At 43.8% G+C, this 115,343-nt stretch carries 126 protein-coding genes and 1 pseudogene (2 of these 127 cut by a window edge); 117 read left to right on the top strand and 10 right to left on the bottom strand.

Going from position 1 to position 115,343, the window contains the following annotated elements; all coding sequences use genetic code 11:
- Both J2T16_RS06210 and J2T16_RS06205 read left to right on the top strand, forming a co-directional pair.
- On the top strand, positions 1-934 hold the 3' portion of the coding sequence (locus J2T16_RS06210; protein WP_221791083.1) for a Gfo/Idh/MocA family protein. 239 nt of this gene lie to the left of the window's left edge; 934 of the gene's 1,173 nt are visible here — the last part of the coding sequence; its start codon lies beyond the left edge, outside the window; it ends in the stop codon at positions 932-934.
- Between the two features lie 112 nt (positions 935-1,046).
- Complete coding sequence (locus J2T16_RS06205) at positions 1,047-2,144, top strand: Gfo/Idh/MocA family protein (protein WP_339838132.1); 1,098 nt, start codon at positions 1,047-1,049, stop codon at positions 2,142-2,144.
- Between the two features lie 540 nt (positions 2,145-2,684).
- Here the strand turns inward: J2T16_RS06205 and J2T16_RS06200 are convergent.
- Entirely contained in the window at positions 2,685-2,972 is a 288-nt protein-coding gene (locus tag J2T16_RS06200; protein WP_079696379.1) for a hypothetical protein, read from the bottom strand.
- Between the two features lie 171 nt (positions 2,973-3,143).
- On the opposite strand from J2T16_RS06200, the gene J2T16_RS06195 reads away from it, so the two are divergent.
- The 47 genes and pseudogenes from J2T16_RS06195 (at position 3,144) to J2T16_RS05965 (ending at position 42,827) form a co-directional block, all read left to right on the top strand.
- Positions 3,144-3,347 carry a helix-turn-helix domain-containing protein gene (locus tag J2T16_RS06195; protein WP_024629424.1) on the top strand — a complete coding sequence of 68 codons (204 nt, stop codon included), beginning with the start codon at positions 3,144-3,146 and terminating at the stop codon, positions 3,345-3,347.
- Between the two features lie 197 nt (positions 3,348-3,544).
- Entirely contained in the window at positions 3,545-4,444 is a 900-nt protein-coding gene (locus J2T16_RS06190) for a GIY-YIG nuclease family protein (protein ID WP_154886304.1), read from the top strand.
- A 143-nt stretch (positions 4,445-4,587) separates the two neighbouring features.
- Positions 4,588-5,145, top strand: coding sequence for a DEAD/DEAH box helicase family protein (locus tag J2T16_RS06185; RefSeq protein ID WP_154886303.1), 558 nt, complete (start codon positions 4,588-4,590; stop codon positions 5,143-5,145).
- A gap of 201 nt (positions 5,146-5,346) precedes the next feature.
- Positions 5,347-5,754, top strand: coding sequence for a hypothetical protein (locus J2T16_RS06180; protein WP_090921001.1), 408 nt, complete (start codon positions 5,347-5,349; stop codon positions 5,752-5,754).
- A 27-nt stretch (positions 5,755-5,781) separates the two neighbouring features.
- Entirely contained in the window at positions 5,782-6,099 is a 318-nt protein-coding gene (locus J2T16_RS06175) for a hypothetical protein (protein WP_499017975.1), read from the top strand.
- Between the two features lie 290 nt (positions 6,100-6,389).
- The gene (locus J2T16_RS06170) at positions 6,390-7,055 is read left to right on the top strand and encodes a P-loop NTPase family protein (RefSeq protein WP_499017973.1); all 666 of its coding nucleotides are present in this window, start codon (positions 6,390-6,392) and stop codon (positions 7,053-7,055) included.
- 70 nt (positions 7,056-7,125) lie between these two features.
- Positions 7,126-7,653, top strand: coding sequence for a GNAT family N-acetyltransferase (locus J2T16_RS06165; RefSeq protein WP_336122422.1), 528 nt, complete (start codon positions 7,126-7,128; stop codon positions 7,651-7,653).
- Between the two features lie 111 nt (positions 7,654-7,764).
- A complete protein-coding gene (locus J2T16_RS06160; RefSeq protein WP_499017971.1) occupies positions 7,765-8,271 on the top strand; it encodes a hypothetical protein in 507 nt (168 codons plus the stop codon).
- 66 nt (positions 8,272-8,337) lie between these two features.
- Positions 8,338-9,219, top strand: a complete 882-nt coding sequence (locus tag J2T16_RS06155) for a GNAT family N-acetyltransferase (protein ID WP_339838151.1) — start codon at positions 8,338-8,340, stop codon at positions 9,217-9,219.
- A gap of 227 nt (positions 9,220-9,446) precedes the next feature.
- The gene (locus tag J2T16_RS06150) at positions 9,447-9,935 is read left to right on the top strand and encodes an NUDIX hydrolase (protein WP_090920989.1); all 489 of its coding nucleotides are present in this window, start codon (positions 9,447-9,449) and stop codon (positions 9,933-9,935) included.
- 19 nt (positions 9,936-9,954) lie between these two features.
- On the top strand, positions 9,955-10,887 hold the full coding sequence (locus tag J2T16_RS06145; RefSeq protein ID WP_499017970.1) for a phosphotransferase family protein: 933 nt from the start codon (positions 9,955-9,957) through the stop codon (positions 10,885-10,887).
- A gap of 62 nt (positions 10,888-10,949) precedes the next feature.
- Entirely contained in the window at positions 10,950-11,270 is a 321-nt protein-coding gene (locus tag J2T16_RS06140) for a GrpB family protein (protein ID WP_418792743.1), read from the top strand.
- Positions 11,271-11,321: 51 nt separating this feature from the next.
- Complete coding sequence (locus tag J2T16_RS06135; RefSeq protein WP_221791070.1) at positions 11,322-11,948, top strand: Type 1 glutamine amidotransferase-like domain-containing protein; 627 nt, start codon at positions 11,322-11,324, stop codon at positions 11,946-11,948.
- A 90-nt stretch (positions 11,949-12,038) separates the two neighbouring features.
- The gene (locus J2T16_RS06130; RefSeq protein ID WP_499017969.1) at positions 12,039-13,034 is read left to right on the top strand and encodes a phosphotransferase enzyme family protein; all 996 of its coding nucleotides are present in this window, start codon (positions 12,039-12,041) and stop codon (positions 13,032-13,034) included.
- Positions 13,035-13,128: 94 nt separating this feature from the next.
- Positions 13,129-13,608, top strand: coding sequence for a DinB family protein (locus J2T16_RS06125; protein ID WP_499017968.1), 480 nt, complete (start codon positions 13,129-13,131; stop codon positions 13,606-13,608).
- A 25-nt stretch (positions 13,609-13,633) separates the two neighbouring features.
- Positions 13,634-14,122 carry a hypothetical protein gene (locus J2T16_RS06120; RefSeq protein ID WP_499017967.1) on the top strand — a complete coding sequence of 163 codons (489 nt, stop codon included), beginning with the start codon at positions 13,634-13,636 and terminating at the stop codon, positions 14,120-14,122.
- Positions 14,123-14,145: 23 nt separating this feature from the next.
- Complete coding sequence (locus tag J2T16_RS06115; RefSeq protein WP_090920973.1) at positions 14,146-14,475, top strand: low molecular weight protein tyrosine phosphatase family protein; 330 nt, start codon at positions 14,146-14,148, stop codon at positions 14,473-14,475.
- A 17-nt stretch (positions 14,476-14,492) separates the two neighbouring features.
- Entirely contained in the window at positions 14,493-14,912 is a 420-nt protein-coding gene (locus tag J2T16_RS06110; RefSeq protein ID WP_221791063.1) for an HD domain-containing protein, read from the top strand.
- Between the two features lie 30 nt (positions 14,913-14,942).
- The gene (locus tag J2T16_RS06105) at positions 14,943-15,524 is read left to right on the top strand and encodes a hypothetical protein (protein WP_221791061.1); all 582 of its coding nucleotides are present in this window, start codon (positions 14,943-14,945) and stop codon (positions 15,522-15,524) included.
- A gap of 14 nt (positions 15,525-15,538) precedes the next feature.
- Complete coding sequence (locus J2T16_RS06100) at positions 15,539-15,991, top strand: hypothetical protein (RefSeq protein ID WP_221791059.1); 453 nt, start codon at positions 15,539-15,541, stop codon at positions 15,989-15,991.
- Between the two features lie 63 nt (positions 15,992-16,054).
- Positions 16,055-16,504 (top strand): hypothetical protein, encoded by a 450-nt coding sequence (locus J2T16_RS06095; protein ID WP_154886293.1) that lies wholly within the window; start codon positions 16,055-16,057, stop codon positions 16,502-16,504.
- An 88-nt stretch (positions 16,505-16,592) separates the two neighbouring features.
- Positions 16,593-17,027, top strand: coding sequence for a DUF6557 family protein (locus tag J2T16_RS06090; RefSeq protein WP_221791057.1), 435 nt, complete (start codon positions 16,593-16,595; stop codon positions 17,025-17,027).
- 482 nt (positions 17,028-17,509) lie between these two features.
- Positions 17,510-18,115 (top strand): oxidoreductase, encoded by a 606-nt coding sequence (locus J2T16_RS06085; protein ID WP_336122426.1) that lies wholly within the window; start codon positions 17,510-17,512, stop codon positions 18,113-18,115.
- A gap of 16 nt (positions 18,116-18,131) precedes the next feature.
- Positions 18,132-18,419 carry a hypothetical protein gene (locus J2T16_RS06080; protein ID WP_154958883.1) on the top strand — a complete coding sequence of 96 codons (288 nt, stop codon included), beginning with the start codon at positions 18,132-18,134 and terminating at the stop codon, positions 18,417-18,419.
- A gap of 146 nt (positions 18,420-18,565) precedes the next feature.
- Positions 18,566-19,072, top strand: a pseudogene (locus J2T16_RS06075) (YfiT family bacillithiol transferase); the annotation flags it as partial.
- Between the two features lie 63 nt (positions 19,073-19,135).
- Positions 19,136-19,636, top strand: a complete 501-nt coding sequence (locus J2T16_RS06070) for a helicase (protein WP_336122818.1) — start codon at positions 19,136-19,138, stop codon at positions 19,634-19,636.
- 552 nt (positions 19,637-20,188) lie between these two features.
- A complete protein-coding gene (locus tag J2T16_RS06065; protein ID WP_154886289.1) occupies positions 20,189-20,488 on the top strand; it encodes a hypothetical protein in 300 nt (99 codons plus the stop codon).
- Between the two features lie 56 nt (positions 20,489-20,544).
- A complete protein-coding gene (locus tag J2T16_RS06060; protein ID WP_221791048.1) occupies positions 20,545-21,144 on the top strand; it encodes a class I SAM-dependent methyltransferase in 600 nt (199 codons plus the stop codon).
- On the top strand, positions 21,141-21,842 hold the full coding sequence (locus tag J2T16_RS06055) for a metallophosphoesterase family protein (RefSeq protein WP_221791046.1): 702 nt from the start codon (positions 21,141-21,143) through the stop codon (positions 21,840-21,842). Before J2T16_RS06060 ends, J2T16_RS06055 begins: the two co-directional genes overlap by 4 nt.
- A 104-nt stretch (positions 21,843-21,946) precedes the next feature.
- Positions 21,947-22,465, top strand: a complete 519-nt coding sequence (locus J2T16_RS06050; RefSeq protein WP_221791044.1) for a phosphotransferase-like protein — start codon at positions 21,947-21,949, stop codon at positions 22,463-22,465.
- A gap of 116 nt (positions 22,466-22,581) precedes the next feature.
- Positions 22,582-23,175: a hypothetical protein gene (locus J2T16_RS06045; protein ID WP_499017963.1), complete on the top strand. Its 594-nt coding sequence runs from the start codon at positions 22,582-22,584 to the stop codon at positions 23,173-23,175.
- Between the two features lie 55 nt (positions 23,176-23,230).
- Positions 23,231-23,764 (top strand): hypothetical protein, encoded by a 534-nt coding sequence (locus J2T16_RS06040; protein WP_499017961.1) that lies wholly within the window; start codon positions 23,231-23,233, stop codon positions 23,762-23,764.
- Positions 23,765-23,787: 23 nt separating this feature from the next.
- Positions 23,788-24,300, top strand: a complete 513-nt coding sequence (locus tag J2T16_RS06035) for a DUF6886 family protein (RefSeq protein ID WP_123066757.1) — start codon at positions 23,788-23,790, stop codon at positions 24,298-24,300.
- A 26-nt stretch (positions 24,301-24,326) separates the two neighbouring features.
- Positions 24,327-24,539: a DUF5662 family protein gene (locus tag J2T16_RS06030; RefSeq protein WP_499017960.1), complete on the top strand. Its 213-nt coding sequence runs from the start codon at positions 24,327-24,329 to the stop codon at positions 24,537-24,539.
- A 117-nt stretch (positions 24,540-24,656) separates the two neighbouring features.
- On the top strand, positions 24,657-25,145 hold the full coding sequence (locus tag J2T16_RS06025; RefSeq protein WP_186809546.1) for a DinB family protein: 489 nt from the start codon (positions 24,657-24,659) through the stop codon (positions 25,143-25,145).
- A complete protein-coding gene (locus tag J2T16_RS06020; protein WP_499017959.1) occupies positions 25,142-26,089 on the top strand; it encodes an acetamidase/formamidase family protein in 948 nt (315 codons plus the stop codon). The genes J2T16_RS06025 and J2T16_RS06020 overlap by 4 nt, the downstream gene beginning before the upstream one ends.
- A 413-nt stretch (positions 26,090-26,502) precedes the next feature.
- A complete protein-coding gene (locus tag J2T16_RS06015) occupies positions 26,503-27,885 on the top strand; it encodes an ABC transporter substrate-binding protein (RefSeq protein WP_499017957.1) in 1,383 nt (460 codons plus the stop codon).
- Between the two features lie 34 nt (positions 27,886-27,919).
- A complete protein-coding gene (locus J2T16_RS06010) occupies positions 27,920-29,326 on the top strand; it encodes an ABC transporter substrate-binding protein (protein ID WP_499017955.1) in 1,407 nt (468 codons plus the stop codon).
- 148 nt (positions 29,327-29,474) lie between these two features.
- Entirely contained in the window at positions 29,475-32,348 is a 2,874-nt protein-coding gene (locus J2T16_RS06005) for an extracellular solute-binding protein (RefSeq protein ID WP_499018190.1), read from the top strand.
- A 72-nt stretch (positions 32,349-32,420) separates the two neighbouring features.
- Positions 32,421-33,326, top strand: coding sequence for a carbohydrate ABC transporter permease (locus J2T16_RS06000; RefSeq protein WP_240037208.1), 906 nt, complete (start codon positions 32,421-32,423; stop codon positions 33,324-33,326).
- A 3-nt stretch (positions 33,327-33,329) separates the two neighbouring features.
- Positions 33,330-34,193: a carbohydrate ABC transporter permease gene (locus tag J2T16_RS05995; RefSeq protein ID WP_090920933.1), complete on the top strand. Its 864-nt coding sequence runs from the start codon at positions 33,330-33,332 to the stop codon at positions 34,191-34,193.
- Positions 34,194-34,216: 23 nt separating this feature from the next.
- On the top strand, positions 34,217-35,650 hold the full coding sequence (locus J2T16_RS05990; protein WP_341181981.1) for a gluconolactonase: 1,434 nt from the start codon (positions 34,217-34,219) through the stop codon (positions 35,648-35,650).
- The gene (locus J2T16_RS05985) at positions 35,637-36,260 is read left to right on the top strand and encodes a Yip1 family protein (protein ID WP_090920930.1); all 624 of its coding nucleotides are present in this window, start codon (positions 35,637-35,639) and stop codon (positions 36,258-36,260) included. Before J2T16_RS05990 ends, J2T16_RS05985 begins: the two co-directional genes overlap by 14 nt.
- A gap of 22 nt (positions 36,261-36,282) precedes the next feature.
- A complete protein-coding gene (locus J2T16_RS05980) occupies positions 36,283-38,955 on the top strand; it encodes a DUF5696 domain-containing protein (protein ID WP_499017954.1) in 2,673 nt (890 codons plus the stop codon).
- The gene (locus tag J2T16_RS05975; protein WP_090920925.1) at positions 38,952-39,851 is read left to right on the top strand and encodes a carbohydrate ABC transporter permease; all 900 of its coding nucleotides are present in this window, start codon (positions 38,952-38,954) and stop codon (positions 39,849-39,851) included. The genes J2T16_RS05980 and J2T16_RS05975 overlap by 4 nt, the downstream gene beginning before the upstream one ends.
- Before the next feature lie 218 nt (positions 39,852-40,069).
- Positions 40,070-41,083 carry a carbohydrate ABC transporter permease gene (locus J2T16_RS05970; protein ID WP_090920923.1) on the top strand — a complete coding sequence of 338 codons (1,014 nt, stop codon included), beginning with the start codon at positions 40,070-40,072 and terminating at the stop codon, positions 41,081-41,083.
- A 175-nt stretch (positions 41,084-41,258) separates the two neighbouring features.
- The gene (locus J2T16_RS05965) at positions 41,259-42,827 is read left to right on the top strand and encodes a glycoside hydrolase (protein ID WP_499017952.1); all 1,569 of its coding nucleotides are present in this window, start codon (positions 41,259-41,261) and stop codon (positions 42,825-42,827) included.
- 116 nt (positions 42,828-42,943) lie between these two features.
- On the opposite strand, the gene J2T16_RS05960 is transcribed toward J2T16_RS05965, so the two are convergent.
- On the bottom strand, positions 42,944-43,393 hold the full coding sequence (locus J2T16_RS05960; protein ID WP_154886278.1) for a DUF1569 domain-containing protein: 450 nt from the start codon (positions 43,391-43,393) through the stop codon (positions 42,944-42,946).
- Positions 43,394-43,549: 156 nt separating this feature from the next.
- Between J2T16_RS05960 and J2T16_RS05955 the strand changes: the two genes are divergently transcribed.
- From J2T16_RS05955 to bglB, 12 genes are all read left to right on the top strand, one after another.
- Positions 43,550-44,326 carry a class I SAM-dependent methyltransferase gene (locus tag J2T16_RS05955; protein WP_499017951.1) on the top strand — a complete coding sequence of 259 codons (777 nt, stop codon included), beginning with the start codon at positions 43,550-43,552 and terminating at the stop codon, positions 44,324-44,326.
- A 43-nt stretch (positions 44,327-44,369) separates the two neighbouring features.
- Positions 44,370-45,194, top strand: a complete 825-nt coding sequence (locus J2T16_RS05950; RefSeq protein ID WP_499017950.1) for a methyltransferase domain-containing protein — start codon at positions 44,370-44,372, stop codon at positions 45,192-45,194.
- A gap of 25 nt (positions 45,195-45,219) precedes the next feature.
- Positions 45,220-45,513 (top strand): hypothetical protein, encoded by a 294-nt coding sequence (locus J2T16_RS05945; RefSeq protein ID WP_499017948.1) that lies wholly within the window; start codon positions 45,220-45,222, stop codon positions 45,511-45,513.
- Positions 45,514-45,569: 56 nt separating this feature from the next.
- Positions 45,570-45,935: a hypothetical protein gene (locus J2T16_RS05940; protein WP_499017947.1), complete on the top strand. Its 366-nt coding sequence runs from the start codon at positions 45,570-45,572 to the stop codon at positions 45,933-45,935.
- 68 nt (positions 45,936-46,003) lie between these two features.
- Positions 46,004-46,582: a phosphotransferase family protein gene (locus J2T16_RS05935; protein WP_499017945.1), complete on the top strand. Its 579-nt coding sequence runs from the start codon at positions 46,004-46,006 to the stop codon at positions 46,580-46,582.
- A 126-nt stretch (positions 46,583-46,708) separates the two neighbouring features.
- Positions 46,709-47,161, top strand: a complete 453-nt coding sequence (locus J2T16_RS05930; protein ID WP_499017944.1) for a GNAT family N-acetyltransferase — start codon at positions 46,709-46,711, stop codon at positions 47,159-47,161.
- A gap of 599 nt (positions 47,162-47,760) precedes the next feature.
- A complete protein-coding gene (locus J2T16_RS05925) occupies positions 47,761-48,642 on the top strand; it encodes an AraC family transcriptional regulator (RefSeq protein ID WP_154983809.1) in 882 nt (293 codons plus the stop codon).
- A 22-nt stretch (positions 48,643-48,664) separates the two neighbouring features.
- Positions 48,665-49,936 (top strand): ABC transporter substrate-binding protein, encoded by a 1,272-nt coding sequence (locus J2T16_RS05920; protein ID WP_154983808.1) that lies wholly within the window; start codon positions 48,665-48,667, stop codon positions 49,934-49,936.
- Positions 49,937-50,048: 112 nt separating this feature from the next.
- Positions 50,049-50,954, top strand: a complete 906-nt coding sequence (locus J2T16_RS05915; RefSeq protein WP_154886270.1) for a carbohydrate ABC transporter permease — start codon at positions 50,049-50,051, stop codon at positions 50,952-50,954.
- Positions 50,954-51,778 carry a carbohydrate ABC transporter permease gene (locus tag J2T16_RS05910; RefSeq protein ID WP_154886269.1) on the top strand — a complete coding sequence of 275 codons (825 nt, stop codon included), beginning with the start codon at positions 50,954-50,956 and terminating at the stop codon, positions 51,776-51,778. The genes J2T16_RS05915 and J2T16_RS05910 overlap by 1 nt, the downstream gene beginning before the upstream one ends.
- Before the next feature lie 5 nt (positions 51,779-51,783).
- On the top strand, positions 51,784-54,339 hold the full coding sequence (locus J2T16_RS05905) for a hypothetical protein (protein ID WP_154983807.1): 2,556 nt from the start codon (positions 51,784-51,786) through the stop codon (positions 54,337-54,339).
- 35 nt (positions 54,340-54,374) lie between these two features.
- Positions 54,375-55,454 (top strand): beta-galactosidase BglB, encoded by a 1,080-nt coding sequence (gene bglB / locus J2T16_RS05900; protein ID WP_154958861.1) that lies wholly within the window; start codon positions 54,375-54,377, stop codon positions 55,452-55,454.
- Positions 55,455-55,547: 93 nt separating this feature from the next.
- On the opposite strand, the gene J2T16_RS05895 is transcribed toward bglB, so the two are convergent.
- Genes J2T16_RS05895 through J2T16_RS05885 form a run of 3 tightly spaced genes read right to left on the bottom strand, consistent with a single transcriptional unit; the run spans position 55,548 to position 59,957 of the window.
- Positions 55,548-56,558 carry a sugar ABC transporter substrate-binding protein gene (locus tag J2T16_RS05895; RefSeq protein WP_154958860.1) on the bottom strand — a complete coding sequence of 337 codons (1,011 nt, stop codon included), beginning with the start codon at positions 56,556-56,558 and terminating at the stop codon, positions 55,548-55,550.
- On the bottom strand, positions 56,551-58,149 hold the full coding sequence (locus tag J2T16_RS05890) for a response regulator transcription factor (RefSeq protein ID WP_221791019.1): 1,599 nt from the start codon (positions 58,147-58,149) through the stop codon (positions 56,551-56,553). Before J2T16_RS05890 ends, J2T16_RS05895 begins: the two co-directional genes overlap by 8 nt.
- Positions 58,146-59,957, bottom strand: coding sequence for a cache domain-containing sensor histidine kinase (locus J2T16_RS05885; protein WP_221791017.1), 1,812 nt, complete (start codon positions 59,955-59,957; stop codon positions 58,146-58,148). Before J2T16_RS05885 ends, J2T16_RS05890 begins: the two co-directional genes overlap by 4 nt.
- A 250-nt stretch (positions 59,958-60,207) precedes the next feature.
- On the opposite strand from J2T16_RS05885, the gene J2T16_RS05880 reads away from it, so the two are divergent.
- The 29 genes from J2T16_RS05880 (at position 60,208) to J2T16_RS05740 (ending at position 83,232) form a co-directional block, all read left to right on the top strand.
- Entirely contained in the window at positions 60,208-61,230 is a 1,023-nt protein-coding gene (locus J2T16_RS05880) for an ABC transporter substrate-binding protein (RefSeq protein ID WP_154984023.1), read from the top strand.
- Positions 61,231-61,353: 123 nt separating this feature from the next.
- The gene (locus J2T16_RS05875; protein WP_312027657.1) at positions 61,354-62,886 is read left to right on the top strand and encodes a sugar ABC transporter ATP-binding protein; all 1,533 of its coding nucleotides are present in this window, start codon (positions 61,354-61,356) and stop codon (positions 62,884-62,886) included.
- A 7-nt stretch (positions 62,887-62,893) separates the two neighbouring features.
- Positions 62,894-63,934: an ABC transporter permease gene (locus J2T16_RS05870; protein ID WP_341181972.1), complete on the top strand. Its 1,041-nt coding sequence runs from the start codon at positions 62,894-62,896 to the stop codon at positions 63,932-63,934.
- Positions 63,924-64,898 (top strand): galactofuranose ABC transporter, permease protein YjfF, encoded by a 975-nt coding sequence (gene yjfF / locus J2T16_RS05865; protein WP_154886262.1) that lies wholly within the window; start codon positions 63,924-63,926, stop codon positions 64,896-64,898. Before J2T16_RS05870 ends, yjfF begins: the two co-directional genes overlap by 11 nt.
- Before the next feature lie 127 nt (positions 64,899-65,025).
- Entirely contained in the window at positions 65,026-66,081 is a 1,056-nt protein-coding gene (locus J2T16_RS05860) for an ABC transporter substrate-binding protein (RefSeq protein WP_221791011.1), read from the top strand.
- A gap of 112 nt (positions 66,082-66,193) precedes the next feature.
- Positions 66,194-66,721, top strand: coding sequence for an AAA family ATPase (locus tag J2T16_RS05855; RefSeq protein WP_154983802.1), 528 nt, complete (start codon positions 66,194-66,196; stop codon positions 66,719-66,721).
- Between the two features lie 17 nt (positions 66,722-66,738).
- Positions 66,739-67,206, top strand: coding sequence for a DUF2691 family protein (locus J2T16_RS05850; protein ID WP_336122435.1), 468 nt, complete (start codon positions 66,739-66,741; stop codon positions 67,204-67,206).
- Between the two features lie 149 nt (positions 67,207-67,355).
- Entirely contained in the window at positions 67,356-68,234 is an 879-nt protein-coding gene (locus J2T16_RS05845; RefSeq protein WP_336122436.1) for a class I SAM-dependent methyltransferase, read from the top strand.
- 38 nt (positions 68,235-68,272) lie between these two features.
- Positions 68,273-69,253 carry a phosphotransferase enzyme family protein gene (locus J2T16_RS05840; protein WP_499017942.1) on the top strand — a complete coding sequence of 327 codons (981 nt, stop codon included), beginning with the start codon at positions 68,273-68,275 and terminating at the stop codon, positions 69,251-69,253.
- A gap of 17 nt (positions 69,254-69,270) precedes the next feature.
- The gene (locus J2T16_RS05835) at positions 69,271-69,627 is read left to right on the top strand and encodes an NIPSNAP family protein (RefSeq protein ID WP_253495249.1); all 357 of its coding nucleotides are present in this window, start codon (positions 69,271-69,273) and stop codon (positions 69,625-69,627) included.
- A 28-nt stretch (positions 69,628-69,655) separates the two neighbouring features.
- A complete protein-coding gene (locus tag J2T16_RS05830; RefSeq protein ID WP_336122439.1) occupies positions 69,656-70,147 on the top strand; it encodes a GNAT family N-acetyltransferase in 492 nt (163 codons plus the stop codon).
- A gap of 6 nt (positions 70,148-70,153) precedes the next feature.
- Positions 70,154-70,672 carry a shikimate kinase gene (locus tag J2T16_RS05825; RefSeq protein WP_154958855.1) on the top strand — a complete coding sequence of 173 codons (519 nt, stop codon included), beginning with the start codon at positions 70,154-70,156 and terminating at the stop codon, positions 70,670-70,672.
- 21 nt (positions 70,673-70,693) lie between these two features.
- Positions 70,694-71,161: a GNAT family N-acetyltransferase gene (locus J2T16_RS05820; RefSeq protein ID WP_154958854.1), complete on the top strand. Its 468-nt coding sequence runs from the start codon at positions 70,694-70,696 to the stop codon at positions 71,159-71,161.
- A 41-nt stretch (positions 71,162-71,202) separates the two neighbouring features.
- On the top strand, positions 71,203-71,442 hold the full coding sequence (locus tag J2T16_RS05815; RefSeq protein ID WP_186811698.1) for a hypothetical protein: 240 nt from the start codon (positions 71,203-71,205) through the stop codon (positions 71,440-71,442).
- A 40-nt stretch (positions 71,443-71,482) separates the two neighbouring features.
- Complete coding sequence (locus J2T16_RS05810; RefSeq protein WP_154958853.1) at positions 71,483-72,016, top strand: GNAT family N-acetyltransferase; 534 nt, start codon at positions 71,483-71,485, stop codon at positions 72,014-72,016.
- On the top strand, positions 72,013-72,141 hold the full coding sequence (locus J2T16_RS05805; RefSeq protein ID WP_261771629.1) for a hypothetical protein: 129 nt from the start codon (positions 72,013-72,015) through the stop codon (positions 72,139-72,141). Before J2T16_RS05810 ends, J2T16_RS05805 begins: the two co-directional genes overlap by 4 nt.
- Positions 72,138-73,169: an alpha/beta fold hydrolase gene (locus tag J2T16_RS05800; protein ID WP_154958852.1), complete on the top strand. Its 1,032-nt coding sequence runs from the start codon at positions 72,138-72,140 to the stop codon at positions 73,167-73,169. The genes J2T16_RS05805 and J2T16_RS05800 overlap by 4 nt, the downstream gene beginning before the upstream one ends.
- Before the next feature lie 228 nt (positions 73,170-73,397).
- The gene (locus J2T16_RS05795) at positions 73,398-74,600 is read left to right on the top strand and encodes a cellulase family glycosylhydrolase (RefSeq protein ID WP_154958851.1); all 1,203 of its coding nucleotides are present in this window, start codon (positions 73,398-73,400) and stop codon (positions 74,598-74,600) included.
- Between the two features lie 218 nt (positions 74,601-74,818).
- On the top strand, positions 74,819-75,358 hold the full coding sequence (locus J2T16_RS05790; RefSeq protein WP_154958850.1) for a GNAT family N-acetyltransferase: 540 nt from the start codon (positions 74,819-74,821) through the stop codon (positions 75,356-75,358).
- A 248-nt stretch (positions 75,359-75,606) separates the two neighbouring features.
- Positions 75,607-75,882: a hypothetical protein gene (locus J2T16_RS05785; protein WP_418792744.1), complete on the top strand. Its 276-nt coding sequence runs from the start codon at positions 75,607-75,609 to the stop codon at positions 75,880-75,882.
- A gap of 15 nt (positions 75,883-75,897) precedes the next feature.
- Positions 75,898-76,179 carry a hypothetical protein gene (locus tag J2T16_RS05780; RefSeq protein ID WP_260511133.1) on the top strand — a complete coding sequence of 94 codons (282 nt, stop codon included), beginning with the start codon at positions 75,898-75,900 and terminating at the stop codon, positions 76,177-76,179.
- A 13-nt stretch (positions 76,180-76,192) separates the two neighbouring features.
- Positions 76,193-77,050: an aminoglycoside phosphotransferase family protein gene (locus tag J2T16_RS05775; RefSeq protein WP_260511132.1), complete on the top strand. Its 858-nt coding sequence runs from the start codon at positions 76,193-76,195 to the stop codon at positions 77,048-77,050.
- A 76-nt stretch (positions 77,051-77,126) separates the two neighbouring features.
- Positions 77,127-77,606 (top strand): GyrI-like domain-containing protein, encoded by a 480-nt coding sequence (locus J2T16_RS05770; protein WP_090920863.1) that lies wholly within the window; start codon positions 77,127-77,129, stop codon positions 77,604-77,606.
- Between the two features lie 86 nt (positions 77,607-77,692).
- Positions 77,693-78,241: a glutathione peroxidase gene (locus J2T16_RS05765; RefSeq protein WP_154958848.1), complete on the top strand. Its 549-nt coding sequence runs from the start codon at positions 77,693-77,695 to the stop codon at positions 78,239-78,241.
- Positions 78,242-78,327: 86 nt separating this feature from the next.
- Positions 78,328-79,176: an AraC family transcriptional regulator gene (locus J2T16_RS05760; RefSeq protein ID WP_260511142.1), complete on the top strand. Its 849-nt coding sequence runs from the start codon at positions 78,328-78,330 to the stop codon at positions 79,174-79,176.
- A gap of 241 nt (positions 79,177-79,417) precedes the next feature.
- A complete protein-coding gene (locus J2T16_RS05755; RefSeq protein ID WP_186811697.1) occupies positions 79,418-79,663 on the top strand; it encodes a YczO family protein in 246 nt (81 codons plus the stop codon).
- Positions 79,664-79,765: 102 nt separating this feature from the next.
- A complete protein-coding gene (locus J2T16_RS05750; RefSeq protein ID WP_090920855.1) occupies positions 79,766-80,365 on the top strand; it encodes a nitroreductase family protein in 600 nt (199 codons plus the stop codon).
- Between the two features lie 122 nt (positions 80,366-80,487).
- Positions 80,488-82,131 carry an S-layer homology domain-containing protein gene (locus J2T16_RS05745; RefSeq protein ID WP_261771627.1) on the top strand — a complete coding sequence of 548 codons (1,644 nt, stop codon included), beginning with the start codon at positions 80,488-80,490 and terminating at the stop codon, positions 82,129-82,131.
- 186 nt (positions 82,132-82,317) lie between these two features.
- Positions 82,318-83,232 carry an FAD-dependent oxidoreductase gene (locus J2T16_RS05740; protein WP_154958846.1) on the top strand — a complete coding sequence of 305 codons (915 nt, stop codon included), beginning with the start codon at positions 82,318-82,320 and terminating at the stop codon, positions 83,230-83,232.
- Between the two features lie 89 nt (positions 83,233-83,321).
- On the opposite strand, the gene J2T16_RS05735 is transcribed toward J2T16_RS05740, so the two are convergent.
- Positions 83,322-83,531 carry a hypothetical protein gene (locus J2T16_RS05735; RefSeq protein ID WP_154958845.1) on the bottom strand — a complete coding sequence of 70 codons (210 nt, stop codon included), beginning with the start codon at positions 83,529-83,531 and terminating at the stop codon, positions 83,322-83,324.
- Positions 83,532-83,752: 221 nt separating this feature from the next.
- On the opposite strand from J2T16_RS05735, the gene J2T16_RS05730 reads away from it, so the two are divergent.
- The 4 genes from J2T16_RS05730 to J2T16_RS05715 all read left to right on the top strand — a co-directional run bounded on the left by J2T16_RS05730 (position 83,753) and on the right by J2T16_RS05715 (position 86,577).
- The gene (locus J2T16_RS05730; RefSeq protein ID WP_336122443.1) at positions 83,753-84,106 is read left to right on the top strand and encodes a DUF3243 domain-containing protein; all 354 of its coding nucleotides are present in this window, start codon (positions 83,753-83,755) and stop codon (positions 84,104-84,106) included.
- A 283-nt stretch (positions 84,107-84,389) separates the two neighbouring features.
- Complete coding sequence (locus J2T16_RS05725; RefSeq protein WP_090920847.1) at positions 84,390-84,956, top strand: hypothetical protein; 567 nt, start codon at positions 84,390-84,392, stop codon at positions 84,954-84,956.
- A gap of 159 nt (positions 84,957-85,115) precedes the next feature.
- Positions 85,116-85,973, top strand: a complete 858-nt coding sequence (cyoE, locus tag J2T16_RS05720; RefSeq protein ID WP_154886242.1) for a heme o synthase — start codon at positions 85,116-85,118, stop codon at positions 85,971-85,973.
- A gap of 121 nt (positions 85,974-86,094) precedes the next feature.
- A complete protein-coding gene (locus tag J2T16_RS05715; protein WP_499017941.1) occupies positions 86,095-86,577 on the top strand; it encodes a tetratricopeptide repeat protein in 483 nt (160 codons plus the stop codon).
- A 48-nt stretch (positions 86,578-86,625) separates the two neighbouring features.
- On the opposite strand, the gene J2T16_RS05710 is transcribed toward J2T16_RS05715, so the two are convergent.
- A complete protein-coding gene (locus J2T16_RS05710; RefSeq protein ID WP_154886240.1) occupies positions 86,626-87,507 on the bottom strand; it encodes a LysR family transcriptional regulator in 882 nt (293 codons plus the stop codon).
- 182 nt (positions 87,508-87,689) lie between these two features.
- On the opposite strand from J2T16_RS05710, the gene J2T16_RS05705 reads away from it, so the two are divergent.
- The 6 genes from J2T16_RS05705 (at position 87,690) to J2T16_RS05680 (ending at position 95,248) form a co-directional block, all read left to right on the top strand.
- The gene (locus tag J2T16_RS05705; RefSeq protein ID WP_186811696.1) at positions 87,690-88,601 is read left to right on the top strand and encodes a DMT family transporter; all 912 of its coding nucleotides are present in this window, start codon (positions 87,690-87,692) and stop codon (positions 88,599-88,601) included.
- A 170-nt stretch (positions 88,602-88,771) separates the two neighbouring features.
- Entirely contained in the window at positions 88,772-89,833 is a 1,062-nt protein-coding gene (locus J2T16_RS05700) for a LacI family DNA-binding transcriptional regulator (RefSeq protein WP_260511131.1), read from the top strand.
- Positions 89,834-90,077: 244 nt separating this feature from the next.
- Complete coding sequence (locus J2T16_RS05695; protein ID WP_499017940.1) at positions 90,078-92,627, top strand: beta-mannosidase; 2,550 nt, start codon at positions 90,078-90,080, stop codon at positions 92,625-92,627.
- A 207-nt stretch (positions 92,628-92,834) separates the two neighbouring features.
- Entirely contained in the window at positions 92,835-93,389 is a 555-nt protein-coding gene (locus J2T16_RS05690) for a hypothetical protein (protein ID WP_499017939.1), read from the top strand.
- 117 nt (positions 93,390-93,506) lie between these two features.
- The gene (locus J2T16_RS05685) at positions 93,507-94,211 is read left to right on the top strand and encodes a response regulator transcription factor (RefSeq protein WP_499018189.1); all 705 of its coding nucleotides are present in this window, start codon (positions 93,507-93,509) and stop codon (positions 94,209-94,211) included.
- Positions 94,208-95,248, top strand: a complete 1,041-nt coding sequence (locus J2T16_RS05680) for a sensor histidine kinase (protein ID WP_499017938.1) — start codon at positions 94,208-94,210, stop codon at positions 95,246-95,248. The genes J2T16_RS05685 and J2T16_RS05680 overlap by 4 nt, the downstream gene beginning before the upstream one ends.
- Before the next feature lie 146 nt (positions 95,249-95,394).
- Here the strand turns inward: J2T16_RS05680 and J2T16_RS05675 are convergent, their stop codons facing one another.
- The gene (locus J2T16_RS05675; protein WP_154983784.1) at positions 95,395-96,060 is read right to left on the bottom strand and encodes a hypothetical protein; all 666 of its coding nucleotides are present in this window, start codon (positions 96,058-96,060) and stop codon (positions 95,395-95,397) included.
- A 60-nt stretch (positions 96,061-96,120) separates the two neighbouring features.
- Positions 96,121-96,642, bottom strand: a complete 522-nt coding sequence (locus J2T16_RS05670) for a zinc metalloprotease (protein ID WP_154958836.1) — start codon at positions 96,640-96,642, stop codon at positions 96,121-96,123.
- 227 nt (positions 96,643-96,869) lie between these two features.
- On the opposite strand from J2T16_RS05670, the gene J2T16_RS05665 reads away from it, so the two are divergent.
- From J2T16_RS05665 to J2T16_RS05645, 5 genes are all read left to right on the top strand, one after another.
- Positions 96,870-97,547, top strand: coding sequence for an SOS response-associated peptidase (locus tag J2T16_RS05665; RefSeq protein ID WP_336122511.1), 678 nt, complete (start codon positions 96,870-96,872; stop codon positions 97,545-97,547).
- Between the two features lie 296 nt (positions 97,548-97,843).
- Complete coding sequence (locus J2T16_RS05660) at positions 97,844-98,977, top strand: NADH-dependent flavin oxidoreductase (RefSeq protein ID WP_154985831.1); 1,134 nt, start codon at positions 97,844-97,846, stop codon at positions 98,975-98,977.
- Between the two features lie 169 nt (positions 98,978-99,146).
- Positions 99,147-99,914: a DeoR/GlpR family DNA-binding transcription regulator gene (locus J2T16_RS05655; RefSeq protein ID WP_221791254.1), complete on the top strand. Its 768-nt coding sequence runs from the start codon at positions 99,147-99,149 to the stop codon at positions 99,912-99,914.
- A gap of 123 nt (positions 99,915-100,037) precedes the next feature.
- Positions 100,038-100,496, top strand: a complete 459-nt coding sequence (locus tag J2T16_RS05650) for an OsmC family protein (protein WP_154958833.1) — start codon at positions 100,038-100,040, stop codon at positions 100,494-100,496.
- Between the two features lie 58 nt (positions 100,497-100,554).
- On the top strand, positions 100,555-101,151 hold the full coding sequence (locus tag J2T16_RS05645) for a DUF2062 domain-containing protein (protein ID WP_499017937.1): 597 nt from the start codon (positions 100,555-100,557) through the stop codon (positions 101,149-101,151).
- Here J2T16_RS05645 and J2T16_RS05640 read toward each other — a convergent pair.
- Positions 101,129-102,058 (bottom strand): AEC family transporter, encoded by a 930-nt coding sequence (locus tag J2T16_RS05640; protein WP_154886230.1) that lies wholly within the window; start codon positions 102,056-102,058, stop codon positions 101,129-101,131. The genes J2T16_RS05645 and J2T16_RS05640 overlap by 23 nt on opposite strands.
- A 222-nt stretch (positions 102,059-102,280) precedes the next feature.
- Between J2T16_RS05640 and J2T16_RS05635 the strand changes: the two genes are divergently transcribed.
- From J2T16_RS05635 to J2T16_RS05580, 12 genes are all read left to right on the top strand, one after another.
- Positions 102,281-103,363: a lactonase family protein gene (locus tag J2T16_RS05635; RefSeq protein WP_154886229.1), complete on the top strand. Its 1,083-nt coding sequence runs from the start codon at positions 102,281-102,283 to the stop codon at positions 103,361-103,363.
- Between the two features lie 633 nt (positions 103,364-103,996).
- The gene (hxlA, locus tag J2T16_RS05630) at positions 103,997-104,629 is read left to right on the top strand and encodes a 3-hexulose-6-phosphate synthase (protein WP_090920812.1); all 633 of its coding nucleotides are present in this window, start codon (positions 103,997-103,999) and stop codon (positions 104,627-104,629) included.
- Between the two features lie 4 nt (positions 104,630-104,633).
- A complete protein-coding gene (gene hxlB / locus J2T16_RS05625) occupies positions 104,634-105,197 on the top strand; it encodes a 6-phospho-3-hexuloisomerase (protein WP_499017936.1) in 564 nt (187 codons plus the stop codon).
- A 182-nt stretch (positions 105,198-105,379) separates the two neighbouring features.
- On the top strand, positions 105,380-105,754 hold the full coding sequence (locus tag J2T16_RS05620; RefSeq protein ID WP_123066688.1) for a winged helix-turn-helix transcriptional regulator: 375 nt from the start codon (positions 105,380-105,382) through the stop codon (positions 105,752-105,754).
- 220 nt (positions 105,755-105,974) lie between these two features.
- The gene (gene pepF / locus J2T16_RS05615; RefSeq protein ID WP_221791243.1) at positions 105,975-107,777 is read left to right on the top strand and encodes an oligoendopeptidase F; all 1,803 of its coding nucleotides are present in this window, start codon (positions 105,975-105,977) and stop codon (positions 107,775-107,777) included.
- A 123-nt stretch (positions 107,778-107,900) separates the two neighbouring features.
- Positions 107,901-108,392, top strand: coding sequence for a DUF2500 domain-containing protein (locus J2T16_RS05610; protein WP_499017935.1), 492 nt, complete (start codon positions 107,901-107,903; stop codon positions 108,390-108,392).
- Between the two features lie 254 nt (positions 108,393-108,646).
- Positions 108,647-110,143, top strand: coding sequence for a rhamnulokinase (locus J2T16_RS05605; RefSeq protein ID WP_499017934.1), 1,497 nt, complete (start codon positions 108,647-108,649; stop codon positions 110,141-110,143).
- A 2-nt stretch (positions 110,144-110,145) separates the two neighbouring features.
- The gene (locus J2T16_RS05600) at positions 110,146-110,907 is read left to right on the top strand and encodes a DeoR family transcriptional regulator (protein ID WP_154958826.1); all 762 of its coding nucleotides are present in this window, start codon (positions 110,146-110,148) and stop codon (positions 110,905-110,907) included.
- Positions 110,908-110,957: 50 nt separating this feature from the next.
- Positions 110,958-111,686, top strand: a complete 729-nt coding sequence (locus J2T16_RS05595) for a (Fe-S)-binding protein (RefSeq protein WP_090920801.1) — start codon at positions 110,958-110,960, stop codon at positions 111,684-111,686.
- Positions 111,683-113,203 (top strand): LutB/LldF family L-lactate oxidation iron-sulfur protein, encoded by a 1,521-nt coding sequence (locus J2T16_RS05590; RefSeq protein WP_154958825.1) that lies wholly within the window; start codon positions 111,683-111,685, stop codon positions 113,201-113,203. Before J2T16_RS05595 ends, J2T16_RS05590 begins: the two co-directional genes overlap by 4 nt.
- Positions 113,193-113,918, top strand: coding sequence for a LutC/YkgG family protein (locus J2T16_RS05585; RefSeq protein ID WP_221791240.1), 726 nt, complete (start codon positions 113,193-113,195; stop codon positions 113,916-113,918). The genes J2T16_RS05590 and J2T16_RS05585 overlap by 11 nt, the downstream gene beginning before the upstream one ends.
- A 365-nt stretch (positions 113,919-114,283) precedes the next feature.
- Positions 114,284-115,343, top strand: partial view of a bifunctional cytochrome P450/NADPH--P450 reductase gene (locus tag J2T16_RS05580; protein WP_499017933.1) — the 5' end (the start) only. It continues 2,114 nt past the right edge of the window; the window shows 1,060 of its 3,174 coding nt (coding positions 1-1,060); its start codon is at positions 114,284-114,286; its stop codon lies beyond the right edge, outside the window.

Raw genomic sequence — 115,343 nt, 5'->3', positions numbered from 1 at the left:
TCATCCCGAACAAGCGATCCAGGCATTCCGGCATGGCCTGCATGTGATGATCGAAAAACCAGCAGGTGTGTATACAAAACAGGTACGGGAGATGAACGAAGCTGCTGCGGCAAGCGGTAAAGTGTTCTCCATCATGTACAATCAGCGGACCAATCCGCTGTACATTAAGCTGCGTGACCTGATTGCCTCAGGTGAGCTTGGTGAGGTGCGGCGTACCAACTGGATTATTACGAACTGGTATCGTTCTCAGAGTTACTATGATTCCGGCGGCTGGCGTGCAACATGGGCAGGCGAAGGAGGCGGTGTGTTGATTAACCAAGACCCGCATCAGCTGGACTTGTGGCAATGGACGATTGGCATGATGCCTGTTCGTATGCGTGCCTTCTGCGCCTTCGGTAAATACCGGAACATTGAAGTGGAAGATGACGTGACCGCTTATGTCGAATATGAAAATGGAGCGACGGGGGTGTTTGTAACCACCACGGGTGAAGCACCAGGAACGAACCGCTTTGAGGTTAGCGGCGACCGCGGTAAAATCGTCATCGAAGACGGACAACTCACCTTCTGGCGCTTGCGCGAATCGGAGCCAGAGTTCAATCAACGTTTTACCGGCGGATTCGGACAGCCGGAATGCTGGAAATGCGACGTGCCGATTACAGGCATTGAGACAGGTCATCCAGGGTTAATCCGCAACTGGGTTGATGCGATTCGCACAGGTGCCCCGCTGATCGCTCCTGGGCAGGATGGCATTCACGGCTTAACGTTATCCAACGCGATGCTGCTGTCCACTTGGACGGATAACTGGGTTGATCTGCCGATCAATGAAGACTTGTTCTATGAGCACTTGCAGGAACGGATTGCCAATTCAACAACGAAGAAAGACAAAGCATATGCGGGCGGTCAGCCCGCCGATCTGAGTCAGACCTTTAAATGATGATGTAGATAAGTTCAACTGAGGATTTACACGGAACACTCCGATGACCTCTGAACCTCAAACTTGATCTATATGTGTTTTTGAATATAACTTTTAAAAAGGATGGGATAACATGGCTAAAGACGGAATGTTCTATGCACCCAAAAGTGTGACAAAAGAAGTTGTGTGTCAACCGGGAGAGTTCACAATCGCAGCTGTAGCATTAGATCACGGACATATCTATGGTATGGTTGGCGGTTTGCTGGATGCTGGAGCTACGCTCAAATGGGTATATGACCCGGACCCGGCGAAGGTGGAGGCATTCCGTAAACAATTCCCTCAGGCACAGGTCGCCACATCCGAAGCGGAAGTACTCGCGGATGAAGAGGTATTACTGGTAGCAAGCGCAGCTATAACATCAGATCGCGCACCACTCGGCATGAGAGTGATGGCGGCTGGCAAAGATTATTTTACGGACAAAGCCCCATTCACCACGATGGAGCAATTAGACTTGGCGCGTGAAGAAGTGAAGCGTACGGGCAAAAAATACATGGTGTATTACAGTGAACGCTTGCACGTGGAAAGTGCCATCTATGCGGGACAGCTCATTGAACAAGGAGCCATCGGCAAAGTAGTTCAAGTTATGGGTACAGGACCACACCGCTTGAACGCGGGCGGAAGACCAGATTGGTTCTTCAACCATCAGCAATACGGCGGCATTCTCTGTGACATTGGTAGTCACCAGATTGAACAGTTCTTGACCTTTGCGTCGTGCAGTGATGCACAGGTAGCATTCAGTCGGGTCAACAATTTCAATCACCCACAGTTCCCTGAACTGGAGGATTTCGGTGAAGCTTCCCTGATCGGTGATAACGGAGCATCCGGCTACTTCCGCGTAGACTGGTTCACACCGGACGGCCTCGGCACTTGGGGCGATGGCCGTACCGTTATTCTCGGTACAGACGGTTACATCGAGCTGCGCAAGTACATCGACATTGCACGCGAGCCGGAAGGGGATCAGGTGTATCTGGTTAACCATGAGGGTGAGTTCAGATACAACGTCAAAGGCAAAGTCGGTTATCCATTTTTCGGTCAGCTCATCCGCGATTGTCTGGATCGTACCGAGACTGCTATGACACAGGAGCATGCATTCAAGGCAGCAGAGCTGTGCCTGATCGCCCAACATAAAGCCATGAGCGAACGCGTAGTGTGGAGTGTCGGTGGCAAGTAAGGTTTAGGAGTTGGGAGTAAGATTTTAGGTATGAGGCAGTAAGCCTTTAATATAAGTCAGAGCAGTCCCATTGTAACTGTAGGTATGCTTGTTAGTTCGTACTAACAAACGACGCGCGGTTGAGGGACTGCTTTTCTCTATTGACGACTTCGCAGATGGAACAAATTGGGTTATATTAGATGTAGTACGCATATGAGTTTGAAATGAGAGGTATATACGAAGTTCGTAGATATATCGGACTTAGCTAAATGTCTGGGACACTGTGAATGCAATAACACTTCTATAAACTCAACAATCGTAAAAAACACAATTATATGCAATTCGAAGTGGTTGATCTCCTCGTATAACAATATATTAATACATCAACACCTTCGGCCCTCAGTTCGCGAGGAGTAGTAGCAAGGGAGTGGAATCAGCGGCCACATCCTCATCGATTAACCGCTTCGCGGTCGGTTGCTGGCGTTGATTTAAGTAGGTGCGTAGTCGTGAATACAAAAACGTTATACTACAGAATCAAATGAAAAGAGAGCCGTTTGGCTCTCAATTAGAATTTATATTTAATTCATTATGTAATTGAAGAGCATCTTTAAAACCTTGCAAGTAGATTTCACGTTCTAGGATTGTTTGAACTGAGAGGTCTGCATCATCGTAAAGAAATAGAGTTTTATGCATATCTTGAGGTAGAAGTTCATGTAACTGTTTGAAGTAAAGATTTCGATCAGATGAGAATTGATTATAAATAGTGTTGTTCTTGAGAAGGTCGCTATATAAGGCTTCAATCCGATTACGTATCAACGAATCAAGTAAGACTTCTAAGGAATTGTACATAAATGATCACCTTTCGTCATGTTTTATTTTGCAAACAAAAGTTTAACTTATTAAATATTATTTTATCATAACGAAATAAATAGTCAAGACATATAAAAGATATTTTTGATTAATAAAATATATTTTCATATAATTAAAGAAAAATTTAATTCAGATATGAAGGAGTACCAGATGATAAGTTATAAACCATTTCAAAAATTATTGATTGACAGGGAGATTAAGAAACAAGATTTATTGAAAATGACGGGGATTTCTTCGGCAACGATGGCAAAGCTGAACACGAATGAGTATGTATCTTTAGAAGTCATTGATAAGTTATGTACGGCATTGGAATGCCAGCCTGGAGATCTTTTGGAACATCTAACAGACCAATGAAAGAATAGAATATAAGAGGATGTTGGTTAACTCGAAGATGTGATTCCGTCGTATAACATAATATTCAAGCAGCGGCTCCAATGGAGCCTTGGTCTGCTGGATGAATTTTGTGGAAGCATTTCAGCAGACACATCCAACTTCGTTGGACGTCGTGAATACAGGAACGTTATCTGAAATCAAATTAAAGGAGAAATAAAATGGGAAAAAAATTAACTATATTTCTTGTGGACGGTTCGGAAACAGGACCTCGAACAATCGAAATCGGTAATTGGTCAGGAAAGGCTGTATATTCTCAACGTTCTTCTTTACCCAAAATTATAGAGCGCTCTGAATTTGATAGACCAGGAGTATATATTTTAAAGTCCTTACCAAACAGTGAAAACTATAATGAACGCATATACATAGGGGAAGCAGAGAATCTCAAAAAAAGATTAAAACAACATTTAGCGGATTCAGATAAGGACTTCATTGAGATTGTAGCTTTTATAAGCAAAGACGAAATGCTCACTAAGTCTCATATAAAGTATTTAGAATCTCGAATTATCTCTTTATCTAAAGAAGCAAAAACAGCCGAGATTGATAATTCGGTTCAGCCTGAACTATCAACTCTCCCGGAAGCTGATATTTCGGATATGGAGTATTTTCTAGAACAAATGAAATTAATTTTTCCAGTAGTTAATTTTATGTTCTTGGTTCCTTCTACCCTCAAACAATCAAGTGAGACTGTAATTGCTCCAGTACAAGTCAATAGCGATATTGTATACACGCTTAAAAGTAAAAGAGCTTCTGCTAAATTGATTGAAACTGAAAAGGGCTATGTAGTTCTGTCTGGATCTCAAAGTTGTAAACAAACGTCAAGTTCAATCTCTGAAGGATGGATCAAGCAGAGAAATAAGTTGATAGAAACCGGAGTCCTAATCGATAGTGGAGAATTTTATATATTCAAAGAGAATGCGATTTTTTCTAGTATTAGTGCAGCGACTGCTGTAGTCCTAGGACGTCAAGCAGCTGGACCAGTAGAGTGGGTAGATGCTAACGGAAGGACATTTAAGCAGAACCAAGAAAAGAAATTTGAAAGCGAAAACAGTGAAGGTTAATTTGACATCTCATAACAATATACTCACGCTGCGGGCATACGCCCTTGATCCGGCATTCGCCGGACACCCGACATGTGTCGGGTCGTGAATACAGGAACGTTATAAGAAATTGGCGCAAGATATTAAGAACCGGGGTGATACCTATGAAATTCATATTGATATTTGGCCCACAGGCCGTTGGAAAGATGACGGTTGGTCATGAATTAACGAAAATAACGGAATTGAAATTGTTTCACAATCACATGTCGATCGAGCTATTTCATCCCTTTTTTGGTTTTGGTAGTGAAACTTGGAGGTTATCAAGTATCGTAAGAAGAGAGCTTTTTGAATCGTTCGCAAGCAGCAACCAGTATGGACTTATTTTTACTTACCTTTGGGGGTTTGATCTTCAGAAGGACTGGGAATTCGTCAAGCAAACATGTAACTTGTTCGAATCGAAAGGGGCAGAAATTTATTTTGTTGAATTAGAGTCAGATATAGAAGAACGATTAAAACGAAATAAAACGGCGTTTAGACTTGATCAAAAACCAACAAAAAGAAATATTGAATATTCAGAAATGGACTTAATCAAAACGATGGAAGAACATCGACTCAATTCTAAAGAGGGAGAAATTACTAGAGAGAACTATTTGAGAATCAATAATACAAATTTAAGTGCAGATGAAGTCGCAAGATTAATTAAAGATGAATTTAATTTATAGTACGTGTGAGTAATTCAAGAAGACAGCAACATCCGATAACATAATATTCACGCTGTGGACATTCGTCCTTGGTCCGGCGTTGCCAGACACCGAGCATGCGCTGGGTCGTGAATACGGGAACGTTATACAAAACCTGTGCAAGTGATAATATATAAACAAAATCTTAAGATACAAGAAATTTAGGCTAGTGGGGGATTAGAAATGAATAAAATGGTTGAGTATGGTTTTTTATGTGGCAGTAAGGATGAAAAGGTGCTTATGAGTGCTCTTTACAGTTTTTTAGAACCATTAAATAGAACTTTCTCAAAAACGAGGAACAAAAGCTTGTTAGATTCGAGGCTTCCATATGTTTATAAATATTATTATTGGAATTTGAACAAAGAAAAACAAGTATATATAGAAGTTTATCCCAACAAAGATTTAGAAGGGAAATATAAGTTTTCGAACGAGGACGTTGGCTGGATACTCTTTGCTAATATTATAGATCAAACACCACCTTACCATGTAACAATCGAAGAGCAAGAAAGGTATCTCCATGATATTTTAGCCTCATCGAATTTTGAGTATTTAAAGTTATATGAGTACAAAAATGGTGAGGAGAGATTGTAAAGGAATGAATATTTAATGATTTTAGTTTTGGAAGGCGGCGGATATGAAGGAGCTGATTTTAGTCACGGAGTTAGGCAGCCTGTCGATAATAAACAGGTACAGATCTTTCTCGAACTCAAAAATCAAAAATTTAATCCAGAGGTGATTAGAGATAAAGAATGTTACTTAGAGGTGAATATTGAGGGTGTGAGAAATAGCCTGAATAGAATTCTAAAGATTTATACAGAAAGAGCAAGCAAGGAAGAACAAGATATAATTATATGCCAAGCAATGAATGAAGTTTTTGAAGGATATGAAGGTGCCTATATCACTAAAGAACATATTCAAAAATTGTCTTCAAAATAGCAGAAGATTTTGTGAATTGGAAATATAGAATTGACACGGAATTATCTATTGATTTAGAAAAATGAGTTTCTAGATCAACTGAAAGTAATAGGAAGGCGAATAAACAATAACGAACCCCAAGCCGCTTATTCAGAGAAGAATGAATCTTCGTATAATATAATATTTACGCTGTGGGCATTCGCCGGACACCCAGCGTTCGCTGGGTCGTTAATGCACAAACATTATCTGAAATCTGCAATTAGGAAAAGTACAAACTAGGAATAATACAAACATTGAAAGGAGGAATACCTATGAAGTCAAGATTGATACTGATAGATGGAATGCCGGGCTCCGGTAAGTCAACGATTGGGAAAGTAATAGGTTCAAAGTTGAATAAAATGAATATTCAAAATAGATTTTATCACGAATTGGAAGAGAACCACCCATTGCGAATATACGATAAGACGTTTACTTCCTTTACTATTCAAGATGAAGCGGAGTGGTTTACTACAAAAGTTGAACAGCTATTCACTGATTTTGTCAATGAAAGAGTCGGGCGAGACGAAGTTACAATTATGGAAAGTTACGTTTTTCAGAATACGCTTGGTTTTGCCTTTAATATGCAAATGGACAAACAAAGAATATTAGATTTGACCAAGAAAGTACAACTTATTTTAAGTCGTCTCGACCCGATCCTCATTTATTTTTATCAAACTCATGTAGAACAACATTGGAAATGGATATGTAGTGTTCGTGGACCTGAGTTCACACAAGATCGTTGTGGACTTTACACGGATAATGATTTTATTGAAGCGGGACATTTTTGGACGAAAAACCAAGATTTCATTTTCAATATCGTTCAAGAATGGGAGATACCAAAACTGATCATAAAAAACGAAAAGTACAATTGGGAAGACAATGAGAATAAAGTGGATCATTTTTTGGAGGGATTTGAAGAAGACACTGACATCCGATAATTTAAACAGACAACCCCGGAGTACATGAATACAGGAACGTTAACTAAAATTGATAGGAAGAGGAATGAAAATGGATAACCAAATAACAATCAGGCACCTTTCAAATCATGAAGAAGTATCTTTATTAAATTTTGAATTTTCAAAAAGATATCCATGGTACACCTCGAATGACTATTTCTATAAGTGCTTGGAAGAAAATATAGAAGGCAAGAGAGTGACTTTAATGGCCTACTATGGAGATACATTGGCTGGGTGTTGCCACTTAATGTTTACTTCGGATTATCCGTATTTTAAAACAGGTAATATCCCAGAAATAAATGACTTGAATGTTTTTCCAGAGTTCAGGAGGAAGGGGATCGCAAGTACAATGTTCGATGAACTCGAAAGAATAGCATCCAAGAGATCCAGATTCATTGGCTTAGGAGTAGGGCTCTATAAAGATTACGGTAATGCTCAAATGATGTACAACAAACGCGGGTATTACATGGATGGTCAAGGAATCGTCTATAACAATATTGAAGCAAAACCCGGAGAGCAAGTGATGGTAGACGATGATCTGCTGATGTATCTAATTAAACCATTGGATAATGAGCTGTGAATGTAGATTAAAGAAGTGTCGAGATCAATTAACATTCTATTCAAGCTTTGGGCATACGCTGAGGCCGTGAGTACAGGAACGTTAAGTGAAATCACCAAAAGGAGTGAGCTTTTGATTCTGGAGTACTTAAAGAAGTATGCTAAAAAAGCATATGGAGAAGTTCATTCGATAACGACTTCCCCCGGTTTTTTATTTGCTAATGATCCCAAGTTAAGAGAGAAAGAACTCTATCATAACTACTTCTACATCCATGGATTTAACCGATTGATTAAGCATAATCGAATATCATCAGAGAAATTAATCGAAACCTTTTCTTATCTAGAGGAAGAGATTGAGCAGTATCTTAAAACGTATTATAAGAGTAAAGACTTTATTTTGTATTTGAAAGCGGATTCCTTAGTACCTGCATTTACAGTGACATTGCTTTCTTATTATGAAGACGAGGGTTTGAAGGAAAGTTGCTCCTTGCCTGAACTAATTGATTGGTATAAAGAAAATGCTTGTTTTGATGGATTGAAAATCATAGAGAATGAAACAAGTGAAGACCATCTAGAAGTACAGTCTGAAGATATCTTTCCTGTTGTCGCAAAGACATATATAAAGATCATAAGGACCTAGTCGGGTCGTGAATACGGTAAGGTTATGTGAAATAGACTCAGAATTTATATGATATGGGGGATTGTCATGAAAATTGTTTTTAAAAATTTTGACGATTCGTATTATGAACAAGTTTGTGATTTTTTGATTGAACTATCAAAAAACGATCGTAAACATATCAATTGGAATTGGGCAAGGTGGGAATGGATGTTTTTTCATCCTGAATTTAATCGTGACTTAAAAAATAAAATTGGTTTATGGTATCATTCTGATGAGTTAGTAGCTATAGCAACGTATGACCATTATTTCGGTGAAGCTTTTTTTGCTACTAAACAGGGATTTGAAGAGTTAGAAAAAGATATATTAGAATATGCTATTGCTACTTTCAGTAATGAAAGTGGCCTTGGGATTGCGGTGAATGATAAAGATATCCATACTGTAGATTTACTGCGTAGTTATCATTTTGTTACGCATGATCAGACGGAAAACATACTTGAGCTTGCACTAGAGAATGTTAGCCTTGAAGGTACAATTTCTGAAGGCATAACCCTAAAAAACATTGATATAAAGAATGACTTATATAAACTTCATCATATGTTATGGCAAGCATTTGATAACGAAGGGCCTGTACCCGTTGATGAAGTTACGATGAATAAGCAAAAAGAAATGTTATCCGCAACCCATTTGAACCCGCTTCTACATGTTGTGGCTGAAAATAAATATGGGGAATATGTTGCATACTGTGGCTTATGGTATAGTCCGAAAACAGATTATGTTTATGTTGAACCTGTATGTACGGTTCCTGAGTATCGTCATAAAGGTCTAGGCCAAGCAGTGGTTATGGAAGCTTTAAAAAGAGGCCGTTCCTTAGGTGCTAAAAAAGCATATGTTATTTCTGATAGTCATTTTTATAAGTCATTAGGATTTCAGCAACATTCACATTATACATTCTATTGGCAAAACATCTGATATTTCGATCATCGTTAAGTGATAGTTGTTGAGTCGCTGTCGATCCATAGTCCGAGTTGAAGCATAGATGAGGTTTCAAAGAAGCTTATTCAGTAGCAGGGAAGCATATTCGGTCGGACAACCTTGCACTGTTTAATCGCGGATCTCTCTATTCACTTAAGGCAGTGAAAATTCGTGAATACAGGAACAAAATAAAGAAATATAACTGGTGAATAGGAGGTAATAAAATGGGATTTCCAACACATATCGTATCAGCGGGTGGAATAGTAGAGGATGGAAACGGAAATATACTTTTGGTAAAAGCTCATGATGATGGATGGGTATATCCTGGTGGGATTACTGAAGTTGGGGAAAATCTAATTGATGGTGTGATCCGTGAAATCAAGGAGGAAAGTGGAATTGATGTTACAGTAAGCCATTTAGTTAACATTGTATCAAGCACGGGAATACATAAGTGGTATGACGGAGTAACTGATGTTCCAACGAAGGTTATGTTTGATTTTGTATGTAAAGTTGAGGGAGGAGAGTTAAGTACTTCTGAAGAAACAAGTGATTGCCGCTGGGTTGCAAAGGACAAGGTTCTGGATTTTATTACTCTCCCAGCCATTCGAACTCGTTACGAAGCTTATTTAAATTTTAGTGACTCGGTGAATTATATTGAGTATATTACTCCGACCACGACAGAATGTAATGTAAAAGTTCAAAGGTATTTATAATTTTTATTAAGGAGGATAAATGAATACAGAACTTAGAGACACAATGCAGAATACAATTGACCGTTTCGTATCGCCTAATGCAGAAATATTGAGTATTAAAGATCAGGATCTTGCTTACGGCACCTCAGCTGTAGAACTTAAAAGACATGAAATATTACTTAGAAATGATACTCGTGATTGGAGTATTAATCTTATTTCAAAGAGAGCGTCACTCATTGAAAGGCGTACATTAAATTATCTAAATGATCAATCAGCAAATGTTCCATTTAGTTTTACATTAAATATGACAAGTAACAGCCGAGAATATCTTTGCATGCAGGATGTAGATTATGAAACGGATTACAATAATTTAGATATCGAACTGCTTCAAAAAAATGAACAAGCTGCTCTGGCAGATATACATGCGTTCAACTTTGAAAAATATTATAAATTGGCATGGCTTCCATTGCTTGATTCAAGATATATTAAATCAATACTGAACGAGAAATGGGGACCGACTTGGAATAATGCAAAATCAGATCCGGATTTTATAAGTCATTTTGGTGATCTTATTCCAGAGATTGATAAGGTTGCAGAGCATATAGTTAAGGACATGGATAAAGTTCTCAGTGATGAAAGCTCCCATACCCTTGTACATAACGATCTACACCCCGGCAATACATTAGTTCACAAAAACCGAAATGTATATTTCATTGATTGGGAAGAAGCACATTATGGTTGCTTATACATTGATGTAGCGCTTAGGTATAGAGAGTTTTCTCAAGCCGAGAACTATAGAATGTTGATGAATTCGAGAGGATTAAATCTATCGGAGGGTAAATTTAAACTGAATTATACAATTACGTCCAGATACTTGGGATTACGATATATGTCATGGTTTTTATCCACGTGGAAAGATGATAAGAGATGGCTGGACGAATTAAACAAGTATATAAATATGACTGTATCCTAGATAAGATATGAAACTACTTTAGTGATGGAATAACGTAATATTTATGTTACGCACATTCGCCCTTGGTCTGGTATGTACACGAAGGTGATTTAGAAATAAAAAATAGAGAGGCATTTGAAAGAAAGATGACTAGGTACCTTACCAGTGCTGAAAGCGATATCAAGTACGAACATCATCTGTACGTATGTACTAGAGAAAGTGACGAACTACAAAGACATATCATGTTCCGGGACATATTAAGGAAGCATCCCCTATTGGTATCTGAGTATTCAAATTTGAAGATCCAACTGTCATCTGAATTCAGAAACAATCGCAAAGCCTATACTGAAGGGAAAACAGAATTTGTTACGAGGATAATGAAAGAGTACAAAGATGTTTTGTAGCATATTTCAGGTTATAAGATCAGATAAATTCTTATTAAGGACGGGATTTGAATGAGTAGCGTGTTACTGACCTCTTGTGGGTTTAATACGGAAGATATTAAAAATCAATTTCTGGATTTTATTGATAGAGATATTTCTCAATTAAAGGTCGCTATTATTACAACAGGATCCCCTATGAAAGAAAATAATAGATATGCACAAAGGGCAATGCAAGATTTCAAAGACATGGGGTTTCAGAATATTGAGTTTGTAGATATCGAATTTGATGACCCGCAAATCCTTTTACATAGAGATGTTATATATATTAATGGGGGGAATCCCTTTACTTTATTGTATTACGCTAAAAAAAGTGGTGCTGATGCAATTATTAAAACATTGGCTTCGCAGAATGTAATTATAATTGGAGTAAGTGCTGGCGCGTTAATACTGGGACCGAATATTAACATTGTCGGTTACTTTACTCCAGAGATGAATACGATGGATGTAACGGATTTTAGAGCATTATGTGTAACCGACAAGTTTATCTTTCCTCACTATGATCGAGAGGACATATTTAGAGATAGTACGAATAGAACGATTGAAGAGAGAATCGTTGAATTTGAATCTAATGAGAATTGTAAAGTGACAAGGCTTAGAGATGATGAATATATTTCGATTTTAACGAATCAAACACAGTAGAAGTCGTAAATGCTGAAGCTCTTAAGCCATAGAAGGCTAAGTAAATACGAGATGTTAGGCGAGATCGTGATATAGAAAGGAAGAGATTTGATGGAAAAGCATGTTAAAGAACTATTTACTGAGAAAGTGCTTCATGAAGCAGCGCAAAAGTTTAATATTATTCAATCCAGTCTTCAAGATTTGGAAGGTTTTCAGAACTTTGTTTATTTTGGGGAGTCCAATGGTACAAATGTTGTTCTCCGGATAACACATAAATCCCATCGAACCGAAAAGGAGATTTTATCTGAAATAGATTTTATAAATCACTTGTCTTCTCATCATGTATCTGTTTCCAAAGCTATAACATCTATTCATGGGAAGTTTGTAGAGGAAATCAGTGATGGGGGATTTTATGCAACATCTTTTGAGTTTTCTAGTGGAAGAAAGGCTAAAATCGCTGAAGAGAGCGATCTGTTCTATCAAAGAATCGGTGGTTATACAGGGAAAATGCATAATATTTCAAAGACGTCAAATCTAATACATAAATTAAACAGGAGACAATGGCATGAAAAAGAGTTTTTGATCCATATGAAAGAGTATTTACCTGCGGAACTTTCTTATGTAATGGATCAATACGAAATTCTGAAGAGAAAGCTTAGTCAGCTTCCAAAGAATACGGATTCGTATGGAATGATTCATGGGGATTTAAATCATGGGAATTACTTAAATGTAGAAGACGATGTTGTATTTATTGATTTTGATGAAGCCGAATACAGTTGGTTTGTGAGTGATATTGCTATCCCGTTATTCTATGAAATTCCAATCCCTTGGGTAGTCGATGGAAAGCAAAGGTTGGAGATAACCAAGAGGTATTATTATAATTTCATGGATGGTTATGTTAAAGAAAATACAATAGATCGTACATGGTTAGAATTAATCCCTGATTTTATTAATCTTAGACAGTTTGGTGTAGTTTCCGCGATTTATAGAAGTTATAATTTTGATAACTATAACAACTGGAGTGATTGGGACAAGGAAGCGTTGAAATTCTATCTGAATAATATCGAGCATGATATCCCGTATATTGATATGGATTTTAGCAGGTAGTTTAATGTGGCATGGACTAAGCTTGTATTATAAATGCAGGACGTTTACTGAAGAAATCAACACTTAGAATGAATGAAGAGAAGAGGATCAAATGATGAGCTATAAATCCATTTTAACAGATCAAATATCGGCATGTTATAACGATAAAAGCTGGTTTATTCCGCTGGAGGACATATTGAAAGATGTAACAATGAAAGAAGCATTGACTGAGGATGATAATAAACAAACCATTTGGTCCATTGTGAATCACCTTATTTATTGGAATGAGAAATGGCTTGAGCGTTATAAGGCTGGAGAATTTGTATTAAATCATGGGATCAACAATGATGAAACTTTTGTTTTGAATGAAGATCAATTGAATGATGCTGGCTGGAAGGAAACATTAAATAGACTTGAGCATGTTTTTATCAGTTGGAGAGTAGTTTTAGAAGAAACAGATGAATCTAAACTAACAAAGCAACTTCCAGAATATTTTAATGCTCCTTGGTGGGGTGTTGTTTCTAATCTAAGTATTCATAGTGCATATCATATTGGACAAATTATGTTATTAAAGAAACAAATTCGAGGTAGATAATATCAGATTAGACTACTATCCATTCATGGGAGTGAATACAATGTTGTTTTTTGAGAATCTGGCTATTTACAATTTCAACTTAACAACTGAAGAAGAAGCAACAATTTTAAGTCAGTTTATAGATGCAGACCATGACTTGTTATTTCCTTATTTTGAATGTAATTTTCGGGCATTTCCTGAGGATCGGGCATATATTGAAGAGCGAACAATAATAAGGAGCAAAGAGAAAGTTTTTGAAATGAATTATTCATTTATCGAGAATGAATTAGTTTATTGGTATAAGCCTCATGATCGAGACGATTTAATACATATTATTAATAGGGACAGGATTACTTATCGAAGCATAGTAGTACCAAAGAATGGGGGGCTGAATGACTGTAGATTCAAACTTTTTACATATGAGCATGCTATCTACAATGAAGAAGAAACTAGGGTGCTTTGGATAGAAGAGGCCATTGAAAATGACTATATTGAAAATATTTGTCCTAAAATAATAAGTCAAACAAATGAATAATTAAAAAGGATAGGTGAGATGACATAAAATTACTGTTTATTTGCAGCCGGAATAAATGGCGTAGCTTAACTGCTGAGAAAATTTTTGAAGGGTACAACGGATATGAAGTAAGGTCGGCTGGAACCGAAACTGGAGCAAGAATCAAGGTTACGGGAGGGCACATTGGATGGTCAGAATTAATTTTTGTTATGGAGAAAAAACATGTGAGAAGATTGAAGGAAAAATTTCCAACAAGTCTAAAAGATAAACGTTTAATCTGTCTGGATATTCCAGATGATTATCAATTCATGGATGAAGAATTAATAGAAATTTTGAAAGCAAGAGTGTCCGAATATATTGAAGTGCCCATCTAAATAAGGAGTTGATTATTTTGGACATCGAATCAGCTATATCTCTCGCGTTACAAGCTCATAAAGGGCAGCTTGATAAAGGTGGGCAACCTTATATTTTACATCCGTTAGCTGTTATGAACAGAGTGGAAAGCATGGAAGAAAAGATCGTGGCTGTTCTCCATGATGCCATTGAAGATTCAGAAGTCACAATTGAAGAGTTAAGAGGTTTAGGATTTTCGGAAGAAATTTTAACAGCCATTCAGTTGTTGACGAGATCTACAGAGGATAGTTACGAAGAATTTATTGAGAAGACAACAACGAATCGAACTGCAAGAAATGTAAAGATCGCAGATATTAAAGAGAATATGAACATATCAAGAATAAAAAATCCGACGCAGGAAGACTATAATCGACTTGATAAATATAGAAAGGCGTTGGAAAGATTAGAGCGTGAATAACATGTGAAAGAAACTAAAAAGAGGTACGTTATGTCCCAGACAATTACAATTCCTAGAATACAGATAAAATTTCAAAGTGCTGTGTGGACAGCAGTAGTCTTAAGACAGAAGGATATAAATATCAAAGTAAAAGAAGAGCTGGGTCATCTACTCTTAGTAGATGCTAAGGACTGTCCTGAAATGTTTCTATTAGCCAGTTTATTTCAGCACGCCATGTATACTCACGACATTATTTATTTTGCGAGAGAAGATGATTCAAGTTGTGATCTCTTGGTATTTAACGGTGCGATAACTCCAATAAATCAAAGAGATTTAAAAAATCTAAAAACAGTGATAAAGCATATACAGCCAGGAACTTATACAATTCCGTTGATAGATTCTCACGATGAATCAATGTGGAAGACTTGGCAACATTGGAAATACGATGAACAATTGAGAGTTATGGCGAACAAAGATTTAGCCATCATTAATGCATCTCAGCTGGGATACGAACTATTGATTCATCAATGTGCATACTTAGCAAGCTCGTATTCAGGGCATTCACATTTTGATCAGTATTCAACCAAGAAATCTATAGAACTGATTATACGTAATTTGAAGCGAAATAATTAAATGAGGTATGTTATATGAGTGAGCCAGTGCATTTTTTTTATAATGATGATCTTATAGGAGTGTGGTCATCTGAAGCGTTTTTTTATGATGCATTTGAAGATACACAATTAGAATTTCATGCGGATGGCACGGGATGTCATGCCTATTTAAGACCTGATGGTCAAGAGATTACCTTATTCCGATGGACGTTAATTAAGGATCGAATTGAATTTGAGGAATATTTCACGGTATCCATTGAAGTGAGTGAGGTTACGGGAGAAGAAATTTGCTCTACAGATCGATTTGAAAATAAATATTCAGCAAGGTTTTTCAAAGCGAAGGGATTAAATGTAGCTAATGAAGAGATTAATGTGATCGTATTCTATTCCCCTTTGATTGAAGGGATCAATTCACAATCATTTGGAAAGATTTCAAAAGCATTGGATAGACTTATTGATGCAGCCATGAGACATGAGCAGGACATCTAATAGATCATGGAAGCTGGGCTGCTCAGAGTAATCTGTACAAATACTCAATGATTGGAGTCCAGGATGAGTAAATTAATTCCTATATTGATAGGTATCCTTCTACTTATAACAGGTTGCAGTACTACACATAAGATCCATACCGATTCAACCAAAGAATTAACAAAAGAGCTGAAGGAACTTTTTCCGTCGATTGAAAAAGTTCATTTTACGTTTACCCGTCCAAATCTCTCTTGCAGAATAGACATGAGCAAAGAACCGAGTAAAGAAGAACTGGAAGCAATTCTTACAGTAATCAAGAGATTTACTACAGTGGATAACATGAATGAGATTGCTCGTAGCGTTAAATGGGGACTGGAAATATCCAAAATTTATCTTGATATGAATACGGATGAGGATACGAAAACCATTGAACATGCTTATTATGCGAGATATTTCAAAACATCCAACGCTAGCGACTATTCTGAAACAAACATTGAGGGTTATAGAATTTGGTATGAAATAAATGAGAAATAGTGGCGACTGTACCTATTAAATTCTCAGATTAGCAATTAAACGCTACCCTAACCATTGAGAGTCTTATAAAGAATAGGAGTGCAATGAGTTGATTACTTTTAAGGAGATTTTAGAGCGTGTTACTTTCGATGCCGTTTGGGATAACATGATTAAATACTATCCTGATATGGCTCAAATAAAAGAAAAATATGTAACAGTATATGAATCCATTCTTTTACAAAACCCTGCAACTAATGTAGTTGAAATGATTGTTCATATAGACTCGATTGATTCTGATGATGATAAGGATAAAAAAGACATCGAATATAGAGTACACGGAAAGAATAATTCACCTGAGTGGGAAGGATATTGGGATCTTTCCGCAAGTAAGTGGGGAGAATGGTTAGGTTTTTATGTAGATCAACAGGTACTTGAGCAATTCTCAAATGAACAAATCGTCGCAATTTGTTTGGTTGAAATGACTTGGTTTGGTTTTTCTGAAGAACAAATCAAAGATCGGATTGATCATCTTGAAGATGATTAACAATCGGAGTGAACACAGGGACTTTAGGCAAAATTGGCGCAGATATGATGTTGGGGTGATCAGGATGAAGCACAAAATAAATACCATTACCAAGCTTGTATACAATGTTGCTAATTATTTGGTCGAGGAAGAGGACTATACAAGTACATATAATAAATTAGGTTGTTAACCAGAGAAGTATGGAATATTCATCACAACGAGCTATCGAACGAACTAAGTAAGTTAGATAATCCTCCTGCTGATTATCAATTATTCTGGCTGGAATGCCTTTTTTCTGTGAATGATCTAGGCACTATAATGGATCAATAGTTCTTTTGGAATGAAATAGCCCAGTCACTGGACTATTTTTTATTATTTATGGGTTCAAAAATGGAACAAGTTGGGTTATATTAATTACAGTTGGGATTAGGAGGGAGAAAATTAGTATAAAAAATGTGACATTTTAGCTCGAATTCAATTTTACATGAGTATAAGGAGAGAAAATGAAGAAAAATATTGGAATCATTGTATTAACGGTTGGTCTGATTATAAGTTTGTTTTATAACTTTCAATTGAAAGGATATAAGGAATTTCAAGAGAGAGATTACAATCTAAAATTAAATCACGGTTTTCAAATTGGAATAAAAGAATCCATTAACAATCTGGATGTTATCATAAAAACGTTGAAGGATGAATCTCCAAAGGAACAGGTTATTCAATCATTAGCAGAATTATTAGTTTCATTAAAAGTAGGCGAAGAAGCCTTTACCTTTCTAAATACGGATTTTCAGGAAGATGGACAAGCATCAAGTTACCTTATTTATAATACCTTCAGAGATTTTTATGTATATGCAAAAGTAGAATTAATGGGTGACATCGCTTCAAATCGGCTCTCACTTGATCCAGATTCCAGGAATCAATTGGCTAATGATATAGGTATTCTCAAAAAGGATCTGGAGTATATAGATAGTCAATTCAACGAGGAGGTTCTGAAAGATCAGAGCCCTAAGTGGATTGAGGATAAATGGAAAGAGTTAGTTACAGAGCTTCTAAACCAACATCCTGATTTCAAATTATATGAGAGAATGAAAATGAAATATAATTTGTAAACTGAGGAGCGAATGAATGGCATTTTGTATTGATTTTAAATTAATTTGTGTCAATGACGGTACTGCAACGTATGCTTACGGAGACTGCTCTGAGAATCTTGAAGGCCGGTTTGAATTAAATATAGAACGCCTGCTCACAGGCGAAATGAGCATGGATACAGATATGAGAGAAGTTGTTAAGGTAACCAAGCCGTGTTTAAGTGATGGAGAACATCAACATAAAGCAAACCGGGCATTCAGTAAGATCTATAAACATTATAAAGTTACGGCTTCGTATCTAAAAGAAGGAGGGTACTATGCCTGATTTTACTATATAAGATGGAGTCATTGAAGCTAGCCGTTAGGATCATGGCTGCTTCTTTTTTTATTTTTCCACTTCGCAAATGGAACATTGTGGGTTATATTGGATATGATTTGATCCTGTAGTAAACGATTGGAGCGGTGTTAAATATGGACTTAGATGAAAAGATACGTTTTCCGATTGGACACTTTGAGCCCCGATTTGAATTTACTGATGAGAATCGAAAACACATATTGGATCAAATTCCCGAGATTGCAAAGACCTTGAGGGAGATCACACAAGATCTTAATAATGAGCAACTTCGTACTCCTTATCGTACAGGCGGCTGGACGATCATCCAGATTGTACACCATCTTGCAGACAACGATATGAACGCGTACATAAGATTCAAAAGAGCATTAACTGAAGAGGAACCACTAGCAAGCTCGTATCGCGAGGATTTATGGGCAGCGTTACAGGAGTATAAAGATTTGCCAATGGAAGATTCAATCATGTTGCTTGAAATACTGCACAAACGATTTCTCACACTACTACGTGGTTTACAACCTGAGCAATTCAAGCGGAAGCTTCGAACAGAGGTATTAGGTACCATTTCGCTGGATGTTGCCATTCAACGATTGGTCTGGCATGGACAGCATCATATTGCTCAGATTAAATCTTTAAAAAGTGTCACAAAAATAGGAGTGCTTAACCAAGAAGAAATTTACCCTCATTGTCCCATGAAAATAAGAGTCATTGAAGTTGGGGGAGTAAGCAAACCGCAGCTTAAAGATAAATTACAGCAGTGTTCAATTCGAATGAATGAATACGGAAATAAACTGTTTGATGATGAGAAATTTGTCATTTCTCCCACCAAGAGGCGGCTAGAGACGGTCGAGTTATCAGTTAGAAATCTAGGATTTTTGGATGGAGCTACGACCTTACAACTCTTTCAAATGGCGGATACTCTTGGTTTGCAGTTATGTCCTATTGATTTGGGTCCCTTTCTTAGAACTCAGTATTTGGATCAACCTGAGACATGTACATCAAGCACTGAAAAAGGAAACCAAGCACCATCAGGTTCGATTACAATAGCTTCTAAACCTCTTATTAAGGATGATTATTTTCCAAAAGGCTTTTATCTCAGACGTACAAACGACGAGTTGTGGTTACGAGGTTACATTGCGGATGATCTGCATGTGTGGAACCCTCATGACCGTTTTATCTTTTGCAGTACTTGACTGTAGCGCAAGATTGAGAGGGCTTGGTCGGATCATTCAATCGGAGATGGAAAGATACGGCATCATTTTACGAAGAATTGATTCGATATGTGGTATATCCAGATGTATAAATAGAAGGTGAGGACAACATGAGTCAAACCATATACGAGATCTCGGGGCCGGCTGGGGTAGGAAAATCGACAACGTCGCAAAAAATATATTGAGCTTAACCCGGAATCTGTTAGAACAGAATTATGATGTTGTCATTGACTACATTACTTTCCCTTCAGAAATAGAATGGCTTGTGCAGCAGTTAACGGATTTTCAATTCAGGGTTGTCTATGTTGTCTTGTTGGTAGATCGAAGTACCCTGATCGCCAGGGATAAATTGAGACCCTCAGAAGCACAAATGGGTGAGCGCAGTTTGGATTTACTAAAGGAATTTGAAACATGCTCAGAATTAAAAGAACAATATAAACTCTATACGCAGCTGTACAGGCGAGAACAAGTATCTGAAATTGTTGAGGAGTTACGAAACAATCTGAGGTTTATCTGGAAAGGAGGTCACTCGAGTTGAAGGCACTACCCAAAATTTTTTCGTTCATTCTCATTATTGTTGGAATCAGTATAGTGACACTTACCAAAACGATTGAACAGGTCATACCAAAATTGGGATATGCCGCGTTTCAGTCCGCAGGAGCAGGAAGTTACAGCCCGATTAACTATGAGATGAATTTGGACTTGAACTACTTGGTGGGAGGCATCTGCATCTTGGTGGGAGCAATGTACTTCATTCGTCACATCGCTTTCTTTCAACATTCGATCACCGAAATGAAAAAGAGAAACAAAGAGTTTGAGGATAAATATAAATAATATCGGGTAATTGTACGCTGAAGTTAATTATATTAATTTTCAGGTGGGTGATCGGTATGGATGATCAAAATCTCTTGGATTTTTATTTACATATGAGGGAGAAGGAAGCCTATCAGTGGAATCTCTCGCCTGCGAGTTTGTATTTGGAATTGGAAACCAGAGATTTTCTAGCAAAATACTTTGACGTGTTCAGTGGCATGAATGCGCTTAACGTTGGCATTGGAGTAGGAGAATGGGACGATTATATCGGTTACTTGTTGAACGGTGCGGGTTGTTTAACAAGTATTGATATTAACAAGGATATATGTGAAATATTCAAATACCGACAAAAAAAGGAGGGCCATCCCAATGCTTCTACTGTTATATGTGAGGACTTCTTAGCATGCGAATTGCCTCAAACTTATGATCTGGTCACCATGATTGGCTCTGCTCTTCAAGAGACCGGCAAATACCGCAAAGGTTTGCAGAAAATATCAGAGGTGTTAAAACCGGAAGCTCAATTCATGTATATGGATTTTAATAGATACCACAAAAAAGAAAATCTATTCGAACTATTGACTGAATTGAAATTTGAGCTAAAGCATATCGAAGAATATAACCGATTTTCAAATGTCAGTTTTTACTGCATGAAGATCCAAAAGGAGGGGGTTCTATGAATCGAACTCTCATGATTAGTGATATTCATGGTTGTATTGATGCATTAAATCAATTGTTAATTAACGTAGACTACAATTCAAAATATGATCAGTTGATCCTTCTGGGAGATTACGTGGATCGAGGTTCTAATAGTAGAAAAGTCGTTGATAAGGTCATGGAATTAGTACAAGAACATCACGCTATCGCGTTAAAAGGAAATCATGACCAAAGATTCGTGGATCTCATATATGACGGAACTTCATCCATTCAATCCAAGTTTATGGAACATGGAGGACTTCGAACCCTTGAAAGTTACTGTCAACTGAACGATGAAGTTTCGAATGAAGTGTTAGAAACGGCAAGGAAGATCATAAAGGCGGATTATAGTCATCATATTAATTTTTTGAGCAATTTACCTTTATTCCACGAGGATGAAAATCATATTTATGTTCATGCTGGATTGAATCCGGATTACAGTGAATGGAGGCAACAACCCGAGCATGATTTTATGTATATTAAAGATAAATTTATCCACCATAGATTCGAAGATCTTCACAAAAAAGTTGTCTTTGGACATACCAAAACGAAAGACATACATGGATCAGCGGACGTTTGGTTTGCTGAAGATAAGATTGGCATTGACGGTGGATGTGCTTTTGGAATGCAGCTTAATTGTTTAATTTATCAGAATGGTACTTACTCGGTAGAACACTTCTAAAAAATTGTAAACGATCTCGCTTGAATTAATGAGCGTTAGAGTGTGTATTGGTTCATGCTGTAAAATATTTATAAATTCTTATTTTAGCAAAGGGAGATATCATAATGGATAGAGGCAGAATTATTTTTTTGAATGGTGTAACGAGTTCGGGGAAAACGTCTATAGTCGAGGCGATGCAGTCATATGACGATCCGTTCTTTTATGTTGTGGCGAACGATTTATTTGAGAATACAATCGGAGATAAACATCTACGGACCGATTACTGGAAATACCTAAGCGAAGCCATCATCATGATGTATCACACAGCGAAGGTATTCTCAGACCATGGCAAGCATGTGCTGATCGATGGGATTTTGGTGGAGAGACCGGAGCTTGCACCGCATTATGAACAAGTGAAAAAGATATTTGAAGGATATCCACTAGAGATTGTGGAGCTACATTGCCCTCTCGATATCTGTCGTCAGCGTAACCTTGAACGGGGAGACCGCAGAGAAGACCAGTCTGAAGAGCAACATCGTATTATGGCGTCCGACATTCAGTATACGTACTCGGTTGATACGAGTCAGCATACACCTGAAGAATGCGCGGAGATGATTATCAACACGTTATTCAAAAGTGAATAAGGTTTCTTCTGTGGCATGAAACGAGGAGAATAAAAATGAAGCTGGGACGTCTAAAGCAAGATGGACCAGCTTCTTGACTATTTCAGCACAATAGCAGGAAGAAGGAGCAAACAGATATGCAATTTGGGAAACATAAAGAGCGCTCGAATCGAGAAAGAATACTTCTTCAGTTCATAACCTTGCGCTGGGAGAAGGATGTGAGAGGGGCCCCTTTTTCCACTGCCCGAAATGATATGGAGAAAGCCTTCCGTTTACCGGATATGCTGTTCAGTTACGACACATCCTATGGTCTGCCTTACCACCGAATGCTCATTTTGCAGAACAAGAACGGTTTTGAGAAGATTCAAGATAAAAGTGTCATTCTGAAACCTACTGCAAAGAATTTCAAATTGGGTTGTGTTTTGATTGATAATAAGGAGCCTGAATCCGAAAATTCCGAATATGATGTAACCTTCACCTACTCCCCGGAATGTGGGAAACCTATCCGATATGATAAGCGATATCAGCCTTTGACAGAGCGGGCATTTGGATTGACTTCAAACGAATATGGAAGAGTGGTGTACAACGGAAGGCATATCTATCAGGATACCGGAGAATGGTACTACGAGTTAAATATATTGAATATGTTACTTACCGAGCAGAAAGATCCAAATGTGTTGATTGATCAGGAGCCGCTGAACGTATATAACCAGATCGAGATTTTATATTAATGTAATTTAGAAACGAATGATTGATATAAAATGTGCGCTAGGAGTGGGACACATAATGATAAATCCTCAAGAGATCTTACCAGTAGTCAAACGATTAGAAGCAAATCATATTGCATATTCACTGGGTGGAAGTGCGATGTTGTGTTTTTTTGGCTTGGTTGATTCCGTGAACGATTGGGATCTGATGGTCGATTGTCCAAAATTCAAATTTATAGAAGCGATTGCTGGATATGAGTGGATCGAGAAGGAAAGCGGCGACAAACCTTTTGCAAGTGAATATAGAATGGAGATTGGGTCGTTAAACGTGGATGTCATTGGCGGATTTGCTTTTGATGTAGATGGAAAACGGCTGAAGTTACCTATATTGCCTATTCCAAATGTAAAATGGCACGGTATGCAGGTTTCAAGTCCTGAAGTGTGGTACGTTGCTTATCAGATGATGGGTAGACATGAGAAAGCGGATTTGATTTTAGATTATTTGCAAACAAGCAATGAGTATGTGAATCAGGATCTGATTAAGAGCTTGTTAGCGAACGACATTTTAACGTATGGGATTAGAAAAGGATTGAACACACTGCTTGAGACTTAACTTCACGAACAGAGGTGTATCAAATGCTATATCATTTCAGTGAAGAATCTGATATTCATATCTTTATACCAAGAGCGAAGCAGAATCGGCCTGAGTTTCCGGCGGTTGTCTGGGCGATTGATGAGCAACATGAATTCAGTTATTACTTTCCGAGAGATTGTCCTCGCATTGTTATTCGAAGAACGAACGACATTAGTGATGAGCATCATGAGTTGTTTTTTAAACACTCAAATGCAGACCTCATTGTAACGGTTGAGAACGAGTGGTACTCCAGGATCATGCAACAAACGTTGTATCGGTATCATCTGGATGCAGCGTCGTTTAAACTTTTTGATGAAACCGCAGGGTACTATATTTCTGATCAGGTGGTTACACCAAGTTACATAGAGAAAATAGATCATCTGCTAGAGAGGCTTTTGGCCAGAGGGGTTGAGTTGCGATTCACGACAAATCTATATCCTCTGAGAGATGCTGTGTTACAGTCAGACTTCCAACAATTCGGAATACATCGTTTCAATCATGCTAAACCATTGTAGAGGGCGGGGAATAGCCAGCTGGGGGGATGACCATGCTTTCTGCCTATTGGAGGTATTTCTTATATGTAATTGAACATAAGTTGAACGTTTTCATTGAGTGCTGGCATGAAGGGTTATATTTACAAGGGATATTTCATGATTTAACGAAATTTTGTCCTCACGAATTTTTCCCTTATGCAATCAAGTTCTATTCGGACCGTAAAGATGAAGTCACAGAACTAAGGTGGAAGAAGGCATGATGAACTCGGAAGATATTATTTTGCATCCAAAGACGAGAGAATCGCTTGAACAGTTGCTTACTAGAAAGGGCGAATCGTGATGATTCATCTTCTACAAAGAGAAGGGGGAAATTTGTTGTGAACAAAGAAACGGAACAACTGCTTTTAGCTTTTGAAGAATGGACGCTATTTGTCAAAACGTTGAGTCGTCTCGAAGAAAAGACCTGGAATTCCAGTCTAGAAAAAGGAAAGTGGACGATCAAATCCATCGTAAGCCATATGATGTTATGGGATCGATATTTTTACAAGGAAGCGATTGAGAAGATTGCCCTGAATCAGCAGATTACGTTGAAGCATCTGGATTTTGATGAGTTTAATCGCAAAGCTGTGGAGTACGGGAGCCGCACAGAGCCGTCCGAAATTGTCGACAAGGCTATCACGTACCGTCACAAAATTATGAATGACATTCGAGGGTTATCGGAGGAACAGCTTTATCAACGATATGTGGATCCAGAGAACAAGGATAATGTATTTTACATTCCCCAATACCTTAAAGATTTTATATGGCATGACCAGCATCATATGGAGCCGTTAAAACAATATCTGGCCGGGGAGGGATTGTTGTGAGTATTCATACGATTACATTGGCTCAGGAAAATCTGATTGGTTCATTTACGGATGAGGTAACGCCGATTTTAAAGATCAAGTCAGGTGATTCCATACGTTTTCAAACGCTGGACGCAGGTTGGGGCACGGGAGTAAGTTATGCGAAACGGATCAAACCTTTTCCACGACAAGGTGAAAAAGATGGAGGGCACGCCTTAATCGGCCCAATCTATATTGAAGAGGCGAAGCAGGGAAAGACACTCGAGATCATTTTCAATGAGATTATACCCGGCAGTTACGGGTTTACTTCCGCGGGTGGATATCCCAACTGGCAGAATCAGAAATTGCATCTAACAGAGGTCGAAGAACTGTCTCTAAATTGGACACTTGATCGACAAGCGATGAGTGGCTCTTGTGAGGTACGGGGCAAGTCATACAGCGTATCCTTAAATCCATTCATGGGTGTCGTCGGCATGTCGCCAGAATCAGGAGGGATTCATACGACATGGCCGCCGCGATATTGTGGAGGGAACATTGACTGCAAGGAACTAGTACAGGGAAGTAAGTTATATCTGCCTGTTCCTGTAGATGGGGGTTATCTGGCGATTGGTGATGGTCATGCACGGCAAGGCGATGGGGAAGTCAGCTGTCAGGCGATTGAATGTGCCATGGAGCTTGTAGATATTACAGTGAATGTCATAGATGATATAAAGCTGACCAATCCACGTGCGCATACGCCTTCTGGATGGATTACCTTTGGTTTTGATGAGGACTTGAATGAAGCAACGGTTCAAGCGTTGGATGGCATGTTAGGCCTGATGGGCGAGTTATATGGCCTGGACCGGGTAGAAGCGATTGCGCTGGGAAGTTCGGTGATTGATCTGCGTATCACGCAAATTGTGAATGGTGTGAAAGGCGTGCATGCCTTTCTGCCCCACGATGCTTTTATAAGTGATTCAAACTAGCGGCAACTCTGAAAAATTTGCATTCTGCTAAACCAGATTATATGAAGCCCTCTACGATGTCATTTAGTCTGATGTTAGAGGGTTTTGAAGATTTATCCCCTTTAAGTGTTATGTTTTCCTTAAATTGTGCGGAATGAATTAGGAGGGATCAAAATATTCTAAATAATAACAGAATATGTATTGACCCAAGGCTTTTCATGATACTATAATGAAATGGGTTTCATGAAATCCGTTTCATTAACTCCTAACAATTTCGTAAGCGCTTTCTGTTGAAGGGGGTTGGCAGGTTTTCAAGTTCCTATCCGTGACAGCCTTGTGATGAATTAAGTCACTCGAGGAAGTCATCCAAGTATGATGCAAGCTTGATTCATCTTTATCTAACTTTGAGGGGGAGCGTGTGAAAGATGAAGTTTGTGAGAAAGAAGAGGTTCAGCCTGTTGGTGATTTTCACCTTACTGGTAACCATTATTGCTGGTTGCAGTGGTGGAAGTACACCATCTGATACAGCGACCCAGCCACCGGCGGATAAAAACAAAGAAGCGGCAGTCGAACCTGTACAGGAAAAACAGGAGCCTAAGGTGGATTTGAACGGCAGAGCTGTTCGCATATCGAACTGGTGGGATGCATCTCCCAAAGGAGATTCGGAGGCAGATGAGCGCGCTCGTGAACGAATCAAAAATGTAGAAGAGAAATACAACGTTAAAATTTCTTACTTGAATACAGATTACGGAGCAACATCCGAGAAAATTTCTTCATCCGTGATGGCGAATGAACCATTTGCAGAGATTGTGCGTGTGCCTGACGGTAATATTTGGGGTCTTATGCAGGGCGGATTCCTTACACCACTGGACGAATATCTGAAGGATACGCAGATCAAGCCGGATGTCATCGATTCGATGCGATTTGGCAGTGATAAAGTATATGGACTGACGGGTTGGTATACCCCGAATGACAGCGGAATGTTTTACAATAAACGAATATTTAAGGAAGCTGGTTTGAAAGATCCGCAGCAATTGATGGAAGAGGATAACTGGAACTGGGATACGATGCTGGATGCTGCCAAGAAGCTAACCGTAGATAAAAACGGTGACGGCAAGATGGATCAGTATGGTCTGTCGGGTGCGTACTACGTACTTCACGAGATGCTGATTGGAAGCAACGGCGGCAAGATGTATGACGAGGCAACGCAAAAGGCAGCGTTTGATTCACCTGAATCCTTGGAAGCGCTTAACTTTTTGTATAGTCTGTACAACGACCACAAAGTTGTGAAGGCCAATGCCGGTAATGATTGGGAAGACCCATCCAAATTTTTCTCAGAAGGCAATATTGCGATGTACCCTGGCGGATTATGGGAAGTCGAAGGCCGTATTCTGGATAAGTTAAAGGACGACTGGGGTTATGTTTACATGCCTAAAGGTCCAAAAGCAAAAACGTATCTGGATACAGTCAACAGTACAGAAAGTTTCGTTATTCCCAAAGGCGTTAAGGATGCCGATATCATCGTGAAAATTTGGGAAGAGCTTCAGGACTTTGACAACTGGCAGGATAATCACCGTCTGTGGTTAGAAAACATTTTGCCTGACGAAGCTTCGATCGCTAATGCCATGAATGACAACGGACAGGTTGAACGTGTATACGGTGCTCGTGCTGGAGGATTAGGTGTTAAGGAAGCTCTCGGCAGTGTAACCGAAAAGTTTGTGAAAGGTGAAGTGACTCCATCTACAGGTGTTGCTCAGGTCATCGGACCTGCACAGGCAGGAATTCAGAAAGTACTGAAGGGCGAAAAAAGCAAGTGAAGTAAAATCATTTACTTAAGGGAGGCAACCCATGTTGAAAAAATTGATTTCTAACCAAATCATGTTCATCGTTTTGTTTGCCGCTTTGATTATGCTTTTGTCTGCATGTAGTGGTTCTAATGACAAACCAGCTGAACCTGTTGCGACTAAACCAGCTGAGACGGAGACTAACACCACACCTGCCAAGGAAGAAGAGAAGGAAGAGGCTGTGCCAGCTCCTGATTTGAACGGACGGGTCATTCGCATATCTCACTGGTGGGATGCCACTCCCAAAGGAGATTCAGAGTCAGATGAATTGGCGCGTGAGCGAATCAAAATGGTGGAAGAAAAATATAACGTGAAAATCAAGTATCTGAACACCGAATACTGGTCTACATCTGAAAAACTGTCTTCCTCTGTGCTTGCGAACGAACCTTTTGCGGAAATTGTCCGCATTCCCGACGGTTTCATCTGGGGACTTATGCATGGTGGATTCCTGACCCCGCTGGATGATTATCTCAAAGACACTCGGGTCGAGAAGGATGTTGTGGACTCGATGCGCTTTGGCGGTGACAAGGTGTATGGTCTCGAAAGCTGGTATACACCGAACGAAAGCGGCTTGTTCTATAACAAGCGGATTTTCAAGGAAGCGGGCTTGAAAGACCCACAGCAGTTAATGGATGAGGATAATTGGAACTGGAATACGATGCTGGATGCAGCCAAAAAGCTAACCGTTGACCGCAATGGTGACGGTAAAATGGATCAATACGGTCTGGCTGGAGCGCATTACGTACTTTCGGAGATGCTGATCGCGAGCAACGGCGGCAAACTGTACGATGAGCAGACAGGTAAAGTGACGTTTAATTCTCCCGAAGCGATGGGAGCGCTTAACTTCCTGCATAGCCTGTACACCGAGCATAAAGTGATCAAAGCTAACGGGGGAAACGACTGGGAAGATCCAGCCAAATATTTCGGAGAAGGCACGATTGCAATGTATCCTGGTGGACTCTGGGAGGTTGAAGGCCGGATAGTAGATAAGCTGAAGGATGAGTGGGGATATGTTTATATGCCTAAGGGTCCTAAAGCGAACTCTTACTATGAACCATTTGGTCAGACGGCAGCTTATGTTATTCCGAAAGGTGTTAAGGATGCGGATGTGATCGTGAAGATCTGGGAAGATCTGCAAGACTTTGATAACTGGCAGGATAACCGCAGATTGTCTCTTGAAAACATTTTACCGGATGAAACTTCAATCGCGAATGCGATGAATGATGATGGCAAGGTACAACGTTTGTTTGGCGGACGCTTCGGCGGTCTGGGTATCAAAGAGCAATTGGACAGCGTAACCGAGAAATTTGTGAAAGGTGAAATTACACCTTCCACAGGTATTGCACAAGTCATTGCACCTGCTCAGGCTGCGGCGAAAAAAGTGCTAAGCGGAGAGCAGGACAAGAAAAAATAATGCATATAAGTTGACGGCCTCATTTCTGGTTCTCGGTTAGCCGGGGAGCAAATTTGCGGGCCGTCCATCTGATTACGTTTACGAGAGTCAGTTAAAGGAGGGGCATTGGGTGAAATTCACATTATCCCGAGTGACGATTGTCGTCGTCATGGTCATGCTCGTCGTGGTGTACGCGATATTCAGTTCCGGTGCGAGCGGTAATTCGAAAACCGGAAATCGAACATCAGATCCGAGCCGTGTGATGCCGATATCGGAGTCTGCTGCGGAGGGTAGCTATGATTATTATCTGCAGCAATACCAGAACGAGAAGCGGCCTTCCAGAGAAATTGTCATTCAGGGAGCTGATTATACAGCTGCTGAAGGAATGAAACCAGAGATGATCACAGAGCTCGGCGGCGAAACGGGCAAGTTTATACGAACAGAGGAAAGTGGTTCCATGCAATGGGACGTGGATGTTCCGGAATCTGGCATGTATCACATGACGTTGCGTTATTACCCGATTCAAGGAAAAAGCTCTGCCATCGAACGCGAGTTATGGATTGATGGAGAGATCCCTTTCAACAGTGCACGCAACATGAGCTTTCATCGGGTTTGGGTCAATGAAAAATCCGAAATTGAGCAAGACAATAGAGGCAATGATCTGCGTCCGCGTCAGATTGAAGCCCCCATGTGGCAGGAGTCCATCCTGAGAGATAAAGAAGGCTATTATGAAGAGCCATACCAGTTTTATTTTTCAGCAGGGAAACACTCCATAAAGCTTGTATCGACACGTGAGCCAATGGTTATTGATTCGATCAAGCTACATCATTACGAAGAACCGCCTTCCTATGCGGAACTCAAGCAGGAGTACGAATCGAAAGGATACGCGGAAACAAGCGGACACTTGATCAAAGTTCAAGGGGAGCAGGCCGCAACCAAGTCATCACCGACATTGTATCCGATTTCAGATCGATCCAGCACGTCAACGGAACCGTATGATGTTTCCAAAATCAGAATGAACACTATTGGTGGAAACAACTGGCGTGTGCCAGGGCAATGGATTGCATGGGAAATGGATGTACCGGAGGATGGCTTATATAAAATTGCGATCAAAGGCAGACAGGAATTGCTGAGAGGCATTTATTCCACACGCTCGCTACAGATTGATAACCAAACGCCATTCAAAGAAATGATGCAGATTCCATTCTTCTATGATTCGGATTGGCAGATGCATGTGCTTGGGAGCGAGGAAGAGCCGTATTTATTTTATTTAACCAAAGGAAAACATGATTTGCGGCTTGAGGTCAGTCTAGGTGCCATTGCGCCTTTGATCCGTCAGGTTGAAGCCAGCGTGCTTGAGATCAATGCAATGTACCGGAAAATTCTGATGATCACAGGCAATGTGCCAGACCCGTATCGCGATTATCAATTAGAGAAGCAGATTCCAGATATGGTGGAAGTATTTCATAAGCAAAGTGATATCTTGAATGCGGTTTCTGAAGAATTAATTCGTCTAACAGGTGAAAAGAGTGATAAAACCGCGATTTTGAATAAAACCGCTTATCAACTGGCTGATCTGGCCGACAAACCGGAAACGGTTCAGAAACGGTTGTCTCAATTCAAAATCAACGTCGGAAGTGTCGGCTCTTGGCTTCTGGAAGTTCGGGAGCAACCGCTGGAAATTGACTATCTGCTCTTAGCTTCCCCTGATGAGAAGTTGCCAAAAGCAAATGATTCGGCTTTCCGCAAAGCAGGGCATGAGGTGTCCTCTTTCTTCCATTCTTTCTTCGAAGATTACGACACCATCGGTAGCACAGCGGATGAAGATAAATCCGTTACCGTCTGGATTGGTACAGGCCGAGACCAGGCGCAGGTATTAAAAGCGATGATTGATGACACGTTTACACCGCTGACAGGTATTAGTGTCAATCTCAAGCTGGTCAATGCCGACGTGTTGCTCCGCGCCTCCCTTGCAGGAGAAGGACCGGATGTGGCGATGCAAGTAGGCAATGATGTGCCGGTTAACTTCGGGATGCGGCATGCGGCAGAGGATCTGTCTACGTATCCGGGGTACCACGAATTGATCAAACAGTTCAGGGACAGTGCCATGGTTCCTTATCAATTTGAGGATCAAGTATTTGCCCTACCGGAACAGCAAATATTCAACATGTTATTTTACCGGAAAGATATTTTGGAACAGCTTGACCTTGAGCCGCCGCAGACGTGGGAAGATGTGTATGCCATGATTCCGGTGCTGCAGAAGCATAACATGGAAATGGCACTGCCGCTTGCTCAAACCACAGGTGTACCGGTACTCGAAGTGAACCGGGCGTATGCAATGCTGCTCTACCAAATGGGTGGTTCATTCTATCTAGATCAAGGTGCCAGAAGTGGTATGGATACGGAAACGGGACTGGAAGCGTTCAAAGAATGGACGAATTTTTATACCAGTTATAAACTTCCGCTCACCTTTGATTTCCCGATGCGCTTTAGAACAGGTGAAATGCCAGTTGGTATTATGGATTACACCTTCTACAACTATTTGTCTGTATCTGCGCCAGAGATCAAAGGATTATGGGAGTTCATCCCGGTTCCAGGAATCAAGCAGAAGGACGGAAGCATCAAACGGGATGTGGCTAGTGGTGGCACGGCGACGGTCATGCTGAAACAATCCAAACATAAGGATGCGGCATGGGAATTCATGAAATGGTGGGTTAGTAAGGATGCACAAGTTCGATTCGGACGGGAAATGGAAGGTCTGATGGGAGCTGCGGCGCGCTATCCGACAGCCAACATTGAAGCATTACAGGAATTGCCTTGGCCAATCCGCGATTATCGCAGTTTGGAAGAACAATGGGAGTGGGTGCAGGGCGTGCCTGAAGTGCCTGGAGGTTACTTTACAGGTCGCCATCTGGACAATGCATTGCGTGAGGTCGTGAATAACGGTACCAATTCCACGGATGCCATCTATGATTATGTGCAGGAAATTAACTACGAAATTCAGCAGAAACGAAAAGAGTTTAAATTGGACGGAATGCGCTAGGGAGGGAATCTTTTGCAAAAGACAGAAATGGTGAACAAAACCGGTTCTCGGCCCAAGCGCACGCCTGCCGGCATGCCGGGAAAATGGGAACTCTTTGTCAGAGATATGAAGCGGGATAAACATCTGTATGTCCTACTATCTCCGTATATGTTGTTATTTTTACTTTTTACCGTGTTTCCCGTCATCATCTCCATTTTCTTCAGCTTTACTAACTTCAATATGCTGGAGTTTCCGCAATGGGTCGGCTGGGAGAACTATTCCAAGCTGCTCTGGAATGATGATGTGTTCTTGATTGGTCTCAAAAATACAATTATTTTCTCGGTGGTCACCGGCCCAATCAGTTACATCGCTTGTTTTGTATTCGCGTGGCTGATTAATGAGCTGAATCCCAAGGTGAGAGCCTTTATGACCCTGATCTTTTTTGCACCTTCAATTTCAGGCAATGTGTTTTTTATTTGGCAAATTATATTCTCCGGGGATTCATACGGCATTATGAACGGTTTCTTGATGAAAACAGGCATTCTTTACGAACCGATCCTGTGGCTTCAAGATCCGAAATATATGCTGGCGATCATCATGCTAGTGCAGCTGTGGCTCAGCTTGGGAACCAGTTTCCTGGCGTTCATCGCCGGTTTGCAGACCGTGGATCGTACGCTGTATGAAGCAGGAGCAATCGATGGGGTACAAAATCGCTGGCAGGAGTTATGGTACATTACGCTGCCTTCGATGCGGCCTCAGTTGATGTTTGGTGCGGTCATTCAGATTACTGCGTCCTTGGCGGTTGCCGAAGTTGCTACGGCGCTAGCAGGGTTCCCAAGTGTGCAGTACGGTGCGCATACGATCGTCACTCACTTGATGGATTACGGAACGATCCGCTTCGAAATGGGTTATGCGTCTGCCATTGCAACGGTGTTGTTCGGTCTGATGCTGGGTTCCAACCTGCTTGTACAAAAGCTTCTGAAGAGAGTGGGGGAATAGCAGATGAAGATAGCCCTGCGTATGAAACGAAAAATCAACCGATCCTGGCAGGTCGACATCCTGCTGTTCCTGCTACTTGGCGGATTTGGCGCATTTATGGCGGTTCCGCTCATCTATGTCATTAATAATGCGTTTAAACCGCTGGATGAGCTGTTCATTTTCCCGCCAACCCTGTTTGTTCGCAATCCGACGTTCGAGAATTTCTCGGATTTGTTTCAGGTGATGAAAAATTCATGGGTTCCTTTTTCGAGATACATTTTTAATACCGTGTTCATTACTGCGGCGGGTACGTTTGGTCATATCATTCTGGCCTCGGCGGCTGCATACCCACTAGCGAAACATAAATTTCGCGGACACAAGGTGCTGTTTACAGTCATCGTATTGTCGCTTATGTTCTCGCCACATGTCACGGCAATTCCGAATTACATGATTATGTCGACCCTTGGGTGGCTCGACTCGTATCAAGCGATTATTATCCCTGCCTTTGCTTATCCGCTGGGTTTGTATCTGATGAAGCAGTTTATGGAGCAGATCCCGGATGCATTGCTGGAGGCGGCGAAAATGGATGGTGCGAGCGAATACCGGATTTTCATACAGGTCGTTATGCCGCTCGTTAAACCGGCTTGGTTAACCCTGCTAATCCTGATGATGCAGATGCTGTGGGGAACGGATGGCGGCAGTTTTATCTACAGTGAGCAGCTCAAAACGATGCATTACGCCATGGGACAGATTGTTCAAGGGGGAATTGCTCGTGCAGGGGTAGGCGCTGCAGTAGCGGTCATCATGATGACGGTGCCGATCGTGACGTTTGTATTGTCGCAGAGCAATGTCATTCAAACGATGGCTTCATCCGGCATGAAGGATTAAGGGAGAGGGTGTTACAGATGAGAGTGAAATCATGGCTAATCGTTCTGGCAGCTTCCCTGCTGATTGCCGGATTCGGACATAACCAGGCTCATGCGGCACCGTATGAGGGATATACCTACAACTATTGGGGAGATGCAGTGAAATCACCGATTGCGTTTCTTCCCTCCAGAGTAATCACAGGGGATGAGGCCGGAACAGGAGCATGGCAGTCTCCGCTGGATTTATATGCTGCGAAAGATGGCTTGCTCTATATTCTGGATTCAGGCAATGGACGGATCGTTGTCTTGAACGAGAAATGGGAAACGGTTCGGGTCATTCAAGAGTTTAACCATGACGGTAAAAAGGACAGCTTTAACAATCCTGAGGGACTTTTTGTGACGGAAGCAGGTCAAATCTACGTTGCGGATACCGAAAACAGACGAATCGTAGAGTTGAATCAAGATGGTACTTTTGTGCGGGCCATCGGTGCACCAGAGTCGGATGTGCTTAGTGATACGTTTGAATACTTTCCTCGCAAGGTTATCGTGGACAAAGCTGGACGGATCTACGTGGTTGGTCGCGGGGTCTTTGAAGGACTGATCGAGTTTGATAGTGACGGACGTTTCACCGGATTTATGGGTACCAATCGAGTGCAGTTTGATCCGGTCGACCTGTTCTGGAAAACCGTATCCACCAAGGAACAACGGGAGAAAATGATTCGGTTTATCCCACTGGAGTTCAACAACGCGGACATCGATGATGGCGGTTTTATCTACACCACAACAGCGGACAAAAACTCGCTTTCTGCGGTCAAAAGATTGAATCCCTCCGGTATTGACGTACTTCGGGTTAACGGTGAATTTGCACCGGTCGGAGACTTGACCTTTAATCGTTCTTCCTTCGTGGATATCCAGGTGTCCAGTAACGGTGTCTATCGTGCGCTGGATTCAACAAGAGGTCGGGTGTTCACGTATAACGAGGATGGTAATCTGCTCTATGTCATAGGTCAGCTTGGCAACCAGATCGGTACATTCAAAAATCCGGTCGCCATCGAAAGCTATGGGGACGCTATCTACGTACTGGATCGGGATCTCGGGCGAATTACGGAGTTCAAGGCAACAACGTTTGGAAGCCTGGTTAATGAGGCCAATCGGTTGTACAGCTCTGGCAAACATACGGAAGCCGCGAAGTTATGGCAAGAGGTGTTGCGCCTTGACGCGAACTATGAGATGGCCTATATCGGTATCGGAAAATCGATGCTGCGAGAAGGGAAGTACAAGGACGCAATGACCTATCTGAAGTTAGGGAATGACCGCGAATACTATTCCAAAGCTTTGGCGAAATATCGGAGAGAATACATGCGTGAATATTTCGGAATGTACATGACTGTAGCAATTGCCTTGCTAATCAGCGTCATCGTCTGGCGCCGGATCGCCAGAACAAGGAATGAGAGGGGGGTCAGAGATGTCGCTAATTAAGGAACTCAAATACTCTCTGCATGTCGCGGTACGTCCTTTTGACGGATACTGGGATTTGAAATATGAAAATAAAGGCAGATTGCGCGTTGCATTGCTAGTGCTTCTGGCTGTCACGATAACGATGATCTTGAAGCGACAGTTTGCCGGGTATGTTGTCAATGATAACTATCCGCTCTCGCTTAATAGTATTAACGAGTTCAAATATATCGTTCTCCCTTTTCTACTCTGGTGTATTTCCAATTGGTCCTTGACTACGCTGATGGACGGGGAAGGTAAGTTCAAAGACATCTTGATTGCAACAGGATATGCGATGCTTCCGCTTATTCTGGTCAACATTCCTAATATTTTGCTGAGTAATGTGATTACGCTGCGCGAATCTTCTTTTTATTACTTGCTGGATTCGTTCGGTGTCATCTGGTTTGTGTGGCTGCTGTTTATCGGAACCAAGACAGTACATCAATACTCGGTCATGAAAACGATTACCACCATGCTGCTTACGCTAGTTGTCATGGGTGTTGTGATCTTCCTGGGCCTGCTTTTCTTCAGCCTGATCCAGCAGATCATCAGTTTCGGTTATACCCTCTTTCAAGAGATTACACTGCGCGAATAGGAGAAGAAGGGAGGTGCCTGATATGAGAAAAAAGCGTACTACGTTTGCAGCGGTCATCCTTATTGCAAGCTTGTTTATGGCTCAAAATATCAACTATGCGGAATCCGTATCTGAACGTGTGGTAACCACATCTGGCGATTTACAAGAGGCGGATCAGAGTTCGGCTACTGAGTCTTCTAAAACACAGGAAACTTTAACAAAACAAGAGTCTACAACGACGGATCCTGAACGTGAGGGGGAAAAGCAATCCGATGCGACCAGCTCTGAACCGCAGACGGCATCTGCGAATCAACAGAAGAACGAAGCCGTAACTGTTCCTGAGGGGATGGAAGCTGTTGCGGAAAAGGATGGCCTGATCCTGTATCTAAAGCCGGAAACGACAGAGATTGCGGTCAAGGATCAGAAGAATGGTGCGATGTGGTTTTCTAACCCGCAGGATCGTGAACAGGATACCATTGCGACCGGTTATAACAAGTCCCAGCTGAATGTGCAATTTGAATTGACGTATTACGATAATACGGGCAATGCGCTCAAATACGATAATTTTACGCACAGTGTAGAGAGTGGTCAGTTTGAAGTTGAAAAAGTAGAGGACGGCTTCAACGTTGTATACACGCTGGGTGAAGTCAAAAGTGATATTGAAGCTATCCCTAAATATATTAGCGAAGAACGTTTTAACACGTTGATTCTCGGGAAACTGGAAGAAAAAGACCAGAAAGAGATTGAGAAGCGCTTTAAGTATGATGAGCAGAACAAACGATACGAAAGACGGGATTCATCTCTGAAAGGCGTAGGTTTGTCCAAAGTAACCCGAATTTTCGAGTCTGTCGGCTATGATGAGGCACAGATTGCCATAGACAAAGCGGCCTACGGTGAAGAGGAAAGCGGGAGCGCAAGTGTCATTGTGCCTGTCCAGTATCGGCTGGAGCAAGGACATCTGCGTGTTTCCATTCCGGAAAATGGAATCCAGTATCCAGATACGATGAAAATTCAATCCTTGTCCCTGCTGCCGTTTTTTGGAGCAAGCGGTCCAAAAGATAAAGGATACAGTCTGGTGCCAGACGGATCAGGATCTCTGATTTATTTTAATAATAAAAAAACGTCAGTATCCCCATATAGTACGGCTCTGTATGGAAGTGATCATGCTGTAAATCAGCTCTCCCAGATCCAGAAGGAACAGAAGGCGAGAATGCCGGTGTTTGGTATGAGTTACGGAGACAAAGGATACCTTGCTGTCATTGATAAAGGTGATGCGGTTGCGTCTGTTGAAGCGGATGTCAGCGGCAGATTGAACCAGTACAATACGGTGCATTCCAGTTTTTCACTCAGCAGTATGGAAGAGGTTACCCTGACGAACGGCTGGCGTTCCAGCACAGTCAAACGGTTTCAGGCACAGCCTTTTCATAATGAAATGTCCGTTATCTATGAATTTTTGAGCGCAGATGATGCGAGCTATTCCGGTATGGCCTCGACTTATCGGGATTATCTGACGGAGCAAAAGAATCTCACCCGTTTAGGTGATGATACGGAACTTCCTTTTTACGTGGAATTGATCGGCGGTATCCCGAAGAAAAAGTTTTTCCTCGGCATCCCGTACAATGCTTACGAGTCGCTTACCACGTTCGAAGAGGCACAGGATATTTTAAAAGAAATGCAAAGCCTTGGTGTGGAGGATATCCAGCTTCGGTACTCGGGGTGGTTTAACGGAGGTATGCATCATGATATGCCGAAGTCCATCGATGTTGATAAAAAGCTTGGTGGCGCTAAAGGTTTGCAAAGCCTACAGGCCTATACACAAGAGAATGGTTTTGGATTATATCCGGACGTATCCTTCCTGGAGGCGTTCCCAGAAGCGAAGGGATTCAAAAAATCGTATGCTTCTCGCCAAATTACGGGTAAACTTGCGCAGTTGTTCCCGTACTATATCGCCTCCTTTACACAGGATAATGAAGCCTCTCCGGGCTATGTCCTGAGTCCGGAAGCGGTGCCGGGCATTGTGAACGGATTTCTGCAAGATTATAAGAAAACAGGACTGACAGGTCTATCGCTTCGAGATTTAGGCGACCAGCTGAATTCCGACTTCAACCGCGCTAACGTGATCAATCGCGAACAAGCCAAAGAGGTTGTGATGAATCAGCTTGAGCAGGTGCGCAGCTCGGATGCATCGCTTCTCGTAGAGGGCGGAAATAGTTATGCAAGCCCCTATGCCAGACATATCGTAGATGCACCTGTGAGCAACAGCGGGTTTAACATCACCGATGAAGCGGTGCCCTTTTTCCAACTGGTCTATCACGGCTTCGTGCAATATGCAGGGCAGGCCTGGAATATGGCGGATGATCAGGATTCCCATGTACAGATGCTCCGGGCGATCGAAACCGGATCGGCACCGTATTACACGTGGTTCTATGCAGATCCATCTGCGATCAAACTGACGAGTTTTGACGCGTTATATTCAGCCGATTATCGGCGCTGGATCGAGGAATCAGCAGAGCGATATAAGGAACTTAGGAATGTGTTGCAAGGTGTACAGAATCAAACGATTGTTAAACATGAGAAGCTGGCTAAGGGTGTTTATCAAACGACTTACGAAAAAGGTAAAACGGTCATTGTGAATTACAACGATGCTGCTGTGGAGTGGAATGGCACACGTGTGGCAGCGAAGAGCTACTGGGTAGGAGGTGACATGCCGGAATGAAACTTAAGAAATTATCCCTAGAGCAAAAAAACAGATATTACGGTTTGTATTTCATCCTGCCTTGGTTCATCGGTTTCCTGTTACTTTTCATGGTGCCGCTGATCTCTTCGTTCCGATACAGTCTGAGCAATCTGCAGGTGTCCAATGAAGGGTTTACGCTGGAGTTTATCGGTTTGGCGAATTTCCGTGAGGCGTTATTCTCTCATGAATCCTATGTGAGGATGTTGACGGAATCTGTAATCAATATTGTCGTGAATACACCGTTAATCATTATTTTCAGCCTGTTTTTTGCGGTGATTCTGAATCAGAAGTTTCATGGAAGGGTGCTGGCGAGAGCGATTTTTTTCCTTCCGGTTATTCTGGCTTCGGGTATTATTGCAAGTATCGAAAACGGGGATTTGATGCAATCCGTTGTACGTAGTGCTAACGATATGACGGGCGGTGGACTGTCCGTGATGAAAAATCTGGATCTGACCATTATGTTGCTTGAATCCGGCATGAGTCCGATTTTGGTCGAATATCTGACAGGTGCGGTTAGCCGGATATACGAAATTGTCAGTCAATCAGGCGTCCAGATTCTGATTTTCCTGGCCGGTTTGCAGTCGATTTCTCCATCGCTCTATGAAGCAGCCAAAATCGAAGGATCTACAGGTTATGAAGCCTTTTGGAAAATTACGTTCCCGATGCTAAGCCCGTTGATTCTGACGAATCTGGTGTATACCATCGTGGATAGCTTCATCAGTGATCAGACGAGCCGACTTGTGGTGGATACGGCCTTCAAAAGCTTTAACTTCGGGCTCAGTGCGGCGATGTCCTGGATGTATTTTGCTGTGATTGCACTGATTCTCTGGGTAACGACCGCCTTGGTATCCCGCAAGGTCTTTTATCAAAACTAGCTATATAAGTTAAACTAATTTTTTTACACAAAAACGGAGAGGACAGAAAAAACCTGGAAAAGCGGAGCGTTCGCCTTTATCACCGGATTTTCACCTTTTATTAAAGGTAATCAAAGAAATCTGGGGATAACAGCGATTGGAAGGTTATTCTGTCATCGGAGTGAATGTGTAAACATCTTTGGTTTACCTTATATAGAACAAGGAAAAGGAGGCCTGACATGAAGACAGAAACCGCAGCAGGGCAACCGCCAGCGAAAAAGGAATGGCTGCATCGCCTGGGTTCCACGGCCTACTGGTTTGAAGCGATCAAGAAGTGGGCGTGGATTCTGGTTCGGTTTGTCTTGATCTTTGGCATTTCATTTGTCATTCTATATCCGATTTTATTGAAAATATCGATATCCTTTAAAAGTATGTCCGATCTGTATGACCCAACGGTGATCTGGATTCCGCGTACGTTTACGCTCGAAAACTTTAAACTGGTCTTTACGGCAATGAACTATCCCGGCGTGTTAATGAACACCTTATGGTTATCCTCTGCGGTTATGCTTCTGCAAACGATAACCTGTGTGCTAGCCGGCTATGGGTTTGCAAGAATCAAGTTCAGAGGCAGTGGTTTGTTGTTTGCTGCCGTAATATTTACCATTCTGGTGCCTACACAGACGATCATGATTCCGCTCTATCTGAATTTTAAGAATTTTGATGTGATGGGCTTAATCGAGCTGTTTCGTGGCAGTCCTGCTAATCTGATCAACACATACTGGCCGTTTCTGATCTCCGCAGCACTCGGTATGGGTGTGAAAACAGGTCTGTACGTCTACATTTTCCGCCAGTTCTTCAGAGGTATTCCGCGTGAGATTGAAGAGGCTGCCTACGTGGATGGTGCAGGATATTTCAAAACGTTTGGACGTATTATTTTGCCTAACGCGATCCCTTCAATGGTTACGGTCATGTTGTTCTCGTTCGTATGGCAATGGAATGACTCCTTCTTCACCAATATGTATTTGAATGAACCTAAAGTGATGTCGTCGATGATGTCATCCTCGGGCTTTACCATTGCGACGTATCTAACGGGCGGAGGCCAGGCTGCGGCATCTTATACACAAGACCCGTTTTTCATGTCCATGATGATGAATACGAGTGTGTTGATGGCGATTCTGCCGCTGATTATCATTTATTTGTTCGTTCAGCGTCATTTTGTGGAGAGTGTGGAACGTTCCGGTCTTGTAGGATAACAGGAATCGGAGCAGGGATTAAAGGGGGAATATTTCCTTTATAACTTGAGAAGGACACTGAATTCGAAAAAATATAAGAGGCTGCCTACATAGCTGGCAGTCTCTAACCCATAGCCAATGAACGGTTTGGAGTGCAAAGATCTGCAAAGATAGACCAGGAAGAGGAGGATGAGGGATGCAAAGAGATACCCCAAAAGCAAACAATAGGCTGGATGCACAAGTCACGATTGATGGAAATATATGTTATCAGAGTATAGACAATTTTGGCGCGTCGGATGCGTGGTCGATGGAACCGCTAGGGAAGCATTGGAGCGAGGAAAACAAGGCGCAAATCGCCGATCTGTTATTTTCCAGGGAGCGAGGCATCGGGTTGTCCGCATGGCGTTTTAACATAGGCGCAGGTTCAACAGAAACCGATCAGGATCGAATTCCCGACCCTTGGAGAAGAGCCGAAGCTTTCAAAATATCAGAGGAGCACGAGTATGACTGGAGTAAACAGTCGGGCCAACAGTGGTTCCTTCAAGCCGCGCGTGATCGGGGAGTTGGGACACTTATCGCATTTGTAAATAGTCCGCCGGTATGGATGACCAAAAATGGGCATGCCCAGCCTGATCTTGAAGTGGGTTCGACGAATCTGAAACCGGAGTATAATGGAAAGTTCGCGTCGTATCTAATTGATGTTTTATCGTATTTCAAGGGAAAAGGACTTGCTTTTGACTATATTAGCCCGATCAACGAGCCGACTTGGGACTGGAATCAGTCTTGGCAGGAGGGAAATCGTTATAATAATGATGATCTGAAGCAAGTGATTCTGGAATTATATCGCCAGTTACAGCAGACCGATTTACAGACACGGATCAGTGCACCGGACGGTGTGGAAATTACGTCGCTCTTGGACGACGAATACTATCGTCAGTTTGCGGGAAGTGGTACGTATTCAAGCGGCGCTAACAAGCTGGGAACAGGGAAGTATCGGGAATACATAAAGGATATGATCGGTGATCCTGAGGTGAAAGAAGCGATAGGAAATAAAATGGCTTCTCATTCATACTGGTCTGACTACAGTAATCCGGGGGATGATCGGTTAGTCAGATTGAGGCAATTGCTGCACACGAACATGAAGCATTACGATGAAGAGAGCAAATACTGGGTGACGGAATATTGCATTCTGGGGGATTATGGTCCTGGACGTGATTTAGGGATCGAGCCAGCCCTTCATGTGGCAAGAACGATTCATTTTGATCTGGTGGAAGCGAATGCGGCAGCTTGGCAATGGTGGACAGCGGTTTCCAAAGTAGATTACAAAGATGGATTAATCTATACGGATTTTAATGAAAATGGCGATGAGCAAAATATTTTGACCTCGAAGATGCTGTGGGTACTCGGTAACTATAGCCGATTTATTCGGCCTGGTGCGAAGCGAATCGACTTGACCGGGCTTGGTGAGGAAGCCGACAGCGGTTTGTTAGGTTCTGCCTATGTCCATGTAGGAGAGCAGACCGTGACTGCTGTTTTTGTGAATCATGGTGAACATGACAAATGCGTGCAACTAGACCTTCATGAGCTAGGATTAAATGGACGAATTACGACAATGCAGTCTTACGTAACCAATGCGGAACTGGATCTGGTTTGTCAGGAGAGAGTTACCGCAGCGGAAGAAGAGCAATCTTTTATCGTGAACATTCCAGGAAAATCGGTCGTGACCGTCACTGGCTGTGTACAGAAAGTGGAAAGTAAAGAGTAAGAGCTTTACTTCATATTGCCCATGACATCATGAAGCTTGAACCATGCAGAGATGTGTGATTAAGCCATAATCTTGTCATGGGCTTTTTTCGGATTATGCGATCTGCCAAGATTAGATTAAACTCCAAATTGTTTGAGATGATGGTCCAGATGTTTATAGATGCCTTTTCCCCATTGCTCAGGCGTTAGTTTTCCGAAGAAAGGATGAGGATGATGGGAGCAGTGATCTGAGCCGTTTACTTGAAAAGTGGTAATCTGCTGTTTCAGCTTTTCTTTCTCCGTCCTAAACACTCGATCATCATCAATAACGATCGTTGGAATGGTCGACATATTTTGTGGTAAGGGCTTTTCATTGTAAAACATCGGTTTGGCAAACCGTCCAACAAGTCTTCCGAGCAACCCTCTCGGCGGGAACGTATTACCCAAGGGAATATCATGAAAAGCCACACAGTGAGCTAACATTTGAGAAACCTGCATGGTTCCCCACAGAGGTGTGGAATCTTCACGGAGTCGATCAATACGATCTGTAATTTCAGAAGCATGCTTTGTTTCAAAGATACTTTTCATTGAAGCACCCCGATCCATTATAGTAACTGGTGAACTAGAAACAGGATCATTCCATTATTGAGAGGTTTATTCTGATATGTTCAACAATAATAAAATATGGTAAGTTTAGTCAATGAAAACGAGGAAAATAATGTTAGCAAAATGGAGGCGGATACCATGGAAAACAAGGAAACATTTAATCTCGTAGTGAGTGAATATGAGCGTTACAGACCTGTCTATCCGAGCGAAATGTTTGATGATATTTTTACATATGCGAAGCTTGATAAGCAAGATTCCATTCTTGAAGTTGGTTGCGGAACAGGGCAGGCCACTGGTGGTTTGGTGAGTAAGGACTACACCAACATTACGTGTATTGAATTAGGTAGCAATTTGGCACAGTTTACCGCAGATAAATTCAGATCGTATCCATCCATTCAAGTGATCAACACTTCGTTTGAGGAATGGAATGATGGAGGAAAGCTTTTCAAGTTGATGGTGTCAGGCACAGCCTTTCATTTTATTGATCCAGAGATCGGCTACCGCAGGGCCTGGGAAGTGCTTGAGGATGAGGGATGCATAGGTTTTTTTTGGACAGTTCATGTTCCTGGCTACGACCAGCTGCATCGAGAAATCCGTGCGCATTACATTGCGCTAGCCCCTCATTTGGATGATTCTCAATATCCTTCGCCTGATGAAGTCATTCAGGAGCGCAAAGAAATAACGGAGCCTTCGGGCTTGTTCACAGACATTAAGGTCAAGGAATATAACTGGATACAGTCCTGTTCGAGCGATGAATATGTCGCACTTTTAAATACAAATTCCAAGCATCAGCAGCTTTCTGAGGATGTTCGGAGTGAGCTTTTGGGGAGAATCAAACGTTCAATAGATCATGCAGGCGGAACGATAGACAAACATCACAAGGTCGCTCTTTTTTTAGGTAGAAAAAAAGTGTAAAAATACAGGTTCTATCATTTTAATCAAGAGGAGGAAAAGGAATATGACTGACCCGCGTTCAACTTACAATATCCAAACCGCAGTATTAAGTTTCGAAGCTGAATTAGAGAGGTTAAAGATGCAAGCCGGCATGGGATGGTCCAAAGAATTTCGTAATCTGGCGTGGTATGGGCTCAAAAATGGAATGCGTGTTTTAGAGGTCGGAAGCGGACCCGGCTACATCACGGAACAATTATTGAACAGTCTACCGGGCAGCGAGATTACCTCGCTTGAGATAGATCGTACGTTACAAGCGCAAGCCAAAGAACGGCTGAAGGACGTTTCTTCGGAGCGACTGCAATTTGTGGAATCTTCCATTTATCAGATGGACCTGCCGGATAATTCATTTGATTTTGTGGTGGCTAGGCTGATCTTTCTTCACCTGAACAATCCGATCGAAGCTGCGCAAGAAATTTATCGTGTGCTCAAGCCTGGTGGCCGGCTGGCCATTATTGATGTTGACGATGGTGTTTTTGGCGCAGTGAATCCAGATATACCGGCGCTATATACCGTATTAATGAAAATCGCGGGCTATGTAGCCCAACATGGTGGGAATCGGTTAATTGGCAGAAGTTTGCCGCGGCTCCTCTCTGAGAGTGGATACATTGATGTTGACATCGATGCGGTTGTTCAACACAGTGACATCATCGGGATGGAGGGTTTCAAGCAACAATTCAATCTCCAGCGTTTTGTACATTTTGTTGAGAAGAGTATCATTAGCCGGGAGGAGTTTGCCCAGTTGCAGCGAGCTTTTGAAGCTATAAGTCATTCACCAGAAGCCTATGCCATGATGAATTTTATTACTGCTTGCGGCACGAAGCCATTGTAAGGGCTATGAGGGACGGAGGATGAAGATGAGGAAGAATATCGATCATGCTTTTCAGGAAACAGTCGCTCGAGGCGATCATCAGGGGATGATCAACTTATTGAAAGAATATGAACAATCCGGCGAACTAGCTGTGAATGAACGAGGCTGGGTATACTGGAATATTTCAGATGGTTATGCCCTTTTAAGAGATCCGGAGCCACTTTATGCCAATCATTTGGCATTTTTCGAATGGGGGAAGCAGATTCTCCCCCCTGAACAGTACCATTGGGTCGTTTCTGATTCTACACAGGCTTTGTCGTTGTCTCTGGGGAGCGTCTAGCTTATCTGTATCACTCCAGAGACGAAAGAGAAGTAGATTTACTTATGCATGAAACGATGCATTTAATAGATCACATCGATTGGGCTTCCTCAGAGCCAATGAAAAAAGAAGAAGTTGTCGGCAGTTGGGAAGATGTGAATTCGAGCAGAATATCACAGAGAGATATTCACATTGCGCTAAACAATCTGGCTTGTATTCTAGCGGATATTGAACAGTCTGAAGACAGTGCGAAGTTGTTCAGACAGCTACAAGATAGCGGGTACGTCTTGAATGGATATGCCTTTTCCAAATATATTTATTCGATCTGGAAGTCGGAAGGTTTAGGAGCTGTTCGGGAAGTAATGGTGGCTAACAAATCTTTTGAGTTCCCTGAACTGACTAAACATAGTCCTACTCTTGTCGAGATCGGAGATCAGATTTGAGCACGTATTAGTGAAGAGCACTCAATGGAAATAAGAAAGAAGGAATGCATGAAGTGATACATGACATCTTGTTAAATCGATTCCCAAATGTAAAAATCGTCGAATTAACTGGCGGTTATACGAATATGACCCTCTTACTTGAGGGAACTGACATGAAGAGGGTTGCCAAAATCTATGATGTGAACAACGCAGATGCAAAGACAGAAATAAATGCACTGAGGCTGTTAACTCATTCTGGGGTGACTCCGCGAGTGTATGATTTTTTTGAACAGGATGAACGGCTATTTGTAATGATGGACTATGTCCCGGGCGTAAATGCACAGACGATTTTGGATCAAGATGGACTTGAACAAGGCAGGAGAATGTATGAGCAACTGGGTAAATATCTTGCCAAAGAGGTGCACTCCGTCAAACGAGACAATAAAGACACAGAGTTGCCTGTTATCATGAAATCCGCTGTTGCTGTGGATGGACTTGAGTTCATCCCCACCGGAATCATGAGCATGGCAAATGAAGTGTTAAGCACTCCTGATCATGGGGAACAAACTCTGATTCACGGGGATTATGAACCGCATCAAGAATGCCCACCCGGATGTACAGAAGGAATGGTTGCGAAGATTAGAATGGACGCTTCATACGAACTTTAGTGTAAATGAATAGCGAGATGAATCAAACCTAAATACCTAGGCCTATGTGAAAGGAGCGATGCAGTATGAGAAAACAGTTGAATATGTGCATTAGAAAACGAAGAAAACCATTAGGAGGAATTTTAAATGACTATTCAGGTGAGACCTGTTTCGATGGATGATTGGTTTGCTTGTACTCAATTGCAGGTAAGTGAAGAACAGAAAACGGCATTCCCTGCACCCGTGGTATATTGGCTGGCTGAGTCCAGGTTTGTCACTGACTTTCAACCCATGGCCATCTACAAGGACTTAGATTTGGTAGGTTTTGCAGTATACTCCGATCAAGAGCATGACGAGGGTGATTATTGGCTGCCTGCTTTGATGATTGATAGTAAATATCAGGGTAGAGGATATGGAAAAGAAGCGCTTCGTGCTTTGATTCAAAGGATGCAAAAGACACTAAACTGCAAACGCATTCTAATTGGACATAGGCCTGATAATCACGTTGCCGGCGCCTTATACGAATCTCTTGGTTTTCAGCGGATCAGTGAGCAACTTATCGATGGTGAGGTTGTTCGAGCTCTGAAATTCGGCATATAAAGGGTTTGAATAACATCTTTATGATGGGTTGAGCCCATGAGCCTCAACTTGTTTAGAGAGGAGGGACAGACGAAGATGAATATATTTAAAAGGCTGACCTTTTGGTTAGTCCTTTTCTCATTACTGGTGTGTTTCAATAACCTAACGGGCAATGACGATAAAAACATTTTGATATATTTAACGAATCCATTCAATCCACTATTAAACCGCTGGCTAACAGACATCAATATGAACCCGGAGACAACGTACTTGTTTAAACCTCTCATTTGTGGATTACATCTGCTTTTTTGGACAGCATTGGGTCTGATTATTGATAAATTAATAAAGAAGGATAAGATCAGGAAACAAACCGGGAGGTAATATTCAATAATGATTGATCCACCACGTCGTAGACTGAGAGCTATGACGTGGTTTTTTTATTTCCAGCATGTAGATACATGAAATCCATTGGAATCATTTGCAACAATTGTGATCAACAATACAGCAATATAGTTCATATTAGTTCGAAATATCTGTGATACAATTCATTGTAAAGCGCTATCATTACAAATGATTAAACTATATTGCTATTTGTATTCAGAGAAGGGAGATCTTTATTGATGTTAACTATACACACCCCGACGAATATGGCATTGCAGGAAAATGAAGTTTATGTGCGCTCGGAAGCTGACAATTTTCAGGATGAATGGCCCATTCATACACATAACGGGTATGAGATTCATTATTTCATCCAAGGGGATGCAACCTTCTTAATCGGTGATCGAATCTATAAGCCGAAGCCCGGTGATATGTTTATTTTCAGAGGTGGAGTTCCTCATCGAATTAATCCTTCGAGAGAGATTGTGTACAAGCGAAGTTTTGTTAATTTTACGGAAATATTGCTATTAGATATGCTCGAACTTAGTCAATTAGAGAATCTGATGTCTATTTTCCGTCACCCCGACGGTTTATTGGTACATTGGTCCCCGGAGGAGCGTGAATACATCTCAAGTACATTTAAAGGGATTAAAGAGGAGATGGATGCCCGAAGTGCGGGATGCAAAACGATGGTTAAATTGATTCTTACTCAGTTGCTACTGCGGATTTATCGAAAAATGACTACGGAGCAATCGGTCGATCCGATTCTGATTTCCTCACAGAAGCAGTCCAGTGTGAGCCGGGTTCTTCATTATTTGAACCAAAATTATGCGGAGAACGTTTCGCTCGATGAACTTTCCAAAACGCTGCATTTGAATAAATATTATATTTGTCATTCTTTCAAAGAAACAACGGGATATACCATCAGCAATTATGTCATACGAAAAAGGGTGGCAGAGGCCAAAAAGCTGTTGCTATCTACCGATGCACCGATTTTGTCTATATCCGAGACATTAGGCTTCAATACACCTGTGTATTTCAGCAGAGCATTCAAACAATACGTCGGTGTTTCTCCACAGTTGTTCCGTAAAAACGAATTGCTTCATGTATCCCAAAATCATTAATTCTTCTTAAGGAGAGGTTAAAATGACAAGAAAAACATGGTTTAAGATGAGCATCAGCGCGTTACTGACAGCGGTGCTCATCCTGCTGAGCGCTTGTGGAGATGCAGGTAACAACGCTAATGGGAAACAAAAATCTCTTGATTTCTTATGGTTCTCTGATGGGAAAGAAGGAGAAGTCATCAAGGAGGTCATTAAGGAATACGAGCAAAGTAATACTAACGTAAAAATCAATCTGATTGAAGTCGGCTTCAAGGATATTCAAACCAAGTTGAAAACGATGTTATCCGGAGGTAAACCACCAGCCTTGAGCCGGGTGACGGATACGGGGTCTTTTGCCAATCAGGCTGTTGATCTTACCCCTTATGTACAGAATGCGGAACAATTCCAAGATCAATTTATCGACTCGCTTAAACCTTACTATGTTATGGATAACAAACTGGTAGCCGCACCGATGGATGTTACAGCAAATGGATTGATTTATAACAAAACCTTGTTTGATAAAGCCGGTGTCAAGGTGCCAACTTCTCCAGATGAAGTATGGACTTGGGATGAATATATCGCTGCATTAAAGCAGGTGATGGACAAAGGTGGAGCACGATATGGTATGGTTTGGGATGTCACTCCCCATCGGTGGTCTACGCTGTTGTACCAGAATGGCGGAAGCATCTTGACAGAGGATGGCAGTGCAGCAGCGATTAACAGTGAAGCTGGGATTCGCTCCATGGAGATGTTCAAACAGCTTCATCAAGAGGGTATCATGCCTGAATCGGTATGGCTGGGTGGAGAAAATCCGAACAACTTGTTCCGTTCCGGAACGGTAGCGGCGCACTGGGCTGGCAACTGGATGATTAGCAATTATAAGGATATTACCGACTTCGAATGGGGTGTCACCTACATGCCAAAAGGAACGCAGCGTTCTTCCGTACCCGGAGGGAAGTTCCTTATGGCCTTTAAGGGCAGCGGACAGGAAGAGGAAGCTGCAAAGTTTATTGAATATTTGACGTCCAAAGAAGTGAATTCCAAATATAATCAGGAGTCCTTGTTCATGAGTCCAAGGAAGGACAGTTCCACACTGAATTATGAATTTGGCAAGGAGATGTTTGAAGTTTTCTCGGATGAACTGAAAAACAGTTCGCCTCTTGCAGCGAATGATTGGTCCAGACAAACGCTTATATCCAAGATTTCTACGGATTTGAAAAATCATATTATGGACGTGTTATCCGATAAAGCAACCCCGCAGGATGCATTGGATCAGATGGCTAAGCAGATCAATGAAGCCATTGGCAGTCAATAAGGGCTAACCAAACACAAAGTTAAACGTAAAGCCAAATGTTCATCACAACCGGGGGCTTAGCGATTCCAGTTAGGCCTCCCTTTTGTTTAATTTATAGGGAAGGGGCACGCAGATGAGTGAAGCACAGCGAACAAATCATAAAACATTGACCAAACAGAACAGGAAACTCGTTATCGCTCCGTATCTGTTCATACTTCCGAATCTCCTGATCTTTAGTACATTTATTGTCTTTCCCTCTTTATTGGGGCTGTACTATTCATTCCATGTCTATGATGGGTTGAATCCGATGAAATTTAATGGGCTGGACAATTATATGAAGATTCTGACGGATCAGGAGTTCTGGTCAACCATAGGGCGAACAGGCGTTTATGCTGTCATTGTTGTTCCGTTAATTTATGCAGCGGCTTTAGGCATTGCGTTGTTGCTGGCGCGTGAGATTCGTATGCGCGGTTTCTTCAGAGCTATCTTTTACTGGCCAACCATGATTTCCTTTATCATTGTAGGTTTAACCTGGAAGTGGATTTTCGGAGATTCCTTCGGCATTCTGAATCATCTGTTAACGATGGCAGGTGCAGAACCCGTAGGCTTTCTAACTTCATCTTTCTGGGCCAATACGGCCGTTATTGTAGCGACGGTATGGTCACGAGCAGGATTTTTCATGGTCATTTTTATTGCGGGGTTACAAGCTATACCCACAGATTATTATGAGGCCGCTCGCTTGGATGGAGCAACGGGCACCAAAGTTTTTCGTTATATTACCCTGCCGCTATTGAAGCCGACAAGTTTACTCGTGGTTATGCTTTGTCTGATTGACGCGTTTAAAGCCTTCCCACTTATGTTTGCGCTTACAGGCGGTGGGCCAGGTAAAGAAACGACCTTTATTGTTCAATACATTTATGAGATTGGATTTAACAGGCAGGAATTAGGTCTTGCCAGTGCCATGTCCGTTATTTTGTTTATACTTATTGGCGGTTTCTCGGCACTTCAATTCCGCTTATCGAAAGGAGGAGCTGTCTGATGGTGATGAAACCTATGGCCAAAATTGCAATCTACAGTATATTGAGTGTGGCCGCAGTGTTATGGCTCCTGCCTGTACTATGGGTTGTGATCTCTGCTCTGAAAACCAATAGCGATCTATACAGCTTTCCTCCTAAATTGTGGCCAGATCCAGTGACCTTCGAACATTTCAAAGCGGCATTCAAAAAAGGTGATTTTGGCTTGTATTTTATGAATAGCACGATCGTTACGATATCTTCAACGTTATTGCTGTTATTGATCAATTCCATGGCAGGGTTTGCACTCGCCAAATATCGCTTCCGTGGAAGCTCCATTATACTTATTGCTTTTATCTCAACACTTATGATCCCGATTGAGGTCATTATGATCCCAATCTTCAAAGTGCTAAGTGCACTTGGTTTATATAACAGCCTGCTTGCCATCATCATTCCGCCTGCAGCAACGCCGACAGGTGTGTTCCTTATGCGGCAATATTTGCTGACCGTACCGGATGAGTTGTTAGAAGCGGCTCGTATGGATGGAGCTGGCGAATGGAAAATTTACTGGAGCATTATTCTTCCGATAGCCAAGCCCATTCTGGCTGTACTTGCGATCTTTTCTTTTATGTGGAGATGGGATGATTTCGTATGGCCGTTAATTGCAATCAGTGATCCATCCAAATACACCATTCAGCTGGCGCTCTCTAATTTTATTGGGGAATACAATGTCGATTGGGGAAGCCTGCTTGCGATGTCCGTCATTACGATGCTTCCGGTCTTAATTGTATTTATGGTTTTCCAGCGTTATTTTGTCAGCGGTATGATTACTTCAGGGATGAAAGGATGAGTTAAATGATAGAATCCACCCCGGGCGAGACGGAAACTTTAAATTACAAGCCGATGAAACTAGGCGGAGATCAAGTGATCAATCATTGGTTGATCAATGGTATATATACGGAGTCTGTTGCGTTTGTTCCAACAACGATGGAGGGAGATATTAATGATTGGCTTATCGATGGATTTGCTATTCACGAAAACCCGTGCAGGCAGGAGTTTGTTGAAAATAGAAGATCACAGCCTGTATCCCGATTTTTCGATCAATGGAGTGAGTTCCCGAGTCCGGGAGATCCATTTCGTGGAGAACAGGGTGAAAAGCGATGGGAGATTTATTCTCCCTGGGGTAATCCGCGAGTAGAGAAATCAGGTTTCTGGTTTGTACCCACTCATCTACGTAGCTATGCCGCGACACGTCTGGTCTCTCCAACCGCTCATAAGGCGTCATTCCGAATCAAAACGTATGGAAGCCTGACACTGTGGATCAATGGAGAACAGGTCACGGATTTTGCGCCACTTGTTCGTAATAAGGAGCAGGAAATCGTAATTCAAGCTGAGCTTACAGCCGGAGTCAATGAGATTTATGCCTGCTGGGAGGATTTGGCTGAACGAGATACGATGTATGCTTTTGCCGTAGAATATCTTGGAAAAGAAGAATTGTATGTTTCGTTGCCTATTGCTTCCCATTTGGTAGAGCCTGTGCGATCCGCCGAGCGTGCTCTGGAACAAGCTTACTTTCCTTCGGATATTTTTAAAGGCGAACAGATTAAACTGAAGCTTCCGCTTTCCTTGCCAGATATCGTCAGAGAGGTGCGTGTTGAGTATGGCAATTTCTTTGATGGCACCGAAAATAAGACGATACAGATCGCCGAGAAGGAAGCGGAGCTGGTTCTGGGACATACCAATGAAATTGGACATCATTACGTCTATTTCACGCTGACCCTTTCGGTTTCAAACGTAGTTCTCACCAAAAAGTTTGGCTGCCAATCCTACGATACCCGATATGATGAGGCTGCTCAACAAGCCAAGGATATTGAAGCCCGCAAATTGCTGGCTCTGCAATGTATTGCCGAGAAGGGTAGCTCTAACATTCACACAGCGATCGCTATGCTAAAAACAAATGGCAATGTGCAAGACGCGGAGACCATGTTGTTAGAAGGTGTGGAGGGCATTGAAGAGCGGAAGGATTGTAGTGATTTTTATCTCGTAGGGTTGTTCCGGCTATGGAGAGATGAACGAGATAGCGGGTTGTTCAGTGAAGCATTCTGGGAGCGGGTAAAAGCAAGTATCCTGAATTATCGGTATTGGATCGATGAACCTGGCGATGATGTGATGTGGTTTTTCAGTGAGAATCATGCGTTGTTGTTCCATACGAACGAACTGTTAGCGGGGCAATTGTTTGGGGAAGAAATGTTCACGAATAGTGGTGAAACAGGTGAAGTACATCGTCAGAAGGCAGAGCAGCGGCTTGCTTTATGGTTTGAACGCTTTATGGAAGAAGGATTGGCTGAATGGAATTCTAGTGCATACATTCCCATTGATGCCGTTGGACTCTTGCATATTTACGAGTTTGCTCAGAATGAACAACTTAGAGAGCAAGCGAAAAAAGCAATGGATTTGTTATTTTATTATATTACGATACAGATGCATCAAGGGGTAATGTCCACCACGTTTGGGCGTAGCTACGAGAAGGAATTGCTGGGGAGTTATGCCGCGGGGACAACGTCTATGTGCTGGATCGGTTATGGTGTCGGTCATGTGAACAATTATTCGATTAGTAACGTGGCTCTGAGTTTATCCGATTATATCCCTCCTGCGACTTATCAGGAACATCTGTTGCTTGAGGAAAATCAACAGTTAACGTTTACCAATCAGCAGGGAAAGGGAGGGTATGCCAAACTCTATCACTATCGAACAGCAACATACGCCCTGTCCTCCATTATAAACTTTAGACCAGGCAAGCCAGGTTATCAGGAACATGTCAACCATCTGTCCCTGTCGCCAGAGGCGCAGGTATGGGTGAATCATCCCGCAGAGATATACAAACATGGGGATGGTAGACCTTGTTTCTGGGCTGGAAATGGTATTTTGCCTGACGTTGTTCAGCATGAAGCAATCGCTTTGATGATGTTTGATATTCCAGCAACGCATACTTCGGATTGGACACATGCTTATTTTCCTACGTCATTTTTCACGACATGGGAGAAACATGAGAACTGGTATTTTGGCTGTCTGAATAAAGGGTATGTGGCTCTATATACAGCGAATGGAACGAGCATGGAGAAGAACGGAGTGACCAGAGAGCGTGAGCTTGTTTCCCCTGGATTACGTAATGCCTGGATTATTAGAGCAGGCAATGAATCTCAATTCGGATCATTTAGCCATTTTATAGACCAAGTTCGTTCTTCCAGCCCGCAATTCGACAGTACTTCTCTGACGCTTAGCCTGACCGATCCAATATACGGTTCCGTTCAGTGGGGAATGAACAAACCTTTATTTGTCCAAGGAGAGGAAATCGTACATGCAGGTCATGGTGTTATGGGACAGTTGCATCTAGATAACATCAAACGTTGAATCATGTGCAATAAAATCTGGGGAGTGAAACAATCATGCTGAATCAAGATATGCTTATGGAGAAAATAAGCAAGGTATCAGGTGCGATGAAATCGATGAAAAACACAAGCATCAACGAACAGTTTCCCATTGGACTGATCGACATTCATCTATGGGAATGGCCTCAAGGGGTCGGACTTTACGGTCTCCTTCAGCTCTATGAAGCAACCAACGATGCTGAAGTGCTTCGTTTTCTTGAATCCTGGTATGATGCCAGGCTGATGGAGGGACTACCCGAGAAAAATGTGAATACCTGTGCACCGTTGCTTACTTTAATGACACTAAGCCAGCTGACCGGAAACAATGAGTACGAACGTGTCTGTGAAGAATGGAGCAGCTGGATTATGGATGAACTGCTACGGACCGGAGATGGTGCGTTTCAGCATATGATCACGGGAGATGCAAATGACGGACAGATTCTGATCGATACCCTTTTTATGACGGTGTTGTTTTTAGCTAAAGCAGGAGTGCACTTTGAGAAACCAGCCTATGTGGAAGAAGCCAAGCGACAGTTCCTTGTGCATATTAAATATCTATACAATAAACAAACCGGATTGTTCTATCACGGCTGGGATTTCAATGAAAACCATAACTATGGTGCTGTTCATTGGGGGAGAGGCAATGCGTGGTACACGGCCGGAGTGATGGATTTTCTAAATATCATCCCCATTGAAGATGGGCTGAAGTCTTATCTGCTAGATACAGCGACTGCGCAAGTCAGAGCACTTAGCAAGCTACAGCATGAGGATGGCATGTGGCATACGGTACTGGATGATCCAGACTCCTATAAAGAAACGTCCGCAACGGCGGCGTTTGGATACGGAATTCTCAAGGGAATCCGGTACGGCTACCTGGATGAATCCTATCTTGATACGGGGATGATGGCGCTTGAAGCCGTGTTGCAGCATATTGATGAAACCGGAGTCGTACAGCAAGTATCTTATGGAACACCTGTAGGGCATGATGCCCAGTTTTATAAAGAAATACCGATTAGTCCGATGGGCTATGGACAAGCGTTGACGTTATTTATCCTCATTGAGGGCTTGCGGTCTTCAGTCGTTGCAGAAGTGTCTTAAAAAAGATAATACTCTCTACATGATTCGATAAAATTTCACCCTATAGCGAAGCCCTCTGAAAGGCTATTTCTATAGGGTGATTTCAATTCGTTACTATTCAGATGGAAGTATAGTTTGGTTGATTTCCTTTATCCCGGTATTAATAAAATTCTCAACAGGAAGTCCCTCGCTTGCACGCAGCAGCGTCTCAATAATTTTTGTTCCCCATACCTGCTCATTTTGTGAAATCACGGTTGATATCTGCCCATTTGACAGTCCTTTTTCGCTAATTGAATTGCCACCGAAAGCGATTAGATGCCGGTTCAAGCCTTTGGCTTTCCAAACAAGGGTAGAGGCGGAAACGGATACAAAATCCAGCCCCACCACTGCATTAAAATGGGGGTGCGCATCAATCATGGATTCAATATCGTTGACCGCTCGATCTTCATTGCCTTGATTGTATCTGACTTCCAAAATTTCGATGTCAGTGTCATTACGAATATAATCAATGAATCCGTCCAGACGTTGCTGTAGACCAACCATCTCTTCCATACCACTTTCGACTAGAATCATGCCTTCATTATTCAGGAGCCTGGCTGTGGTCTGAGCAAACTGTCGGCCCGTTAGATAATTATCCGCTCCAACATACGCCATTCGATCGCTGGAAGGTGCATCCGATTCAAATGTAATCACCGGAATACCTGCTGCCCTAGCTTTATGAATGACCGGTGTAAGCGCGGCAATATCAATAGGAGCGATGGCAATTCCGTCAACATGTTGTTTGATCATATTTTCCAGAATGCGTATTTGCTGTTCGGTACTTGCTTCGTCTGGCGCGTTGACGGTAAGCGTCACATGATGTTTTTCAGCAGATTGTGTAGCATCCATTGTGATCATCTCATATGTCGGATAGGTCATCGGATAGATGATTCCGAAAGTTTTGTTTTTGGACGCGGATGCTTCCTCAGCTGTAGCAACATATTGGCTTACTTCCTGATTTTTGGGATGTGAATCACCTGAATCCGAATGGATCGTTGAACTCGAAGGGGCTCTCGTGCAAGAGGTTATCGATGATGCAAGCAAGATTAACAACAAGAACCAGCCAGCACTTTGGAGCTTACTCATACATCGGCTCTTTTCTCATGTCCTCAGATGATTCATCGGGTACCACGGCCCCCCGTGTGCGATATTCCTTGGGCGTAAATCCGGTTGTCTTTTTGAATATATTTGAAAAATAGTGTGGATCGTTATATCCAACCTTGAATGCAATCTCAAATGTCTTGTTGCTCGTTGTTTTCAGCAGTTCTTTGGCTTTGCCGATTCTCACTTGGGTTAAGTATTCGGTTATGGTCTGACCTGTTTCCTGGCTGAAAATTTTACTGAGATGGCTTGGGCTAATACGCACATGTGCTGAGATACTCTTCAAGGAAACCTGCTCGTTATTGTATTGCCCAGACACATACGCTTTGACCTGATCAATGACATCACTGTATTTGCCAGAAGATGCTGCTCTTCGCTGCCATAATTGATCGAGCAGATCACACAAGTATCGGGTACAGGCTTCCCAGCTTGTAATTCCCCGAATCATCTGTTGCAAGCTCCGAATGTTTTCGTCCGGGTCAGCGCCCATACGAAAGATTTGATTCGCGATACGGAAGGATTCAAGAGTAAGATCGTTTAACAAATAAACGCCATACGACGAAGAATTCCAGTCTATCGACTGTAATGGAGCTGCGAATTCCTGTACAAAGCTGTCACGCAGATGGAGGTCACCAATCTTGAGAAATTCAAGAAACCGGTTGCGATCTAACAAAATATTCATTTTCTCATCCAGGTGAATCTCTCGTAACGAGGCTTTGTTTTGCTGCGTCAAACGCGTGATATATTTGTCTTCATCCGCTTCCAGATAGGAAACATGAATGCCTTGCAGGCGTTCCTGATGACTTCCAATGCCAATAACGACACTGCAGTTGAATTGTTGCTCCAGATCCAGACGTATCTGTCCTCGAAGCTGTTCCAGATAAGCCATAATACGGTTTTCGGAGCTGGATTTAAGCAACAGCACCCGTTCCGTCCGGCTACGAATGTAAGAGAGAAATTCCACATCAACGCTACAGAATTCCTCCAGAATCCGAATTGTTTTATTTAATAATAACTCCGAATTTTGAGAATCATCATGGGGTCTGATATCCATAATGACAATGGTGTAGAATTTGGCAGAAAGAGATAGTGAGAGCTTTTTGGCAGAATCGATGGCATCCGATGTACCGATGAGCCCACCGCACAGATCGGCGAGCAATTTTTCTTTGGTCATCGTAAGACTGGTCAGTCGTTGTTCTTCTTCATCCATCTTCTGGCTGACTTCATGCAATATCTGAAGAAGTTCTGTTGCACTGACGGGTTTAAGACAATATTCGGTAACGCCAAGCCGGATTGCCTCCTGAGCATAACTGAACTCATCATGTCCGCTCATAATAATGATTTTGATATGAGGTTTTTGCGCACGGATGATAGAGGCCAGCTCTAAACCGTTCATAAACGGCATTTTAATGTCGGTAATGAGAATATCAGGTGCCCATTCTTCGATTAAGGGTAAAGCCAGCTCCCCATCCGGTGCATCTCCGCAGTAGTGAAAACCTTCCTTTTCCCATTGTACGCTGTTGCGTATGTTCTCCCGAATCCCGATCTCATCATCGACAATCATTACCTTTTTCAATGCTGAACCTCCTTGCTTTTGGGGATGCGAATCTGAAATGTACTTCCTTCCATATACGTGCTCTCCATCTCAACACCATAGGATGGGCCGAAATAGAGACGAATGCGATCATGCACATTCAGCAGACCAAACCCGCCGTCTTGCTCATTTTCTTGAGGAGAACGGGAACCAGCAGGTTGATCTAATTTTTCTCTCAACTGTGTCAGTTGTTCGGTGTTCATACCAATGCCGTTGTCACGCACCGTGAGCACAATGCTTGTATCGTCCGAGTATCCCTGAATCGAGATGAGTCCTTGACCCCGTTTGTTTTTGATTCCATGATAGATGGCATTTTCGATCAGAGGTTGTAGTGTCATTTTCAGAATGGGATACTCTTGAAGTTCATGTTCGACCTTGATTTCGTATGTCAAAATATCGTGATACCTCATCTGCTGAATTACCAGATAATTGCGCGCATGTTCAAGCTCTGTTTGGATCGATACCCAATCAAAGCCTTTGTTCAGACCCAACCGAAAGAACCTGGAGAGCGCCTGAACCAGCTTGATCACACTTTCCTTTTTTTCGGCTTCAGCCATCCAGATGATGGACTCCAGCGTATTGTATAGAAAATGCGGATTAATCTGCGCTTGCAACGTTCGTAATTCGGCTATTTTGACTTGTTCATTTTCTTTGATGCTTTGGTCAATCAGCGTTTTAATTTTCTCCAGCATGATGTTGAAGCTTTGCCCTAAATCCGCGATTTCGTCCGAACCGGTAGGGGTGACTTTGACCTCCAGATATCCGCTAGCCGCTTTACGCATCTTGTTCATGAGAATTTGTATGGGATGAATGAGTCTGTTATTCAGGAAAAAATATAAAGAAATCGCAAAAAATGCGCTTAATAAAACACTGATGATAATTAGCTGGCGGATGCCATTGGCCTCCGTAATAATTTCCTGAAAAGGCGCAGCTCCGATGATTTTCCATCCCGTCTGCCTGGATGTACTATATACGACAAACTGCGGTTTCGAGCCTGCGGACAAGTTGAAGCTGTCTTGCTCTGCGTGTAGAGGCACGGAGTTGATCTGGTTGATGATGGCGAGAGAGGCCTCGCCCGCAGGCGGTGTGAAAAGTGTTTTCCCATATTGATCGTTAATATAGAAGAAGCCGGAATCTTTAATTTTCGTCGTTGTCAAAAATTCATCAATGAATGAATCATTCATATCAATCACAATAAAGCCGATGACTTCATGTGTAATGCGTTCCTTGACGGTTGTCATAATTGAAAGCGCATTCTCTTTTGGGTACGCGAATCCATCCAAACGGTTATATTCAGCATAAGGTGCAGCATGAGGAATTCGCAAAATAGCGTTTGGGTACTGTACCAGATACTGAAAATAGGGATTGCGAAGCGGGTTACGCTCCAGCTTGAATACTCCTTTTCGTTCGCTGATGCCTTTGCCATAGAAGTTAACAAATGAGATGTTGAGTACCTTATCGTATTTGTAGGTTTCACGGTATAGATTGTAGGTCTGTAAAATAGCCTTGGCTTCGCCATACGACTCGGATTGTGCGTACAAATACTGTAGAACTTGTGGATTCTTGCCCAGTTCTAGTAGCCGCTCCGTATCTTCAAACATGATGTCAATATTTCTGGCAAGCTGGTCCGCAGCCAGTTGGGTGGAGGCTTTGTTGTGATTCGATACAACGGTATATGACTTGTGGTACGAAATTAATCCAACGATAATCAGCGGTACAGAACTGAGGATGATAAACATGCTGAGTAATTTAAGTCTGAGGCTTGAAGCTATCCACCTAACAAGTTTCAACGTATTCCACTCCATCTGAAGGAATCAGGATCTAAAGGTAGCATTATTATAACATGAATTTGAACAATGAAAGCGTATCGCAAAATAGTACACCATTCACTAAAAAAATTACACGTTTATATGACATGCCCTCCACAATTACTAAATTATTACATAAAATTCGCATCACATTCCATGTTAGTAAATGATGTAAACGTTTTATAATGTGATCACACCACACAAGGTGAACTGAAAAAGGGAGGATCACATGATGCGAAGCAAAAAAAAGTGGGGACTCGCCATCACACTGGCGATGGTTATGCTTGTAAGTACAGCGTGTAACAGCGGTAATGGGGCATCTGGTACAAATCAAGCGAGTTCTGGAGGAGATAGCGGAAGTGCACCTGCGACTTCCAAGACGATTACACTTGGTTTTTCTCAAGTAGGTGCGGAGAGCGGCTGGCGTTCAGCCAACACCAAATCCATTCAGGACTCAGCCAAAGAAGCCGGGTATGATCTGAAATTCTCGGACGCGCAGCAGAAACAGGAAAATCAGATCAAAGCCTTGCGCTCCTTTATTCAGCAGAAGGTGACTGTGATTGCTTTTTCTCCGGTGGTGGAGTCTGGTTGGGATACGGTCTTAAAAGAAGCAAAGGATGCGGGCATCCCGGTCATTCTGACGGATCGCGCCGTAGATTCACCGGATAAATCATTGTACAAGACGTTTATCGGTTCCGACTTTGTAGAAGAAGGACGTAAAGCAGGCCAGTGGCTGAGCGATAAGTATAAAGATGCACAAGAGGAGATCAATATTGTTGAACTGCAAGGTACAACAGGTTCTGCTCCAGCGAATGATCGCCAGGAAGGTTTTATGGAGATCATTGGTTCCAATGCCAAGCTGAAAGTGATCGCGTCCCAATCCGGCGACTTTACACGTGCCAAAGGGAAAGAGGTTATGCAGGCTTTCCTCAAAGCTCATAAAAAAATCGACGTTCTCTATGCACATAATGACGACATGGCACTTGGGGCCATTCAGGCCATTGAAGCTGCGGGTTTAAAACCTGGTGTAGATATCACCATTATCTCGGTTGATGCGGTGAAAGACGGTATGCAGGCTGCAGCAGATGGCAAGATCAACTTCATCGTGGAATGTAATCCGCTGCTCGGACCTCAGTTGATGGAGGCGGTTCAGGCTGTGGTGGACGGCAAAGAGATTGAGCCGCGTATCGTCACGGAAGAAACGACCTTTACATCGGAGCAAGCCAAAGAAGCACTGCCATCACGGCAATATTAAAAGCAGCTGCGGTTAACACCGAAAAGTCATTTTTCGACCTCACTGTCGCTAAATGACTTTTTTCTATCCCAATCGGATGGCCGTTCGAATGCGAACGGCTTCTACAATAAAGGAGAGATGGATGTGGAGGATCATCACGCACCGATCCTGCAGATGACGGGGATCACCAAACGTTTTCCAGGCGTTAAAGCACTCTCTGACGTCAGTTTTCGCCTGTTTCCGGGTGAGATTCATGCATTGATGGGTGAGAATGGAGCGGGAAAATCAACATTGATCAAAGTATTGACAGGGGTATACTCGATTGACGAAGGCACGGTGACGATGGACAGTCGAACGCTTGCCATATCAGGGCCGCTAGAAGCTCAAAAAGCGGGGATTAGTACGGTATATCAGGAAGTGAATCTTTGTCCGAATCTGACGGTAGCGGAGAACATCTATATCGGGCGGGAGCCGATGAAGTATGGCCGAATCAATTGGAAACAGATGAACCAGGATGCGGAGAAACTTTTACGTGAACGATTAAATCTGGTCATCGACGTGAAAGCGCCTCTGCAGTCTTATTCGGTAGCGGTACAGCAACTCATCGCCATTGCAAGAGCACTTAGCATCTCGGCTAAAGTCCTTATTTTAGATGAACCCACTTCCAGTCTGGATAAAAATGAAGTGCAGCAACTCTTCCAGATTATGCGCAAGTTGAAAAGCGAAGGACTGGCGATTCTGTTCGTCACGCATTTTCTTGACCAAGTGTACGAAATGTCGGATCGTCTGACCGTGCTCCGCAACGGGGAACTCGAAGGGGAATACATTGCTGCATCGCTTCCACGTATGGAACTCGTACTCAAGATGATTGGTAAAGAACTCGAAATACTAGAGGATCTTCCTAAGCAAACGATCGAAGGGAAGTCAGAGACAGAAGTGGAGACAGATGCAAGGGAGGTTATGATTACCGCAACGGGATTGGGACGAAAAGGAGCGATCGACCCATTCGATTTAACGATTCGTAAGGGCGAAGTTGTGGGTTTGGCTGGATTGCTCGGATCAGGTCGTACGGAGATTGCTCGTCTGATCTTTGGCGCAGATCGTGCCGACGAAGGCAAGCTGACGGTTGCAGATACAGGTAACTCGGTAAAGTCACCGCGGCATGCGATTGACCAACATATTGCCTTCTGCTCGGAGAATCGCAAAACCGAAGGCATCATCGACGATCTGACGATCAGGGAGAATATCGTTCTTGCCTATCAGGCGACACGGGGCTGGTCGAAGCCTATTTCGCGCAAAAAGCAGGATGAGCTTGCGGAGAGATATATCAATCTGTTGCATATTCATCCTAAAAATCCGGAGCAGCTGATCAAAAACCTGAGTGGTGGCAATCAGCAGAAAGTATTGCTTGCGCGTTGGTTATTGATGAATCCCGATCTGTTGATCCTGGATGAGCCTACACGCGGTATTGATATCGGGGCGAAGGCGGAAATACAGAAGCTGGTGCTCTCATTGTCGAAGCAAGGCATGGGTGTTCTGTTTATTTCGTCGGAGCTGGAAGAAGTGATTCGGGTTAGCGACCGGGTAGCGGTGTTGCGAGACCGGAAAAAAGTAAAAGAGCTCAGTGGAGAAGAGATCAATAAGCAGCAAATTATGAAAGCGATGGCAGGAGGTTGACGTCATGATGAGCAGGATGCGAAAACATCATTTGTTTTGGCCGTTATGTATGCTCGGTTTACTTTTATTATTTAACTTGATTTATTCACCCGATTTTTTCTCGCTTGTGATACGTGAAGGCAATCTATATGGCAGTTTGATCGATATTCTTAATTTCGGCGCACCGCTGATTCTGGTCTCCATAGGTATGACACTGGTCATCGCAACCGGCGGTATTGATCTGTCCGTAGGTTCGATTGTTGCGATCTCGGGGGCAATGGCTTGCATGACGATCAGCAAAGGAACAGATCAAAGTTCACTTTGGCTTGTTCTGAGTGCACTTGCGTTATCGATTGGTCTTTCGCTTGTTCTTGGTGTGTGGAACGGAGCGCTGGTATCCGTAGCTCGAATCCAACCCATTATTGCAACGCTCATTCTTATGGTGGCTGGCCGAGGTGTTGCGCAACTAATCACCGACGGACAGATTATAACGGTGTCCAATGCACAATATCAGTACATTGGCGCGGGTTCACTTGCGGCGTTACCTTTCTCAATTTTCATCGTACTGACGGTACTGCTTATTGCTGTACTTCTCACGAGAAAAACAGCACTGGGGCTGTTTATTGAGTCGGTGGGGAATAACGCACGGGCGAGCCAACTTGCTGGCATTCGTTCCAAAACGGTCATCCTTGCCGTGTACGTGTTCTGTGGTCTCTGTGCCGGAATTGCCGGACTGATTCTCAGCTCCAACGTATCCAGTGCGGATGGCAATAACGCCGGCCTGTGGTATGAGCTGGACGCTATTCTAGCCGTCGTGATCGGTGGAACTTCACTGAATGGTGGACGTTTCTATCTGATGGGTACGGTGGTCGGTGCGCTGATTATCCAGACCTTAACGACAACCATCTACATGATTGGTGTACCGCCTGAGGTTACACTCGTTGTCAAAGCCTTTGTTGTGCTCGCCGTATGTCTAATCCAATCCGATGCTTTCCGCAAGACCATGGCAGATCGCCTGAAAAAGCGGAAGTTTCCAGCTGAACAAGGGGTGAATCGCCATGTATCTTAATCGAAAGCTGCTCCCGGTTCTGGTCACCTTTGGCTTACTGGCTGTTATGATTGCCATTGGCTCGTTCCGTTACACGGGTTTCTTTTCCACACAAGTACTGTTTAATCTGTTGATTGACAATGCTTTTCTCATTGTGACGGCGATTGGCATGACCTTTGTCATCGTATCCGGCGGCATTGATCTGTCCGTCGGTTCGGTCATTGCACTGACCACGATTATTAGTGCGAGTTTGGTTGAAAAACAAGGCTGGTCGCCTACCGTGGTCATTCCCATGGTGCTCATAATGGGTGCGGTGTTTGGTACATTGATGGGAGCCATTATTCATTATTTTAAAATTCAGCCCTTTATCGTGACACTCGCCGGTATGTTTCTGGCAAGGGGACTCTGTTATGTCATCAGTACCGACACCATTACGATTACCAACTCGTTCTATACGGACGTTGCACAAGCCAAGATTCCGTTACCTGGAGGCAGCTTCGTTTCCGTTAATGTAATCATAGCTCTGATCGTCTTATTGCTTGCCATCTTCCTTGCCCACTACACCCGTTTTGGACGCAATGTGTACGCCATTGGCGGAAGTGAGCAATCGGCCATGCTGATGGGTTTACCTGTAGCACGCACCAAAATTTTGGTGTATACCTTCAGTGGTTTTTGCTCTGCACTGGCAGGAGTTGTATTTACATTCTATATGTTGTCGGGTTATGGATTACACGCCATGGGTCTGGAGCTGGATACGATTGCAGCGGTAGTTATCGGGGGGACATTGCTGACGGGTGGCGTTGGTTACGTAGCTGGCACGTTCCTTGGTGTATTGATCCAGGGGGTTATCCAAACTATAATTAGTTTCGAAGGCACGCTCAGCTCCTGGTGGACGAAAATTGTGATCGGTTTGATGCTGTTTGTCTTTATTTTATTCCAACGACTTCTCAGTGAACGGCGAGTATCCGCCAAATCATTGCATTAACCCACTTTATAACCATTGGCGAGTTGAATTTCTCAACACACATTTAAGAAAAGCACGTCAGATCAGATTGTAGTGAGAGGCTGGCAGACTTGGTTGGTATAAATGATGTTAGAGGGGGAGGGAATTGGTGAAAACAAATGCGATTTGGTTGTGTGTACTGCTACTGATACTGTTATGTCTTTCAGGCTGCACCCTGGTTGAGTCCGAGTCCAAACCTCTTCCTGTCCCTTCAAATGTTGAATCCCTGCCCTCGTTAGAAGAATGGATGCAATCAGCGGAATATAACTTGCCTTCCAAAGAACCCATTATATTGGGCTTTTCGCAACTGGGTACGGAGAGTGCTTGGCGTATCGCCAATTCCACCTCCATTCAGGATGCCGCCAAGGAATCTGGAATTACCCTTATTATAAAAAATGCAGAGCAGTCTCAGACGAAACAATTTGAGGCTGTTCGTTCGTTTATCAAGCAAAAGGTAGATGTAATCGCTATTGCACCCGTGGTGGAATCCGGCTGGGATGACATTCTGCAGGAAGCGAAGCAAGCTGGAATTCCCGTCATCATCGTAGATCGGTCCGTTGACGCTAAAGATACCTCTCTATTTGTAACGACGATCGGCTCGGACTTCTATGAAGAGGGTGTGAAAGCCGGAAAGTATATTCAGGATCGGCTACGGAATATGCCAGGAACGATTCGCATTGCTGAATTGCAGGGCACAAGTGGATCAACGCCGTCTATCCAGCGGGGAGAGGGCTTTCGAAGCATTTTAGGGGATAAAGCCCAGATCTTGTTCTCGCAAAGTGCCCCTGCTGATTTCACAGAAAACAAGGGCAGGCAAGTGATGGAAGGTTTTCTTCAGGTTCGGGAAGAAGAGCGACCACAAGTCCTTTTTGCGCATAATGACGAGATGGCTTTTGGTGCTATTCAGGCGATTCAGGATGCTGGCTTGAAACCTGGTGAAGACATCATTATTGTGTCGGTAGACGGATCACGGAAAGCACTGCAGAGTTTGGCGGACGGGCAGATTAATGCCGTGGTGGAATGTAACCCGTTACTTGGACCTCAGCTGATGCAAGCTACCAAAGAAATTATGGCAGGGCGCACACTTCCCAAACGCATGGTACCCCGAGAGGATATTTTCACACAAGAAAGTGCGAAGCGTGAGATGCTTAATCGAAAATTTTGAACGGCTAGAGTTTATAAAAATCCTGTTGGACAATCCCGACGGGATTTTGCATTTTTATTGAAGATGGCATATAGTATTTACCCGATATGATTTGATGTGAAGGAGTGAGTGTATGATCATCATGATTAATGGTGCGTTTGGTTCCGGTAAGACCTCAGCAGCGAAGGCGCTACAGCCAAGAATTGAAAATAGCATGATCTATGATCCCGAAGAGATTGGTTATATGATCCGAAAGCTTCTGCCTGAGGAACATCGGGAAGAACAGGAGCGCACCGATGATTTTCAGGATATTGAACTCTGGAAAGTGTTGACGGTGAACGCTGCGAGAGAGGTGAAGCAAAAATACAATAAACATTTGATTGTCCCCATGACGCTCTACAAGAAAGCAAACTTTGATTACATTTATAGTGGGCTAAAGAAGATTGATCCGGACCTACATCATTTTTGTCTAACGGCTGAACTAGAGACGATATATAAACGTCTTGCCAAGCGTGGAGATGAATTCGGCGGATGGCAATATCAACAGGCTCCGAAGTGTGTTGAAGCGTTCAAGGCAGATGTATTCGAAACCCGAATTGCGACAGATCATCTGGCAACAGATGAAGTGATCGATATCATTTTGCAGAAAGTGAAAGGGTAAAACTAAGAGGAGGCAATATGAAAAGAGGCATACGATTTCAAATTCCAAATGAATATGGGAGCTTTTTGGGAGAAATCCTGAAACCGATCAAGATCGCGGATTATGACTGGTTTGTTGGCGGAGAAGAGTCCTATTTAGTGGTTAAGAATAGCTTGGGAGAGAGTCTTTTTCCAGACCGGGTTATGGGCATGGCAGGAGAAGAGTTGCAGACAATGATTGATGATAACAAGTATTATTTGATCTTTGCCAATCTGAAAGCCTATCCGAGAGGTACAGCAATTATAGATATAGAGACATATGAAGACTATGCAGAGAGTGATTGTCAGCTTGCATTGCTTGTCGTAGATAGCAGTTACGTTGCGGTATACATTAAAGATGCTGAAATACGGGAAGAAATGCTTGAGCATATCAAGAGAATAGGATACGAAGCGCTGGATTATATTACGGATGATAATGACGTAAGAACAAAACTGTCCGTCTGGTGATAATTGCTGGAAGTTCGGGATCATATCATCCTGAAGTTGGATAGACTATGACATATTTTAGGATTAGAATGAGATGTATTGAATTGTAAATGAAGTTAGATGAAGTCCTTTGGAAATGTGAATGCGTTTACAAGTAAGGGGTGTAACTATTGTCGGATTATTATTGGGATAACCAAATAGAGTATCTGAGAAATACACGCTGGCTTTATTATAACGATGATTATCTCGAATTTTTGGTTGAACGCGTTTGGAAGATTAAGCAAGCTGTACATATGATTGATTATGGATGTGGTTTTGGTTACATGGGACTGAAGTTACTCCCGCTCCTGCCTGTTGGCTCAAGGTACACGGGAGTAGATCAAGGATCAGAACTGATTAAACATGCGAAAGAACTCTACGCACACACAACTTATCAGGCTGAATTCATAGAAGGTGACATTGAAACGGTGCAGGTCGAACGAGCTTATGACATCGCGATAAGTCATGCTTTTTTGTTACATATGACAGAACCACGTGTGATATTGGAAAAGATGATTGGCAGTGTGGTGGATGGAGGCCGAGTGATTTGTTTCGAGCCACACTGGATTGCCAACATGGCGAGTTATGCAATAGACGGTATGGAGCAGTCCAGCATTGTGCACCTGGGCGTACTTCAGAAGTTGTATGAGCAGGCTGCCGGAGAGAGTGGCAAAGACGGGAATATAGGCATGAAGATTCCGACACTGCTCAGTCAGCTTGGTGTTAGAGGCGTGGAATGCCGAGTAAGCGATCGTGTGAACTTTTTAGATCAACAGATGGATGAACCGGATAAACATACGTTGTATAACGCGTTAAAAGAAGAAGGGTTAGGAGCCGTCCCGGGTAACCGAGAAGAAGTCATTGCCCACCTCATTGGACGAGGATTAACTTCCGAGGAAGCCATCCATCAGTATGAGGCAGAAGAGAGATTTGCCAGGGAATTCAATGAACACACGTATATGACGTATGCTCCGAACATGAAAATTACTAGCGGGATTGTAATCGGATAAATTGAATGTATACCGAAGAAAGGCAGTGAAATTATATGGTGCCTACAGCAATACCTTCACAAGCTTCTCAATCCTTTGGCATTGCTCCGGACTCACTGGTTTTAGTAAGTCAATCCACGAATGTGGTTTACAAATACCATCAGCAAAATAAAACATATTTTCTTCGGTTATCGGAGAAACCGGCAGCTTATGAAACATCTATTCAGGCAGAAGTTCACTGGGTTCGCTATCTGGTATCCAAGGGGGTTCGTGCATCATTACCCATTCTTACAGTAGAAGGCAAGCTGACTGCTGTATGCCGTGATCAAGAGAAATGTTATGTTGCCGCGGTATTTGAAGGAGCGACCGGATATTTTTTTGATAATGACTGGAGTGTATGGGATACAGATTTATTTACTCGATGGGGGAGCGTGATGGGCAGGTTACACCATTTAACACAAAGCTATCAACCCGAAGATCCGAGGTTAGTCAGAGCGGACTGGGCGCCACTGGAACTGGAGAATCCACATCTGCATACAGGTGACTATGCCTTGCTCCTAGGGAAGCTTCGAGCATTGGAGCAACAACTGACGGATTTGCCCAGAGAGGCCGAGGGTTATGGCCTAATTCTTTATGATTTCCATCCTTATAATTTTTTGATTGATCAGGGTGAGCTTAATGTCTTTGACTTTGATGATGCGATACGCGGCTGGTATGCTCTGGATATTGGGATCGCGGCTGCACATGCGGTGTGGTGGGGGTCACATGATCCGAAGTGGGGAACGAAGGATGAGTTCGCGAAGACGTTTCTGACCGCTTTTCTGGAAGGGTATGTGCAACAACAGCCAATAAGTCAGGAATGGATCGCTCGGATTCCTTTATTCATGGAGTACCGAAATATAAGTTCATTCTTCTGGTGGTTAAAGGATTGGAATGGGGATGAAGGTAGCTTATCTGAACATCAAAAAGGGGCTATCGCATCAGCAGTTAATTTGATCCAAAACGATCTAACGTTTGAAGGTTGCCGTTTTAAACTATAGAGCCGGAGGCTATGTCCGTGATTTATCGCAGAAAAACGTATATTATTGCTTCTTCTTTTGTGGAAGAATTTAATGCACTGTTCAATGATATTTTGCTGCCTGCACAACTGAAATACGGAGCGCGATTGATCGGCCGATGGCACACTCAACTGGAAGGAGAGACCAGTGAGATCTTTGCGATGTGGGAATACGATACGATGGAGCAGTATGAAGAGATTGAGCGCAAGATAAAAGCCGATCAAGAACATGTACGACGAGTACAGGAGCGTTATGATCAACTGGGAAGACATCGCTACGCCGAAGTGTTTAGGCGGGAGATACAGCAGCAGTTTTTCACCTCCACTGTGAATAGGGATCGGACTATATTACATTGAGATGTTAAAGCTAGGAGTGGTGTATAGGATGGAGACAGAAAGGCTTATATTTCGTGAATATACTAAAAATGATTTTGAACATTTATATATGATGACAAGTGAACCAAATGTGATGAAATACATTCGCCACGGAAATCCATGGACAAAAGAAGAAACGATGCAGACACTAGAAAAGTTTATTCAATGGAACAAGGGAGGCAAGGGACTTTTGCTTGCCTTTAACAGAGAAGATCAGCAGCTGGTTGGAACGTCTGGATTGATCCCGCAAGTCATTGATGGCAAGGATGAGCTGGAAGTCGGTTATTGGGTGCGAGAGCCCTATTGGAGACAAGGCTATGGGTATGAGCAAGCTAAGGCCTGGAAGGAGCACGGTTTGCAACGAGGGGAGAAACGTTTGATTTCTTTGATCCAACACGGAAATGCAGGCTCGATGCGGGTCGCGGAAAAGAATGGCATGACTCATGAGAAGGATGTCGACATCATAGGGAAACAAGTTGCGGTATTTTCAATCGAGGTGTAGTGGAATTTGAAAATTCGCATTATTGGCGCTTGCGGAAGCGGAAAATCGACTTTAGCTAGAGAACTGTCTCGAAAATATAACATTGCCTTCTATGAAATGGATAATCTGATTTGGGATCGAAGCGCAGAAAATAGGAGATATCCTGATGAGGTTAGGGACAGTTCTCTGCAAGCTATTGTTGGCTCAGATGCCTGGATCATTGAAGGAGCACAGCTGAAACCATGGACTTCATCATCTATTCTTGAAGCAGATTTGATTTTTGTGTTGCACCCCCATGTATTGGTTCGAGATTATCGGATTATTAAAAGGTTTCTGCTGTCTCGAACAGGGTTGCAGACGTGGAATTACAGACAATCCTTTAGTAATTTGTGCAAGATGATTGTGGAATGGAATCATCAATATGACGTTCAGGATGTCATAGAGATGACGAGTAAACATGGCAAGGATGTAGTTGTCATTACGAATGAGAAGCAGGCTGTAGAAAAGATAAATTCTACTTATAAACCTGCAACAACAATGTTTTAAAGATTGAATAAGGAGATTTACATGAGGACACACATCATTCGGATTCATCCCGTTACACGAGATAATTGGGAACAGGCTATAGAAATTTCGCTACATGAAAACCAAAAACATCTGGTTCCAAGTATTACGGAAGGACTTGCTTATGCCTATATTAAACCATGGGATGAAGCATTCGATCCTTACGTTTTGCAGATAGAAGAACAAGTAATCGGATTCTTTTATTTGAGTTATACACCTGAGAGTTTAGATAATTATTGGATTGGCGGCTTTCAGATCGACAAGAAGTTCCAAGGGCAAGGGATGGGAAAACGAGCTTTAAGAGCCATCATCGATTTTATCACCGATAAACATCCGTTATGTCACGTCCTTTCTCTGACCGTTGAACGAGATAACCATATTGCCCAGCACTTATATACAAGTATGTCATTTGTAAGCGAGAATCTGACCAATTCGGATGATGAAATTATTTACAGATTGAAAATAAGATGAATCACAAAGTCAACATACATCGTTTAGAGGGAGGTATTTTTATGAGAACAATTGATTACAGCCAGTATTACTGGCAAGATGACAAAGTAAGGCTGAGAGCTTTTGAAGAAGAGGATTGGGAGAGTTGTTACACCGGTGGCTTTGACTCTCCCGCGCGCATTTTGCTTGAATGTGCTGTTGAACTTCCGCCAACGATCACTGGAGCTAAACGATTAATAGATCAGAACGTAACATTCTCATCAACCAATGGTCGTATTATGTTTACCACCCTAAAATCTTGAGGGGTACACCATACTGGGCCAATAAAAAGGAGACAAAAGAATGATTACATACCAAATCTTGAACCTGGATCATGTAAAACAGTTACATGAAATTGATCGTTCTGAATATATCGATCTCATCTATGAGGCCGGTGAACAGGGCTTAGTTGAGCACAAACAAGATCATGTATGCGCGAATTGGGGTCAGGAACAACTGGAAGAGATAGAGGATCGTTATATTTATGAATTGCAACATGGGGGAATGGCTTATGGGGCTTTTGATGGTACGAGATTAGTAGGCTTTGGTGTACTTGCCCATCAATTTAGGGGGAAAGAGCAGAATCAGTTGCAGCTCGATCTCATGTATGTCTCCAGAGCGTACAGACGGCAGGGAATTGGGACACGCATTCTTGCTTTTTTAAGTGAGGAGGCAAGAAGGCGTGGAGCGCGGTCCTTGTACATCTCGTCAACCGAAACGAGATCAGCGGTTTCTTTTTATCAAAGCCAGGGCAGTGAAATGACAGGAGAGGTGGACAAAGAACTGTACACCAAAGAGCCCAAAGATATTCATATGATAAAGGAGCTTAACGGATGACGACGGTTGGTTTGTTAGGAACCATTCATAACGTTGGTGCGGATCACAATTACATATTTCAGGATGAGTTACGGAAAGAGGATGTTCATTGGATTTATCCTTTGAAATTAAAGGAGAACGAATGAGGAAAAAGATAGCAAAAGTCTGTAAATATACCTTCTTTACCGTCGTAGGAATGTTCGTAGTTTTTCTCATTTTTCCTACATGGACACCGAGTATCGAAGGGGAGAACAGTATAAGCCGTATAGAGCAGATTGACATCAACGGTGAAGGGCACGAAGTGATGATCAGGGGAGCGGATCGAGCCAATCCGGTATTGTTATTTGTTCATGGTGGACCTGGGTACTCAGAGATTCCTTATGTAAGAAAATATCAGCGTGAGCTCGAGCGGTATTTTACAATTGTTCATTATGATCAACGCGGTAGCGGAAAGTCATTCCATTTTACAGCGGATTATTCAAAGCTGACAACCGATGTACTTGCAGATGATTTAATCGCTCTGACAAAGTATGTTACTGAGGAACTTCATCAAGAGCAGGTGATCCTGGTCGGGCATTCTTTTGGGACGTATATCGGCATCAAGGCGGTTGCGAAGGCTCCAGAACAGTTTAAAGCTTATATTGGAATTGGACAGGTGGCCGACATCATTCAGAGTGAAATGGAGACGCTGGATTATACGATAAAGCAGGCAACCGCGGCAGGAAACAAAGCGGATGTGAAACAATTAGAGTTATTGCGTGATTCTGTGCAGCAAGGGAAAGGACTGACTCCTCGAACGTTTGTGCAAAAGTATGGCGGTTCAGCCAGACTCATTAACGAGAATGCTGATTATGTTAAAGGATTTCTAATAAATCCCGAGTACAACGGATGGGATGTCATTCGATTTTATACAGGGGTTCTCCAGTTGCAAGATCGGCTTGTGCGAGAAGCATTGGATCACCCATTGCCTGAGATTGTAGACGAGATCCAAGTTCCGACTTATTTCCTAATGGGGCAATATGATTATATGACGACCCTTAATGCTGCCAAGGATTACTTGCAAAAGTTGAAAGCACCCGAGAAAGAACTGGTTATATTTCATGAGTCCGCGCATTATCCTCAGTTTGAAGAGAAGGAACAATTCCTGGCTTGGCTGATTGAACATTTCAAATAGGGTTGAAAAGTGTAAAAACCTGTCAAAAAGGACAAGAGAATGAACTTTATTTACCATAATTGTGTTATTATGTTGGTGCGAACCGTTTTTTCGCTCACCACTCTATTCATAGAGAAGGGAGGAATATATTTTCGTATTTCTTCAATCAATCCATTTTTTAACCATCTAGATGAATCACTAGAATAACTGCACTGCTTGTTCTAAAATAAAATAAGCGGAGGTACCGTTATGACGAAAACGTTTAAAAAATTTGGCATAGCCAGTTTGGCACTGCTTTTTATGGCCACAGCGGCGTTTGCGGGATGGGGCTCTAAAGCATCGGCCGCTGATATGAGATCATTAACCGCTGCGCAGATTACTGCGGAGATGGGTGCAGGCTGGAATCTGGGTAATCAGCTGGAAGCAACCGTGAACGGAACACCGAATGAAACGTCATGGGGCAATCCAACGATCACACCTGAGCTGATCAAAAAGGTAAAAGCGGCAGGTTTTAAAACGATTCGTATTCCGATTTCTTATCTGAACTATATTGGAAGCGCTCCCAATTATACAGTGAATGCATCTTGGCTTAATCGTATACAGCAAGTGGTGGACTATGCGTATAACGAAGGTTTATACGTAGTCATCAATATGCATGGAGACGGGTTCCACTCGATTCCGGGCTCGTGGTTACATGTGAACAGTGGCAATCAGAACGTTATTCGTGAGAAGTATCAAAAGGTGTGGCAACAAGTTGCCAACAAGTTCAGTAATTATAACGAACGTCTGATTTTTGAATCTATGAATGAGGTGTTTGACGGAAATTACAACAATCCGAATACGTCTTATTATGGTAACTTGAATGCGTACAATCAGATCTTTGTGGATACCGTTCGCAAAACAGGTGGCAACAACAATGCAAGATGGTTGCTTGTTCCAGGCTGGAACACAAACATAGACTACACTGTGGGCAATTATGGTTTTGTCGTTCCAAGTGATAATTTCAGATCTTCCGCCATTCCAAGCTCTCAGAAGCGAATCATGATCTCGGCACACTATTACTCGCCATGGGATTTTGCTGGTGAAGAAAATGGAAACATTACGCAATGGGGAGCTACCGCGACGAATCCTTCCAAAAGATCGACATGGGGGCAAGAGGATTACTTGGAATCTCAGTTCAAATCTATGTACGATAAATTTGTGACTCAAGGTTATCCAGTCGTTATGGGTGAGTTCGGTTCCATCGATAAATCTTCTTATGATTCCAGCAACAGTACCTATCGTGCGGTTTATGCCAAAGCCGTGACTGCCAAGGCGAAAAAATATAAAATGGTTCCAGTTTATTGGGACAACGGGTTCAACGGCCAGCATGGATTCGCGCTGTTCAACCGGTTTAACAATACGGTAACACAGCAAAATATCATTAATGCGATCATGCAAGGCATGCAATAATTGATGTTGTCAGAAGCAAGAATGGGGCGGCATGTTTCTTATAACCAGGGACATGCCGCTTTAGTATGTTTTCTCAAAAAAGGTGATGCGAGTTCACTCGTAATTTCTCATGAATTTTTACACAAGCCGCAAGTAGAATTCATTAAATGCCACACAATCATGGTTATACTTAATTTTGCTTTGATCTAGCGAACTTGAAGGATTGGGTGGTAGACAGAATGTTGAAGAAGCGTGAGATGCATGAATGTCAATCTCTGTACAGCTTGATGATGGATCCCGCAGTTTCCCCTTATGTTCGTTATGCATGTCAGTCGCAAGAGGAATTTATGTTTTTAACGAGGCAGTTGATCGCAGAAGAAGAACAGGGAAGTGTTATAACGCGTACGATTTTGAATGAAACAGGCACCGCAATTGGCACTATTGATCTGTATCAGATTGTCAACCAGACTGGATTTCTGGCAACTTGGATTGGTGCTCCTTATTTCGGACAAGGATACAGTCAAAGAGCCAAGTCCGCGTTTTTGACAGAATTGTTTCTTGAACAAGATATACAGACGGTTTTTATGAAAATACGCAAACAAAATGTTCGTTCCCGCAAAGCGGTGGAGAAACTACCTTACGTTAACCTCTCCAATGACCTGTATCCAGAGGTCACGCATTCCATTAATGCGAAGCAGTCCATATATGATTTGTACCATGTCGAACGTGCTACTTTTCTCGAAAGTCATATGGAATTGCATCACATTTTAGCTACGTAAGAACCACTGGTTGAGAGTCATCAAAGAATAGTAAAAGAGTATACACGGCGCCGTCAGAGATGACGGTGCTATTTGATATACAGGGAAACACGACCTTATGAAACTAGGTATAGCTTCATTCGTAGAAGCATTGGTGAAAACTCCGGGATAAAAACTACTGCATACCTCGTTTAAAAAGTTATAGAAATTCCTTAATGGAAGAACATGGATTATAATTGAGGTGAAGTGTATTGAAGGAGGTTGTTGTTTTGACAACAGAGGTATGGATTCCAATGGAGGAGATTCAGGATCAGGAGCCGATCTGGGCAGGTACCAAAATTCGAATATATCAAGAACAGCCACTGGAATACTTGCTCTCATACATATATGGGAATTCGAATGAGCTTCAACTAACGTGCTTAACCCAAGGCGAGGCAGGTAATATCGGAGGCGTCATTACTAAAGACCTGCCCAACCACTATGTACTGGCTCAAACGCTAAAGACCTTTTTGACCGGAGTGTACAGTGAGATTTGTTTTGAATAAGAAGGGGGTTATATTTTGAATCAGATGAACAAGATTCTGGGTGTCGTGTTAATGGTTGCGAGTGTGTTCATATCCACACTTGAACGAATGTCTATCCGATTATCAGCAGCATTGGTTGAGTCGGGAAGCGGATCGGAGCAAGGTTTGCGAGAAGTTACGCAGAAGGTAGATGTACCCACAGGACTACTCGTATATTTCATGTTTTTTGTTGGGTTTGTATTGCTGGTTGCCGGTTTCCCAGGAACGTACAAAAACAAAAATAAACGTCAGCAGGAGCGGCCAGAGAATTACAAATAGAGGAGGATGCAAGTTGTCTGAACAACCGGAGGAGAAGTTAACAGGTGGTAACGTGAATGAAGTTGTGCGCGTTGGAGATACGGTTCGCCGGGGTAGTGACCCGAGTATTAACGCAAATCGTTATGTACACGAACTGCTCTCGCATCTGGAAAAAGAAGGCTTCCATCAGGCACCGAAGTATCTGGGCATGGATGAGAAGGGCAGGGAAATACTCTCTTACCTTGACGGAGACGTCCCGGGTAATGATTATCCGGAGATCGAAAGTTACATGTGGTCAGACGAATCACTGATTTCCGTTGCCCATTTATTAAGAGCCTATCACGATGCAACCGTAAATTTCACCACGGTGGAACAGCCTGTTAACCTTTATCCAGGCATAGGTAGAGATGAACACTCACATAAATCAGTTGATACAAATTCAGAGAATTCCGAAGTGGTCTGCCATAACGACTTTGCTTTATACAACATCGTGTTCAGACAAGGTTTGCCGCAGGGCATTATTGATTTTGATCTGGCATGCCCGGGGCCGCGTATGTGGGATATTGCCTATACTTTATATACGTGTGTACCTCTTGCGAATTTTTCGCCCAAGCTTGAAGAGCAAGGGAAATCGGTTGCCTCATATGATAGAGAAATGCACGCAAACGTTCGGAAAAAACGCATTGAATTGTTTATGAAAGCTTACGGTTCACATGTTCCACCTGATCTGAAAGATTGGGTCGTGTCACGTATTCGCTTTATGTGCAAAACTTTAGAGGATCGTGCATTAGCAGGAGACTTAGCCTTTGTGAAAATGGTTGAAGAAGGTCATCTGGCTCACTACGAGAGAGAAGTGATTTTTCTGGAGCAACATTGGCAAGAGTGGACATAGTTTTTGTCGTAACTTTTTCGGGTAAATGCAACGTTAAAACGGTTTGTATTCTATTTTTTCATTGGGGGAGAAAAAGATGGAAACGAAGATCGTTACATTGGCTGCATTTCATGTTGCAGGGTATCGCATTGAAGCTACGGTGGAAGAGTTTGAGGCAGGATTACGACAGAATCTTTATGATAAGTTAATAGAGAAGAGGGATCAGATCAAGCATCGGAAAAACGACCAGGTTCTCTTAATGCAGCTGTATCCGTCCTATGAGGATTTTAATGCCAAAGTAGATCCATTCGCACATGTATTATGCTATGAAGTAAACGAGACGGAGGGCACGCCGCCTGGAATGATTATTCATCATGTGCCAGCTCGTTCATACGTTACATGTACGCACAGAGGACTAGAATCCGACATAGGTGATACATATGACTACATCTATGGACAGTGGTTAGAAGATGCTGGATACACACCTGAGTGTTATGATTTTGAAATCTGGGATGAACGCTACCAGCCGGATAGTGTCAATAACGAGATCGATGTTTATGTGGCTTTGCAATCTTAGTATTCGTCATGACTGACTTCGTATATAATGAAAGATGACTCTACAAAACAAGTAACTACATACTATTGCGAGGTGCACTTCGACTTATGCCAACGATCTATGATTTCACTGTGACGAGAACGAGTGGAGAGCGTTTTCCGCTCTTTCAATATGAAGGAAAGCCTGTACTGATTGTGAACACGGCAAGCAAATGTAAATATACGCATCAATTCGATGATATCCAGAAGTTATATGATGAGTACAAGGATCAGGGATTGCAGGTCATTGGCTTCCCATGTAATCAGTTTGCGGAGCAGGAGCCAGGTAGCAGTACAGAAGCCGAGTCTTTCTGTCAGATCAACTACGGGGTGAAATTCCCGATGTTTGCGAAACTGGATGTGAATGGAGAGGAAGCGCATCCGTTGTACGACTTTTTGAAAAAGTCAGGTCCGTTTGCCGGCTTTGATGAAAGCGACATTCAGGCCAAACTGCTCAAGCTGATGGTGGCAGACAAAGCACCAGAGTGGCTGCACGGCGATGCGATCAAATGGAATTTTACCAAATTCCTGATTGATGCAGAAGGTCAAGTCGTTCGGCGCTTCGAGCCGGTGGATTCCATGGACGAGATCAAAGCAAGTATCCGAGAGTTGTTATAAAATTTAGATGAACATTAGCGGGGCAACCAAGCATAACGTTGTATCCCGCTTTCTTTTTTTGCACAGGAGGTGATGATGTGCCAAGCATGATGCAGTTTAATTCCCCACTGGCGTATACCTATAGAGCCACCAGTCAGTTTGACCCGGGTAATTCGGACGGATTTCATTCGCATCCACACTATGAGATTTATTATTTTCATGAAGGGGAATGCACTTATATTATTGGAGATCGGGTATATGCACTGGAGCCGGGGGACTTGGTGTTAATGCATGGACTGACTTTGCATCGGCCGCATCCCAAAGTTGGTAAACCTTACGTTCGCACAACGCTTCATTTCGACCCTTCTGCCATTCGTAAAAGCCTGCATCCCGAGCGCATCCATGAAGTGCTGAAGCCGTTCGATGAGCTGGGCAATTGCCGGGTGAACCTGACCGGTGAGGTTCGCGCCGAATTCGAAGCACTGCTACATGATCTGCACCAGTTATCTTCTCACTCATCCAGATTCAGACAGGAGCGTATGCATATCCGGGTCTGTGATCTGTTATATTGTGTAGCAGAGATCTGTCAGGGACATGTGCAGGAACAGCGTTCTTCATCGGAAAAAGAAAGACATGTCCAGCATATCATCCGATACGTGGATACGAATTACATGCATGACATCGGTCTGGATGATCTCGCTCAGGAACTACATCTGTCCAAGCCCTATTTGGCAGGTATGTTCAAGGAGATGACGGGACTGACCATATTTAAGTACTTATATGACCGGCGTATTAATCAGGCGAAACTGCTATTCCAGTTTCAGCCCGAGATGAGTGTGACGGAGGCCAGTCGACTGTCTGGTTTTAAAAGGCTGTCTCATTTTAGCCGAATTTTTAAACAAAGCGTGGGCTGTTCGCCTGATCTGTATCGAAGTCAGCTGCCTCGGCAGCTGTAGGGTCGATAGGGATGTTGAAACGAAGTTTAGCGCTGTTAGCGTAAACGAGGAATAAATGGTTGCTATGTAGAAGCCGAACCGCAGATTCATCGTGGTCGGCTTCTTTAGCTTTATTTTTATACCAATGAGCAAATAGCGAGCAGGAGTCAGCACCCTTCACGTAACGCAGATGTTTAGAATGCCAAACGAACAGGTAAAGAAAGGTAACGAGAAAAAGACGATTACAGGAGGCGAAAAGTGAATGGAGAAGCAAACACCGGCGCAACAACGGGAAAATGGCAAACGAGATAAGATGCCAGACCACCCGGAGCAACATAAGACTGAACATGAAAGCATGTTGGATCGATACGAGCAAGAACAAACGGTTGATCCCATTCCAATGCAAGATTTGAACATGGAAGCGCAGGAAGAGAAGAATAAGGATCAGACGAAAAGTAATTCGGCTACAGAAGAGAAATACCGGGCAGACTATCGTAAGAGGGATTAAATAATATAATGAAAATAAAATAGTTTATTGACTAATGTATGTTACTATATTATAGTTACCTTATCGGCAATGAACTACAAATGACTTAGGAGGCGTATATGAATGTCTACTTTTTTTGATGCGTTGAAGAACAGAAGATCTTATTATGGAATCAGTAAGGAATCCACAATCTCGGATGCTAAAATTCAGGAAATCGTCGAAGAAGCGGTAAAGTATACACCAACTGCATTTAACTCACAGACTTCCCGGGCAGTCGTATTGCTTGGTGAACAGCATGATAAACTATGGAATCACACGGAAGAAATTTTGCGTGAAGTTGTGGGCAACGAAGAGGCATTCCAATCCACAGCTGAGAAAATGGCAGGTTTCCGTAGTGGCTACGGTACGGTTCTGTTTTTCGAAGACAACAATGTGGTAGCGCAGCTTCAACAAAACTTTGCTGCTTACGCAGACAACTTCCCGATCTGGTCTAACCAATCCAATGGTATGTTGCAACTGGTCATCTGGACTGCATTGGAGCAAGAAGGACTGGGGGCATCCCTACAACACTATAATCCACTGATTGATGAAAAAGTGAAGCAAGAATGGAATATTCCGGAGCACTGGAGACTGATCGCTCAGATGCCGTTTGGTAAACCAACCGCAACCCCAGGCGAGAAAGAGTTCCAACCGATTGAAGAGCGCGTCAAAGTACACAAGTAAGGAAGAACGCATTAAAGTACACAAGTAATTCTTGAACATTACCAATATTTAACCACATACGGCCTCGCTTCAATTTGATACGATAATGAAGATCGTAATCTATTGAAGTGAGGCTTTTTAATGTGAAAATAGTAAATGATAATAGAGCTTCTCGAACCTTTCATCCCGTATGGAAGATCGTATTAAGCGGCGTCATTTTATTCGGTTCAGTGATTGGAAATGGAAGTATCGTTAACGGGGCGGGGAGTGGGCAGCCGACCTTTCAGGATACAAGCAAAAGCTTCGCAAAAGAAGCCATTGCGCGACTGGTACAAAAAGGGATTGTAGCAGGAACAACGGAGCACACGTTTGAACCGAAAAAAGCGGTCACACGCGCTGAATTTGCATCATTTGCGGTTCGATTGCTCGGACTAGAGCCAGTTTCAAACAACATTAAACCTTTTGCAGATATTTCTGCGAAAGCTTGGTATTACGGTAACGTAGCTGCGATGACTAATCTATCGATTCTTGAGGGTAAAGGCCAGAACCAGTTTCAGCCTAACGCTTCCATTACACGGGAAGAGGCAGCTGCTTTGCTTGTTCGTATGCTGAAACAGCGCCCTGTGGCAAGCGATAGTATATACAATACATATGCAGACGCAGCGGACATCTCAAGCTGGGCTCTTCCATATGTACAGAAGGTGCATCAACTTGGATTAATGCGCGGAAGTAGCGGCATGTTCCGGCCGGCTGACCAAGTCACACGGGAAGAGGCAGCAGTGATGCTGGATTCGATCTTGCAAAACAACACATGGGCCACGCAAATTCAGCGGAAGCAGGATCATGGGATTCAACTGGGATGGCAGTATAATTCATCGACAGCAGAATTTATAAGACAAGTCGACCAGTCGCCTGTGAACACGGTCGTTCCGCGTTGGTTTTTCCTGAATAAAGATATGAACGTTTCGGATCACGCCAATGCCACATTGATCTCTTGGGCATCTGCTTCGGGCAGAGCGCTGTGGCCGATGCTGGGTAACCGTTCCAATAAGGAGATGACACATCAGATGCTGTCGAGCTCAGCGAACCGGGAAGCAGTTGTCAATCAAGTGAGTGCTTATGTGAAAAAATATAAACTCGGCGGTATTAATGTGGATTTTGAAAATGTAGATCCTGTCGATCGCGAAGGCTTTACCGCGTTTGTGACTTCGTTAACGAAATCCTTGCACACACTTGGCGCTGTGGTATCGGTTGATGTATCTCCCAATCTCGGTTCAGATTGGACGGCAGCCTTTGACTACGTCAAGCTGGGGGCGATCTCGGATTATATGGTACTTATGAGTTATGAAGAGCATTGGAACGGTGACCCCAAGCCCGGTTCGGTCGCTTCGCTTCCATGGGTGGATCGAGCACTGACAAAGATGCTCTCCGAAGTACCACGTACCAAGACTATTTTGGCGCTTCCACTATATACGCGGGATTGGTCCACCGTGAATCCTGCAACAGCTTCCTGGGACATTACACTGGGAGAGCAAGGAGTGCGGGCATCAGCATCAGGTTCGCTAAGAAACTGGGATACACAGCTGAAGCAGTATATGATTAACTACACGTCTAAATCGGTGGCACGAGCCATCTGGGCGGAAGAGAGTCGCTCCTTGTCTGCCAAAGTTCGGATGAGTGGTGAGCGAAACATTGCAGGACTGGCTTACTGGTATATGGGCGGCGAAACTGCGGATGTATGGAACGCCATCACCAATGCTATGCGTTTCGAATCGTATCAGTTCTAACACTTGAAGACCGAAACCTTTCGTTTGAAACCGGAGGTTTGGGTCTTTTATTTTTGGTTTAAGCTATGGAATAAGTCAGGCCGTTTAAGCCTGTTTGTACGGTTTAATGTATAGAAGGACAAGAATCATCATGCAAAAATATACTTTTTAAAAAGAGAGAGTACTGGATATTCAGGAGGGAATAACATGCGAGAGATGGATTGTATTATTGTGGGCGGAGGGATTGCAGGGCTTCAGGCAGCCATTCAGCTGGGACGTTATTCAGCGCATCAAGTACTGGTAGTCGATGCTGGGGAAGGCCGATCAACGTTATGCCGAACCTATCATAACATTCTCGGTTATCCGGATGGGGTGTCGGGCAAAGAATTACGGGCCATTGGCAGGATGCAAGCTGAGCAGACAGGTGTTTTGTTTGAAAAGGATCGAATTGTAGAAGCCATGCGTGTGCATGAGGACAAGATCAGGCTTAAAGGGTCCTCTGGAACCCTGTATCAGGCCAAAACAGTGCTGCTGGCAACCGGGTTATCGGATCGAATACCTGATATTCCGGGACTGAAGTCTACACTCGGCCGAACCGTGTATGTATGCCCTGACTGTGATGGTTATGAGATTCAAGGGAAGCGAACGATCCTGCTGGGGGCTGGCGAAGCTGGAGCGAATATGGCCATGACCTTAATTGAACGTACTAATGATCTTTTATATATCAACCACGAGCAAACAGCGATCTCGGCTGACCTTCATCGTCAAATGAAGCAAGCAGGAGTCCGTTATCTTGAAGCAGCGGTACAGGAAGTGCAACAGATGGAGGACGGTCATATTACAGGTGTTTTAACCGAAGATGGTCAGGTTTTTGAATCAGAACGTGGATTTATCGCCTTTGGCGGGAACCGGGTTCACTATGAGCTCGCTGAGCAGCTTGGAGCCGTCATTGCAGACAATAAACATGTAGAAGCGAATCCTCGTAGTATGCAGGCGGCTCCTCACGTCTGGATTGCTGGAGATCTTGGTATACATGCCGAACAAGCGACTGTTGCTATGGGCGAAGGCGCGATTGCGGCCATCTGGATTCACAAAGCGTTACAGAAGATGGCTAAGGGTTAATAGCATATAATAAAAAAAACACAAAAAAACAAGTCCTCTATTTTCCAGTTGGTTTAGGAGGACTTGTTTTCGTGCGTTTCTTTTAAGGATTATTTACCCGGTTCATCTGTTACATTTTTATTGGAAGAATGATCATGTCCTTTATGGGTAAAGTCTTTGCGAATGTTGTCTACAATATCTCCGACGACACCTTCAATCATGTCCGTAGGTCCCGGATTTTTTTTGTCTGGTTCAATGACGGTATTTACACCGGGTTTGAGTTCATCGGTTGTTTTGTCATGTTTAGGTTTGTCATTCATGAGATCTCCTCCTTAAATTCGGTAGTAATCAATGTTTACTAACATAACCAAACATCTACATGTATATGTAAAACGTTTAACCGAACTACGATTTTTGAAACGGCTGATTAAACTTCAGCGAGACGTTTATATTATAAATGACCCAAGGTTGTGAAGCTTATTGCAAGCTCAACATAAGTCACCAAAATGAATATGCAATTAAACTGAAGGAGGTAATAAGCATGAATGAACAAAATCATGTGATCCACAAAGACGGGCAGGTTTCCACAGATCAGGTAGACAACGCAATCGAAAAGATTGCACCGGAGGAAAGAGACCACATTTTACAAAATTTTGATGCATTCAAGGAATACCTCGGTAAACGGATTGCCATGGGCGAATCCATCGGTTTAAGTGAAGAACAAATGGCTAAAATTGCACAAAAAGTAGCAGATCATCTGGCAACTAACGAAGAACCTCGCAACCGGGAAGAGAAGCTATTACAGGAACTCTGGAACGTTGGTAAAGAAGAGGAACGCCATATGCTCGCTCATATGCTGGTTCGTTTGGCGCAAGACACCAGAACAAGTCATTAAAGAAGTTCAGGCATAAATGGACTGTACAAGCATAGATTAATATAGATACAGCAGAAACCCCGAATGCAGCTGATTTGGGGTTTCTCCATGTAAAGCGGTGGACAAGCTCAGTAGTGATGACGCGAATTGTAACTATTTTTAATCTGGCTGATACTTTTCAGAAGGTGCTATGACGTATGATGAGTACAACATAAACGAATCGTTAATGTTTGGCGTGTCCGTTTGAGAAGAAAAGCTTTCGTTTAATAATTAAGAGACGTATGAAATAAGGAGAGATGCTGGCATGAAGAACGCGGCGAAACAATGGAGATATCGGATGATCGGTGCAGCAGTGGCTTTACTTGGCATCATCGTGCTGACTACATATTTGCTTACCCCTGCAAACGCAGAGGAGCGTACCGATGTTCAGTCACCTTCTGCTAATAAGGCCCAGTTGGCCAATTCTGAAGTATATACAGCTTATATTGACGGGATGCGTGTGGAAGACGGTAAATTAATGCTGACTGTAGATAAAATCGGCTGGTATCAGGGTGAGGAAGCCAATACGATTTTCAAACAACGTAATCCGGATGCGGGCATGGACGAAGCACCTGACGGTTACTATATTGTTAATGATAACAAAGAACAAGAGCAGGTTGAGGTCAAAGCTGACGCCAACGTTCTCATGCAACTGTATGACCGTGATGGTACGGTTCAGGGGGCGGAAATTCAGTGGAACGAACCCGTAAGCTTGACCAAGTTTGAGTCGTTGTATGGGGATAAACGCATTCTGGATATGTCTGTGTTCCCTTACCACCTGACGATTCAAGATGGAAAAGTAATTAAAATTGTACAACAGTATATCCCTTAAACAGATAACATACAAATAATCCAAAAAGCATTCTTTCCGTTCAAGTAAACGGTGAAGAATGCTTTTTGTTATGACAAATGGTTGAAAGCGATTGTAATTTATTGGTGGTACATGTATCATTATAGGAATGGCGTTTTTACATCATTCAGGAGGCTTCTGATGTTTAAAGACATGATTGCATTAACCAAGCCCGGACTGTTACGGTTGAATGTGTTTGCGGTTGCCGTCGGTTTCTGGGTTGCTTCACAATGGGATATCGCATGGATATCTCTGCTTATGGTCGTGATTGGTTCAACGCTCGTCATTGCTTCGGCATGTGTCATCAATAATTATTGGGACCGTGAGCTGGATCAAAAGATGGAACGAACGAAAAAAAGAATGGATTACATTAATCATCTGAAACCAGGATTTGTTCTTGGTTACGGCTTGGTGCTCGGAGTCGCTGGTTTAGCGATATTGTTTGTACTGGTGAATCCGTTATCCGGCTGGATGGCTTTGCTCGGTTGGTTTGCGTATATTGTGATCTATACGATGTGGCTAAAACGTACATCGACATGGAGCACATCGCTGGGCGGAATTGCAGGGGCGATGCCACCTGTCATTGGGTATACCGCCGTAACGAATGAAATCGATGCAGGAGCCTGGCTGTTGTTTGCACTGTTATTTTTGTGGCAGCCTCCACATTTCTGGTCGCTGGGTATTCGCCGTGTGGAAGAGTATCGTGCTGCAGGCTTCCCACTCTTACCGGTGGTCAAAGGTGTGAAACGTACCAAGCTACAGATGATTCCTTATGTTTTTCTGCTGATTCCTGCTGTATTCCTGTTGTATTATTTTGATTACGTTGGACTGGTGTTTCTGATTGTATCTCTGATTAGCAGCTTGATCTGGTTTGTACATACACTTGGCGGATTGAAAACACAGGATGATGAGAAGTGGGCGAAGGTTAACTTTTTGATCTCGGTCAATTACCTAATGCTCCTGTTCATCTTAATGGTAGTGAATACAACTTGGTCTTAAACAGAAGAGAGCAGGGATTCCCTTAGAGAGCACATTTTGGAATAAAACGGACAACCTCGTTGTTGGTATTATTACAAGATGTGCTTGTTTATTATTAACAGCTATTGGATGTGACAACAACATGAGTGATTTGCAACAAGCGATCTGCCTGCGACAGGAAGGCAAAGTGAGGGAAGCAATTGAGCTTTTGAACCAAATTACGGAGTTTGAGCCGGAAAATGGGGAAGGCTGGTATCAACTCGCATGGGCACATGACTCGCTAGGATTGGAACGTGAGGCTGTGCCTTATTATGAAAAAGCACTACAGCTGGAATTATCGGCAGAAGATCGGGCTGGTGCAATTCTCGGACTAGGGAGTACTTATCGCACGCTTGGACAATACGAGCAGGCCAAATCATGGCTGCTGGCAGGAATATCGGAATTTCCCGAGCACCGGGAATTTGAGGTATTCTATGCTATGGTGCTCTATAATCTCGGCGAACACGCAGAAGCGATGGGGCGGCTGCTTGTTCAGCTTGCGGATACTTCTTGCGATCCGCGAATAATGGACTACAGCCGGGCGATACGCTACTATGCAGATCAGCTAGATCGGGTCTGGGAATAAGATAGGATCGTCTTTAAGCCTGTTCACCTGAGTGTGAGTCACGTAAAACTAAACTTCTTGATTAGAGATGAGCCATTGTTGGACTTCTTCAATGAAACGACGTGCTGCTGGTGAAATATTCCGAAGGGAAGCGCAAGCTAAACCGATCATTCGGTAAGGGTCACCTGAAAGTGGCACCAGCGCGAGTGATTCCGTATGATTTTGCAGCACCATCTCGGGAAGAAGACTGATGCCAAGTCCGTTACGTACCATGGCCATAATAGCCTGATCCTCGGCAACCTCATATACCACATTTAATTTGGCAGCATGCTGACGAATCAAACGTTCAATTTCGTTGTCACCGCCCCATTTGGGAAGAATGAAAGGCTGCTCTAGCAAAACTTCAAAAGATACCGATTTCTCTGAAGCCAGCGCATGATCCAGAGGCAGGATGCACATCATCCTGTCTTTTTGTAATGTAATCGTATCAAATGGCGACGAGTCGCCAAGAGACAAGAACCCAAGGTCGATGGCCCCGCTGGCGAGCCAGTTCTCAATCTCGGCATAGTCACCCTCCCAAAGCTTAATTTCAATTCCGGGGTGGCGAAGCCTAAACTGCTTGAGAATACCCGGAAGCCACTGTGTCGATACGCTAGCAAATGTCCCGATTCGTACCGTACCAATCTCGGCACCGCGAATCAGGGAGATTTCCTGGTTCATCAGTTCGGCCCAGCGGATGATTTCACGAGTATAACCGAGAATACGCTCACCTTCCGCGGTGACCCGGACACCCGAGCGACTGCGATGAAGCAGGGAGAATCCATATTCGCTTTCCAGGCTGGCGATGGCGTGACTGACGGCGGATTGTGTAATATTCAGGGCCTCGGATGCTTTGGTCAGACTGCCATATTCAACTACCGTGTTTAGAATTTCGTATTTAATCAGCGACATGTTATAGTACTTTCCTTCCAGATTAATCTACATTTCTATACATTAGTTTATTTCATATTAACTATTATAAATATTCATTTTTATAATGCAAAGAGATCGTTTATACTTGCCAAGGCGAGTTAGTTTAGTACATATAACCAACGTAGCTCAGACTATTATAGAAGAATGAAGGTAGAAGTTAGATGAATGGGGTACAGGGAAATCAGATTCAAGCATCACGAAGAGCAGATGTACAGATGTTGCTTGCAACCGTTATTTGGGGTTCTTCTTATCTGTTTATGAAATCGGGACTAGCTTCAATGCAAGAACTAAATTTGATTGCTTTGCGATTTGGAATCGCCTTTGTAGCGGCAGGGATACTCTTTCACCGCCGTTTGAGAAGTGTAGATCGCGGTACGTTGCTTGCTGGAGTCGTGCTGGGTACAGCGTTGTTTGCTGCATTTGTATTCATCACCTATGGGGTACAGCGAACGACGGCGTCTCAGGCGGGGTTTTTGATCAGTTTGGCCGTCATTTTTGTACCGATATTAACGACAGTCTTGCGCCGGCGATTGCCGGACAAACGTCTTAGTGTCAGTATAGTGGTCGCAGTAGCAGGGCTTGGACTATTGACCCTTCAGCATGAAATGAGTTTGCATCTGGGGGATCTGTTGTGTATTATCGCGGCACTGGTTTACGCCATATATATTCTGCTGGCGGGTAAATATACACCTCGGCATGACCCACTTACACTCGGAATCGTTCAACTTGGTGTAGCGGCTTTGTTGGGAACGGTAGCCACATTTTTGTTTGAAACACCGCAGTTACCAGATACGCCGGAATCATGGGCATCGATCTTGGGACTCGGAGTATTATGCAGTGGGCTTGGTTATATTTTGCAAACTTTTGCCCAGCGCCACGCTTCACCTACGAGAACGAGTCTGATCTTTTCGCTGGAGCCACTGTTTGCCGCAGCGTTTGCTTTTATTTTTCAGGGAGAGTCTCTTACGTTGCAAGGATACTGCGGAGCAGCGTTGATGCTGGCTGGCGTATTGATTACGGAGATCAAACTGCCGCTGCATCTGTTCAGACGCAGAAAGCGCCCGGCGTTATAGTGTTAACTGAATCTCTCTGTCCATCTAAATATATGTATGGAAGACAGTCGCCCATAAATAAACGGTAGATAAACGAAGTTACAGGTTATTCCGTCTTACTCCGATCTAACCTAACAAACCCCGAATGAACAAAACATGTTTTGTTCATTCGGGGTTTTATGCTACACTGGATGAAATATCAGGAAAATCGGGTGAGCAAGATGGGCAAAAGAGTGACCATGCAACAGATCGCAGATGCTGCAGGAGTATCCAAGTTCGCAGTTTCCCGTGCACTGACGGGTAAGCCGGGGGTTAGTGAGCACACGCGTGAGATGATTGTCAGAACCGCGGGGCAACTGGGTTATTTTAAAATAGAGCCAAAATATAATGCAGTGGATTCTCATACATCATTCGGTGACACAATGGGGAAGAAAAACGAAGGTACCATATTGATTTTGTTTCCGAATATACGCTCTCAAAATCGTTCTTCCTTGTATTGGGGGCCTGTATTCGACGGGATTTCAGCGCGTTTGAATGAGCAGGGTATGGATATTTTGACACTGACGGAACCTTCTTCCGATCATATGTTTTCGGTTCTCAATCCCGATGCCATTCGGGGTGTTATTACGGTAGGCACGATCTCAACGCCAGTGCTGCTCGAAATATATCGCTTGCGCATTCCGCTCGTCATGGTGGATCACGAGGATTCTGCAATACATACCGATACTGTATTTACTGACAATGTGAAAGGCATGAAGGAGTTAGTCCTTATGCTTGCGGCGAAGGGATATAAACGGTTCCAGTTCGCTGGACAGCTACCTGATGCGGTTAGTTTCAGGGAACGGTGGCTCGGGTATCGGATGGGACTTGAAGTAATGCAACTACAGGCTGAACAGCATGCGGGGCTGCTCGTGCAGGAGTATAAGGAGATGCAACAAACCATCAGAGAGTTCAAGCTTGAAGATATTCCAGAGGTGATCGTCTGCGCGAATGACCACACGGCATTTATTATCATTGAGGCTTTGCGAAGTCGCGACGTTCAGGTGCCTGAACAGTGCGCGGTAACAGGGTTCGATAATACAAGGGCAGATGATCCTATTATGGCTACGGCACATATTCATAAGGAACATCTCGGAGCCCGTGCTGTAGATCAGTTGTTGTGGCGCATTAGCAATCCGAATGTTCCATATGAGCGTAAGCTTATTCATGCGGACATCATTATGCGGGACGAATATCATATGTTACGGGAGTAGCCAGGCAAAGTTGTGGTTGTGGACCTTCCTAGCAGGATGGAAACAAAATAGAAGGGAAAAGACATGGAGAAGTAAATCTCTATGTCTTTTTTTGTGATTGCAGTGATAATAGAACAATTTAATTGACCCAATGCATTGACTGTTATACGGCTAACATGTTAATTTTGTTTTGTGAATTGTTTGCTAATATAATAACAAAACCTAACAAAATACGTTGGTTACTCTAACGACATGGGAGGCTGTCATGAGCACAAAGCTATCACAACGATTTGAAAACTGGACGTTCAAGGCTAGTGAGGATCAGGAATGGATGCCGGCTCAGGTGCCTGGATGCGTACATACCGATCTGCTGAGATTAGGCAAGATTCCTGACCCGTTTTACGGGACAAATGAGAAGGAAGTGCAGTGGATCGACAAGAAGGACTGGGAGTATCGTACAACGTTCGATATTGAATCTTTTTTATATACGCAGGAGCATCTCGAACTAGTTTTTGACGGACTGGATACGTATGCGGATGTATATGTGAATGACACACATGTGTTGTCTGCGGATAACATGTTTCGAGTATGGAAGGCAGATGTAAAAGCATTAGTGAAGGAACAGGGGAACATGCTTCGCATTCATTTTCGTTCTCCCATTCAGGAGGATTTACCGAAGCTGGAGAAGCTGGGATATGCCTTGCCTGCATCCAATGACCAATCCGATGTGGGCGGTCTCGGGGATAAACGAGTCAGTATCTTTGCGCGCAAAGCACCATATCACTATGGCTGGGATTGGGGTCCGCGTTTTGTCACCAGTGGCATCTGGCGTGAAGTTAGGCTTGAGGGATGGACAGATGTGATAATTAATGATTTATTTATCCGTCAAAATGAAGTAAATGCCACATCGGCACAAGTCACCGCCGTGGTAGAGGTGGAAACTTCTCAGCCTATAGATACCGTTATTCGCATAGGTGCAGATGGTCAGCGCTGGGAGAAGGCCGTATCTTTGCAATCTGGTTCTCATACGGTAGAGGTGCCAATCTCGATTCAGAATCCAAAGCTCTGGTGGAGCCGTGGATTGGGTGAAGCGTATCGATATACGTTTGCTGCCGAAGTACTTCAAGGTGAGCGTGCTGTCGCAACGCACGAGGTCAAAACAGGACTTCGTTCCATCCGTCTTGTGCGTGATTCGGACGAAGCCGGCGCTTCCTTTTATTTTGAACTGAACGGAGTAGCGGTTTTCGCCAAAGGAGCCAACCACATTCCCAATGACAGTTTTATTACCGAAGTGACACGAGAACGGTACATGCATGAGATCATATCGGCAGCGGAGTCCAACATGAATATGCTACGTGTATGGGGCGGTGGCTTTTACGAAGAGGATGTATTTTACGACTTGTGTGATGAATACGGTATCATGGTGTGGCAGGATTTTATGTTCGCGTGCAGCATGTATCCGGGTGATGAAGCGTTCCTGAACAGTGTCCGTCATGAAGCGATCGACAATGTGAAACGTCTGCGCAATCATCCGAGTATTGTACTGTGGTGTGGCAACAATGAGATAGATTCGGCTTGGGCGCATTATATTGAAAATGGTGGCTGGGGCTGGAAAAAAGATTACAACGCCGAACAGCGCGAACGCATCTGGGCGGATTATGAAGCGATTTTCCATGACCTTTTGCCAGAAGTGGTCGAAGCGTATGCACCAGGCATTGACTACTGGCCTTCCTCCCCCATTGTATCGCTGACAGGGGATGAAAAGCAGCATGCCCATCCGTCTACATCGGAAGGAGACATCCATTATTGGGGCGTGTGGCACAATGTGGAGCCTTTTGAGAATTACAATATATATGTAGGCCGTTTTATGAGTGAGTATGGGTTCCAGTCGTTCCCGGAATACAAGTCGGTACGCACATACGCCGAGGAAGAAGACTTGGCCTTGGAGTCAGAGGTCATGCTTGCACATCAAAAGAACGGTGCGGGTAATCGACTGATCAAGCAGTATATGGATATGTATTTGCATGAACCGAAGGATTTCCCATCCTTCCTGTATATGAGTCAGGTCCTTCAAGCAGAAGCGATGAAAACCGCAATCGAAGCCCACCGCCGCCGCAAACCTTACTGTATGGGAACGCTCTACTGGCAAATGAATGATTGCTGGCCTGTCGCTTCGTGGGCGGGTATGGATTATCTTGGTCGCTGGAAGGCATTGCAATATTATGCGAAACGTAGTTTCAATGATGTATTGGTTTCCGTGGATGGTACCAAAGAAGACGTCACAGATATCTATGTGGTTTCTGATCTATTGAAGAAGGTGGAGGGGGAGCTTCAAGTTCAATTGATTGGATTCGATGGCACGGTGCACTGGGAAGAGACTTTTGCAGTAAACGTAGCACCCAATGCAGGTGAGAAGTTGTTGTCCTTGCGTAATGCAGACTGGCTTGAAGGGCATGATGCTACGACGACGCTACTGCGGCTCGCTCTCCGTCAAGAGGGAGTAACAGACATTGTCCAGGAGCATTACTTCGTGCCTGCCAAAGAGCTTGCGCTTCAGCCTGCGAGCATCAAAGTCAGCGGAGGAGCGGATGAGGATGGTGTACATCTAGTGCTGGAAAGTGACGTTCTTGCCAAGCAGGTGTGGATGTCTTCGGAAGTTGAAGGGGTCTTCTCGGATAACTTCTTTGACCTGATTCCCGGGTTTCCGGTAAAGGTGAAGTTCATCTCCAGAGAAGGTTTACAGCAAGCAGATGTCAATTCGAATCCAGGGGCAGTGGAGGTTCGATCCATGGCTGATTTTATTCGAGTGAACTAAATGTGAGGCAAGGGAAAAAATAAGACGTAGCAACGAATAAAACGGTTGAAGTCTCTTACGGAGAGGGACTTCAACCGTTTTTTGTGACAGGATGATACCACAAATTACATCGTAATGGTTTCGTAACATTTTGCTTAGAGAATCGTAAGTTGTTTTCCTTATTGTAGTCCATGCAAGCAACTAAACCCATGGAGAGTGATAACAATGATGAAAACAAGCAAAAGCAAAAAAATGATTGCGGCAGCGGTGTTGATGATGTCTTTGACCTTTTCAGGATTGGCAAGTGCAAGTGCTACAGAGATGAAAATGATTAAAAAGGATGGCATGGAACTTATGCAATTGAGACAGGCGGCAAAAATGTATGGTTACAGCATTATGTGGGACAGCAAAGACCGCTCGGTAACGTTAATGTATATGGACAAAATGCACGACACGATGATGGAAGACGATATGAAAATGAAAAATGACATGATGATGCACGATGATATGATGAAGCAAGATGACACGAAGATGGCTGATAACATGATGATGGAAGATGACCAAATGAATAAAGATGACATGATGATGAAGGACGACATGATGATGGAAGGGGCTATGATGCCTGCAGCTAAAACCATTAAGGTGTGGGTTGGTTCCACAAAAATGATGGTAGACGGCATGCAGGTTAGCTCGAAGTCAATGCCCATAATCCATGAGGGCAACACATATGTAACGGATATGGTCATTTCCAAATACATGATGCCGATGAAGGCTATGAAGTGAAGGTAACGAAGTAAACGTAAAAAATTGAAAGTAAGACAGATCAATAATACTGAAACATGATCCTTGCCCTGTGCTATGATGATGCCAGATGCTTGTTTTGAATATGGGGTGAGTTCATTGAATGAGCGTATCATGGTTGCCGATGATGACAGTAATATTACAGACGTTTGTCGCAGGTACCTCGAAAGGGAAGGTTATTCCGTGGTGACGGCTAAGGATGGTATGGAGGCGATTAAGTTGTGGCGCACCCACACGCCAGATCTGATTGTGCTGGACCTGATGATGCCACATAAAAATGGATGGGAAATCTGTAATGAGATTCGGCAATGCGAGGATGTACCCATTGTTATGCTGACTGCTCGTGGGGAAGAGCAGGATCGACTGATGGGTCTGACGATGGGAGCAGATGATTATCTGACCAAGCCATTTAGTCCGAGAGAACTCGTTCTGCGTGTCAAAGCGATATTGCGCAGAATGCGAACGGTACAGGTGTCGCCTGCCACTCATTCATCACATACGATTCGTTATGAAGGGCTGACCATTGATTTTGTGAAACGTGAGGTAGAGATTGACGGACGGCTGATTGACTTGACGGTTACCGAGTTTGAGATGTTGTATTTGCTAGCCAGCCACCCGGGACAGGTGTTTTCGCGTAGTCAGATGTTAAGCAAAATCTGGGATTTTAGCTACGAGGGAGATACGACGACCGTAACCGTGCATATTCGAAGATTACGAGAGAAAATCGAGCAAAATGCTTCCGATCCAAAATATATTAAAACGGTTTGGGGTATAGGTTATAAGTTTGCAGGTGGCTCATCATGAAATTACGCACGTATCTGGTATTGTCCAGTCTTCTGGGAATCGGTGTATTGTTGATTTGTTTGTTCGTCAGTTATTCCAAAATGCTTCTCACCATCGATCAATTGTATTGGCTGTCGGGTATAACGGCCGGGGTAGGTTTACTTTCGTTTGTTCTCCAGTATGTATTAACGAAGCCATTGGAAAAATCAATAGCTCGTATTACCGAGCGCACAGTGAAGGTAGCCGAAGGGGATTTCCATACGGAAGTTCCTCTCATCGGGCCACAGGAATTTAAACTGCTGGCACAGCAGTTTAATGAAATGAGTTCCAGACTGAAGGATAGTTTTGACGATCTTCATCAATCCGAATCGGCCAGGCGTGAGCTGATAGCAAATGTGTCTCATGACTTACGTACACCACTGGCCTCGATTCAGGCCTTTGTCGAAGCGCTGGAGGATGATGTGATTAAGGATGAAGCCACCTTCCGGCGTTATCTGAATACGATTCGCCTTGAAACGAAGAGGCTGGGAGGGCTGATCCAGGACTTGTTTGATCTATCGAGTCTGGAGGCCCAAGGGGAGCGATTTGATCCAGAGCCCAGTCATGTCGATGAGTTGTTGGTTAGCACACTCGAGGGCTTTTCGTTCCATCTTGCCGAGAAAGAGCTGAATGTGGAGATTGAGTTGCCTGATCAATTGCCAGCTGCCATGATGGTAACTGCACAGATGAAACGGGTGGTTTCCAATTTATTGCAAAATGCCATCCAATACTCTTCTACAGGAGGCACAATCATGCTTACTGCCACAGAGCAGGGAGCGTTTTTGCAAATTGCGGTGTTGGATCAAGGTGAGGGGATTGAAGCGGAAGAAACGACACGTATTTTTGAACGGTTTTACCGGATTGATAAATCCCGTAGTAAAAGTAGTGGTGGAGCTGGACTTGGGCTCGCGATCGCTCAATCCATTGTGGAACGGCATGGAGGCGAAATTGGAGTTCAGAGTAAGAAGGGAGAAGGAAGTTGTTTCTGGTTTACCCTTCCAGTGTGTGTCAATCGCTAGCCATTGGCACTGAGAGATTTTGATCATAGCGGTAACGTAAAAACGTGCCACCCGGTATTTGGGGTAGCACGTTTTATTATTCTTATGTAGAGCGGCATGTTGAGATGGACATTAAATAAGTAAGTAGGTAAAAGAGTAAATATACGTTACGGATTGGACTGTTCGTTTTTGATTTGTTGCAATTCGCTCAGGCTGAGCGTCAGATCATTCTCCGGGTTTGCACTGACAATCACCTCAGACTGGGATTGCTGGCTGGCCTGGTTTGACTTCGAAGCAGGTTTGACCACATAGAGGCTTTGAACGCTGTTTAGCAGGCTTGCAGGGGTGTCCGCATATGTTTCAAGAAAAAGTACATAATCCTTGGTCTGCATAAGCTTAAGACTGTCATCGTTGACGATTTCGGTGTTACCCAGTTGTCCGCCAAGCTGTTTGACTTCAAGCCGATCCCCGGCTGTGTACCCCCCTTTGTAGGATTCAGTCACCTGAACCGTATAGATCGTATAGATTTTGTCAAAAGAAACCTGAGCATCTGCCGCACTTCCCGCTGCATTCATATGATTCTGATCTTGGGAATCAGCTTGTCCCCTGTCATCTAAAGCTTCAACCCGGGTTTGGATGACATTGCCCTTCACAATGGTGTCGGCCCGCTCTGACAAAGCGTCTACACTTCCATAACTGGGATAATCCTCGGATGCGATGATTTTGACGGGAGTACCCGGGGGAGAAGCGGCCGGAGTTGCTGAAGAGCAGCCGACGACAGACAGGATAAAGATAGAAGAGACGAGTAAGGTAAGTACTCGATTCTTGTTCATAGATCGGAATCCTCCTTGGAAATAAAATGTAAATGATACGGAATGATGATGTACGAACGATTAGTATCTGGATCTGACATTATTGATATCGAAGGTCTGTGGTTTGGTCATGGAATTCCGGTTGCGCGTGTAAGACATAATGGAAGGACTGTTCGTTGTCGGGTTGTCACCAAGCCAGACGGAGTGACCCAGTTCATGAACGAACACGCTTTGAATAAAGTTGGATAAGTTGGATGCATCAGCGGTAATCGTGGAGGCGTTGAGTTCGATGCGGAAGTTGACAACCTGATTGCCGGAGACAGAAGCGTAGTTAACACCATAAGCGGTATTATTGAAGTTACCAGCGGTGATCGTGTTCGGAGAGTTATTCGTTTTGACGAATTGCACTTTGGCTCCCGCGTTGTTCCAGTTGGCAAGAGAAGCATCCATTGGACCCTGCCATGCAGAAGCGTAGTTGTAGGTCCGGATTGGAATGGTGGAACTAGGGTAGCCGTAATTCAAAAAGGTTGCTGCGTAGATCGTGCTGCCAAACATCGCGAGCGCAGAGAACAACATCAGGCTCATCAACAACTTCCTTTTCATGCTTAAAACCTCCAATAAATGTATATTTTCTCTATTATAGTAACAAGGAAATGTGTACCTGAAATGAGTCTCAAGTCGTTGTTTTTGTTATGGAAAAAAGGAAAAAACCTGTGCAATAAAGGAATGTTGTCACAACAAGTCGCTTTCTGTCTGGGGAAGGTATGCATAAATTCCCTTAACTCACAAATAATACACTCAATCTTACTAGGAAAAAGGAGTGTATAGGGATGTGCGAACGTTTTTCACTCGCGGCTGATCTAGATGAAGTTCGGGATCATTTCAAAGTACAACGGGTTATGTATTACTATAAAAATCGCTATAATATCAGTCCAACGCAACATACGCCGATCATTCTGCATCAGGATGGAGAACGTGTGCTGGATGAATTCCGTTGGGGATTCATTCCGTTCTGGGGGAGGGATGCGGTGAATGCTAATTTAATGACTGTGCATGAAAACCCCGCGTATTATAAGTTAGTGGAGACCAAACGCTGTGTTATTCCATGCAATGGGCTGTATTACTGGCGACAAGAAGGCAAGAAGCGTTATGCAGTACGTGTTGTCATGCCGGATCGCGGACTTTTTGGCATTGCGGGATTGTATGAGATCTGGAAAGATACCCGCAAGCAACCGCTTCGCACCTGTACGATGCTCATGGCTGGCGCGAATCTGGCGACTCGTGAGTTTGGAAACAAGATGCCGGCTATTCTCATGGATGATGAGATCAACACCTGGCTCGATCCGGCCAATACCAGAGTTACACAGTTGTTGCCACTGCTTAAAACATACAATCGCACAGAGATGAATCTATACCCGGTCACGCCGATGGTGGCGAACGACGAACATGATTGTTATGAATGTGTGGAAGAGATGGAGCAGAGGCTGGCTTACGTGCGGAGTTACTGAAGAATGACTCAACTGAGGGATGCCTAAGGTATTACCGAGGTTTTCTGAAGATTTAGCTACGTTCATGTTTATGGTTTCTAAGTTTCTGAACTCTGGAAATGGTTGAAAAACGGGATGGGGCGTCTGAGGACACTCTGTCCTTTTTTAGTTGTGTCATTGTTTCCGTTGCAGGCTGACAAGGAATGGAAAAAGAAAAGTTGCAATTGAATTGAAACGTAACTATAATAATTACAGTAGTTGAATGTATATATCCATATATCTATTTAAAGAGATATAATATCAGGAGGGAACCACGAATGAATCCAAAGTATTCGAAAATGTTTGAACAAGTTTCACTGCCAAGCAGCGGCATTACACTGAAAAACCGGATCGTGCTTGCTCCTATGACTCATATGTCCTCTAATTCAGATGGTACGGTATCTGATGCTGAGCTTGCATATTATGCACGTCGCACAGGTGGGGCTGGCATGTCGGTTACAGCGGTAACACATGTTACGCCTAACGGTATCGGCTTCCCTGCACAATTTGGTTCTTATGATGACAGCTTTGTGCCTGGACTGAAACGTCTGGCTGAAACGATTAAACAACAAGGTTCTGTTGCTGTACTGCAAATGTTCCATGCAGGTCGTCTGACTCCGGAACAAGCCGTTCCTGCGGGCCAAGTGGTTGCACCTAGTGCAGTCGCAAGTGAACGCCCAGGTTCACCGGAACCAAGAGAAATGACGGATGAAGAGATTACTTCTGTCATTCGTGATTTCGGTGAAGCGACTCGCCGTGCTATTGAAGCCGGTTTTGACGGTATTGAGATTCATGGTGCGAATGGTTATCTGATTCAGCAGTTTTTCTCTCCACATTCCAACCGGCGCGAAGATCGCTGGGGCGGCAGTGTAGAGAAACGTTTGGCGTTCCCATTAGCCGTTGTCGATGAGGTACAGCGTGTCGTTGCTGAGCATACTAAACTTCCGTTTATTGTAGGTTACCGTTTCTCGCCGGAAGAGCCAGAAACGCCAGGACTAACAATGGAGGATACGTATGCACTGGTTGATGCTTTGAAAGATAAAAATCTCGACTATTTGCATGTTTCCTTGAATGAGTTCTGGTCGAAGCCAAGACGTGGTGAAGAGGATACACGTGCCAGAATTGAATTTATCCTGGATCGTGTTGGCGGTAAAGTACCTGTAATTGGTGTTGGATCGATTCATACCGCGGATGAAGCAGCAGAAGCGCTGGAAACCGGCGTACCGTTGCTTGCGATTGGACGTGAGCTGATCATCGAGCCAGACTGGGTCGAGAAGATTGAAAGCGGACGTGAAGAGGATATTGAGACCATTCTGACGAAATCCGATCAAGAGCGTTTGGTGATTCCTGATGGATTGTGGAATGCAATTATCCACACACCGGGTTGGTTCCCTATGGCAGAGGATAAATAATTTATCGGAATGACTGGATGGAGGAGGCGAAAGCCTCCTCTTTTTGCATATGCATGAATGTTTATGGACGTCAATTCTTGTAGATGTGTGAAATTCTCCTTCCAACCGCTCTATGGTATGATGGGGTAACAGGATTAACTGGTATATTAACGGTTTGGAGTGAATGAAGATGCTCGTTGCGGAACGTTATGAAAAAATTGTGGAATGGGTGGATGCGCATGGAAGCATGCGTGTCACTGAGCTTAGTGAGCGCTGTGGAGTGACCGAAGAAACGATTCGCCGTGATCTGGACAAGCTGGAACAGGCGGGCAGGCTCAGACGCTCGCATGGTGGAGCGGTTAGTGTGAAATACAAGGATGAATCGCAAACCGAGATTCCGTATCCCGAGCGTGCTGTTGCCCATGCCGATGAGAAGCGCCGCATTGCAAGTGAAGCGGTGAAACTGGTGGAACCCGGTGACCGGATTGCTTTGGATGCAAGTACTACCGCGTGGTATATGGCAGCTGGACTGCCCAATATTCCGCTGACGGTATTAACCAATTCAATTAAAGTTGCCGCGGAGCTAAGCGCGAAAGAACAGATTCGTGTCATTGCTACAGGCGGACAGCTTGCTTCCAAATCTTTGTCCTTTGTCGGGCCGCTCGCAGAGCGCTCTCTGGATGCGTATCATGTGGATAAAGTGTTTTTGTCTTGCAAAGGCGTACATCTGACCAAGGGCATCAGCGAGTCGAATGAACTACAGGCTTTGGTGAAGCAGAAAATGATTCATATTGCTGACGAGGTTATTTTGCTAGCCGATTCGAGCAAATTTAACATTCAAGCTTTTACAAGAGTAGCTGGCATGGAGAGTGTTGGGAAGGTCATCACCGACCAGGGTGTGCAGGAGGAGCATGTGAACGCGCTGAACGAACTTCAAATTCCGTGTATACGTGTGTAACAACAATCAACAATTATATTAATGATTTTGAATTTATATAAGTTGAACTTTTCATTTACACGTTAACGGAGAGGACTGTGTAAATATTTTTAATTCAACTTATCATAGAAAGGATCGATGACAATGAAACATCCGTTTCACTTAAAGGCGGTATGGAATGGCGGACGTAACAGTGAGGGCACGATTGATGCAGGAGGTTTGAAAACCGTCATTTCGATCCCGCAGGAGATGGGCGGCCCTGGTACAGGAACGAACCCGGACGAGATGCTACTGGGGGCAGCGGCAACCTGTTACCTGATTACCCTTGCTGCGATGCTGGAGCGTTCAGATATTACACCTGACGAGCTGACGCTGGAATCGGAGGCAACGGTGGATGTGACCAATAACGTCTTTACGTATGAACGTATCGTACATCGACCGCGAATCGTGCTGCCACAAGATGCATCCGAATCGGATCTGAGTAAGGCCGAGAAGCTGGCGCATAAGGCCGAAGCATCCTGTATGATCTCTCGCGCAGTAGCTGGCAATGTGAGGATGGAAACCTGTCCGGTGATTGTAACCACTGGAGCTGACGCAGTGTGATATAATTGGTGGGTAGACGACATGATTCGTCATTTGTGCAAATAAGGAGAAATTCAGGATGAAAAACCAGAAGCGCAAACCCAATCGAATGGCACGTTTGACTCGTGCAATGAAACTGAATTTTCTCAAACTTTTACGTGCTCCTGGTGGTGCTCATAAGGTATCTACCGGATTTGCTATAGGATTCGGTCTCGAACTGATCGTAATCTCGACTGCATCCCTGATTTATCTTGTGTTTTATCCGATCGTTCGTTTGTCTGGCGGCTCCATGCCAGCGGCCATTGTAGGCAACGTTGTGGGCAAGCTGACATTTCTGCCGATTATTCTTATGCCACTTGCGAAACAGATAGGTTCATGGATTTTGCCAGCGCACAGTATGGGACAGGGGCCTATGCATGAGAGCGCTTGGAGGGAACTGTTTCATGGAAACTGGTCAGCGGTAAGTGAACTGCTGCTCGCTGGACTTGATATCCTGGCAGGTATGAGTGTGCTCGGGTTAATTTTGGGATTCATTTCGTACTTTGTCGTCAAATACTTCTATGTTAGAGCTCTTCATCGGCGGCATGAACGCCGGCTGGAGAAGCGCCGCCAAGCGGCAAACGCTTCAGGTCTTAGCACAGCGTCTGTACTGATCAGGAAGACATCACAATCATAATTGGCAGGAAGACCATGGAAACAGCGGTAGTCCACAGAATACAGCGGGATACAAATTGCGGAGATGCACCGAACTGTTCAGCCAAAATAACAGCGTTCACTGCGGTTGGCATCGAGGCGAGGATAAGCAACACAGGGAATAATGTTCCTTCGACTTGCAGTGCTTTCAGTATAAGCCAGGCTAAAATCGGTGCTGCAACCAGCCTGACAACAAGTCCGGCCCAAAAAGCCTTACGAACATTTGATTGCCAAGGTGCTGTATCTCCTTTGGGTCGTAACATCTGTGCGCCCAGAATCGCCAAGACAATAGGAGAATAACCGGTAGCCATCATCGAAACGCCCCCATCCAGAGCATCAGGAAGGGAAATGCCCGAGCTCCGCATGATGACTGCGATCACAGCTGCGTAGATGGTAGGCATGCGGAATACGGACAGCATCGCGTTTTTTACCGTGAATTCGGATCTTGCGGCAAAGAAGATACCTACCGTATTGACAATGATCATCTGTCCAATGACGTAGACCGAAGCCTTGTCCAGTCCAAGTTGACCAAAGGCAAGCAACACAAGCGGGAGTCCGTAGTTCACACAGTTGGTAAATGTGGAGACGAGGGTCAGTCCTGCTTTTTCAGGTGCACCCAGACCAAAGATTCTGCTTATGATCTCAGCCAGAGCCCAGAGAGCGATCAAGTTGAGGATAGAAAACCAGAAAGTGCTTGTGACATCCGTCCAGGTAATCTCTGCGTGTAGCAGGGTATGGAAGATAAGCGCAGGACTTAAAATATAGAGTGAAAATGCCGAAAGCGGCCGTGTATCCCAATCCTTGAAATGTTTTAACAATATTCCGCCAATGACGGGCAAGGATATGGGTAGGAACACATGATAGAGCGTAATGAAAAACGAGGTAAACAATCTGTTCAGTCCTTTCTAGATGAAAAACCTATCTTATCATAGCAGGAAATGCTCGACAGTTGAATGTATAGGGACATAATCCTTGTACAGATACGCATTTCATTGCGTTAAACATGGCAGGCTCCGGTAGAGTGAGCAGGGGTCCGATTGCTATTTTGATATGGCAGATTTATTATAGAAGAGGTGCAACAAGATTACATACACATAGAGGAGGAAACTGTAATGAGTGAATCAAAACGCTTGCTCGTACTAGTCGGCTCTTATGCCGAAGCGGAAAATGAGGGCATTTACGCATATGAATTAAATGAGGATACAGGCAGTCTGGCGAAGCTGGACGGCATTGCGGGCGTGAAAAACCCGACGTTTGTTAACGTGGATGCGCAAGCAAACAAGCTATATGCGATTGGTGAAACGGCGTCTGCTGAGGGCAATAAAATGTCTGAAGCGGTAGCACTGAGTGTAGATCCTGCGACGGGTAAATTGACTTTGCTCAATCGCAAAGACTCCATCTCTGCTCCGCCATGCCACATTCAGCGTGACCCTTCCGGTAAATATTTGATCCTGTCCAGCTATCACGGTGGATTGGTAGGACTTCAAGCCCTTACAGACAATGGTGAAGTTGGAGCACTTCTGGACGAGAAGAAACATGAAGGACACGGGGCACATCCTGAGCGTCAGGACAAGCCACATGTGCACTCGGCATTCTTCAGCCCGGATGGTAAATATATGATGGTACAGGATTTGGGCGCAGATAAAATTGCGATCTACTCCATTAACGCAGACACCAATGAACTGGTGCTTCACAGTGAAACGAAAACTCATCCGGGCGCAGGACCACGCCACTTGGCCTTCCATCCGAATGGTCAGTTTGCATATGTGATCAACGAAGTGGATTCGTCTGTCACATCTTACAAGTATGATGCAGCTGCGGGTACGCTCACTGAAATCTCCAATATTTCAACGCTTCCTGACGGCTATGACGGCGCTGAGAATACTACTGCTGAGATTACGGTTTCGAACGATGGCCGTTTTGTATATGGTTCCAACCGTGGACATGACAGCATCGTCGTATTTGCAGTAGATGCAGACAAAGGTCATCTGACCCTGGTAGAGCATGTCTCCGCAGAAGGACAGCACCCGCGTCATTTCGCATTGACACCGAATGGTAAACTGCTGATTGCGGCTAACCGTGATACAAACAACATGGTTACCTTTACAGTGGATCAGGAGAGCGGCCGCTTGAAATACACAGGTCACAGTACAGGTGTGTCCAAGCCGGTATGTGTGAAACCCGTATATCTGTAAGAGGTCGATGGATAAATAGATAGGAACATACAGCGCTTATGCTGCTATGAAAAATCAAGAAGAATCCTGCCTGAAAAGACAGGGTTCTTCTTTTTCTTTTTGATAAAAGACTTTATGAAAAGTGAATAACATCCATTGTAAGAAACATACATCATTGATGTTGTACAAACAAAACGCTGTTCGTAAATAGCACTGACTGTAGAATAGATAAAGATAGATGTATATCAAAAGATGATTCGTATAACAACGTCAAATATTCATTAGTTTCGTCCAAGTAACTACCTCACTTGAAAGTGCGTACTTCCTGAATGGATAGTCAGGCTCTACAATGAACTAGCAACCACCATTACGAGATGCTGGCCTCAGCAACGGATCATTGGCGGTAAAAATAAACATTTGGATCTATATAAGTTGAACTATTTTTTACACGTTAACGGAGAGGACAGAAAAAACCTGGTAAAGCGAAGCGTTCGCCTTTATCACCGGATTTTTCCCTTTGGAAAAGGGAATCAAAAAAATCTGGGGATAACAGCGATTGGAAGGTTCTTCTGTCATCGGAGTGGACTGTGTAAATCTTTATTTCAACTTATACAGCATCATTAATCAACCTCAAATACAAAGGAGACATAAAACATGAAATTACAACTCGCACTTGATTTGGTTAACATCCCGGAAGGTATCGCATTGGTTAAAGAAGTAGAACAATATATTGATATCGTTGAGATCGGCACACCGATTATTATCAATGAAGGATTGCATGCTGTAAAAGCAATGAAGGAAGCTTATCCTAACCTGCAAGTTCTTGCGGACCTGAAAATTATGGACGCTGGCGGATATGAAATCATGAAAGCAGCTGAAGCGGGTGCAGACTTGATTACCGTTCTGGGTGCAAGTAACGATATGACGATCAAAGGCGCTGTTGAAGAAGCGAAAAAACAAAACAAAGAAGTTCTCGTGGACATGATCAACGTGCCTAACCTGGAACAACGTGCGCGTGAAGTTGACGCTCTGGGCGTAGACTACATCTGTGTTCATACCGGGTATGACCTGCAAGCAGTTGGACAAAGTCCTTTCGAAGACCTGCAAACGATCAAAGGTGCAGTGAAAAATGCAAAAACTGCGGTTGCTGGTGGTATCAAATTGGACACATTGCCAGAAGTTGTGAAAGCACAACCTGACTTGGTCATCGTTGGTGGCGGTATTACAGGGCAAGCAGATAAAGCAGCTGTAGCATCCGAAATGCAGCGCCTTGTTCAGCAAGGGTAAGCTGATGAGCAGCAAACAATACGCCGCAGATATCCTGAAGGAACTGGAACGCACGTTAAGCCAGCTTGATGATACCGAGATGCAGGCAATGGCCGAGCAGGTGTTAGCAGCGGAACGCATTTTTGTAGCTGGCGCGGGTCGTTCAGGTCTCATGGGAAAAGCATTCGCGATGCGAATGATGCAGATGGGACTTACCGTTTATGTCGTAGGCGAGACGGTGACGCCAGGGATCAGCTCATCAGATTTCCTGCTGTTATGCTCTGGTTCTGGAGAGACAGGCGGGCTGGTTGCCATGGCAAGAAAGGCGAATCAAGCGGGTGCACCTGTAGGCTTAATCACAATTAAGCCGGATTCCACAATTGCACAGCTGGCACAAGTGGTCGTTCGGCTACCTGCCTCTGCAAAAGAGGATGCGGCGGGAGCCGGAGCGGATGTTACCATTCAGCCTATGGGTTCCTTGTTTGAACAATCCTTGTTGCTCAGCATGGATGCGTTGATCCTCACCATGATGGAGATGAAGGGCATGACCGGTGCAGATATGTTCAGCCGGCACGCGAATCTGGAGTAGTTCGATTGAAGTGCTCACGCGTTTAATATAGCTAAAAATGAAGTAGACCGGAGTCCTGTGCTATTGCAAGGATTGCGGTCTTTTCTGTGAAAAAGATGAGCGAACTTTGCATTCGATCCGTACTGTAGTAAAATGAAGTATTAGAGTTTGATATCGTACGAGATAAAGGGGGGCTTGGAGCCATGGCGTCCGAAGTCAAAGAACGCATTAATTTAAAAGAAATCAACTGTGAAAAGGAATTAACGCTGGCGGTGATTGGCGGCAAGTGGAAGCTGATTATATTGTGGCATTTGGGTCTGGAGGGCACCAAACGTTTCAGTGAGTTGAAACGTCTGATCCCCCATATCACGCAAAAGATGCTGACCAACCAGCTACGGGAGCTGGAGGAGGACAAACTGGTGGAACGCAAAGTGTACGCCGAAGTTCCGCCCCGAGTCGAATATTCACTAACGGATCATGGGCAGAGTCTAATGCCGGTGTTACATGCGATGTATAACTGGGGTAAAAACTACGGTGAGAATGTCATCTGGAAAGCGGATGAATTGAATATCTTATAGTACACCATTGAATATCTATAAGAATCAGAAATGAATGATCGATTAATCAAACGTCAAGTACACTGGACACTTCCGGTGCTTGACGTTTTTTTACTTTTCCAGCCGGATTGATTTCTGCAGATTTAAACCAAAAGTCTCATAATCAGGAGATGTCATGTATCGATTGGCAGAGTATGGTACGATGAGAGATATTGGAAATGCAAGGAGGATGACAATCAAAATGGATAAGATACATATACGTTCCGAGGTTTTGGAAGAAACAACCTGGGATTTGCGTGATTTATTTGCGACCGATGCGCAGTGGGAACAGGAACTTCTATCTCTACCGGATGCTGCTTCTAATATTGAAACATTCAAAGGTACCCTGGGTCAAAGTGCGGGGCAATTGCTCGCTTGTCTTGATGCTCGTGAAGCTTTGCAGGAACGAATCGGTAAAACGGCAGCGTATGCGCGCTTAAAACAATCCGAGGACAGCACGAATCCGGTGAATATCGAGAACGCGGCAAAAGCTGGTGATATTCTGTCTAACTTGTCGTCCAGTCTGTCATTTGTCAACTCCGAGATTGTTTCGCTGCCAGAAGGCACGATTGAGAAGTATTTGAGTGAACTACCGGGTCTCGAACCGTACAAGCGTAGCCTGGAGAGACTTATTGAAGAAAAAGCTCATCGACTCTCGCCTGAAACCGAGAAAGTGCTTGCTTCACTTGGTGAAGTGCTGGATTCCCCCTATCGAATCTATCAACGTGGCAAGTTGGCGGATATGACCTTTGATGAGGTATTTGATGGTGAGGATCAAGCACGTCCATTATCGTGGTCTTTTTACGAAAATAATTACGAGATGTCACCGGATACCAAGCTGCGTCGTTCCGCTTATGCCTCTTTTAGTGAAACGTTGAATCAATACAAAAATACCTTTGCTGAAGGATATGCTGCTGAGGTCAAAAAACAAGTGGTGTTATCCCGTCTACGTGGATATGAAGACGTGACGGACATGTTATTAGCTCCACAGCAAGTGAGCAAGGAAATGTACAATAATGTTCTTGATATTATTCAAAAAGAGCTAGCGCCGCATATGCGCAGATTGGCTGCGCTAAAAAAACGTGAGCTCGGACTCGACAAGCTGATGTTCTGTGATCTCAAGGCTCCGCTGGATGCCGAATTCAGTCCGGCGATTACCTATGATGAAGCGTGCACGTTGATCCGTGAGGCACTGGATGTACTGGGACCGGAATATGGGGAGATTGTTGAACGAGCCTTTAATGATCGCTGGGTAGATTACGCGGACAATGCAGGTAAATCGACTGGAGCGTTCTGTTCCTCCATCTATGGCGCGCACTCCTACATCTTAATCTCTTGGGCGAATAACATGCGCGGAGCGTTTACACTGGCGCATGAAGTGGGGCATGCGGGCCATTTTATGCTAGCTGGCAAATATCAGAGGCTTACGAATACGCGGCCGTCTCTTTATTTTATAGAAGCACCTTCGACAATGAACGAAATGTTGCTGGCGGATCATCTGTTGAATCGTTCTGAAAATCCGAGAATGCGACGTTGGGTGATTTTGCAATTGCTGAATACGTACTATCATAACTTTGTTACACATCTGCTGGAAGGCGAACTACAGCGTAGGGTGTATGCACTCGCGTCGAACGATAAGCCAATTACTGCAAAGACGTTAAGTGAGCTAAAAGGTGTGATCCTTTCCGAATTCTGGGGGCCGGAACTGGTAGTGGACGAAGGTGCCAAGCTGACGTGGATGAGACAGCCGCATTATTATATGGGCTTGTATCCGTACACGTATGCAGCAGGTTTAACGGCGTCAACAGCAGCTGCACAGAAGATTAGAGAGGAAGGGCAACCCGCCGTGGAACGCTGGCTTGAAGCGCTCAAATCCGGGGGCAGTCTCGCACCGCAGGAATTGATGAAGCTTGCAGGTGTTGATATGTCCGGTCCTGAACCAATCCGCACTGCAGTGGCTTATGTCGGCAGTCTTGTGGACGAACTTGAACGTCTGTATTCCTGATTCGGCTCATATAGTATAGGGACAAGGCAGAGCGGGTTGTCTGCCAATGTATCACGATGTGAACGGGAGAAAGAAGGAAAAAAGAAAAGGTGTTATTTTGCGTGGGGAAAGGATCGATGCGTTATGGCGGTTACGGGCATATTTTCGTCAGTAGGCCATTTAAGTGTAGATGGCTTTGGTGGATTCGATGATATGAGTGGCGTGCCGGGGTTTGAAGGCAATCAGAGTGGTTTTTTTTCTGGGTTCAGCGAGCTTGGAGCAATGGGCACGATCGTTCCTATTTTGATCGGCATCGTGTTTCTGGTTGTGGCAGGCTGCATCGTATATGCCATCTTCTCAGGTGTGCGAACCTGGTCTTCCAACAATGCTGCAGCTGTCCTTACCTTACATTCCAGAGTCGTTACAAAACGAACGGAGGTCAGTGGTGGAAGTGGGGATAGTAGTGCGACTACGAGTTATTACACAACCTTTGAGTTCGACAATGAGGAGCGCCTGGAATTCAATGTGGGTGGTCAAATGTACGGCATGCTGGTGGAGCAGGATCGGGGCATGTTAACCTATCAGGGGACACGTTTTAAACATTTTGAACGAGATATCCAGCCTCAATTCGGGTAATCCGTATCCGGGGTGGAGAGTGGACAGTCTTATGTGTAAAAAAATAAAGCTACGGCTCCTCCCTAAAGGGAGTGAGTCGTTTTTTGTTTGTAATGAGGAAAGCGAATTCATGGGTATTCAAACGTTTACAATGATGGTATACTCGTAAAATAAAACAAAACAGTATAAAACAAAGATAAACAAACAGTTTTTTGGCCGTTAAATAAAGATAATAGCGAATATGAAGACAATAATAACAGAAAGGCGGGAGAGCAGTGAGTGTGCTGGCTTATGATTTGGGTGCAGGAAGCGGCAGAGCGATACTCGGTCATCTGAATGATCGAGGGATCGAAACCCGTGAAATTCACCGGTTCAAAAACGAACCCGTGAAGATTGGTGACCGGATGCACTGGGATATTTTGCGGCTACATCATGAAATACTGCAGGGCTTGACGCTTATAAAACAGCAAGGTGAAGTGCCGGAGAGTTTGGGCATCGATTCTTGGGGCGTAGATTTTGGTTTGCTTGGTAGCAACGGCGAACTACTTGGTAATCCCTATCATTATCGTGACACACAGTTCAACGGTGTGATGGATACGGTTTGTCAGGAGTTAACGGCTAAGCGAGTTTTCGAGCGGACAGGGATACAGTTTCTACCATTTAATACATTGTATCAACTCGCGGCACTTAAGCGGAGTGCTTCTCCATTGCTGCGCGAAGCGGAGCGTTTTCTAATGATCCCTGATTTACTAAGGTATTTTCTTACTGGAGAAGCGGTAAATGAGTTCACCAACGCTACAACAACACAGTTATACAATCCTGTACTTGGACAGTGGGATCGTGAACTTCTCGCTCATATTGGTGTTTCTGACCAATGGTTCGGGGATGTAGTCCTACCGGGGAGTACTGTTGGACAATTACGCAGCAGTATATGTAATGATATCGGACTTGCGTCGATTCCCATCCTGGCTGTAGCAGAGCATGATACCGGTTCGGCTGTGGTAGCGGTTCCAGCCACGGAAACAAGCTTTGCTTATCTAAGCTGTGGAACGTGGTCCCTTATGGGCACTGAACTGGATCAGCCCGTCATCAGTGCAGAGAGTATGGAACTGAACTTTACGAATGAAGGCGGTGCAGGTGGCACATATCGCCTGCTCAAAAACATTATGGGTCTTTGGATCTTACAGGAATGCATGCGGCAATGGGAACGGGAAGGGCAAGGGATCAGCTATGGCTCATTACTCGCGAAGGCTGAGATAGCTCCCGCGTTTGCAAGCCTTTTTGACCCGGATGATGTGTTGTTTCTGCCTGCAGGCAATATGACGGAACGCATTCGTCAATATTGCCAGAAGACAGGACAGCGTGTGCCAGAGGATCAGGGCAGTATAGCCAGGGCCATTCTGGAGAGTCTTGCCTTGAAGTATAGAAGGGTGCTGGAATGGACAGAGCAACTCTCAGAGAAAACATTCGGCGGACTGCATATGGTGGGCGGCGGTATTCAGAATGAGTTATTATGCCAGTGGACAGCGAACTCTATCGGCAAGCCTGTATGGGCAGGGCCAGCTGAGGGAAGTGCAATCGGCAATATGGCTGTGCAATGGATCGCGAGCGGAACGTTTAAGGATATTTGGGAAGCGCGCCGGGCTATTCGCGATTCATTCCCGGTAAAGGAATATGAACCGCAAGACAGGTCGGCTTGGGCAGAAGCCTATGAACGATTTTTGCGAATAACGGCCTTGTCGCCGGATACAGAAACCGGGAGTGAGGTGTAGGCATGCTCGCGGCAGAACGATATGACCGGATTGTAGAGTTAGTCAATATTAAGGGCAGCATGCGAGTATCTGAGCTTAGTGAACGTTGCCGGGTAACCGAAGAAACAATCCGCCGTGATCTGGATCGGTTAGAACAGGCTGGTCGGCTGCGCCGATCACACGGCGGAGCGGTGAGTGTCAAGGAGGATCAGCCGGAGATTCCTTACCGAATACGGGAAACGACACATGCAATGGAGAAGAAACGGATTGCTGATGCGGCATTGGCGCTAATCGTGCCGGGAGATCGCATTTTGCTGGATGCCAGTACAACGGCAGGTTATATGGCGGCGAACATGCCGGATATGCCGTTAACGGTGCTGACCAACTCGATTCAAGTTGCCACCGAACTCAGCAGTCGGGACAACATCGAGGTGATTTCTACTGGAGGGCAACTGGCTGCCCGCTCCTTATCCTTTGTTGGACCACTGGCGGAGCGTTCTCTCGAAACGTATCATGTGGACAAACTTTTTTTGTCCTGCAAGGGCGTGCATCTTGAAAGCGGCAGCATCAGTGAATCCAATGAGCTTCAAGCCAGATTAAAACAGAAGATGGTAGGTATTGCAGATCAGGTGATCCTGCTGGCTGATGCGAGCAAGTTTGGCCTGAGGGCTTTCGCTCGTGTGACCGGACTGGATGAGGTGCACACGATTATTACGGATCAACCCTTGACCGAAGAGCAGATTTCCTTGTGCAGTAACTACCAATTGCTGATTCGCACAGTGTAACGATAATCAGGCGTTGACATGAAATAATTTGTTTATTGGAGTGTGTAATGATGAAAGTCTCCTTGTTTATAACCTGTCTCAGTGATGCCATATACCCCCGAGTGGGAGAGGCAATGGTTCGATTGCTGGCCGCACATGGCATTCGGCTGGAATTTCCGCAGGTTCAGACCTGTTGTGGTCAGCCCTCGTATAACAGTGGATATTGGGATGAGACCCGGGTAGCTGCCAAGACGATATTAGAAGCGTTTGATGACAGTGATTTTGTGGTCTGTCCGTCAGGTTCATGCACATATATGATTCATCATTATCCGGAGCTGTTTGCAGATGATCCAGAATGGCTGGATAAAGCGAAACGGCTTGAGGCCAAGGCTTACGAGTTCACACAATTTCTAGTACAGGTGTTAGGAATAACAGATCTCGGTGCACATTTTCCGCATAAAGTAACCTACCACCCGTCTTGCCATGGCAGTCGTCTGCTTGGGGTGAAGGACGAACCGCTGGCCTTGCTGTCCAACGTGAAAGGGCTTGAACTCGTTCCATTACCTCATGCAGAGGATTGCTGCGGATTCGGAGGTACGTTTGCGATTAAAATGTCGGATATTTCCGGGGCGATGGTGACCGAGAAGGTGGATCATGTGAAAGAAACACAAGCCGAAGTTCTCGTTGGGCTAGACATGGCTTGTCTGATGAATATTGCGGGCAATCTGCGGCACCGAAATGAACCTGTGCGAGTGATGCATCTGGCTGAACTTTTATATGAGGGGGTGCAGACACGATGAGCCAACCTGGTGTTATGGATGAAACGGTCAAATCCCGTGCGGGTTTGGCACTGAATGATGATTTTCTCCGTAAAGCGGTCAAGTTCACAACAGAACGTTTGCGGAATGGCAAGAAAGCTGCGTCGGAAGAGCACGGCAACTGGGAAGAATGGCGGGAGCGTGGACGCCAGATTCGGTTGCATACAATCGCACATCTCGATTATTACTTGAATGAGTTCGTGAACAACGCCCGTGCGAACGGAGTGCATATTCATTTTGCAGATACTTCAGCGGAAGCGGCTTCCATTGCCCTTGATATTGCCGCCCACAAGCAAGCTACAAGTGTGGTGAAATCCAAATCCATGGTGTCCGAGGAAGTACATCTGAACCATGTGTTGGAATCGGCAGGCATAGAAGCCATTGAAACCGATCTTGGCGAATACATTATACAGCTGGCGGGTGAAGCGCCGTCCCACATCGTTATACCGGCCATTCATAAAAACAGATACCAAATTGCGGAGTTATTATCCAAGGAAGCCGGAGAGGTACTGGAACCAGATACGACGGTCCTTGCCGGATTCGTCCGCAAAAAGCTGCGCGAGAAATTTTTGGAGGCTGATATTGGTCTGACAGGTTGCAATTTTGCGATTGCGGAGACCGGTTCGATGGTTTTATTTGAAAATGAAGGCAATGCCCGTATGGTATCTACCGTGCCAAAAACACAGATTACACTTATGGGCATGGAGCGCATCATTCCGTCATGGGCAGATCTTGAAGTCATGGCAACCTTGCTGCCACGCTCTGCCACTGGACAAAAGCTCACGATGTACATGTCAGGCATTACAGGTCCTCGTCGCTCGGCAGATGCAGATGGTCCGGATGAGATGCATATCATTATCGTAGATAATGGACGATCTTTACAACTCGGAGATCCCGAGTTCCAGGAACTACTTAACTGTATTCGCTGCGGGGCATGCCTTAACGCTTGTCCGGTATATCGGCACATTGGCGGTCATGCTTACGGTGGAACCTACAGTGGACCGATTGGGGCGGTGCTGACTCCTGCATTAAACGGTAACATTGAGGAGTGGAACGATATTGCGAGCGCCTCAAGTCTGTGCGGTGCTTGTTATGAAGCTTGTCCCGTCAAGATTCCACTGCATGACATGCTTGTATATTTACGGAGACGTAAGGTGGAAGACGGACATGGAAATAAGCTGGAAACGATGGGCATGAAGGGCTTTGCGGCGGTTGCGGCAAACTCCAAACGTTTCGCTCTTGCTATTCGGCTCGGACAGATCGGACAAAAAGCAGTTGTGCGCAATAATGGTATTTCACTGAAGCTTGGCCCGCTTAAAGGCTGGAATACGTATAGAGTAGCCCCCAGTCTCGCGAAAAAGTCCTTCCGACAACAGTGGAACAGTCTGGATCAAGAGTTGAATCAGCAGCAACATACTGCTATGGATACATCTGTACGAGAGCGTATGCAACAGATTGTGCGTGATCGCGGAGAGGGAGGTTCGAAGCATGGGAAGTGAACATCAGCAATGGCTTGCATCCATGGAGGAAAAGTCAAGGCGTAGACAGGAGAAGTTCATGGACGATATCGCCACCAAGTTGAAAAGACCTAGACAGCTTCATGCACCGATCCATGCTTTTCGAGGTTCCCCGGACTTCTGGAATGAACTGGAATGGGATGAGGAACAGCGAATACAGGCGTTTACGGATAACTTTGTTAGCGTCGGTGCTCATATTGCTCGAATGTCAAATATGGAAGAAGTAGCAGGGTTTATAGGCAATAAAGCACATGAATTAAACGCTAAATATCTAATTCGCCAGAATGAGCAAGCTCTTACGGATCTGGGACTGGAGGAACAGCTTCCCAATGTACAAGTATCTGTTTGGAACAGTGCTCCGGACGTAGACTGGCGAGCCCGAGCAGCCGAAGCGGATATCGGTGTAGTCATGGCGGATTATGCCACAGCGTACACTGGCTCAGTCACTGTCCTCTCTTCCCCGGAGAAAGGACGTTCAGTCAGCCTACTGCCGACCGTGCTGATTCTGATTATTCCGCTTGAACGGCTGCATACAAGGCTTGGAGAGACACTGAACCGTTTTGACGAAGCAGGAAGAGCGCAGCTACCAGCAGGCATTCATTTTATTTCGGGTCCCAGCCGATCTTCCGATATCGAAAATGATTTAACCATCGGAGTTCATGGCCCAGGGATTGTGTATGGTTTAATTGTCGGTTAGCCAGCTGATCTCTAGCCCGCCTGAAACGTGAAGCAACTGTTAATATAGAACTGTCCTTAAGGTGGAATGTCTGCTGAGGACAGTTTTTGTTTTTAGAGAAGCGGGAATGCCGGGGTGAGAAACTGAGACTTTAGGGCAGTTGAAGATTGTAACTGGAAATGATATGGTAAAGATAGACATAGAGAAATGCCCATTTTTTTTACTCGGAATTGACCGAATTACGATTCTGGTCAGTTGGTTTTGGGTATGACATATTACACACTACACACACGTGAATAAAAGATGGATTCAACTGAAATCTGATTCAACGCACTATGCTTCAGGACTCATTATTTACATTTGGAGAGAAAGAAGGAGTGAGAGCTATGTCATCCATTTCAGTGCCTCAGCCCAAAACGTACGGTCCACTGGGCAATCTGCCCCAGTTGAATTTTGATGAGCCGACCCAGTCCTTGGTTAAGCTGGCAGGCGAGTATGGGCCTATTTTTCGCATGGATTACCCTGGACGAAGTGAGCTTTATATTTCAAGTGAGAAATATGTAGCCGAAGTGACGGATGAGTCCAAATTTGATAAAAGAGTATGGGCCCCGCTTGCGAAGGTACGTGCTTTTGCCGGAGATGGACTCTTTACCAGCTGGACGGACGAGCCGAACTGGAAAAAGGCACATAATGTGTTGCTTCCAAGTTTTAGTCAACGTGCTATGCAGGGTTATCATAACAAAATGGTGGATCTTGCCGTGCAACTTGTGCAGAAGTGGTCCAGACTTAATCCCGATGAAACGGTGAATGTGCCGGATGATATGACTCGTTTGACGTTAGACACCATTGGTTTATGTGGGTTTAACTATCGCTTTAACAGCTTCTACCGCGAAGAGCCACATCCATTCATTACAAGCATGGTACGTGCATTGGATGAATCCATGAGTTCGTTGCAACGTCTGCGTTTGCAGGACAAATTGATGATCAGTAAAAAGAAACAATTCGAACAGGATATCCGTTCCATGTTCTCGCTAGTGGATCACATCATTGCAGAGCGTAAAGCGCAGCCTCAGGAAGGGGCAGATGATCTGCTCTCTCATATGCTTAGCGGCAAGGACCCGGAGACAGGCGAAACGCTGGATGATGAAAATATCCGGTATCAGATTATTACATTTCTAATTGCAGGGCATGAAACGACGAGTGGTTTATTATCGTTTGCCGTGTACTACCTGATGAAAAACCCGGATAAGCTCGCAAAAGCTCAGGCGGAAGCAGATGCGATTCTGAAAGACCCGGTGCCAACGTACAATCAGGTTCGTCAATTGAAATATATACGTATGGTACTGAGTGAAGCACTTCGATTGTGGCCAACCGCGCCAGCATTTTCGTTATATGCAAAAGAAGATACAATGCTCGGCGGACAATACCCGCTTCAAAAAGGGGACA

Source organism: Paenibacillus intestini (assembly GCF_030803945.1).
Classification (GTDB): Bacteria; Bacillota; Bacilli; order Paenibacillales; family Paenibacillaceae; genus Paenibacillus; species Paenibacillus polysaccharolyticus.
This window is presented reverse-complemented; position numbering and strand designations above follow the sequence as displayed.

Bases quoted from the DNA above. Each gene is read 5' to 3' on its own strand.
- J2T16_RS06185 (WP_154886303.1), top strand. From the start codon at position 4,588: ATGAAATTCATATTGATATTTGGCCCACAGGCCGTTGGAAAGATGACG.
- J2T16_RS05820 (WP_154958854.1), top strand. From the start codon at position 70,694: ATGAGGACACACATCATTCGGATTCATCCCGTTACACGAGATAATTGG.
- J2T16_RS06080 (WP_154958883.1), top strand. From the start codon at position 18,132: ATGGCATTTTGTATTGATTTTAAATTAATTTGTGTCAATGACGGTACT.
- J2T16_RS05970 (WP_090920923.1), top strand. From the start codon at position 40,070: ATGAAGACAGAAACCGCAGCAGGGCAACCGCCAGCGAAAAAGGAATGG.
- J2T16_RS05705 (WP_186811696.1), top strand. From the start codon at position 87,690: ATGAATGGGGTACAGGGAAATCAGATTCAAGCATCACGAAGAGCAGAT.
- yjfF (WP_154886262.1), top strand. From the start codon at position 63,924: ATGTATCTTAATCGAAAGCTGCTCCCGGTTCTGGTCACCTTTGGCTTA.
- J2T16_RS05610 (WP_499017935.1), top strand. From the start codon at position 107,901: ATGGCGGTTACGGGCATATTTTCGTCAGTAGGCCATTTAAGTGTAGAT.
- J2T16_RS05920 (WP_154983808.1), top strand. From the start codon at position 48,665: ATGACAAGAAAAACATGGTTTAAGATGAGCATCAGCGCGTTACTGACA.
- J2T16_RS05760 (WP_260511142.1), top strand. From the start codon at position 78,328: ATGATGCAGTTTAATTCCCCACTGGCGTATACCTATAGAGCCACCAGT.
- J2T16_RS05725 (WP_090920847.1), top strand. From the start codon at position 84,390: ATGAAGAACGCGGCGAAACAATGGAGATATCGGATGATCGGTGCAGCA.
- J2T16_RS06055 (WP_221791046.1), top strand. From the start codon at position 21,141: ATGAATCGAACTCTCATGATTAGTGATATTCATGGTTGTATTGATGCA.
- hxlA (WP_090920812.1), top strand. From the start codon at position 103,997: ATGAAATTACAACTCGCACTTGATTTGGTTAACATCCCGGAAGGTATC.
- J2T16_RS06085 (WP_336122426.1), top strand. From the start codon at position 17,510: ATGAAGAAAAATATTGGAATCATTGTATTAACGGTTGGTCTGATTATA.
- J2T16_RS06035 (WP_123066757.1), top strand. From the start codon at position 23,788: ATGCTATATCATTTCAGTGAAGAATCTGATATTCATATCTTTATACCA.
- J2T16_RS05950 (WP_499017950.1), top strand. From the start codon at position 44,370: ATGACTGACCCGCGTTCAACTTACAATATCCAAACCGCAGTATTAAGT.
- J2T16_RS05770 (WP_090920863.1), top strand. From the start codon at position 77,127: ATGGAAACGAAGATCGTTACATTGGCTGCATTTCATGTTGCAGGGTAT.
- J2T16_RS05750 (WP_090920855.1), top strand. From the start codon at position 79,766: ATGTCTACTTTTTTTGATGCGTTGAAGAACAGAAGATCTTATTATGGA.
- J2T16_RS05740 (WP_154958846.1), top strand. From the start codon at position 82,318: ATGCGAGAGATGGATTGTATTATTGTGGGCGGAGGGATTGCAGGGCTT.
- J2T16_RS05690 (WP_499017939.1), top strand. From the start codon at position 92,835: ATGAAAACAAGCAAAAGCAAAAAAATGATTGCGGCAGCGGTGTTGATG.
- J2T16_RS05830 (WP_336122439.1), top strand. From the start codon at position 69,656: ATGGAGACAGAAAGGCTTATATTTCGTGAATATACTAAAAATGATTTT.
- J2T16_RS05930 (WP_499017944.1), top strand. From the start codon at position 46,709: ATGACTATTCAGGTGAGACCTGTTTCGATGGATGATTGGTTTGCTTGT.
- J2T16_RS05880 (WP_154984023.1), top strand. From the start codon at position 60,208: ATGCGAAGCAAAAAAAAGTGGGGACTCGCCATCACACTGGCGATGGTT.
- J2T16_RS06145 (WP_499017970.1), top strand. From the start codon at position 9,955: ATGAATACAGAACTTAGAGACACAATGCAGAATACAATTGACCGTTTC.
- J2T16_RS06045 (WP_499017963.1), top strand. From the start codon at position 22,582: ATGCAATTTGGGAAACATAAAGAGCGCTCGAATCGAGAAAGAATACTT.
- J2T16_RS05995 (WP_090920933.1), top strand. From the start codon at position 33,330: ATGAAGATAGCCCTGCGTATGAAACGAAAAATCAACCGATCCTGGCAG.
- J2T16_RS05710 (WP_154886240.1), bottom strand. From the start codon at position 87,507: ATGTCGCTGATTAAATACGAAATTCTAAACACGGTAGTTGAATATGGC.
- J2T16_RS05715 (WP_499017941.1), top strand. From the start codon at position 86,095: ATGAGTGATTTGCAACAAGCGATCTGCCTGCGACAGGAAGGCAAAGTG.
- J2T16_RS05965 (WP_499017952.1), top strand. From the start codon at position 41,259: ATGCAAAGAGATACCCCAAAAGCAAACAATAGGCTGGATGCACAAGTC.
- J2T16_RS05960 (WP_154886278.1), bottom strand. From the start codon at position 43,393: ATGAAAAGTATCTTTGAAACAAAGCATGCTTCTGAAATTACAGATCGT.
- J2T16_RS05940 (WP_499017947.1), top strand. From the start codon at position 45,570: ATGCATTTAATAGATCACATCGATTGGGCTTCCTCAGAGCCAATGAAA.
- J2T16_RS06005 (WP_499018190.1), top strand. From the start codon at position 29,475: ATGGTCATGCTCGTCGTGGTGTACGCGATATTCAGTTCCGGTGCGAGC.
- J2T16_RS06060 (WP_221791048.1), top strand. From the start codon at position 20,545: ATGGATGATCAAAATCTCTTGGATTTTTATTTACATATGAGGGAGAAG.
- J2T16_RS06125 (WP_499017968.1), top strand. From the start codon at position 13,129: ATGAGCTATAAATCCATTTTAACAGATCAAATATCGGCATGTTATAAC.
- J2T16_RS05650 (WP_154958833.1), top strand. From the start codon at position 100,038: ATGAAACATCCGTTTCACTTAAAGGCGGTATGGAATGGCGGACGTAAC.
- J2T16_RS06030 (WP_499017960.1), top strand. From the start codon at position 24,327: ATGACCATGCTTTCTGCCTATTGGAGGTATTTCTTATATGTAATTGAA.
- J2T16_RS05730 (WP_336122443.1), top strand. From the start codon at position 83,753: ATGAATGAACAAAATCATGTGATCCACAAAGACGGGCAGGTTTCCACA.
- J2T16_RS05855 (WP_154983802.1), top strand. From the start codon at position 66,194: ATGATCATCATGATTAATGGTGCGTTTGGTTCCGGTAAGACCTCAGCA.
- J2T16_RS05585 (WP_221791240.1), top strand. From the start codon at position 113,193: ATGGGAAGTGAACATCAGCAATGGCTTGCATCCATGGAGGAAAAGTCA.
- J2T16_RS06050 (WP_221791044.1), top strand. From the start codon at position 21,947: ATGGATAGAGGCAGAATTATTTTTTTGAATGGTGTAACGAGTTCGGGG.
- J2T16_RS05910 (WP_154886269.1), top strand. From the start codon at position 50,954: ATGGTGATGAAACCTATGGCCAAAATTGCAATCTACAGTATATTGAGT.
- J2T16_RS06195 (WP_024629424.1), top strand. From the start codon at position 3,144: ATGATAAGTTATAAACCATTTCAAAAATTATTGATTGACAGGGAGATT.
- J2T16_RS05985 (WP_090920930.1), top strand. From the start codon at position 35,637: ATGTCGCTAATTAAGGAACTCAAATACTCTCTGCATGTCGCGGTACGT.
- bglB (WP_154958861.1), top strand. From the start codon at position 54,375: ATGCTGAATCAAGATATGCTTATGGAGAAAATAAGCAAGGTATCAGGT.
- J2T16_RS05810 (WP_154958853.1), top strand. From the start codon at position 71,483: ATGATTACATACCAAATCTTGAACCTGGATCATGTAAAACAGTTACAT.
- J2T16_RS06100 (WP_221791059.1), top strand. From the start codon at position 15,539: ATGAGTGAGCCAGTGCATTTTTTTTATAATGATGATCTTATAGGAGTG.
- J2T16_RS05895 (WP_154958860.1), bottom strand. From the start codon at position 56,558: ATGAGTAAGCTCCAAAGTGCTGGCTGGTTCTTGTTGTTAATCTTGCTT.
- cyoE (WP_154886242.1), top strand. From the start codon at position 85,116: ATGTTTAAAGACATGATTGCATTAACCAAGCCCGGACTGTTACGGTTG.
- J2T16_RS06150 (WP_090920989.1), top strand. From the start codon at position 9,447: ATGGGATTTCCAACACATATCGTATCAGCGGGTGGAATAGTAGAGGAT.
- J2T16_RS05595 (WP_090920801.1), top strand. From the start codon at position 110,958: ATGAAAGTCTCCTTGTTTATAACCTGTCTCAGTGATGCCATATACCCC.
- J2T16_RS05945 (WP_499017948.1), top strand. From the start codon at position 45,220: ATGAGGAAGAATATCGATCATGCTTTTCAGGAAACAGTCGCTCGAGGC.
- pepF (WP_221791243.1), top strand. From the start codon at position 105,975: ATGGATAAGATACATATACGTTCCGAGGTTTTGGAAGAAACAACCTGG.
- J2T16_RS05735 (WP_154958845.1), bottom strand. From the start codon at position 83,531: ATGAATGACAAACCTAAACATGACAAAACAACCGATGAACTCAAACCC.
- J2T16_RS05905 (WP_154983807.1), top strand. From the start codon at position 51,784: ATGATAGAATCCACCCCGGGCGAGACGGAAACTTTAAATTACAAGCCG.
- J2T16_RS05700 (WP_260511131.1), top strand. From the start codon at position 88,772: ATGAAATATCAGGAAAATCGGGTGAGCAAGATGGGCAAAAGAGTGACC.
- J2T16_RS06165 (WP_336122422.1), top strand. From the start codon at position 7,126: ATGGATAACCAAATAACAATCAGGCACCTTTCAAATCATGAAGAAGTA.
- hxlB (WP_499017936.1), top strand. From the start codon at position 104,634: ATGAGCAGCAAACAATACGCCGCAGATATCCTGAAGGAACTGGAACGC.
- J2T16_RS05680 (WP_499017938.1), top strand. From the start codon at position 94,208: ATGAAATTACGCACGTATCTGGTATTGTCCAGTCTTCTGGGAATCGGT.
- J2T16_RS05805 (WP_261771629.1), top strand. From the start codon at position 72,013: ATGACGACGGTTGGTTTGTTAGGAACCATTCATAACGTTGGTGCGGAT.
- J2T16_RS05790 (WP_154958850.1), top strand. From the start codon at position 74,819: ATGTTGAAGAAGCGTGAGATGCATGAATGTCAATCTCTGTACAGCTTG.
- J2T16_RS06200 (WP_079696379.1), bottom strand. From the start codon at position 2,972: ATGTACAATTCCTTAGAAGTCTTACTTGATTCGTTGATACGTAATCGG.
- J2T16_RS05675 (WP_154983784.1), bottom strand. From the start codon at position 96,060: ATGAACAAGAATCGAGTACTTACCTTACTCGTCTCTTCTATCTTTATC.
- J2T16_RS05980 (WP_499017954.1), top strand. From the start codon at position 36,283: ATGAGAAAAAAGCGTACTACGTTTGCAGCGGTCATCCTTATTGCAAGC.
- J2T16_RS05975 (WP_090920925.1), top strand. From the start codon at position 38,952: ATGAAACTTAAGAAATTATCCCTAGAGCAAAAAAACAGATATTACGGT.
- J2T16_RS05590 (WP_154958825.1), top strand. From the start codon at position 111,683: ATGAGCCAACCTGGTGTTATGGATGAAACGGTCAAATCCCGTGCGGGT.
- J2T16_RS05660 (WP_154985831.1), top strand. From the start codon at position 97,844: ATGAATCCAAAGTATTCGAAAATGTTTGAACAAGTTTCACTGCCAAGC.
- J2T16_RS06040 (WP_499017961.1), top strand. From the start codon at position 23,231: ATGATAAATCCTCAAGAGATCTTACCAGTAGTCAAACGATTAGAAGCA.
- J2T16_RS05800 (WP_154958852.1), top strand. From the start codon at position 72,138: ATGAGGAAAAAGATAGCAAAAGTCTGTAAATATACCTTCTTTACCGTC.
- J2T16_RS06135 (WP_221791070.1), top strand. From the start codon at position 11,322: ATGAGTAGCGTGTTACTGACCTCTTGTGGGTTTAATACGGAAGATATT.
- J2T16_RS05655 (WP_221791254.1), top strand. From the start codon at position 99,147: ATGCTCGTTGCGGAACGTTATGAAAAAATTGTGGAATGGGTGGATGCG.
- J2T16_RS05755 (WP_186811697.1), top strand. From the start codon at position 79,418: ATGGAGAAGCAAACACCGGCGCAACAACGGGAAAATGGCAAACGAGAT.
- J2T16_RS05915 (WP_154886270.1), top strand. From the start codon at position 50,049: ATGAGTGAAGCACAGCGAACAAATCATAAAACATTGACCAAACAGAAC.
- J2T16_RS05670 (WP_154958836.1), bottom strand. From the start codon at position 96,642: ATGAAAAGGAAGTTGTTGATGAGCCTGATGTTGTTCTCTGCGCTCGCG.
- J2T16_RS06105 (WP_221791061.1), top strand. From the start codon at position 14,943: ATGTCCCAGACAATTACAATTCCTAGAATACAGATAAAATTTCAAAGT.
- J2T16_RS05645 (WP_499017937.1), top strand. From the start codon at position 100,555: ATGAAAAACCAGAAGCGCAAACCCAATCGAATGGCACGTTTGACTCGT.
- J2T16_RS05765 (WP_154958848.1), top strand. From the start codon at position 77,693: ATGCCAACGATCTATGATTTCACTGTGACGAGAACGAGTGGAGAGCGT.
- J2T16_RS06170 (WP_499017973.1), top strand. From the start codon at position 6,390: ATGAAGTCAAGATTGATACTGATAGATGGAATGCCGGGCTCCGGTAAG.
- J2T16_RS06000 (WP_240037208.1), top strand. From the start codon at position 32,421: ATGCCGGGAAAATGGGAACTCTTTGTCAGAGATATGAAGCGGGATAAA.
- J2T16_RS06070 (WP_336122818.1), top strand. From the start codon at position 19,136: ATGAAAATAAGAGTCATTGAAGTTGGGGGAGTAAGCAAACCGCAGCTT.
- J2T16_RS05955 (WP_499017951.1), top strand. From the start codon at position 43,550: ATGGAAAACAAGGAAACATTTAATCTCGTAGTGAGTGAATATGAGCGT.
- J2T16_RS06180 (WP_090921001.1), top strand. From the start codon at position 5,347: ATGAATAAAATGGTTGAGTATGGTTTTTTATGTGGCAGTAAGGATGAA.
- J2T16_RS06120 (WP_499017967.1), top strand. From the start codon at position 13,634: ATGGGAGTGAATACAATGTTGTTTTTTGAGAATCTGGCTATTTACAAT.
- J2T16_RS06155 (WP_339838151.1), top strand. From the start codon at position 8,338: ATGAAAATTGTTTTTAAAAATTTTGACGATTCGTATTATGAACAAGTT.
- J2T16_RS06190 (WP_154886304.1), top strand. From the start codon at position 3,545: ATGGGAAAAAAATTAACTATATTTCTTGTGGACGGTTCGGAAACAGGA.
- J2T16_RS06205 (WP_339838132.1), top strand. From the start codon at position 1,047: ATGGCTAAAGACGGAATGTTCTATGCACCCAAAAGTGTGACAAAAGAA.
- J2T16_RS06130 (WP_499017969.1), top strand. From the start codon at position 12,039: ATGGAAAAGCATGTTAAAGAACTATTTACTGAGAAAGTGCTTCATGAA.
- J2T16_RS05850 (WP_336122435.1), top strand. From the start codon at position 66,739: ATGAAAAGAGGCATACGATTTCAAATTCCAAATGAATATGGGAGCTTT.
- J2T16_RS05620 (WP_123066688.1), top strand. From the start codon at position 105,380: ATGGCGTCCGAAGTCAAAGAACGCATTAATTTAAAAGAAATCAACTGT.
- J2T16_RS05600 (WP_154958826.1), top strand. From the start codon at position 110,146: ATGCTCGCGGCAGAACGATATGACCGGATTGTAGAGTTAGTCAATATT.
- J2T16_RS05665 (WP_336122511.1), top strand. From the start codon at position 96,870: ATGTGCGAACGTTTTTCACTCGCGGCTGATCTAGATGAAGTTCGGGAT.
- J2T16_RS05870 (WP_341181972.1), top strand. From the start codon at position 62,894: ATGAGCAGGATGCGAAAACATCATTTGTTTTGGCCGTTATGTATGCTC.
- J2T16_RS05925 (WP_154983809.1), top strand. From the start codon at position 47,761: ATGTTAACTATACACACCCCGACGAATATGGCATTGCAGGAAAATGAA.
- J2T16_RS05795 (WP_154958851.1), top strand. From the start codon at position 73,398: ATGACGAAAACGTTTAAAAAATTTGGCATAGCCAGTTTGGCACTGCTT.
- J2T16_RS05635 (WP_154886229.1), top strand. From the start codon at position 102,281: ATGAGTGAATCAAAACGCTTGCTCGTACTAGTCGGCTCTTATGCCGAA.
- J2T16_RS05695 (WP_499017940.1), top strand. From the start codon at position 90,078: ATGAGCACAAAGCTATCACAACGATTTGAAAACTGGACGTTCAAGGCT.
- J2T16_RS05815 (WP_186811698.1), top strand. From the start codon at position 71,203: ATGAGAACAATTGATTACAGCCAGTATTACTGGCAAGATGACAAAGTA.
- J2T16_RS06095 (WP_154886293.1), top strand. From the start codon at position 16,055: ATGAGTAAATTAATTCCTATATTGATAGGTATCCTTCTACTTATAACA.